This is a genomic window from Pseudoclavibacter sp. RFBG4, from assembly GCF_002931515.1.
In the GTDB taxonomy this organism is placed as follows: domain Bacteria; phylum Actinomycetota; class Actinomycetes; order Actinomycetales; family Microbacteriaceae; genus Pseudoclavibacter.
Genome location: NZ_PSYC01000026.1, coordinates 1 through 115,083 on the forward strand (window position 1 = coordinate 1; position 115,083 = coordinate 115,083).

The following is a 115,083-nucleotide window of genomic DNA, read 5'->3' on the forward strand; positions in this document are numbered from 1 at the left end:
AATATGTTTCCAAAAGGAATCCTTACCCCCTCCAAAGGAGGAGGCACGGGATCAAATTGGCATTTGACATAGTGCACGCTGTTGAGTTCTCAAGAATCGAGCGCTTCCCTCTTCAAGCCTCACGGCCATCTCTAAGGAGCAATCGCTTGCACTGCAAACCCCGGACAAGAACCACGGACCGTGAGCATGAAGCTCATCCTCCGCACAACCAACTGGAAGAACCAGAGGCTGACGATCTTGCTACCCGGTGAGGCAGGAGTTCCGAGTGTAGATCATGTTGCTCCAACTTGCAAGAACAAGTGGCAGATGCTGATCTTTCTTTCGGACTGTCCGGCCCGTGCGACCCGCTCTCGCGTTTCGCTCCGTTGGCCTGACGAGTGATTACATTACGCAGGGCGGGGTCGGCGCACAACTCAGGGCGCATCCCGGGCGTGTCGATGCACGCCCGTTCCCCCGTCAGGCCCGGAAAACCAGGCCAGCGAGGGTCTTCTTGCCCCGACGCAGGACTGCGACGCCGCCGGCCAGCGCAGCTGATGCGCTCACGACCGAAGCCTCGTCGGCAACCCGCTCGTTGTTGAGCGAGACGCCGCCCTGCGAGATCCCGCGACGCGCGTCGCCGAGACTCTTCGCGAGCCCGGTGTCGACAAGAGCCTGAGCGACCAGCGTTCCGTCGGCAACCTCCGCGTTCGGGAGCTCGAGAATCGCAGAGCGAAGCGTGTCTCCATCGAGCGCGGTGAGCTCCCCCTGCCCGAAGAGGGCGGCCGAGGCCGCGATGACTGCGTCGGTCGCCTCCTGTCCATGCACCAGCGACGTCACCTTCGAGGCAAGCGTCTTCTGGGCGACGCGCTTGAACGGCTCGTCTGCGACGAGCTTCTCGAGCTCCGCGATCTCGGCCCGCGTCAGGAACGTGAAGATCTTGATCCGCGCGATGACATCGGCGTCGTCCGTGTTGAGCCAGAACTGGTAGAAGGCGTACGGGCTCGTGAGGTCGGCATCGATCCAGATCGCGTTGCCCTCGCTCTTGCCGAACTTCGTCCCATCCGAGTTCGTGATGAGCGGTGTTCCGAGCGCGTGGACGCTCGCACCCTCGGTACGCCGAATGAGATCGACGCCGGAGGTCAGGTTCCCCCACTGATCGCTGCCACCCGTCTGCAGCACGCAGCCGTAGTTCCGGTGCAGCTCCAGGAAGTCGATCGCCTGCAGGATCTGGTAGCTGAACTCCGTGTACGAGATGCCGGCCTCGGAGTTGAGGCGCGCAGAGACAGCATCCTTCTTGAGCATGGAGCCGACGCGGAAGTGCTTGCCGATCTCCCGCAGGAAGTCGATCGCCGAGAGCGGCGACGTCCAGTCGAGGTTGTTCACCATGCGCGCCGCATTGTCACCCTCGAACGACAGGTAGCCGTCGATCTGTCCGCGCAGCCCCTCGACCCATTCCGCGACGGTCTCCCGCGAGTTGAGCGTGCGCTCGGCCGTGGGACGGGGGTCGCCGATGAGCCCCGTCGACCCGCCGACGAGGCCGAGCGGCTTGTGGCCCGCGAGCTGCAGTCGACGGAGGAGGATCAGCTGCACGAGGTGCCCGAGGTGGAGGCTCGGGGCGGTCGGATCGAAACCGCAGTAGTACGTGATCGGCCCCTCGTCCATCCGCGCCTTCAGCTCGGCCAGATCGGTCGAGACGTGGATGAACCCGCGCCACTCGAGTTCGTCGATGACATGCTCGAAGGTGGTGTCGTTCTGCTGGGTCGTCAGATCACGCGTAGTCACCGGGCAACCGTATCAAGCACCTGCCGCCTCAGCGCCGCCCCGCGCGGAGCGACTTGTGCGCGATATAGCGTGAAACGGACGGGTCTCCGTCGATCCAGAAGCGCCAGTCGAACGGCAGAGCGCCACCGGGAGCGCCCACGCCGACGCGGAGCCCGCGCACCACAGCCCCTCTGCTGGAGCGTTCGCCCGAAACCAGCGCGAACGGCGCCTCATCGAGCCGGGCACCGTCATCGCCGAAGGTCGCGCCGAGGGCCCTGACCAGGTTCCCGGGCCCACGAGCCAGCTCGTGGTCGCGCACGGGAATCCCGGAACGGCGCCCCACACCGCGTCGCGCTCTCGCGAGTTCGACGCCATCGACCACTTCGCCTGCCCTCAGGAGCACTGCGGATGAAATGCCGGACTCCCCCGCCACGACATTGATGCACGTGTGGAGCCCGTAGATGCGATACGCGTAGATGTGACCTGCTGGCCCGAACATCGTGGCGTTCCTCGCCGTCCGACCTCCGAAGCCATGCGACCCGGGATCCCCGGAGCCGGCATACGCCTCCACCTCGGTGAGGCGCACCGAGACCGTGCCATCCGGGGCGGAACGCGAAAGGACCGCCCCCAGCAGCGCGTCTGCTGCCGAGAGCGGTCCCTCGAGAAGGGCCGCGCGGAAATCGTCATCCACGCGGACGCCTACGATGTGAGCTCTGCCAGCCGCTCGCGGAGCTCGACGATCTGATCGACGACGCGAACAGGTGCCGTACCGCCCCTGCCATCGCGAGTCGCCACGGACCCGTCGACCGAGAGCACCTCGCGCACCTCCGGCGACAGGTGCTCGGACACGGCCGAGATCTCCTCGTCGGTCAAGCCATCGAGGTCGACGCCCTTGGACTCCGCTGCCTGCACCATGGAGCCGGACACCTCGTGCGCGATGCGGAAGGGGACCTGCCGCTTCACCAGCCACTCGGCGACATCCGTCGCGAGCGAGAAGCCCTGCGGTGCGAGTTCGCGCATCCGCTCACCGTGGAAGGTGAGCGTCGCGACCATGCCGGTGAAGGCTGGGAGCACCAGCTCGAGCGTCTCGACGGAGTCGAAGATCGGCTCCTTGTCCTCCTGCAGGTCCCGGTTGTACGCAAGCGGCAGTGCCTTGAGCGTCGCGAGGAGGCCAGTCAGGTTGCCGATGAGGCGACCCGCCTTGCCGCGCGCGAGCTCCGCGATGTCGGGGTTCTTCTTCTGCGGCATGATGCTGGACCCGGTCGAGTACGCGTCGTGCAGCGTGACGAAGCCGAACTCCTTCGTGTTCCAGAGGATGATCTCCTCCGAGAAGCGCGACAGGTCGATGCCGATCTGCGCCGCGATGAACGCGAACTCCGCGACCAGGTCACGACTCGCCGTGGCGTCGATCGAGTTCGGGGATGAGGATGCGAAGCCCAGCTCGCGGGCGACGCGGACCGCATCGAGACCGAGGGTGGAGCCCGCGAGGGCCCCTCCGCCGTATGGCGACTCGTCCAGCCGGCGGTCGAAGTCGCGCAGGCGGTCCAGGTCTCGCAGGAGCGGCCATGCGTGAGCGAGCAGGTGGTGCGAGAGCAGCACCGGCTGCGCATGCTGCAGGTGCGTGCGCCCCGGCATGACGACCTGGATGTTCTGCTCCGCCTGCTGGGCGAGGACCTCGACGAGCGTCTCGACCTGCTCCGCGATGATCGCGCTGTGATCGCGAAGGTACATGCGCACGAACGTCGCGATCTGGTCGTTGCGACTGCGACCAGCTCGCAGCTTGCCGCCCAGCTCCGGACCCGCGATCTCGATCAGGCCGCGCTCCAGGGCGCCGTGCACGTCCTCGTCGTCGTCGGCCGCCACGAACTCGGCGGACACGACGCGACGTTCGAGCTCGGTCAGCGCGTCCAGCATGCCCGAGAGCTCGGCGTCATCGAGGTACCCCGCCGCCGCGAGCGCACCAGCGTGCGCCCGCGAGCCAGCGATGTCGTACTTCGCGAGCTGCCAGTCGAAGTGCGTCGACTTGGACAACCGCGCGAGCTCCGGGGACGGCCCGTCGCTGAAGCGACCGCCCCAGAGAGCTCCCGGCGTGGTCACTCCCCCGGACTTCGAGGCGCCCTCGGATGCAGCCATGCTCAGAGTTCCGGCTTGTCGCGGCGAGCCGAGATCTTCGACGGAAGGCTCCACAGCTCGATGAATCCCTTGGCGTGCGACTGGTCGAACGTGTCGCCGGTGTCGTAGGTCGCGAGGCTGTAGTCGTAGAGCGACTCATCCGAACGGCGGCCGGTGACGACCGCGCGACCGCCGTGCAGCGTCATGCGCACCTCGCCGGAGACGTGCTCCTGCGTGTGGTTGATGAACGCGTCCAGCGACCGCTTGAGACCGGAGAACCAGAGCCCGTCGTAGACGAGGTTCGACCACTCGGCCTCGATCCCGCGCTTGAAACGGGCGACGTCGCGCTCGATCGTCAGGTCCTCGAGGTGCTCGTGCGCCTCGATGAGGGCCAGACCGGCCGGGGACTCGTAGATCTCACGGCTCTTGATGCCGACGAGGCGGTCCTCGACGACGTCGATGCGGCCGACGCCCTGGTCGCCAGCGAGCTTGTTCATGAGCTCGACGACCTGGATGGGCGTCAGCGATTCCCCGTTGATCTTCACCGGGACGCCCTGCTCGAACGTCACCGTGACCTCGGTGGGCTCACGCGTCAGGTCAGGATCCTGCGTGTACGTGTAGAGGTCCTCGATCGGCGGGTTCCACGGGTCCTCGAGGAACCCGGTCTCGACGGCGCGACCCCAGACGTTCTGGTCGATCGAGTATGGGCTCTTCTTCGACTGCTCGATGGGCAGGTTGTGCTCCTGCGCGTACACGATGGCCTTGTCGCGAGTGAGCGCGAGGTCACGCACGGGTGCGATCGAGGTGAGCTCCGGTGCGACAGCCGCGACCGCCGCTTCGAAGCGGACCTGGTCGTTGCCCTTGCCGGTGCAGCCGTGCGCGATCGAGTCCGCGCCGAGCTCGCGAGCGGTCTTCGCGAGGTGCTTCGCGATGAGCGGGCGGGACAGCGCGGAGACGAGCGGGTAGCGCTTCTGGTAGAGGGCGTTCGCCTTGAGCGCCGGGACGATGTAGTCGCTCGCGAACTCCTCGCGCGCGTCGACGACAACCGATTCGACAGCGCCGCAGTCGAGCGCTCGCTGTCGCACCTGCTCCATGTCCTCACCGGCCTGGCCGACGTCGATCGCGAGAGCGACCACGTCCTTGCCGGTGGCATCCTTCAGCCATCCGATGCCGACGGAGGTATCGAGACCTCCGGAGTATGCGAGAACGACGCGTTCCGTCATCAATGCTCCTAGCGTTTGAGTCGTGTGTTCAGTCTATGTGGGGTGGATGCGCGGGTCAGGCCGCGGCCTTGGCGAGAAGCCAGACGAGCAGCGCCTTCTGGGCGTGGAGGCGGTTCTCCGCCTCATCCCAGATGACCGACTGCGGGCCGTCGATGACGGCTCCGTCGACCTCGTACCCGCGGTCTGCCGGCAGGCAGTGCAGGAAGATCGCGCCAGTGGCGGCGTTCGCCATCGTGGCCTCGGTGACTCGGTAGGCGCTGAGCGCGTCGATGCGGGACTGCTTCTCGTCCTCGCGGCCCATCGAGACCCAGGTGTCGGTCACGACGACGTCTGCCCCCGCGACCAGCGTGTCGATGTCGTCGCCGACCACCACGGAGCCACCCGTCTCGGCGGCGATGCGCTCGGCATCGGCGACGACGTCGGGGCGCGGCTGGAAGCCGACGGGGGCGGCGATGCGAACGTGCATGCCCGCCGTGGCGCAGGCGAGCAGGTAGGAATGCCCCATGTTGCTCTCGCCGTCGCCGAGGAACACCAGCGTGCGGCCGGCTGGGTCGCCGAGGTGCTCGTTGACGGTGAGCAGGTCGGCGAGCAGCTGGCACGGGTGGAAGTCGTCGCTCAGCGCGTTCACGACCGGCACGAGCGCTCCGTTGGCCATCTCCTCCAGGCCGCTCTGCGCATAGGTCCGCCAGACGATGGCTGCGACCTGGCGCTCGAGGACTCTGGCGGTGTCGGACGCCGTCTCCTTGCCGCCGAGCTGGCTGGAGGCGGTCGAGATGATGAGCGGCGAGCCACCGAGCTCGGAGATGCCGACGTGGAACGAGACACGCGTGCGCGTCGAGGTCTTGTCGAAGATCACTGCCACGCTGCGCGGGCCCTCGAGCGGACGTGCTGAGAAGCGGTCGCGCTTGAGCACTGCAGCGAGCTCGAGCACCTCGCGCTGCTCGGCGGGGGTCAGGTCGTCGTCGCGGAGGAAGTGGCGAATCACGGTTTGGCCTTTCGGTGGGTGGAGCGGCGAAGTCGAATCATCGGGCGCTGAGCGGGCAGGTGCACGTGCCTCACGCGGAGACCTTGGTGCCGAAGCCCTCGGTGGTGAAGATCTCCAGCAACATCGAATGCGGGACACGGCCATCGATGATGGCCGCCTGATCGACGCCACCCTCGACCGCCTCGATGCAGGCCTGCACCTTCGGGATCATGCCAGCAGAGAGCGTCGGCAGCAGGGCGCGCAGCTCGTCGAGCTTGATCTCCGAGATGAGCGAGTCGAGGTCGGGCCAGTCGCCGTAGAGTCCCGCGACGTCGGTCAGCATGATGAGCTTCGCCGCGCCGAGCGCCTGCGCGAGGGCGGAAGCGGCGCGGTCCGCGTTGATGTTGAGCGCCTTGCGGGGCGAGTCGATGTCGCTCGCGATCGAGGAGATGACGGGGATGCGACCGGCCGCGATATCCGCCTTCACGACCGTGGGGTCGACCGTCTCGATCTCGCCCACGAAGCCGAGGTCGACGGTCTCGCCGTCGATGAGGAGCTTCTTCCGCCGCGCCTGGAAGAGGCCGGCGTCTTCGCCGCTCGTCGCGACGGCGATCGGGGCCCGCTCGTTGATCGCGGCTACGAGCTCCCTGGCGACCTGCCCGCCGAGCACCATGCGGACGATGTCCATGGCCTCCTCGCTCGTGACGCGGTAGCCGCCCCTGAACTCGCTCTCGATGCGCAGCTTGCCGAGCATCCGCGAGATGTGAGGTCCGCCGCCGTGCACGATGACCGGCTTGATGCCGGCGTAGCGGAGGAAGGCGATATCCGACGCGAACGCCTCGAAGAGCTCGGCGTCGACCATGGCGTTGCCGCCGAACTTGATGACGAGAACCCGCCCGGCGAACTCCTGCATCCAGGGAAGGGCCTCGATGAGGGTCTCGACCTTGGAGGTCGCCTTCTCGTACAGGTCAGAAGTGGTCATGCTGCCCCTTTCGGGCCGGTCAGAAACCGTCGGGCTGGTCGGGCAGACGCTCGGCGGCTGCCCCGCCTCGCGGGAGTCGCTCGCTCGTCAGGACGAGTAGGCGCTGTTCTCATGCACGTAGTCGTGCGTCAGATCGTTGGTCAGGATGGTCGCTTCGCTCACGCCGGCGTGCAGATCGATGAGCACGCTCGTGTCCCGAGGCGTCAGGTCGACCAGGTCCGCGGACTCGTGGGGCGTCCCCGCCCGGCAGACCATGACCCCGTTGATCGTGACATCGAGCGCCTGGGGGTCGAACTCGGCGTCGGTCGTGCCGACGGCGGCCAGGACGCGTCCCCAGTTCGGGTCGTTGCCGAAGATGGCGGCCTTGAAGAGATTCGAGCGGGCGACCGCCCGGGACGCGTCGAGCGCATCCTGCTCCGTCGCGGCCCCGATCGTCGTGATCGTCACGTCGTGGCTGGCGCCTTCCGCGTCCTGCTGCAGCTGACGGGCGAGGTCAGCGCAGACCTCGGTGAGCACTGTCGTGAAGGCCGCCTCGTCCGGGGTGACGCCGCTCGCCCCAGAGGCCATGAGCGTCACCTGGTCGTTGGTGGACATGCAGCCGTCGGAGTCGACGCGGTCGAAGGTGACCCGGGTCGCGGCGCGGAGTGCCCGGTCCAGCGCCCCGGACTCGAGGTCGGCGTCGGTCGTGATGACGACGAGCATCGTCGCGAGTCCCGGAGCGAGCATGCCTGCCCCCTTGGCCATCGCGCCGATGACGTAGCCGTCACCGTCGCGGACCGAGCGCTTCGGCTTCGAGTCGGTCGTCATGATGGCCAGCGAGGCCTCATCCCCCGCCTCGACCGTCGCTGCCAGCGAATCGGCCGTGAGCTCGACCCCGCGCAGCACGCCGTCGCGGAAGCTCTGGTCGCCCACCCCGATGAGGCCGGTCGAGCAGACGAGCACGTCTCCCGCGCCGATGCCGAGCTTCGCGGCGACGGCCTCGGCCGTCTGGTGCGTGGTCTGGAACCCGAAGGACCCCGTGTAGCAGTTCGCGCCGCCCGAGTTCAGGACGATGGCCGAGATCGAGCCGCCCCTGATGGCCTCCTGGGACCAGAGAATCGGGTTCGCCTTGCAGCGGTTGCTCGTGAAGACCGCGGCGCAGGCCGCGCTCGGCCCGTCGTTGACGACAAGCGCGACGTCTCGACGCCCTTCTGACTTGATGCCTGCCGCGGCTCCTGCCGCGCGGAAACCTGCTGCTGCGGTCACACTCACGGTGCCACTCCGTCCAAGGGAAGACCGAGGGCCTCTTCGAGACCCAGGGCGATGTTCGCTGACTGCACCGCGGCGCCCGCGGTGCCCTTGCCGAGGTTGTCGATCGCCGCGACCGCCACGAAGCGGCCCGCGCGCTCGTCGACGCCGATGCCGATCGAGGCCCGGTTGGAGCCGGTCACGTCACCCGTGCGCGGCCATTCGCCGTCGGGCAGGAGCTGCACGAACCGCTCAGCCCCGTAGGACTCCTCGTAGGCGGCGCGGAGCTGCGCCGCATCGACGCCCGCTTCGAGGCGCGCCGTCGTGGTCGCCAGGATGCCGCGTGCCATCGGCACCAGCACGGGTGTGAACGCGAGGCTGACCTCGGCGCCGGCTGCGCGGCGGAGGTTCTGACGTACCTCGGGGTTGTGCCGGTGCTCCCCGGTCACTGCGTAGGGGTTCGCCGAGCCGATGAGCTCGGAGCCGAGCAGCGAGACGGCCGCCTTCTTGCCGGCACCGGACGGGCCGACGGCGAGAACCGCCGTGAGGTCTAGGGGATGCACGAGCCCGCGGTGCATGGCGGGTGCGAGTGCGAGCGTGATCGCCGTGACATTGCAGCCGGGAACGGCGACCCGCGAAGCGCCTCGGAGGTTCGAGCGCTGCTTGTCGGGCGCTCCAGCGAGCTCGAGTTCCGGGAGCCCGTACGCCCATGTGCCGAAGAAGTCGCCACCGTAGTACTCGGCCCAGTCTTCCTCGCGCTCCAGACGGTGGTCGGCTCCGCAGTCGATGACCAGCGTGTCGTCGCCGAGCTCGGCGGAGATCGCACCGGACGCGCCGTGCGGCAGCGCCAGGAACACGACGTCGTGGCCGGACAGCACGTCGGCGGTCGTGGGCTCGAGGACCAGGTCCGCGTAGCTCGCAAGGTGAGGGTGCACGCGCAGCAGCCGCTCACCCGCATTCGCGTGCGCGGTGACGGTGCGGACCTCGAGTTCGGGGTGCGAGGCGAGAATGCGCAGGAGTTCCCCACCCGCGTACCCGCTCGCCCCAGCTACTGCAACGGAGAAAGCCATGCCGTTCATCCTAGGCCGTGCCACCCCCGCGCGAGTCCGGCCGGCGCGGGCAGACCAGCCCTCGAGCGACGCAGACGGGAATGCGGCGGGCGGCGAGCTCGTTGCACTCGTAGGCTTGACAGGCTGAGACCGTCGACACTCGAGCGTCTGCGGTGCGAGGCCAACGAGAGGACGACGTGACACTGAACACCGAAGACGCAGCTTCATCACCCCAGAGCAGCGCAGCGCCCGAGGGCGTCCACGCCCTGAGCGACGCCAGGGTGCTCGAGCTCCGACAGGACTTCCCCATCCTGGATCAAGACGTGAACGGCACCCCCCTCGTCTACCTCGACTCCGGCGCGACCTCGCAGCGGCCGACTCAGGTCCTCGACGCTGAGCGCCGCTTCCTCGAGACCGAGAACGCCGCCGTGCACCGTGGAGCGCACACGCTCGCCGCGCTCTCGACCGTCGCGTTCGAGGACGCCCGTGAGACCGTCGCGGGCTTCGTCGGCGCGGCACCCGAGCAGATCTCCTGGACCCTCAACGCCACCGACGCGATCAACCTCGTGACGGGCGGCATCCGCATCGCCAGCGCGGGCAGAGGCGGCCCCCGAGCAGAGCGGCTCGCGATCGGCGAGGGCGACGAGATCCTCATCACGGAGGCAGAGCACCACGCCAACCTCGTGCCATGGCAGCAGCTCGCCCTGGACACGGGAGCGACGCTCGTCTACGTCCCGGTGAACGACCGGGGCACGTGGAGCGTCGACGATGCCGCAGCTCTCATCTCGAAGCGAACCAAGGTCTTCGCCTTCGCGCACGTCTCCAATGTGACCGGGCTCATCGCCGACGCGAAGCGCCTCACCGAGCTCGCGCACGAGGCCGGCGCCATCGTGGTCCTCGACGCCTGCCAGTCGGTGCCGCACCTGCCGGTCAGCTTCCCGGCGCTCGGCGTCGACTTCGCGGCGTTCTCGGGCCACAAGATGCTCGGCCCCAACGGCGTCGGAGTGCTGTACGGCCGCGCCGAGATGCTGGATGCCCTGCCGCCTGCGCGCACGGGCGGATCGATGATCACCACCGTCACGATGGAGGCCAGCGACTTCATGGCGCCCCCGACGCGCTTCGAAGCCGGCACGCAACCCGTCTCGCAGGTCGTCGCCCTCGCCGAAGCCGTCCGCTACCTCGAAGGGGTCGGCATGGAGGCGGTGGCCGCCCACGAGGCCGAGATGGGCCAGCTCCTCCTCGGGGGCCTCGCAGGCATCCCAGGGATCCGCACGATCGGGGACGAGGTGGGCACCCCGCGCGCCGGGCTCGTGAGCTTCGAGGTGGAGGGGGTCCATTCGCACGACGTGACCCAGTTCCTCGACTCGAAGGGCATCGCGGTCCGCGGCGGGCACCACTGCGCGCAGCCGCTGCACCGCCGACTCGGGCTCACCGCGTCGACCCGCGCGAGCAGCTACCTGTACACGACGCGAGAGGACGTCGACCGCCTGCTCTTCGCGGTCGGCCAGGTCCGCGCCTGGTTCGGGGTCGACGCATGAGCGCTCTCGACGGCCTCTACCAGCAGCTCATCCTCGAGCATTCGAAGAAGCGAACGGGCGATGGTCCGCTGCCTGACGCCGACGCCGAGCACTTCGAGCGCAACCCGAGCTGCGGCGACGAGATCACGGTCCGGGTCAAGCTGGATGCCGACGGAACAGGGCTCTCCGAGCTCGCGTGGCAGGGCGATGGCTGCAGCATCTCGATGGCCTCCGCGTCCGTGCTCAGCGAGCTCGCCGTCGGGAAGTCGACGGCGCAGATCGACGAGCTCATCGCCGCATTCCGTCTGATGCTCCGAACTCGCGACGGCTCCGAGCCGGACGAGGATCTGCTCGAGGACGCCGTCGCCTTCCAGGGCGTCTCCAAGTTCGTGATGCGGGTCAAGTGCGCCATGCTCGCGTGGGTCGCCCTCGAGGCGAGCCTCAAGGAGGCTTTGGTCGCCCGCCAGGGCTGACCCCGGTCAGGAATCGGGTCGCCGCCGCGGTGCAGCCGACCCGCAGGACGCAGAATCGCCCGGCCCCATTGGGGCCGGGCGATTCGCGTCAGGGTGAGCTCAGGCGCGCATGGTGGCGCCGAAGCGCGCGGACGCCAACGCCGCACCGGCTTCCTTGGCCTCGCTCGCCTCGGAGGCCGTCAGCGTGCGGTCCGTCGCCCGGAACCGGAGCGCGAACGTCAGGCTCTTCTGCCCGTCCTCGAGGCCGGTCCCCCGGTAGTCGTCGACGATCGTCAGCTGCTCGAGCAGCGCACCAGCGCCCTCGGTGACGGCGGCGGAGACCTCAGCGGCCGGGACCCCCTCGGCCACGACGAGGCTCAGGTCCTGCGTAGCTGCGGGGAAGGTCGAGATGGGCGCTGGAAGCACCTCTCTCCGCGCGAGCTCGATGACCGCGTCGAGGTCGACTTCGAACGCAGCGACCACGCGAGGCAGGTCGGCGGCCTCGGCGATGTCCGGGTGCACCTCGCCGGCATATCCGACAACCACCTCGGCAGCCCCGTGGCTCAGGAACAGTTCAGCGCACCGGCCAGGGTGGAAGGCCCTGTGGGTGCCCTGTCGCACCTGGATGTCGGCGCCGGTCGCCAGGCCGAGCTGGGCGACGAGCTCGAGCGCGTCCTCCCACGACGCCGCAGTCGGCGCGTGCCCCGGGCGCTTCGGCTCGCGGTGACCGAGCACGATGCCGGCGGCGTGCCTCGGCTGCGGCGGGAGCCCAGCCTCCAGCTCCGCGATGCGCTCAGCCGTCGGCCGCACTGCGACCGCGGGAACCTCGTCCACGCCGTAGACCACGCCGGACTCTGGCTTGAAGACCGTGCCCGTCTCGAAGATCGCGAGGTCGGTGAGACCACGCGAGACGTTGCGGTGCGCGATCGTGAGCAGACCTGGCAGCAGACTCGTGCGGAGCCACGCGGCGCGCGGGTCGAGTGGGTTGGCGAGCTTCACGGCCGCCACCTCGCCCGCATCCGCCCGACCGAACGTGACCGTGTCCGTCTCCGCGACGAACGGGTAGCTCTGCACCTCGACAGCCCCGGACGCGGCCAGCACGTCGGCAGCCGCGCGGCGAAGGCGCTGCGCACGGGTGAGCCCTCGGCCCGGAGGCGCGACGGGAAGCCGCGACGGGATGCGCTCGAAGTCGCACAGGCGCCCGATCTCCTCGACGAGGGTGACCGGCTCGGTGAGATCCCCGCGCCAGCTCGGCACCGTCACGCCGAGGAGTCCCTCGGCCTCCTCCCAGACCTCGCAGCCGACGGCACGCAGCGCGCCGATCGTCTCGTCGAGCGTGTAGTCGACGCCCATGATCTTCGATGCGGCATCGACGGGCAGCGTCAGCGACTCCGGGGCCGGGATCTGCTCGTGCACGCTGCCGGCACGCACCACCCGGCCGCCTGCATGCTCGATGAGGAGCTCCGCGACACGAGCGGCTGCCGGCTGAGCGACGCGAGGGTCGACACGTCGCTCGAAGCGACGCGAGGCCTCGCTCGGCAGCTTGTGCCGGCGCGCGGTGCGCGCGATCGAGATCGGCGAGAACGACGCCGCCTCGATGTAGACGTTCTTCGTCTCGCTGCTGAGCTCGGTCTCCGCTCCACCCATGACGCCGGCGAGCCCGATCGGGCCGCGGTCGTCGGTGATGAGGATGTCCTCGGCGCTGAGCGTGCGCTCCTTGCCGTCGAGGGTCGTCAGCTGCTCGCCCTCGCGCGCGCGGCGCACGTGGATGGCACCGCGCAGCTTGTCGAGGTCGTAGCCGTGGATCGGCTGCCCGAGCTCGAGCATGACGTAGTTCGTGATGTCGATCGCGATGCCGAGCGGGCGGATCCCCGCGAGCCGGAGCCGCTGGGACATCCACGTCGGGGTTGCCGCCGTGGCGTCGATGCCCTCGACCACGAGGCCGATGAAGACCGGCGCCATGGGCTGGTCTCGCACGGACGCGTCGTCGTCGATCGTGACCTTGACGCGGACGTCCTGAGCATCCGCGGCGATGCCCTCGCCGAGGAGAGCCTCGAGCTGGGGCCGGAGCGCGGGGTCGGTGAAGGCCACGCCGGTCGCGTTCGAGTACTCGCGGACGAGCCCGCGGATGGACATCGCATACCCGCGATCGGGGGTGACATTGACCTCGACCGCCTGCTCGGTGAGGCCGAGCAGATCGATGGCGTCGGTGCCGGGGGCCGCGCTCACGCCGAGCCGCGAGAGGACGATGATGCCGTCGTGGTCGTCGCCCATCCCGAGTTCCGACTGGGACGCGATCATGCCGTCGGAGACGTGCCCGTAGGTCTTCCGGGCCGCGATCGCGAAGTCTCCGGGGAGGACCGCTCCGGGGAGCGTGACGACAACCGAATCGCCGACGCCGAAGTTGTGTGCGCCGCAGACGATGCCACGCACGTCCGCGCCGCCGTCTGCGGCGAGCTGTCCTTCGGGCGCGACGCGCACCTGGCACCAGTTGATGGTCTTGCCGTTCGACTGCGGCTCCGGCTCGGCCGAGAGCACCTCACCGACCACGATCGGACCCTGCAGCTGGGTGCCGTGCACGGCTTCGTCTTCGAGCCCGACGCGCACGAAGGCGTCGAGCACCGACGCGGGAGAGGCCGAGGCCGGGATCTCCGCGTACTCACGGAGCCAGGAGAGTGGAGCGCGCATCAGATGTGACTTTCGTTGAGAGGAGCAGAGGGAGCACGCACGGCTAGATCACCATTCCGAACTGGGTGCTGAAGCGGACGTCGCCTTCGACCATGTCGCGCATGTCGGTCAGCGCGTTGCGGAACATGAGGGTGCGCTCGACGCCCATGCCGAAGGCGAAGCCCTGATACTCCTCAGGGTCGACGCCGGCGGCGAGCAGCACGTTGGGGTGCACCATGCCGCAGCCGCCCCACTCGATCCACCGTGGGCCGCCCTTCGCGCCGGGATGCCAGATGTCCATCTCGGCGCTCGGCTCCGTGAAGGGGAAGTAGTTGTTGCGCAGGCGGATGCGAGCCTCGTCGCCGAACATCGAGGTCGCGAAGTGCTCCAGCGTGCCGCGGAGGTGCGCCATCGTGAGGCCCTTGTCGATCGCGATGCCCTCGAACTGCGTGAAGACGGGCGTGTGCGTCGCGTCCAGTTCGTCGGTGCGGTACGTGCGGCCGGGGGCCAGCACGTAGAGGGGAACGCCGCGCTCGACGAGCGAGCGCATCTGCACGGGAGACGTGTGCGTGCGGAGGACGAGGTGGCGGTCTGCCGGCTCGACGAAGAACGTGTCCTGCATGGCGCGGGCGGGGTGGTCCGCGTCGAAGTTGAGCGAGTCGAAGTTGAACCACTCGCTCTCGAGCTCCGGGCCTTCCGCGATCTCCCACCCCATGCCGACGAAGATGTCGCTCACGCGGTCCTGCAGCACGGTGAGCGGATGCCTCGCTCCGGTCGCGCGTGCCGGCCGTGCGACGGTGACGTCGACGGCTTCGGCAGCGAGACGCTCGGAGGCCTCTGCCGCTGCCAGTTCGCTCTCGCGCTCGGCGAAGGCGGCGTTGACGCGGGTGCGAGCCTGCCCGATGAGCTGGCCCGCTTCCTTCTTGCTCTCTTTCGGCACGGCCCGCATGGCGGCGTTCAGCGATGCGATCGCCGACCCCTCCGCCAGATGCTCGGCGCGCACGCGCTTGAGTGCTGTCAGGTCGGGCGCCGCGTCGATGGCGGCGAGCGCCGCTTCGACCGCGGAGCCGACGGCTTCCTGCGTGATGGGGTTCGATGAGGCGTCAGACACAAGTGTCGAGTTTAGCGAACCGCGTGCGCAACGGCTCCAGCATGTGGAAACACGCTTTCTCACGCCGTGAGAGAGGGCGCCTCGACGGCTCAGCGGGAATCTGCGTTCATCTCGCGGGACGCCAGAGACCCGCAGGAATCCGGCGATCTTCCAGGCTCGCGGTGTATGCATGAGCACCGAAATCCCGGCAGCGAAGCACCGATCAGGTAACCATCTCGTTTCGAAAGCGAGAAATAGGCGACGGCGGAGTCTGACGCTGTGGTGGAATCGCACCATGCAAAATCAGAGCGAGCACCTCGTCGTCGTAGACCACGTCGAGAAGCACTACGGTGAATTCCACGCCCTGAAGGACATCAACCTCAGCGTCGAGCGCGGTCAGGTCGTCGTCGTCATCGGACCATCCGGTTCCGGCAAGTCGACCCTCTGCCGCACCATCAATCGACTCGAGACGATCACCTCGGGAGAGATCCGCATCGACGGGAAGGTGCTTCCCAAGGAAGGGAAGGCACTCGCCGCGCTGCGGGCCGACGTCGGGATGGTCTTCCAGTCCTTCAACCTCTTCGCCCACAAGACCATCCTCGAGAACGTCGCTCTCGGTCCCATCAAGGTCCGCAAGCTCTCGAGGGCTGACGCAGAGAAAGAGGCAAAGGCGCTTCTCGATCGAGTCGGCATCGGTCACCAGGCCGCGAAGTTCCCCGCGCAGCTGTCCGGTGGGCAGCAGCAGCGTGTCGCCATCGCGCGCGCCCTCGCGATGAAGCCGAAGGTCATGCTCTTCGACGAGCCCACGAGCGCGCTCGACCCCGAGATGATCAACGAGGTCCTGGACGTCATGGTCGACCTCGCCAAGGAGGGCATGACGATGATCGTCGTGACCCACGAGATGGGCTTCGCCCGCAAGGCGGCCGACCGCGTCGTCTTCATGGCCGACGGCCAGATCCTGGAAGACCAGTCGCCGGAGGACTTCTTCACGCATCCGAAGACCGACCGCGCCAAGGACTTCCTCTCCAAGCTCATCACCCACTGATCGTCGGCGCAGACCCCGCATCGACGCTCACGCAAGACGCAACAGACTTCCAACAGAAGGAGAAGAAATGCGAAAGACCAAGCTCAGCGCCATTCTCGGCGCAGGCATCCTGGCCTCGCTCGTACTGACCGGCTGCGCCGAGGGCGCTCCGCCCGCTGCAGGCGGCGGCGAAGGCACCACGACCGGTGAAGCACCCGTCTTCGAGGTCGCGACGGACGTCACGATCGAGGGATCGCCCACGTTCGACGCCATCAAGGCACGCGGCGACAAGGTCGTCGTCGGTGTGAAGGAAGACCAGCCGAACCTCGGCTACCTCGACGCCGTCACCGGTGAGCGCACCGGCTTCGACGTCGACGTCGCACGCTGGATCGCCGCATCGCTCGGTGTCACCGAAGAGAACATCGAGTTCAAGCCGATCGCCTCCGCCAACCGCGAGCAGGCGATCTCCAACGGCGACATCGACTACTACGTCGGCACGTACTCGATCACCGACAAGCGCAAGGACCAGATCGACTTCGCCGGTCCGTACTTCGAGACCGGCCAGGGCCTGCTCGTCGGCGCGGACTCCGACATCACCGGAGTCGACTCGCTCGTCGCCGGTGTCACGGTCTGCTCTGCGACGGGTTCGACCCCGATCCAGAACATCAAGGACAACTACCCGGAGGTCACGACCACCGAGTTCGACACGTACTCGCAGTGCGTCGACCAGCTGATCAACGGCCAGGTCGATGCGGTCACGACTGACGAGGCCATCCTGATCGGCTACGCCGCCCAGGACCCCGACAACCTCAAGGTCGTCGGCGAGCCCTTCAGCGAGGAGCTCTACGGCATCGGACTCGCCAAGGGCGATGACGCCCTCCGCGACCACATCAACACCACCCTCGAAGAGGGCGGCGACGTGTGGCAGGCGATCTTCGACTACAACCTCGGATCGTCCGGAACCACCGTCACGCAGCCAGCGGTCGACCGCTACTAATCCCACAGGCGAGCGGCGGCGAGACACATTCTCGCCGCCGCTCGTTCGCACCTAGGGCGCCTTGCGCCCTGTCTCAGAAAGGAAGGCGAGCGTGTTCGATATCTTCACGAACCACCTCGACCTGTGGAGTGAGGCCCTTCTGGGGACGCTCATCCTCTTCTTCGGGGGCGCGCTCCTCGCGCTCGTCCTCGGCTTCATCGTGGGTGCCATGCGAGTCTCGCCGGTCCCGATCGCGCGGGCGGTCGGCGCCGCCTACGTCAACCTCGTGCGCAACACCCCGCTCACCCTCGTGTTCTTCATCTTCGTCTTCGCGGTGCCCGTCCTCTTCCCCATGGGCCGCACCGACTACCTGCTGCTCGGCGTTCTCGCCCTGGGCGTCTACACCGCCACGTATGTCGCCGAGGTGCTCCGAAGCGGCATCAACACCGTCCCTGTCGGCCAGGCAGAGGCTGCGCGAGCCATCGGCCTCCCCTTCGGGCAGGTCATGACCCTCATCGTGCTCCCCCAGGCAGCACGCGCCGTCGTCCCGCCCATGATGAGCGTCCTCATCGCACTGCTGAAGAACACCACCGTCGCTGCTGGGTTCTCCGCCGTCAACCTGGGCATCATCCGCGCCAACATGAGCGAGCGAGGTGAGAACGCGATGGAGGTGCTCATCTGGGTCGCCATCGTCTTCATCGTCCTCGTGCTGCTGCTCTCGTGGGTGCAGAACGCGCTCGAACGCCACTGGAAGGTTGCCCGATGAGCCAGACCTCTGTTCTCTACGATGTCCCAGGCCCCCGCGCGCTCGCTCGCAACAAGCTGCTCGGGATCGCGACGGTCGTCGTCATCGTCGCCCTCGTCGCCTTCCTCGTCTACCGCCTCAGCGCAACGGGCAACCTGAGCGCCGACAAGTGGCAGATCTTCGGCTACGCGGCTATCTGGACGCAGATCGCGGAGGCGCTCTGGGCCACGCTCAGCGCCTTCCTGGTCGCAGCCGTTGGTGCGTTGGCACTCGGATTCGTCCTCGCCATCGGCCGCCTGTCGGACCACGCCTGGGTCCGCATCCCGTTCACGGTCGTGGTCGAGGGGCTCCGTGCGATCCCCGTCCTCATCCTCATGATGCTCATGTACTACGGCCTGCCCGCCATCGGCATCAAGATGGAGCCGTTCTGGGCCGTCGTCATCGCGCTCATCGCCTACAACGGCTCAGTGCTCTCCGAGGTCATCCGAAGCGGCGTGCAGTCGCTCCCGAGCGGTCAAGCTGAAGCCGGATACGCCATCGGCCTCCGCAAGAGCGGCGTCATGCAGATCATCCTGCTCCCGCAGGCGATCCGCGCGATGCTGCCCGTCATCATCGCGCAGCTGGTCGTGACCCTGAAGGACACGGCTCTCGGCTCGATCATCACGTACAACGAGCTGCTCTACATGGCGAAGCTCATCGGCGGCCAGGCGGATTACGGTCGCCCGTACATTCCGGTCACGATCGTCATCGGCGCCGTCTACATCGCCACCTGCGTGCTGCTGTCCTGGCTCGCGACCGTGGTGCAGAAGCGCATCTCGCAGAACCCGAAGGTCATCGCGGGCGCCGCCCCAGAGCCCGTCACCAATGCGGGCAATGTGACCGACACGGAGCTGATCCTCGTGCAGCAGTCCGACGTGCTCGAGCTCGAAGAGGAAGCTCGCCAGAAGACGAAGCACGATCAGGCGGAGGCGCAGCGCCAGACCGATCTGCGCAAGCAGGGCGACGGAGACCGCGTCTAGGCGCGCTCCCCGCAGGAATGCTCCCCGCGAGCCGGCACCGAGAGTCTCTCGGCACCGGCCCGCGGGGAGTTCTCCGTTTCTCGACAGGTTCGCCGTCTCCTGGGAAGTCAGCGCCCTCCCCCGACGCGCCGCTGCACCGACAGAGGCGACTAGCCTGTATCGGATGCGCGCTGAGCCCGGACTTCGAGAACTGCTGCGACTCTGGGAGTTCGTGCGGCCGGTCAGATGGAGCCTCTTCGCCGGCTTCGCCTCGGCCCTGACCGCAGCCGGGCTGAGCCTCGTCGGACCGCAGATCATCCGCCTCATCGTCGATGGCCCCGTCTCCTCCGGCGAGAGGGCTGCCGTCATCTGGGGCTCGCTCGCGCTACTCGCCGTCGGCTGCTTCGAGGCGATCCTCTGGTACCTGCGCCGAATCTTCGTCCTCACACCCATGGTCGGTGTCGAACGACGCGTGCGGGATCAGCTCTTCGCCCGGCTGCAGGACCTGCCGGCGGCCTTCCACGACGAGTGGGAGGCAGGCCAGCTCCTGTCCAGATCATCCGTCGACCTCAACCGGATACGCCGGTGGCTCGCGTTCGGCCTCATCATGCTGAGCGTCAACCTGCTCACGGTCGTCGCCGGCATCGGCGTGCTCCTCTGGCTCGATCCGGTGCTCGGCTCCCTCTACGCGGTGTTCAGCATCCCGACGGCCCTCATCACCCTTCGCTTCCAGCGCGTCTACGGACGCCTCTCCCGGCGCAGCCAGGACCAGGCTGGGGCGCTCGCGACGACGGTCGGCGAGGCGGCGAAGGGAATCCGGGTCATCAAGGCCTTCGGCCGTGGCGGAGAATTCCTCGAGTCCTTCCGCGAGGAGGCGCAGGCGCTGCGCGAGACCGAACTCGAGAAGGCCCGCCGCCAGGCCGACATGCGCTCGTGGCTCATCCTGCTCCCCCAGCTCGCCGTCGCCACCTCGCTTGCGCTCGGTGTGATCGCCGTCGCCGACGGCAGGCTCACGATCGGCGCGCTCTCCGCGTTCCTCTTCACGGCACTCATGCTCGCCTGGCCGGTACGCTCCCTCGGTTTCCTCTTCGCCGACACCCTCGACGCGGCGGCATCGACGACTCGTGTCTTCGAAGTCCTCGACACAGCGACTGCAGTCTCCGACCCGGAGCACCCGCTCCCCGTTCCCGACGGGCCTGGGGTCCTCGAGTTCCGGGATGTGCGGTTCGCCTTCCCGGATGCGCAGGACGGTGACGAGGTGCTGCGAGGCATCGACCTCACCCTCGTACCCGGCGAGACGCTTGCGCTCGTGGGCGCGACCGGGAGCGGCAAGAGCCTGCTGAGCGAGCTCGCCGTTCGCCTCCACGATCCGACGGCTGGCGAGGTGCGGCTCGACGGCACCGACATCCGCCGTCTGCGTCGAGACGACCTCAGGGGCCACGTGGCCATCGCCTTCGAGCAGCCTCTGCTCTTCTCGGCCAGCGTCAGAGACAACGTCGCGCTCGGCCGACCGGACGCGAGCGACGACGAGGTGCGGGACGCCCTGGCGGTTGCGCAGGCTGGCTTCGCGCTCGAGCTCCCGGAAGGCCTCGAGACTCTCATCGGGGAGGAGGGGCACAGCCTCTCGGGAGGCCAACGGCAGCGTCTTGCGCTCGCCCGCGCCATCCTCGCGCGCCCCCGCGTCCTCGTCCTGGACGACCCGCTCTCGGCCGTCGACGTGCGCACCGAGACCCTCGCGACCGAGGCCCTCCGGTCGGCTCTCTCCGGCGTGACGACCCTCGTGGTCGCGCACCGGTCATCCACCGTCGCCCTCGCCGACCGGGTCGCCGTCCTCGTCGACGGTCGCATCACGGCCTTGGGCGAGCACCGCGAGCTGCTCGCAGCCGACCCCGTGTACCGGGGCCTGCTCTGGCAGGGCGACCACGTCGATGAGGTGGTCGCGTGACCAAGCCCAGCACTGCTGCACCCCTCGGGGTGCGGGTCGAGCACCTCACGAGCGTCGACCGCGACACTGCCAGACTCCTCCGACGGCGCTCGCTTCGACTCATGGGCCAGCTCCTCGCCCCGCACAAGGCGCGCCTCGTGTGGCTGGGGGTGCTTGTCCTCATCAGCCAGGCGGCGTCGGCCGCAGGGCCTCTGCTGCTCTCGCAGGCCATCGACACGGGGCTTCCCACGCTGCTCGACGGGGACGCGGCCCCGTTCCTCGTCATCGTCGTCGCTCTGGTCCTCGCGACGATCACCGACGCCGGACTCTCCAACCTCTTCACCCGGAATGCCGCAGCGCTCAGCCAGCGTGTGCTCCTGCGAGTCCGGACCCTGCTCTTCGAGCACACGGGGCGTCTCGGCCTCGACTTCCACCAGCGCTACACGTCCGGGCGAGTCATCAGCCGCCAGACGAACGACGTCGATGCGGTCGCAGAACTCCTCGAGTCCGGCTTCGGCGACCTGGTCAACGCCGTCGCGCGGATGGCATTCATCGCGGCGGCCCTGCTCATCCTCGATCCGCTGTCGGCTCTCGTGGCGTTCGCGGTCTTCGTGCCCGTCGTGCTGGTCACCCGACGGTTCCAGGTCGTCTCCTCACGCCTCTACCGCGAGTCGAGCGAACGCTCCGCGCGACTCATCGTGCGCTTCGTCGAGACCATCACGGGCATTCGCGCCATGCAGGCCTTCCGGGCCGAATCGCGAAACGCAGACGTGTACGGCGGACTCAACGGCGCCTACACCGACACCGGCCGACGCACCGCGATGGCGTTCGGCAATCTCTTCACCGGCATCGAGCTCATCAGCAGCATCGGCCTCGCGGTACTGGTGCTCGTCAATGGCCTCCGCACGCTCGAGGGCAGCATCGGCGTCGGCGTCCTCGTCGCAGCCGCGCTGTACCTCGTGCAGCTCTTCCAGCCGATGGAGGCCGTCGGCATGTTCGCGAACACCTTCCAGTCCGCAGTCGCGGCCCTGGAGAAGATCTCGGGCGTGCTCGAGGAAGAGCCAAGCGTCGCGGCACCCGCCCGAGATGCCAAGCAGGAACCGGCCCGACGAACGACGGACCACCGTGACGTCACCGAGCCCGGTGACATCGCCCTCCGTGGCACCGCGTTCTCCTACGGAGACGGACCACTCGTGCTGCAGCGTGTCGACCTGCACATCCCCGCCGGCCAGACCGTTGCGATCGTCGGCCCGACCGGGGCGGGGAAGACCACGCTGGCGAGCATCATCGCCCGCTTCGCGGACCCGACGCAGGGGCAAGCGCTCCTCGATGGTGTCGACCTCCGCGACATCCCGGACAGCGAGCTTCGACGACGCGTCATCACGGTCACCCAGGACCCCTTCCTGTTCCAGGGCACCGTCGCCTCCAACATCGAGCTCGGGCGGCCGGGCGCGAGCCGCCAGGAGATCGAGGACGCCGCGAAGCTCATCGGCGCCGACCCGTTCATCCGACGCATGCCGAACGGCTACGACACCGACCTGAGCCACCGCGGAGTGAAGCTCTCAGCCGGTCAGCGCCAGCTCATCTCCTTCGCCCGCGCCTTCGTTGCCGACCCGGAGGTGCTCATCCTCGACGAGGCCACGAGCTCCCTCGACATCCCGAGCGAGCGAGCCGTCCAGAAGGCGCTCGGCACCCTCCTGCACGACCGCACGGCCGTCATCATTGCCCACCGCCTGTCGACCGTCAACGACGCCGACCGCGTGCTGGTCCTCGATGGCGGAGCGATCGTGGAGGACGGCTCCCCCGCAGATCTTGTGGCGCGTGGGGGTCGCTACGCCGAGCTGCACAGCGCCTGGCTGTCATCGCTCGACAGCGACTGACGCGAACGCCCCGCCGCTCCCGCGACGCGAGCATGATGTCCCGAACCCGACTGACATCCGCTGAAGACTCAGTCAGGCTCGCTGCCACGCAGACAGCCAGACAGCCAGACGCGCAGACGCGCTGAGATATAGAAACGCCCGGACCGCTCGACGCGAGTATCGCGGAGAGGCCCGGGCGTCCAGATGCGCTGCGGTCAGGCGCGCTGCGCGAACGCGCTCTCGTACAGGCAGACGGAAGCCGCGGTCGCGAGGTTCATCGACTCCGCTCGCCCGTAGATCGGCACGCTCATGGTCGCGTCGGCATACGCGAGCTGCTCGGCGTCGAGGCCGCGAGCCTCGTTCCCGAAGAGCCAGGCGGTCGGCTGCGCCAGCTCGCCGGCGTCACGAGCCGACAGCAGGTCCGAGCCGTCGATGTCGGCGGCGACGATCCGGAGACCAGCGTCTCGAGCGCGCGAGGTGGCGACGTCCAGGGTCACCTCGACGGCGATCGGCAGGTGGAAGATGGAGCCGGTGCTCGAACGCACGACCTTCGAGTTGTAGAGGTCGACGGTCCGGCCCGTGAGGATCACCGCGTCGGCGCCCGCAGCGTCGGCAGCACGGATGATCGTGCCCAGGTTGCCCGGGTCGCGCACCTCCTCGAGGATCGCGACGAGCTTTGGCGAACCGCTCAGCGCATCCCGAATGGAAGCGGGGAACTGACGGCACACGGCGATGACGCCCTGCGGGGTCCGCGTGTCCGCCATCGCGTCGATGGCCTCCTCGCTCGCGAAGTCGACCTCGAGCTGGGCCTCCTCGGCAAGGCCACGCAGCTCGGAGTGCCGCTCGAGCGCCGTCGGCGTGACGAACAGCTCCTCGATGAGCTCTGGGCGCGAGACCAGTGCCTCGCGGACCGCCTGCGGGCCTTCGATGACGAAGAGGCCAGTCTCCTGACGCTCCGACTTCTGCGCGAGCTTCCTGACGTCCTTGACGCGCGCGTTGCGCGGGCTCTCGATCATGGTGTCGACTTCTTCCTGCGCGCGAGGCGCTGCGTTGCTTGAGTGGATGCTCATCGAGCCAGGTGCGGATGGAGAGTGCAGGCCCTAGGAAAAGAACATGCGGCCGAGAGCTGGACTCTCGACCGCATGTTCATACGGCCGGCACACTCAGAGAGCGAATCGGGCCGCGGTGGTGACTAGGCCGCTGCGCGCGGAGCCGACGTGTCGGCCGGGAGCGCCTGCTTGGCTGCCTCGACGAGACCGGCGAACGTCGCGGGCTCGTTCACGGCGAGCTCAGCGAGGATACGGCGGTCGACCTCGATGCCAGCAAGGCCGAGGCCCTGGATGAAGCGGTTGTACGTGAGGCCGTTCGCGCGGGATCCGGCGTTGATGCGCTGGATCCAGAGGCGACGGAACTCGCCCTTCTTGGCGCGACGGTCACGGTAGGAGTAGACCATCGAGTGGATGACCTGCTCCTTGGCCTTGCGGTACAGGCGCGAGCGCTGTCCACGGTAGCCGGATGCGCGCTCAAGGATGACGCGACGCTTCTTATGGGCGTTTACTGCCCGCTTTACACGTGCCATGTGTGTTGATTCTCCTCAGTAAGTGTGGTGCGGGCGGCTTAGTGGCCGAGCAGCTTCTTGGCGACCTTGGCGTCTGCCTTGGAGAGCAGCTGGTCCTGGTTCAGTCGAGCCTTGCGACCCGGCGACTTGACCTCGAGGTTGTGGCGGAGGCCGGCCTGCTGCTTCATGAGCTTGCCGCTTCCCGTGACCTTGAAGCGCTTCTTGGCGCCCGAGTGGGTCTTCTGCTTCGGCATTAGTTCTCCTCTGTGGTTGCAGACTCTGGTACAGACTCTGTTGCAGCTTCATCTGCAGATTCATTCGCAGCTTCGCCAGTTGACGGCTGCCCGTGCTTGGCCGCTCGAGACGCCTCGCGGGCCGCATTCCGCTTCGCGGAAGCGTCAGCCTTGACGTCGGATTTGTTTCGGAACGGGCCGATGATCATGACCATGTTGCGGCCATCGATCATGGGGTTTGACTCCACAGTGCCGTACTCCGAGACTTCCTCGGCGAAACGCTGGAGGAGGCGCACACCCATCTCCGGGCGCGACTGCTCGCGGCCGCGGAACTGGATCATGGCCTTCACCTTGTCACCGTCTTCGAGGAAGCCGATGGCGCGCTTGCGCTTGGTCTCGTAGTCGTGGGCGTCGATCTTCAGACGGAAACGGACCTCTTTGAGGACGGTGTTCGCCTGGTTGCGACGTGCTTCCTTGGCCTTCTGGGCGGCCTCGTACTTGAACTTCCCGTAATCCATGATCTTGGCGACGGGGGGCTTCGAGTTGGGGGCGACCTCGACGAGGTCGAGCTCAGACTCCTGCGCGAGGCGCAGCGCCATCTCGAGCTTGACTACTCCGACCTGCTCACCGCCCGGGCCGACAAGGCGGACTTCACTGGCACGGATGCGGTCATTGGTACGTGGTTCGCTGATGGAAGGCTCCTGACTTCACTGAATGTGGAAAGGAGGCGTCACACCAACCACGCTGCGCTCGCAGCGTGTTTCCACCCATCGCCACCGAGTCTGCGCATCCTGCAACGAGTGCAGTTCGTGCGAACTCTGTGACCTCTTCCAGCACAGCCGCGAGGCCGGGCAAGGAAGGGAGTGGAGCAACCCGGTAACCTACGTAGAGCGGTTTGCGCGGGTGGGACGAATCCTCTTTCGTGGCCTCTGCACAGCAGAAACCGCTCGCCACATTACCAGAACTCCGGACAAAGGACCAGCGTGACCGACGCCTCACTCGAAAACCCCTCCGCAGCCGAGCCAGAGTACGGTGATCTGCGTCGCGACATCGGCGAAGTCCCGGCCGTCGAGCTCATCACGACAACCGCCGTCCACCTCATGAGCGCCGCCGCAGTCGCGTGCGGGCTTGACGAGGACAGCGGCGACGACGAGCTCGACCTCGACGAGGCCCGCAAGCTCATCTCGGCGCTCGCAGGCCTGCTCACCGCGAGCCTCCCCTACCTGGGTGACCACCACGCGCGCCCCCTGCGCGACGGCCTGCGCTCGCTGCAGCTCGCGTTCCGCGAAGCATCCGAGCACCCGGACCCCGTCGGCAAGGGACCTGGCGAGGACCTCACCGGCCCCGTCTACGGCTGAGCTCGGACCGCGGGACCACGGCCCGCTTGCCGAGCCTTCTGGCCGACGAGCGGGCTTCGTCGATTCGTGGGTCGACCTCCGGGCGCTCAGCGGCCTTCGGCAGGCCCGACCAGCTCTGCGACGATAGCCGCCGAGAGGGTCACGAGCGGAAGCCCCCCTCCCGGGTGCGAGGAACCGCCGACGAGGTACAGCCCCTCGACGGGCTGACGATTGGCCGGCCGCAGGAAGGACGCCTTCGCGCCGTTCGACGCCGTCCCGTAGATCGAGCCTCCCGGAGAGAGCGTGTCGCGCTCGATGTCCGCCGGGGTGCGGATGCGCATCCACCTCACGTGCGGCCGCACGTCGAGACCGCGTTCGGCCATGAGCTCCATGAGCGACTCCGCGTAGCGCTCGGCGAGCCCCGGCTCGTCCCAGTCGACACCGTGCTCCGGGTCGTGCCTGGGCGCGTTGACGAGGACGAACCAGGCGCCGCTGTGCGGCCCCGGAACGGTCGCCGGATCCTGCGGCGCCGAGACGTAGATCGTGGGCCGCTCGACCGGCCTCGGCCCGGACCCCGCGTGCGCCCCGACGCCGAAGACCGCATCGAACTCGGCGTCGTAGTCCTCGGCGAAGAGCACCCTGTGGTGCGTCGCCTCGTCGTGCGCGAAGCTCGCACGCTGGAGGTCGTCGAGGGCGAGGAGCATGACGAAGCCCGAGAGCGAGGGGTCGAGCTTCTCGTGGCTCCTGGCGGCGCGCCTGGCCCCCTCGCTGTGCAGCAGTTCCCCGTAGACGGACTGAGCGTCGGCGTTCGCGACGACGACATCCGCGGCGAGACGCTCCCCCTCGCTCGTCTCGACCCCGGAGACCCTGGCGCCCTCCTGGAGGATGCGGGCGACTCTGACCCCCGTGCGAATGCGTGCCCCGCGCTCCACGGCGCGCTCGGCGATAGCCTCCCCCAGCCGCCAGAGGCCTCCGGGCACGTACCAGGAGCCGTAGGCCTGCTCGGCGTACGGCACCGTCGCGAGCGCAGACGGCGCCCGCCTCGGGTCGGACCCCGTGTACGTCGCGTAGCGATCCAGGAGTGCCCGCAGGCGAGGGTCCGAGAGGTCGCGCTCGCCGAACCCGCGCAGGCTGCGCCAGGGGGCCACCCGTGCGAGCGACAGCGGATTCACGGCGAGCGAAGCGATCCCAGCCGCATCGATGGGCGATTCCAGGAAAGGCCCCCTGGCGATGTCCCAGACGCGCTCCGAGCGCTCGAGGAAGCGCGCCCACTGCTGCCCGGTCCCCGCACCGAGCGCCGCGTCGAGCGCAGCGGGGATCTCCTCGATCCGTCCGGGCATGTCGAGCTCGCTGCCGTCGGCGAACCGGTACCGGCAGGCGACCTCGAGTCGGCGGAGCTCGACGACCGACTCGATCGGCGCCCCCGTCTCCGCGAACAGCTCTGCGAACACGTACGGCATGGTCACGAGCGACGGCCCGGTGTCGAAGAGGAAGCCGTCATGCTCGAGGGTGCCGAGCTTGCCCCCGACCTTCTCGGCCTGCTCGAGCACCGTGACGTCGTGGCCCAGCGCGGAGAGGCGGGCTGCCACGGCGAGCCCGCCGACCCCCGCCCCGATCACCACGACCGTGCTCATCGCGGGGAGTCCCCGGCCTGCGCCCCGGAGGCCACGAGGGAGCGCTCGGCTCTCCTTGCCCGCCAGTCGCGCAGCAGCACGACGACAAGCGGGATCGCGATAGCGCCCATGATGAGGCCGCCGACGAGAGCCACGCTCGGTCGCTCGAAGAACGTGAGGTTGCCGACGACGCACGTCGCGTACGTCCACAGGTAGACGGTGAAGGGAGCTGCGTCGCTCGGTGCGCCGTCGACCTTCTGCGAGCGAGCGGCGACGGCGTCGATGAGCCCGCAGATGATGAGCGAGACCAGGTACCAGCCGAGGAAGTTCGTGAGCGGGATGCCGTCGACGCCGGGGATCCCCGGGTCAGGGTGCTTCCAGCCCCAGTGCCCCGAATCGACCATCTGGGGGTCCAGGAAGACGTCCCAGGCGGTGAGCGCCCACGCGGCCACGGCGACGCGCACGATACGCCGTAGCACGCCAGGCGCCGTGCCGATGAGTCGCCGCGCGATGATCACCGCGGGGTAGGCGATCGTCACCCAGGCGAGGGGCACGATGAGCGGCACCTCGAAGAGCGAGAAGCCGAGCGACGGCGTGTAGATGTACTGTCCGAACGGGAAGCTCGTCGCGACTCCGATGACTTCCGCGAAGAAGCCGATCGCAGCGGCGGCGAGCAGCACGGAGGCGAACCGCGGCCCGCGGGTCGCGCAGGCGTGGAGCACCCCGGTGGCGGCGAGCAGGGCGACGCTCGCGATGGTCAGCGGCACGGTGCCGCCTCCGGTGAAGGCGAACAGGCTCTGGACGAACATGCCTGCTGCGAGTGTCACCCACATGAGTCGTCGTGTGATGGCGGTCATCTTGAGTCCGTTCCTCTCGGTCGTGGCTCTGGATCTGCGTCGTCTGACGTTCTGGCGGATGGTGGCCCGCTCTTCGCGGGAGAGGTCATGCAGTCGTGGCCGACCAGCCCTCGACGGCATCGACCGCGAAACGCGCGAACAGCTCCTCGGCGAACCATCCGCCCGCTCGGCTGTCGGCCATGGCGGCTCTGTGCGATGGTGCGCCGCTGATGAAGGCGCGAAGCGCCGGCTCGGACTCCCAGAGGGTGAAGGTGCCGAGGAGGCCGGCTGGCAGCTCGCCCATCCCGAACGCGAGACCGAGACCGCGCGACCTCGCGCGGAGGAGTTCGGCAGCGATGGGTGGCACGGTCCCCGTGAAGCGCGGCACCGACGAGGCCCTGATCCGCGCCCGCGTGATGACGGCCACCCGCTGCCCCTCCTCGGCCTCCGCGACGGCGGGCCCGAACGGCTCGCGACCTCCCCAGAGGCCGACCGAGCGGATGGCGCGCATCCGCACCCTGAGTCGCTCCCGCGAGCGTGCGTCCCACGCGCCCACGAGGGCCCCTCGATCGAACGCGTCCGCTGCCTCGAGCGACTCCCAGGCGGCGACGAGCGCCCAATGCCCGAGGTCGGCGTCGCGCGAGGAGAAGCTCGTCGCCCGCGCCGTGCCCATGACACGCGCGAATCGCAGACCCTCCGGACGTCGCCGGCCCAGGAGCTGCAGCGTGGTCTTCGCGGTCAGCGAGAGGCCGGCGCTCGCGCTGCCGGTGCCCCAGAGGTGGACGGTGGTGACCGTCACCGGCGGTCGACCTCGAGGGGGCCAGCGCTCCGGTCGCCCCGCACGTGCTTGAGCACCAGCTCAGCGCTGATCAGACACATCGGGACGCCCACGCCGGGGTTGACGGTCGCGCCCGCGTAGTAGAGCCCCTTGACCTTCGGGGACGCGTTGCCGGCACGCAGCATGGCTGACTGGGCGAGCTCATGCGACGGGCCGAGGATGCCGCCACGCCACGAGTTGTAGTCGTGCACGAAATCGGCGGGGCCGAGCGTCCGGCGAACCACGATGCGGCGCTCCAGGTCGGAGGCGCCCGTCCATTCGGCGAGCTGGGAGATCGCGAGATCGGCGATCCGCTCGACCTCTGCATCGCCCGCCCCATCTGCTCCTCCCCCACCGATGCTCTCCTCGCCCTTGACCGGGATGAGCAGGAACAGGTTCTCGTGCCCTTCCGGCGCGACTGCCGGATCCGTGGCGCTCGGCTTGCACACGTAGACGGAGACCGGGTCAGGCAGGGCGACGCCCTCGCCGAAGATGGCGTCGAAGTTCTCCCCCCACTCCTTCGTGAGCAGCAGCGAGTGGTGCGGCAGGGCGGGCAGCTCGCCCTCGACGCCGAGCATCACCAGCACGGCCCCAGGACCCGACGATGTGCGCTTCCACACGCGCTCCGGGTAGCTGCGGTACCGCTCGGGCAGCAGCCGCGTCTCCGTGTGATGCAGGTCAGCGGCGGAGACGACGACCTCGACATCCTCGAAGTGCCGCTGCCCGTCAGCGTCGCGCCAGTGCACGCCACGGCTCCAGCCATGCGACACGGCGATGTCCGTGACCTCGGCCTCGAGCCGGAACTCGACGCCGGCCTCGACGGCGAGCCGGTGCAGCGCATCCACCACGGCGGTGAATCCGCCCATGGGGTACTGCACGCCCTCGACGAGATCCATGCGACTCATGAGGTGGTAGATCGCCGGAGCGCGGCGCGGGTCGGTTCCGAGGAACACCGCCTGGTAGGCGAGGATCTGCCTGAGCAGCGGATGCGTGAACGACTCCTCCACGAACTTCTCGAGCGGGACCGTGAGCCACGTCAGCAGCTCGGGGAGCTCGCGGCGAACAGGGGCGCCGAGCAGCGTGGCCGGGTTCTTGAACGTGTTGTAGAGGAACGATTCCTCCGCCATGTCCATGGCGCGTCTCGCGGTCTCGAGGTAGTCGTCGAAGGCGGCGAGCGCCTCTGGCTCGAGCTCAGCCACGAGCTCCCGCACGGCGTCCTGTCCGTAGGGGATGGAGAGGGGCTCGCTTGCGCCCCCCGTCTGCTCCGGCTCGGGGAAGACGCGGTAGCCGGGGTCGAGCATGCGCAGATCCAGCTGCTCCTCGGTGCTCGTGCCGGCAAGCGCGAAGTAGTGGTCGAAGACGCTCGGCATCAGGTACCAGCTCGGGCCGGTATCGAAGCGGAAGCCGTCGACCTCGAGAAGGCCAGCTCGGCCGCCGACCCGGTCGTTCTTCTCGAGCACCGTCACGGCGAAGCCGTCCCGCGCGAGCAGGATCGATGTGGCGAGGCCGGCCATTCCGGCGCCGATGACTACTGCTCGGGTGCTCATGATCGTGTCTCCAGAAGGACTCGTGCTGCGATGCGCGCCTTCTCGGCGCCGGGAACTCTCACGCGTGTGGTGCGCAGCTGATCGGCCGGCGTCGCCGCGATGCGGTCGGCGAGCGCAGCGAAGAGCGCACTCGCGAGGGCCACGCCCCGCCGGCAATCCCTCGGTAGCAGCGGGATGCCCGCATCCGCTGTCGCAAGATCGGTGCGGATGCGGTCCAGCCAGATGAGCTTGCGCCGCTCGTCGAGCGGCGCCGACTCCAGACCCTCCACCGGCAGGTAGTCCCTGCCGAGCCGGTCGGCGTCGTCACCCACGTCGCGGAGGAAGTTCACATTCTGGAACGCGGCGCCGAGCGCGCAGGCCGCCGCGTCGATGCGCTCCCGCTGCTCCGCGGTGCGAGAGACACCGGTGAGGAACACCCGCACGCACATCAGCCCCACGACCTCAGCGGAACCGTAGACGTAGCGCCGCTGCTCCTCCACGTCGAGCGAGCGAGGCTCGAGATCCATGCGCATCGAAGCGAAGAAGGGCACGACGAGCTCGGCTCCGAACCCGCAGCGTCGCGCCGTCACCGCGAACGCGTGGACGACAAGATTCGTGCTGAAGCCCGACTCGATGGCCTCGAGCGTCTGCGCCTCGAGCCCGTCGAGCGCCGCGTGCTGCTGCTCGAGGGAGAGGCCGGCGAGCGCGCCGACACCATCCACGATCTCATCGGCCACGCGGACCAGCGCGTAGATGCTGCGCACCGGCTTGACCGTACGGCGCCCGAGGAAGCGCGATGCCGCACCGAAGGAACTCGAGTAGGCGAAGATGACCTCGGCCGCGGACTTCTCCGCGGTGCGCGTGTACTGCTCGAGTGGCGACATCACGACGTTCGCCTCTCCAGCAGCATCAGCAGACGCTCCAGCATCTCGGCCAGGTTCCGCTCCCCCTCGCGTCCAGAAGCACCCACGGCCCTCGCGGCGGCTCGTGCCCTCGAGAACTGGGCCGCGAGCTCCTGCTCGACAGCGGCGCGCGAGCCCGACGCGTCGATGAGGTCGCGCGCCTTCGCGCCATCCGCCTCGCTGAGCATCGGGTCGCCGAGCAGCGACTCGAGCTCACCCCAGACCGGGGTCCCGCAGGCCAGGGCGATGAGCGCCGTGAACTTGCCCTCCCGGATATCCGAGTACGGCGCCTTCCCGAGCTTGTGCTGGTCTCCGAAGACGCCGAACAGGTCGTCCTGGAGCTGGAAGGCGAGCCCGGCGGCGTCCGAGAACTGGGCGATGAGACGCGCATCCACCGCACCGTCGGCACCCGCCGCGATCAGACCGAGCTCGAGCGGCAGCAGCACGGTGTACGCGGAGGTCTTGTTCGAGCTCATCGACAGGACTTCGGCCAATGCCGGATGGTCGCTTCGAACCGACAGGCTCACGTCGCTGAACTCACCGGCAACCGAGACCGCGAGGGCGCGCTCGATGGCATCGAGCACGCGCAGACGAACGGCGTGGGGCTGGTCGATGCGCGCAACCCTGAGGTGCGCTTCGGAGAGCAGGAGATCGCCGACCAGGATCGCGGCGGCCTGCCCCAGGCGGTTGCCGCGCTCGTCGTCGAACTCCGGTCCTCCCACGATCTCCTCGACGCTGCCGAGGAGATTGAGCTCACCCCTGCGCATGGTGTCGTTGTCGATCACGTCGTCGTGGGTCAGGAACGCGAGGTGGAGCAGTTCGGTCGCGGTCGCCAGCTCCATGACCGACTCAGGCACCTCTGCTGCGCCCGTGTAGGACTGGTAGGCCTGCATGACCAGCGCGGGGCGGAAGAGCTTTCCCCCTTCGGCGCTGCGCGCCGTGATGCGCCACAGCGTCGCGAGGCCCTCGTCGATCGCGGCCGCGGCTGCGACTCGTCCGGCCAGGAACTCCTCGATTCGCCTTCTCACCTCGAGCAGCTGCTGCGCTGCGAGGTCGAAGTCCGAACCCTGGCCACGGGGGCTCGCCAGAGGCTCACGGATCACTCGGCACCACTCCCTTTAGCTCGGTTGGCTAGCAATAAGAGTATCTAATTACTTCTGCTCGAGCGTACAGGCAAGCCTTCCCCGAGTTGCCGCGCCTGGTCAATCCCCTCAGCGCCTCCACCACGACCGCTTAGAATCTCGCCGCCGGTTCTCCGCGTCGCTCGAAGCAGCAGCGCTGGCACGTGCGAACGAGATGCCGAGCGAGTCGACTTCCGTGCGGAACGCCTCGCTCCCCTGCAGCAGCTCACTGGCTCGGCGAGACAGCTCCGCGAGCTCCTCTCGGCCAGCGTCGCCACCGACGTGGAGCACCACACGCAGCTCGGGCCCGGCCAGGCGAGCCTCCGGATCGCCGGGCACGAGATCGATGCCGAGCACCTCCTCGAGCTCTGCCATCACCCTCGACAGCTCACCCGTGACAACCGGGTTCACCCACGGGGCCACCCAGCCCTGCTCCTGCGCGATCGCCCACACTGCCGGACGGCGGACGACGAACTCCGTCTCGCTCGTCGGATCCACCACGATGAGGTCGCTGCCCTCGGCAGCAGCCGAGATGGCCGCCCGCTGCATGAGCGCAGGCACCGGCCGAGCCTTGGGATTCCAGCCCCTCATGGCCTCCGCCGAGGTGAACACGGGCAGGACGGTGCGACCGTCTGGGCCGGCGACCGTCACGATGGAGAGATCAGCGCTCTTGTCGACGGTGACACCCTGCGCGTTGACATCGGCTTCACCCAGCTTCGCCACAAGCGGGATCAGCACACGAGCCTGCCGCAATGCGTCGACCACCGCGTCGGGACCCACCTCTCGAGCCCTGAAGCGTCGCATCGCCGCGACGAACTGCGCCGGCGCCGTGCCGTCGTCGCCGCGGAACGGGTTGTCGCCGAAGCTGCGCCCGGACCAGCTCTGGCCAGCAGAGTCGGCCTTGCTGGGCTGGAAGTGCTCTGGCAGCGACGGCATGGGTCAGACCTCTCGAGTCAGGATGCGACGTCGAGGGCTTCGACGAGCGTGAAAGCCCCCGAGTAGAGCGCCTTGCCGATGATCGCGCCCTCGAGGCCCTGCGGCACGAGGCCACGCAGCGCCGCGATGTCGTCGAGACTCGAAACGCCGCCAGAGGCGACGACGGGACGGTCGGTCCGGTCGAGGATGTCGCTGAGGAGCTGCAGGTTCGGACCCTGGAGGGTGCCGTCCTTCGTCACGTCGGTCACGACGTAGCGAGCGCAGCCGGCTTCCTCGAGCCGCTCGAGCACCGACCAGAGGTCACCAGCATCACGCGTCCAGCCGCGAGCCGCGAGCGTGGTGCCACGCACGTCGAGGCCAACGGCGATGAGCTCGCCGTAGCGAGCGATGACGTTCGCCGCCCACTCCGGATTCTCGAGCGCGGCGGTACCGAGGTTGATGCGGCGCGCACCGGCGTCGACCGCACGCTCGAGGGACTCGTCGTCGCGGATCCCGCCGGACAGCTCGACATTGACGTGCTTGGCCGCCCGGATGACGCGCTTGATGACGCTGCGGTTCTCCCCGCGCCCGAAGGCCGCGTCGAGGTCCACGAGGTGGATCCACTCCGCGCCCTGCTCGATCCAGTCCTCCGCCGCATCCACAGGATCGCCGTAGTTCGTGGCGGAGTCGGCCTCGCCCTGAACCAGACGAACCGCCTTGCCGCCGGCGAGGTCGATTGCGGGGAAGAGCACGAGCTCCGGTGACGTGTTGAATTCGCTCACGCGCGTAGGTTCCTTGTTCTCGTTCTGAGGCGCCGGGGCATCGACGCCAAAAGGGGATGCCCTGGCAGTCCGGGCAATAGCGTATCGGCAGGCGGCGGTGCAGCGCGCCGACAGAGCAGGACTAGGCGCGCTTCGGCAGCGTCTCGATCCAGTTCCGAAGCAGGCGCACACCAGCCTCGCCGGACTTCTCCGGGTGGAACTGCGTCGCCGACAACGGGCCGTTCTCGACTGCGGCGATGAAGCGCTCGCCATGCTCGGCATGGGTCACGAGCACCGGGCGGGCCTTCGGATGCGGGTCGAGCGGGAGCTCATGCGCCGCGTACGAGTGCACGAAGTAGAAGCGCTCGCGAGCGATGCCGGCGAAGAGCTTCGAGTCGGCCGGAGGGTCGACGAGGTTCCATCCCATGTGCGGAAGGACCTCGGCCCGCAGCTCGGTCACCTCGCCCGGCCATTCGCCCAGGCCTTCGGCTCTCCTGCCACCCTCGATGCCGCCGTCGAAGAAGATCTGCATGCCGACGCAGATGCCGAGCACGGGGCGCCCGCCTGCGAGGCGCCGACCGACGATCTCTCCGATGCGCTGACGATTGATGGCCTCCATGACGTGAGCGAAGCTCCCGACACCTGGCACGACGTAGCCGTCTGCGTCGTACGCGGCAGCGCGGTCGGCCGTCAGCTCGACCTCAGCACCAGCCGCTTCGAGCGCCTTCACGGCCGAGTGCACGTTGCCAGAGCCGTAGTCAGCGACGACCACCCGTGGGCGTGCGACTGGCGTCACAGCGCGCCCTTGGTCGAAGGAATGCCCACGACCTCCGGGTCGAAGCGCTTGGCCGCGCGGAACGCACGGGCGAACGCCTTGAACTCAGCTTCGGCGATGTGGTGCGGGTCGCGCCCGCGGACGACCTCGACGTGCACCGTCAGGCCGGCGTGGAACGTGATCGCCTCGAAGACGTGACGCACCATCGCGCCCGTGAAGTGCCCGCCGATGAGGTGGTAGACGAAGGCCTCCGGCTCGCCGGTGTGCACGAGGAACGGACGCCCAGAGATGTCGACGACGGCCTGGGCGAGCGACTCGTCGAGCGGCACCCTCGCATCGCCGTAGCGAGCGATGCCCGACTTGTCGCCGAGGGCCTGGCGAATCGCCTGACCGAGCACGATCGCCGTGTCCTCGACCGTGTGGTGCACGTCGATCTCGGTGTCACCCGTCGCGCGGATCGTGAGATCGGTCAGCGAGTGCTTCGCGAAGGCGTTCAGCATGTGGTCATAGAACGGAACCGACGTCTGGATGTCGGCGATGCCGGTCCCGTCGAGGTTCAGGCTCAGCTCGATCGAGGACTCGCTCGTCGCGCGTGAGACGGTCGCGGTGCGTGGCGTCGTGGTCATCGCTCCAGCCTAGGCCTTCCCTGCATCGGTGATCTCGGCGAGTGCGGCCAGGAACGCGCTCGTCTCCGCGCGCGTCCCGGCAGTCACCCGAAGCGCGTTCGGGATGCCGACATCCCGCACCAGGATGTCGCGCTCGAGGAGCTGCTGGAACGTGTCCGCGGGATCCGCGACGTCGCCGAACAGCACGAAGTTCGCGCCAGACTCCCACGGCGTGTAGCCAAGGCGGGGCAGCTCCACCAGCAGGCGGTCGCGCTGCTCGCGGATGCCGTCGACCTGCTGGAGCATGATCTCCGAGCACTCGAGCGCTGCGGTCGCGGCGGCTTGGGTGATCGCGGAGAGGTGGTAGGGCAGCCGAACGAGTCGGACGGCGTCGACGACCGCCTCGTGAGCCGCGAAGTACCCGACGCGGGCGCCAGCGAAGGCGAACGCCTTGCTCATGGTCCTCGAGACCACGAGCCGCTCGCGACCAGGGAGGAGGGAGAGGGCGGTCTCCTGACCATCAGGGAGGAACTCGGCGTAGGCCTCGTCGACGATCAGGATGCCGTCGGTCGCGTCGTAGGCGGCTGCGATTACGTCGAGGTCGGTGACGGTGCCAGTCGGGTTGTTCGGCGTGCAGATGATGGTGATGTGGGGCCGCTCTCGACGAAGCGACTCGGTGACGAGGTCGGCGGTCAGCGCGAAGCCGTCAGCGCGCGGCACCGGGATCCACTCGGAGCCCACCCCCCTGGCGAGCAGGGGGTACATGGAGTAGCTCGGCGTGAAGCTGAGCACGCTGCGCCCGGGGCCACCGAAGACCTGCAGCAGCTGCTGCATGATCTCGTTCGAGCCGTTGGCGGCCCATACCTGCTCGGGACCGATGCCCCGACCCAGGTAGATGCTCAGCTGCTCCCGTAACTTCGTGAACTCGCGGTCCGGGTAGCGATTGAGCCCCGGAAGCTCGCGGGCAATAGCCTCGATGATTCGCCTGGCCACGACCTCGGGCACCGGATGCGGATTCTCGTTGACGTTGATGGCAACGCGCACTGGCTGCTGCGGGGCTCCGTAAGGGGTGAGTCCGCGGAGGTCGTCACGGATGGGCAGGTCTTCGAACGAGGTCACCGCACAAGCCTACGACGCGGTCTGCGCCTGGAATGGGCTGTGGACTCAGTCGAGTGGGAGCGCGAGTCGCTGCCCGGCCTGAACCGTGCCGTTCTCGAGGGCGTTGAGCTTGGAGATCTCGACGATGACGTCGCGGATATCGGAATCGCCCGCGACTTCCTCGGCGATGCCCCAGAGCGTGTCGCCAGCGCCGACGGTGACGTACTCGAACTCGACGTCTGCGGCGTCGCTCGAGGCCGCCGCGGAGTTCATGTGCGTGGCCCCGAGGGCGATGGCCGCGGCGACGGGCAGCGCGGCGACGGCGAGCAGGACACGACGGCCTCGGACGGTGAGGCGGAGTGGTGCGACAGCAGTGGTGTTCATGATTCCTCCTGATTCGTCCACATCTTCGAGTGGTCGAATGTATGTACTGAATATAGCTACGAACAAAGTGTCAAGTCAAGGCTTCCAGTTCGAATCTCTCGAACTTTCATCCACAACACTCGAAGAAATGTTTCGTACCTGCGTGCACCCTCGGTAGGGTTGGCGCTATCAGGCAGTGCATCACCTGCCACCGACATTCCGTGTCGGAGAGCGGACGGAGACGACATGGCCAAGAAGCCAGCGAGCGACATCTACAGAAAACTGACCGAGAAGCAGGAGCGCATCCTGACCTGCATCATGGAGTCGGTGCGCACGCGCGGGTACCCGCCGAGCATGCGCGAGATCGGCGACGAAGTCGGCCTCGTCTCCCTGTCGAGCGTCACCCACCAGCTCGGCCAGCTGGAGAAGTTCGGCTACATCAAGCGCAATCCGGGCATGCCCCGCGCCCTCGAGGTGCTCGTGCACTTCGACCACACCGACGATGGCGATTCCAACGAGACAGCTGAGGCCGCGTTCGTCCCGGTGGTCGGCAGGATCGCAGCCGGCATCCCGATCACGGCGGAGCAGCAGGTCGAAGACGTCTTCGCGCTCCCCCGTCAGATCGTCGGCAAGGGAGAGCTTTTCCTCCTCCGTGTCGTTGGCGAGTCGATGATCGATGCCGCCATCTGCGACGGCGACTGGGTCGTCGTGCGGTCGCAGCGCACCGCGGAGAACGGCGACATCGTCGCCGCCATGCTCGACGGAGAAGCCACGGTCAAGACCTTCCGCAAGCGCGACGGCCACATCTGGCTGCTCCCCCGCAACAGCGACTTCGAGCCGATCCTCGGCGACGAGTCCGAGATCCTCGGCAAGGTCGTCGCTGTCCTTCGCTCCATCTGAGGGCGGCCAGCAGCACCGGTGCAGGCAGATCTGTCGGCAGATGCACAAGAGCGGCGAGCCCGATGGGCTCGCCGCTCTTCTGTGTCTGTCCCTCGGGAGGGCCGAGGCGCGTGCGTCAGCCTGCGACCGCGAACGCCTCGAACAGTCCGAGCTGGTCGGGGTGGACCCGGGCCTTGAGGCGCGTGCCGCTCTCGACGTGCTCGAGCTCGAGCACCGCTCCTCGTTCGTGCAGGTACGAGACGAGATCGCCGCGCTCGAAGGGCACGAGAACCTCGATGGTCACCTCGGGGGTCGGCAGGAGCTCGGCGATGCGCCCGAGCAGCAGGTCGATGCCCTCGCCCGTGTGCGCTGAGACGAAGATGCCGTCGGAGGCGAGCCCCTGGAGCTCGAGGCGTCGATCGCTGTCGACCAGGTCGGCCTTCGTGAAGACCACGATCTCGGGAACGTCGTGGGCTTCGACCTCGCCGATGACGTCTCGCACCGTGGCAAGCTGCGCGGCGGGATCCGGGTGCGAGGCGTCGACGGCGTGCACGATGACATCGGCTGCCTGCAGCTCCTCGAGGGTCGAACGGAAGGCTTCGACCAGCTGGTGGGGCAGGTTGCGCACGAAGCCCACCGTGTCGGCGATCGTGTAAGGGCGGCCGTCCTCGGTCGCGGCCTTGCGCACCGTCGCGTCGAGGGTGGCGAAGAGGACGTTCTCGACCAGGACGCCCGCATGCGTGATGCGGTTGAGGAGGCTCGACTTGCCGGCGTTCGTGTACCCCACGATCGCGACCGCCGGGACCTGGTTGCGCTGTCGAGTCGCGCGCTTGACGTCACGCGAATCCTTCATGTCGGCGATCTGGTGGCGAAGCTTGGCCATCTTCGTGCGGATGCGCCGACGGTCCAGCTCGATCTTGGTCTCTCCAGGGCCTCTTGACCCCATGCCGGCGCCGCCAGAGCCAACCTGACCACCGGCCTGCCGAGACATCGACTCACCCCAGCCGCGGAGACGCGGGAGCATGTACTCCATCTGCGCCAGCTCGACCTGCGCCTTGCCCTCGCGGCTCTTGGCGTGCTGCGAGAAGATGTCGAGGATCACCGCGGTGCGGTCGATGACCTTCACCTTGATCTCGTCTTCGAGCGCGCGACGCTGGCTGGGCGCGAGCTCGGTGTCGGCGACCACCGTGTCGGCTTCGAGCGCCGCGACGATCTCCTTGAGCTCAGCGACCTTGCCCCGGCCGAGGTACGTGGCGGGGTCGGGGTTCGGCCGACGCTGCAGCACGCCGTCGAGGACGACGGCTCCCGCAGTCTCGGCGAGTGCGGCCAGCTCCTGCATCGAGTTCTCGGCCTCCTCGAGGGAGTTCCTGCGGTAGACGCCGACGAGCACGACCCGCTCGAGGCGCACCTTGCGGTACTCGACCTCGGTGACGTCCTCGAGTTCCGTTCGCAGGCTCTCGACTCGTCGCAGCGACTGCCTGGCTTCGCGTTCGAGCTGGTCGCCGTCGGCCTCGCCGTCATAGCTCGTGCTGGCGCCGTCCTGCAGCGCCTGCGCTCTGCCGGAGGAGAACAGGGTCATCGTGGCGCCCGGTTCCTTCGCGGCTCGGAGGATTCGGTCGATCGCGTCGTTGCTTTCGCCTGGAGGAGTCTCAGAATCTCGCATATTCGTACTATTCTACGCCGGTGCTAGCGTCTAGGGGTGACCGCTCAGCATTACTTCTCAGCAACCCCTGACGGGCCTCTGGAACGGCGACGCGTCGTCGCCAACCTCCGGGGCCGAACGGTGACCGTCATCACGGCAGGCGGCACCTTCAGCCCTGAGCACGTGGACCGCGGCACCCAGGCCCTCCTGCACGCAGCGCCCCCGCCTCCCTCGACCGGAACCGCCCTGGACCTCGGGTGCGGCTGGGGACCGATCGCCCTCGCACTCGCACTCGAGTCGCCCGAACTGGACGTGCGGGCCGTCGATGTCAACGAACGGGCGCTGCTGCTCACCGGTGAGAATGCGCAGGCGCTCGGACTCGACAACATCACGCCGACGCGCCCCGAGGATGTCCCCGAGGACACGACCTTCGACCTCATCTGGTCGAACCCGCCCATCCGAATCGGCAAGGACGCCCTGCACGAGCTGCTCTCCGCGTGGCTGCCACGCCTCAGCGCCGAAGGAGAGGCGTGGCTCGTCGTGGCCAAGAAGCTCGGCGGCGACTCGCTGCAGTCCTGGATCGCGGCGCAGTTCGGGCCCGAGCTGTCCGTCGAGCGGCACTCGACGGACGCGGGCTTCAGAGTGCTGCGGGTGAGGCGAGCTCGCTAGCGAGCTCGTCCTCGACGCTGCCCGTGAAGGCGATCTCGGCCGGCCCCGCCAGGAAGACGTGCTCGACGCCCTCGAGCGCTGCGACCGTCACCTGCAGCACGCCACCCGGCACACCGACCGACCATGCGTCCGGCGCGCCAGCGCCAGCCCAGTAGCGAACCGCCAGTGCTGATGCGACGGCCCCGGTGCCGCAGGAGAGGGTCTCGCCGACGCCCCGCTCGTGCACGCGCATCCGGATGTGCCCGACGCCGTCCTGCACCAGCTGGTCGTGGGGCACGACGAACTCGACGTTGGCTCCCAGCTCGGGGGCTGGATCGATGAGCGGTGCATGGAAGAGCTCGAGCCGGTCGAGTTCCTCTTCGCTCGAGAGCGCGACGACGACGTGCGGGTTGCCGACGTCGATCCCGAGACCCGGGCGTGAGACGCCGATGTGCGGGACGGTGACGAGCGGCTCGCCGCCTTCGAGGCGCCAGGGCCCCATGTCGACCTTGAAGCCCGTGCCGTCCCGTTCGACGACCCGCAGTCCGGCACGCGTGCCGATCTCCAGGCGCTCACCCGCCTCAAGGGTCACCAGCCCGGTTTCCGTGAGGAAGCGCGCGAACGCGCGCACCCCGTTGCCGCACATCTCCGCGATCGATCCGTCGCCGTTGCGGTAGTCCATGAACCATTCGGCCAGAGGGTGGGCTGCCTGCAGTTCGCGCCCTTCCGCGAGATACTGCGAGCGGACGGCCCGGATGAGGCCGTCTGCGCCGACACCGAAATTGCGATCGCACAGCCGCGCCACGCGCTGAGGCCCGAGGTCCAGCTCCCCGTCCGGGTCCGAGACGAGGACGAAGTCGTTGCCGGTGGCCTGCGCCTTGGTGAACGCGAGTTGTGTCATGGGGCCAATGCTACGGAACTCTCGATCCCCGTGTGCGCCGTCATCTCCCGATCAGAGTCCGGCGGCCTGGAGGATGCGCTGCGCCGCGAACCCCTCACCGCTCTGGGCGCGGACCGCGCTCTCGTAGCGTCGGAACCAGGAGACCTGCCGCCTGGCGTACTTCCGCGTCAAGAGCTGCGCCTCCGCGACCGCGTCGACACGGCTCATCTCGCCCCGAAGCTCCGCAAGTGCCTGCTGGTACCCGATCGCGCGCTTGGCGGTTCCGCCCTGCTCGAGCCCGGCGTCGGCAAGCGCTTGCGTCTCCTCCAGCAGCCCCGACTCCCACATGCGTTCGACGCGCGCGTCGAGCCTGGGGGTGAGCACCTCCCGGTGCTCTTCGACGACGGCGAACGTCACGTCCCGCCATCTCGCTTCCTGGTCCGGCAGCTGGGCACTGAACGGCTCCCCCGTGACCTCGATCACCTCGAGCGCCCGCACGAGGCGCCGTCCGTTGCGCGCGTCGATGGTGGCCGCGGCCTGGGGGTCGAGGGCACGGAGCCGAGCGAAGAGCGGACCGGGACCATCGAGCTGCAGCTCCGCCTCGAGCTCGGCTCGCACGGCGGGGTCGGTCCCTGGAAAGCGCAGATCGAAGCAGACGGCCGCGATGTAGAGCCCAGAGCCCCCGACGAGGATGGGCACATCTCCCTCTGCCTCGATCTCCTCGATCAGCCCTCGAGCCCGCTCCTGATACCAGGCGACACTCGCGTCTTCCGTGACATCGAGCACGTCGAGCAGGTGATGCGGCACCCCCTCACGGTCTTCGGGGGCGAGCTTGGCGGTTCCGACATCCATGCCCCGATAGAGCTGCATGGCGTCGGCGTTGATGACCTGAGCTCCGCGCCCCGAGGCGCGCAGGCGGGCGGCGATGTCCAGCGACAACTGCGATTTCCCCGTGCCGGTCGCTCCCCCGATGGCGATGAACACGCTCAGGCGCGCCGGATCGTCGGGAGTCCAAGCGAGACGCGGGGGGCTGCCCCAGCCGGCGCGGGGACTGCGCAGCTCTCGGCAAGCGAGCGGTCCCAGGCGTCCCCCGCCCTCGTGCGACGGACGTCGAGGCGGCTCGACGTGGCATCTGCGACGAGGTGGAACGACGCCGCTCCCGTGATCTCGGCGGTGACGACATCACCGGGTCGTGGACGTTCTGCGCCGTCCGGGAGGGAGAAGTGCACGAGCCGGTTGTCCTCCGAGCGTCCCGACATGCGGTGCGTCTCGTCGTCCTTCTTGCCGTCTGCTGCGCTGACCAGGATGCGCTGGACGCTGCCGATCAGCTTCTCGTTCTCTTCTCGGCTGATGCGGTCCTGCAGCTTCATGAGTCGCTCGTAGCGCTCCTGCACGACTGCCTTCGGCACCTGATCGGGCATCGTCGCGGCCGGTGTGCCTGGCCGGATGGAGTACTGGAAGGTGAACGCGCTCGCGAACCTGGACGCCTCGACGACTCGCATCGTCTCGGCGAAGTCCTCCTCGGTCTCGCCGGGGAAGCCGACGATGATGTCCGTCGTTATCGCGGCGTGTGGCATCTGCTCGCGGACGCTGTCGAGGATGCTGAGGAACCTGGCGCTCCGGTAGGAGCGCCTCATGGCCTTCAAGATGCGGTCGGAGCCCGATTGCAGCGGCATGTGCAGCTGGGGCATCACGTTGGGCGTCCCGGCCATGGCGTCGATGACGTCCTGCGTGAAGGCCGCCGGGTGCGGGCTGGTGAAGCGCACCCGCTCGAGCCCATCGATGCTGCCAGCGGCACGGAGGAGCTTGCTGAACGCCTGCCGGTCGCCGAATTCGACTCCGTACGAGTTGACGTTCTGCCCGAGGAGGGTGACTTCGATGGCGCCGTCGTCGACGAGCGCCTGGATCTCGTTCAGGACATCGCCTGGCCTGCGGTCCTTCTCCTTGCCCCGCAGAGATGGGACGATGCAGAACGTGCAGGTGTTGTTGCAGCCGACGGAGATCGAGACCCACCCCGAGTAGGTCGAGTCCCGCTTCGTCGGAAGTGTGGAGGGGAACACGTCGAGGGACTCGAGGATCTCGAGCTGTGCTTCCTCGTTGTGCCGGGCTCGCTCGAGCAGACTCGGGAGCGCACCCATGTTGTGCGTGCCGAACACGACGTCGACCCATGGGGCCTTCTCGAGGATCGTCCCGCGGTCCTTCTGCGCGAGGCATCCGCCGACGGCGATCTGCATGCCCTCGTGCTCGCGCTTGATCGCGGCGAGCTGGCCGAGGTTGCCGTAGAGCCGGTTGTCGGCGTTCTCTCGAACCGCACAGGTGTTGATGACGACGATGTCCGGGTCGGCTCCGTCAGCTTCGACGTAGCCTGCCGCACGGAGGGATCCGGACATGCGCTCGGAGTCGTGCACGTTCATCTGGCAGCCCAGCGTGCGCACCTCGTAGCTCCGCGGAGTACCGTCCGGTTTGAGTGCTGCCGGGGATGCTGCGATGGGTGTGGCTGTCTCGCTCATGGTCCGTCAATTCTACGTTCGCTTCACGCCTGGCCATTCCCACCGCTACGCTGACGGGATGCGAGCCATGACCTCAGATGACGGCGTCACGCCGGCGACTTCTCTTGCTCTTCAGCGAGGTCTGCTGCAGACCGATGCCGGCCCCGTGGAGGCTCATGGTGCGCGGGTCGCTGCGATCTCGGCCCCGAGCGGGGCTCTGTACGTAGGTCCCGCTGGCGGTGAGAACGGGGTCGATGGCCTGGTCCTCCGGACGAGCGGAGGCCCGCTGGCTGCGACGACGACGGTGGTGTCGGATGCGTCTGGGGCCTCTCGAGTGGAGGCCCTCACGATCTCGACGAACGACGAGCCCGAGCGCTGGCGCGATGCTCCTCGCGAAGAGGCGTATTGGCATTCGCTGCCTGGCGAGCTGCAGGGCGAGGTGCCGGTGGTCGAGCCACGGCACGGTCTGCTGATCGTGTGCGACGCGGGTCTGCGCGACCAGTACCGGCAGAGCGATTTCGCGTGGGATCGCTGGGTCGACGAGGTTGTGGCCCCAGCCGCAGCCGGGAGCTCGGAAGCGGCGGTTGCTGTGGCGTTCGCTGGTCGAAGTGAGGTGCTCCTGGCCCTCTCCTCCGTGTCGTTCCCGTCGGGTGCCGCGATTTTCGCCGGGTTCGATGCTGGCCTGCAGATCGCTGCAGTGCATCTTGCGCCGGTTGCCGAGCACGAGCAGGAGGCGTCGATCGTTCTGGTGCGGCGAGCGCGCGCCTCGTTGCGTGACGGAGACCCGGCAGGGGCGACGGCTCAGGCTATGGCGGCGATCTCTGCGCTCGAAGCGGAACGTGATCTGCGCGCCGCTGGCCGAGTCGGATTCGTGCTCGCGGAGGCGCATGACCGTGCCGGCGCCCCGGCTGCCGCCCGCCGAGCCCTCGAGGAGGCGCTTGTCCGCCTCGAGGTGACGCGCGACGCCGAGGGCCAGCGAGTCGCGCTGGCGCTACTCGACGGGCGTGGCGCCGAAGAACACGCCCGCTGACCCGCTCGAAGACCTGCCTGGCCTTGGTCCACCCTGCACGACTTCACGTGCCGCGTTGAAGGCCACACCAGCGGAGTAGCCACGTCGCGAAAGGAAGCCGGCAATGCGCCGGATCGCAACGTCGGGCTCCAGGCCCTTGACCCGTCGGAGCCGGTCGGCGGCGAGGTCGCGAGCCCGTTCGAGCTCGTCGTCACGGTCGACCTCGGCGAGCGCCTCCGCCATGGCCTCGGCCGAGATGAAGCGCTCTCGGAGCGCCCGCTCGACTCCCTGAATACCGGAGTGCTTCTTGTCTCGCGCCTTGTGGACGAGCAGCTCGGCGAGCCGCAGATCGTCGAGGTAACCGAGTTCCGTGCACCGTTCGATGACCTGTTCGATCTCGTCGTCGTCGAGGCGAAGGGACTCTTCGAACTCGGTGGCTTCTTCGGTGCCGTCCTCCGGAGCATGCGCACCCTTGGGATCTTCGCCACGCCAAGCCCGGAGGAGGCGTCGCGCCTCTTCCGTGGACCTGTCGCTGCGAGCAAGGGCCCGCACGAGCGTCTCCTGCGCCTCCGCGGTGAGCCGCTCTCGAGCTTCCGAGTCCATCCCAGCGGGCACGACGGCCGTGAAAGCCTGTGTATCGCCTTGCCCGCCAGGGATGGAAACGAGTCTTGGAGCGCTCTCGGCTGCGATGTGCGCTCCCGGCGCGGGGAGCTCAGGCGCCGAAGATCGTGGTTCAGCCGGGGCTTCTGCGGCATCGGGGGCGCGTTTGCGCGCCGCCGGTGATGCCCCGAAGAGAGGCGTCACCGGAGCGAGGTCGTCGGTCATGCGCCGCGCCGCTGAGCGACCTTCGCGTCGGCAACGGGCGCGAGAGGTGCCTCGACTGCCTCAGCAGGAGCCTCGGCAGACTGCCCGACGCCGAGCTTCGCCAGGATCTTGCGCTCGATCTCCTCGGCGATCTCGGGGTGCTGGATGAGGAAGTTGCGAGCGTTCTCCTTGCCCTGGCCGAGCTGGTCGCCCTCGTAGGTGTACCAAGCGCCGGACTTGCGCACCAGGCCGTGCTCGACACCGAAGTCGATGAGCGAGCCCTCGCGAGAGATTCCGACGCCGTAGAGGATGTCGAACTCTGCCTGCTTGAAGGGCGGCGCCATCTTGTTCTTGACGACCTTGACTCGCGTGCGGTTTCCGACGGCTTCCGTGCCGTCCTTGAGGGTCTCGATACGACGGATGTCGAGGCGGACCGAGGCGTAGAACTTCAGCGCCTTGCCACCGGCGGTCGTCTCGGGGCTGCCGAAGAAGACACCGATCTTCTCGCGCAGCTGGTTGATGAAGATGGCTGTGGTCTTGGTCTGGCTGAGACCACCTGTCAGCTTGCGAAGCGCCTGGGACATGAGGCGTGCCTGCAGGCCGACGTGGCTGTCGCCCATCTCGCCCTCGATCTCTGCCTTCGGCACGAGCGCTGCGACGGAGTCGATGACAACCAGGTCGACCGAGCCCGAGCGGATCAGCATGTCGGTGATCTCGAGCGCCTGCTCGCCGGTGTCTGGCTGAGCGACGAGGAGGGCGTCGATGTCGACGCCGAGCTTCTTCGCGTACTCGGGGTCGAGGGCGTGCTCGGCGTCGATGAATGCCGCGATGCCGCCCGCTCGCTGGGCGTTCGCGATGGCGTGCAGCGTGAGGGTCGTCTTACCCGAGGACTCGGGACCGTAGATCTCGACGATGCGGCCGCGAGGGAGTCCGCCGATGCCGAGGGCGACGTCGAGCGCGACGGAGCCGGTCGGGATGGTCTCGACGGGTGCGCGCTCGTCGCTTCCGAGGCGCATGACCGACCCCTTGCCGAACTGGCGGTCGATCTGAGCGAGTGCGGCGTCAAGCGCCTTTTCGCGGTCTGCTGGGTTTGGCATGGTGGTGATCCTCTCGGGATGTGGCGGTCGCCTCTCGGCTGTCGCGCGCTGATGGAGAGCGCTGACGACAAGGCGGATCGGGTTCCTTGGCTACTCGAGTTTCACGGTAGAGGCGACCACCGACATTCGGTGATCGAGACCCTGCAACTGTGGACAAGTCTCCGAGGAGTCCGACAGGAACACCCTACGCGCTTAGAACACGACTTCGAACATTCCGTAGGCGTGTCGTACCCGACAAGGAGTCGCGCGGGCCGGAGATCAGCCTCGACGGTCAGGATCTATCGTGCCGACTCCGTGCCGCCTGGCCTCGGGAACGCCGGTGTCGATGCAGAGCGCAAGCCAGATCGCACGCGGCTCGACGCCGTCGTCGAGGGCCTGCTTCGCAGTGCGATCGCCGAGAGCCCCCAAGACGAGGTCTCGCATCAGCGAGCGCCCGTAGGCCTCGCCGAACTCATCGACCACGGCCCTGTCGAACTCGCTCTTGCGCATCCCCCCAGCCTACGCCGACGGCGTCGCAGCAGATGCTGCGACGCCGTTGGACGTACCTTCGAAGCCGTCTCGCTAACGCGTGACGAGCGGCTTGCGCATTCCGAGCAGCAGGTCGTCCGGAACCGTGTCCGGGATGCTCGTCTCGAAGCGCTCATGGACGGCCAGACGGTCGCCCACTTCGCGGTAGATGGTTGAGAGGGGGGTCTCGAGGGCTTCCGCCACTGAAGCGAGGATCTCGCTCGAGGCTTCTTTCTGCCCGCGCTCGACCTCACTCAGGTACCCGAGTGCAACCGAGGCGCGACCCGCGACCTGCCGGAGCGTGTGCCCCTTGCGCAGGCGCACATCGCGCAGGACTTCACCGATCTCTTGACGCGCTAGGACCATAGCGGGGTCCTCCTTACTGCCGTGTGCCAAGAACTGTAACTTACGAGACTTCGTGGAGACTTCGTCACGCTGAGAACAACCAAGCAAACCTCGATGGTATTCCTGAAAGAAAGCCGAATGTTGAGGCGATGCGACTCAACCTTCGCGTGGCTCAGATCACGATACCTCGTCAGTGTTCCACGAGCATTTCGAGCACGTTGTGAACAGCGGCCTCGACCGTCGCCCCACGCACGCGCTGCCGACTGCCCTCTGGGTCGTCGAGTCGAACGAGCGAGGAGAAGTCCAGGTCGATCACCCGATCGCCGAAGAGCGAGGAGATGCCCACGAACACGATGCCGGGCGCTCGCCCGGCCTGCGGCTGCGGACCGGCGACCCCCGTCGTCGACAGCCCGATGTCAAGGCGATCGGCGCGACCCGCTGCGAGCGCTGTCCGAGCTCCGAGCGCCATCGCCGCAGCGACGTCGGGATCGACCGGGCCCCGCTCCGCGAGCAGGTCTTCGTCGACGCCGAGCAGCGAGTGCTTGAGCTCTGTGCGATATGCGACGATTCCGCCTGCCAGCGACGCCGAGATCCCAGGGATCTTCACGAGTTCGGCGACGAGCGCCCCGCCGGTCAGGGACTCCGCGACGCCGATGCTGAGGCCGGCTTCGAGGAGGACACGCCCCAGCTCGACCGTCTGTGGGAGTGCTGGTGTGATTCCGCCGGTCATCGCAGGGTGCTCCCATCATCGGCCCGCAGTTGGGGCGCCTTCTTCTTCTGTGGCCGGTAGGCCTCCCACAGGTAGTCGAGACCAGACCACACCGTGAGGATGAACGCCGCGGACATGAGGATCCCGTTGACCCAGTGCACCCAATCCCCGAACACGACCCAGAGCGGGAGCAGGGCGAGCGAGATGGCGATGGCCTGGACCAGGGTCTTGAGCTTCCCGCCGCGTCCGGCCGGGAGCACGCGCTTCTTGGCGACGGCGAGACGCCAGAAGGTGATGCCGAGCTCGCGGACGAGGATGATGATCGTCACCCACCACGGCAGCTCTCCGAGTACAGACAGCATGACGAGTGCCGTGCCGGTCAGCGCCTTGTCTGCGATGGGGTCGAGCAGCTTGCCGAGGTCCGTGATGAGGTTCCTGCTGCGCGCGATGTGCCCGTCGAGGCTGTCGGTGGCGATCGCGACGATGAAGAGCACCGCGGCCGCCCAACGCCAAGGGCCGTCGCTCGATTCGTCGAGGAGGAGGAACCAGACGAAGACCGGCACGAGCAGGATGCGCGCGATGGTGATGAGGTTCGGCACGCACCAGTTGCTCACCGGTCCATCGCCCCCGCGGAGTATTCGGCCGGTCATCGTTGTGCCTCTCGCTAGTCGCGCCCTGTCAGACTCCAGGCGTCGTCGTCGCCGCTCTCGGCTTCGACTTCTTCCAGCCCATCGTATTGGGCCGCGACGGCGTCGAACGACGCGGCCATGCCATCCTGCTCGGCCATCGACGCGGAACTCGCTGCCGGAGCACCTGCCGCCGGGTCCTGGCCGCGGATGCGCGCGAGCACGCCGGGCAGCTCCTCGGCGGTGACAAGGACGTCTCGTGCCTTGGAACCCTCGGAGGGACCGACGATCTCTCGCGATTCCATGAGGTCCATGAGCCTGCCGGCCTTCGCGAATCCGACGCGCAGCTTGCGCTGCAGCATCGAGGTCGAGCCGAACTGCGAGTTCACGACCAGCTCGGCGGCCGCGAGCAGGAGCTCGAGATCGTCGCCGATGTCGGCATCGATCTCCTTCTTCTCCACGACCTGCGCGACGTCGGCTCGATACTCGGGCTGCGCCTGGCGCTTGACGTGCGCCACGATCTCCATGATCTCCTTGTCGTTGACCCAGGCACCCTGCACACGGGCGGCCTTGTTGGCTCCCGATGGGAGGAAGAGGGCGTCGCCCTGGCCGATGAGCGACTCGGCGCCGACCTGGTCGAGGATGACGCGCGAGTCGGTGGAGCTGGTCACCGCGAACGCGAGTCGGCTCGGCACGTTGGCCTTGATGAGACCGGTGACGACATCGACGCTGGGGCGCTGCGTCGCGAGTACGAGGTGGATTCCGGCGGCACGCGCGAGCTGGGTGATACGGACGATCGAGTCCTCGACGTCGCGCGGGGCGACCATCATGAGCTCGGCGAGCTCGTCCACCACGACGAGCAGGTAGGGGTACGGCTTGAGCTTCCGCTTCGAGCCCTCAGGGAGGACGATGCCGCCCGAGCGGATGGCCGCGTTGAAGTCGTCGACGTGGCGGTAGCCGAAGCTCTCGAGGTCGTCGTAGCGCATCTCCATCTCCTTCACGACCCACTGCAGCGCTTCCGCCGCCTTCTTGGGGTTCGTGATGATGGGGGTGATGAGGTGCGGGACACCGCTGTACGGCGTGAGCTCGACGCGCTTCGGGTCGACGAGGACCATTCGCACCTCGGCCGGGGTCGCGCGCATGAGCAGCGACACGATCATGGAGTTGACGAAGCTCGACTTTCCGGCCCCCGTGGCACCCGCCACGAGGAGGTGCGGCATCTTGGCGAGGTTCGCGAGCACGAAGCCGCCCTCGACGTCCTTGCCGACGCCGATCGTCATGGGGTGGCGCGCTGCGATCGACTCCGGGGACTGCAAGACGTCTCCGAGCGAGACCACCTCGCGGTCGGAGTTCGGGATCTCGACCCCGATGGCACTCTTTCCTGGAATCGGCGAGAGGATGCGCACCTGATTGCTCTTGACCGCGTAGGCGATGTTGTTGGAGAGCTGGGTGACGCGCTCGACCTTGACGCCGGGGGCCACCTCGACCTCGTAGCGCGTGACGGTCGGGCCGCGCGAGAAGCCCGTGACCTTGGCATCGACCTTGAACTGCGCGAACGTCGAGTTGAGCGCCTCGACGATGAGGTCATTGGCTTCGGTGCGCGCGAGCGCCGGCGCACCGCGCGAGAGCATCGATTGCACCGGGAGGCTGTACGCCTGGCCCGGGGCGCCCGCGTCGCGGGAATCCCACTGCTCGGCCCCGTCTTCCGCCGAGGCCGAGGCCTCTGCCGTCGCTGCTGTCGGCGCCGGTGTGGCCGGCGCCGCGGCTGCGGGCGGCCCGAAGAGGTCGGCGAACTCGTCCGGATCGGTCGGCGTCGAGTCGTCCTGGATACCCGTGGCCGAGAAGAGCGTGGGCTCGGCGACGTCGATGACATCGGTGGCGTCGTCCATCCGCACTCCGGAGAGGACCGCGGTCGGCTGCGGTCCGGTGACCGCGTTGTCCGGGTCCTCGGAGGTGAGACCGCGCAGGACGGTCGTCGTCGCCTCCGGGTCGATGCGGTGGTGCTCGTGCTTCTTCGTGTCGGCGACGGCGGTGTCGTACGGCTGCTCCTCGTAGTCGATGTCCTCTTCGCGGCCGGAGTCGTTGCGTCGCCACCACGGGAGGCGGTCCGACTCGGACGAGCGACCGCGGTCGTCTCCGCCGAGCAGGCTCTCATCGTCGCCGGACGCCGCCTTGCCGGCCTTCGCTGCGCGGGCGTGGGCTGCGGACTCCTCGTCGATGCCGAACATCCAGGCCCACAGCTCGCGAAGCCTGACGACGACCTTGTGCGGAGGGGTCTTCGTGATGATGAAGACGGAGAGCAGGATGAGGAGACCCGCGACGATGGCCGCACCGATGGGGGTGATGACCACGCCGAGAGTGCCGCCGAGGAGCCAGCCGAGGACTCCACCGCCAAGGGCGAGCGCTGGCATGCCGTTGACGGGGTCAGGGCTGTCCGCGAGCACGTGGCAGATCGCGGAGCTCGAGACGATTCCGAGGAAGAGGCCGACGCCGATGCGCCCGTTGTCGCTCACTGAGGACGGATGCCGGAAGAGCCAGAGCGCGAAGAACGCGAGCACGACGGGCAGCGCGTAGGAGACGCGGCCGAAGAAACCGCCGAACGTGTAGTCGTTCAAGGCCGTGGCGACCCCGTTCCCGGGGAAGAACCAGACGACCACGCCGCCGATGACCGCGAGCAGGAGGAGCAGGAACGGGAATCCGTCGCGCCGTTGGTCTTTCTCGAGCGTCTCGGGCCCGAGCGCCCGAGCGGTCTGGCCGGCGACGTTCGCGGCGGCCATCCAGGCACGGGTCGCGATGCCCGGCTTCTCGGTCTCCGCCGGCGCCTTCGCGGCTGCCGCGCTCGCCCGCTTCTTGGGCGCGGGGGTTCGCTTGGTGTTGGACGGAGTTGTGGCCATGGTGCCCAAGGTACCTGCGGCCACCGACAGGATCGAGGATGACGCCCCGAGAGCCGCCGAGATCGGCGACTCTCGGGGCGTCAGCTCAGGCCTCGATGACCACCGGGATGATCATCGGGTGACGGCGGTGCTTCGTGTTGACCCAGCGGCCGATCGTGCGTCGCACGACCTGCGAGAGCTGGTAGGAATTCGAGTTGCCCGCCTCGACGGCTTCCTTGAGCGCCTTCTGGATGCCCGGGATGATGTCGTCGAAGACAGCCTCATCCGGTGCGAACCCGCGGGCGTGGATCTCCGGACCGACGAGGATGTTGCCGGTGGCCGCCTCGACGACGGTGAAGATGGAGATGAACCCCTCTTCAGCGAGGATGCGGCGGTCCTTGAGATCGGCGTCCGTGATCGTGCCGACCGTCGATCCGTCGACGTAGATGAAGCCGATGTCGAGCTGCGCGACCTGGCGTGCGACGCCGTCCCGCATGTCGATGACGGCGCCGTTCTCGACGACGAGCACGTTCTCGTCCGCGATGCCGGACTTCTTCGCGATCTCGGCGTTGGCGACGAGGTGGCGGATCTCGCCGTGCACGGGCATGACCTGACGCGGCTGCAGGATGTTGTAGCAGTAGAGCAGCTCGCCAGCCGCGGCGTGACCGGACACGTGCACGTTCGCGTTCGCCTTGTGCACCACGTTCGCGCCGAGCTTGATGAGCGCGTTGATGACGCGGAACACCGAGTTCTCGTTGCCGGGGATGAGGCTCGAGGCGAGGATGACGGTGTCGTCCTCCCCCACCTCGATGGCGTGCGTCTTGGACGCGATGCGGCTGAGGACGGCCATGGGCTCGCCCTGAGACCCCGTCGACATGAAGACGATTTGGTCGTCGGGCAGCTTGAGCGCCTTCTTGTGGTCGATGAGCACGCCCTGCGGCACGTTGAGGTAGCCGAGCTCGGATGCGATGCCCATGTTGCGCACCATGGAGCGGCCCATGAGCGCGACGCGGCGGCCGTTGGCCGCGGCGGCGTCGATGACCTGCTGCACGCGGTGCACGTGACTCGAGAAGCTCGCGACGACGACCTTGCCCTTGGTCCGCGAGATGACGTCCTCGATGACCGGGCCGATGTTGCGCTCGGTCGGAGTGAAGCCAGGGACCTCGGCGTTGGTGGAGTCGGCCATGAAGAGGTCGATGCCCTCCTCGCCGAGACGAGCGAAGGCGCGGAGGTCCGTGAGGCGACCGTCGAGCGGCAGCTGGTCCATCTTGAAGTCGCCCGTGTGGAGCACCGTGCCGGCGTCCGTGGTGATGTGCACGGCGAGCGCATCCGGGATGGAGTGGTTCACGGCCACGAACTCGAGCGTGAAGGGCCCCATCTCCTCGATCTGCCCTTCGGCGACCGTGAGCGTGTACGGCTTGATGCGGTGCTCCTTGAGCTTCGCCTCGACGAGGGCGAGCGTCAGCGTGGAGCCGATGAGCGGGATGTCCGGCTTGAGTCGGAGGATGTACGGCACCGCTCCGATGTGGTCCTCGTGGCCGTGGGTCAGCACGATGCCGACGACGTCGTCCAGACGAGCGCGGATCGAGTCGAAGTCGGGCAGGATCAGGTCGACGCCGGGCTGCGTCTCTTCTGGGAAGAGCACGCCGCAGTCGACGATGAGGATCTTGCCGTCGATCTCGAACGTCGCCATGTTGCGGCCGACTTCGCCCAGACCGCCGAGCGGGATGATCCGCATCGAGCCTGGTGCGAGCTTGGGAAGGTGTTCGGTCTTCGTCATATGAGCCTTTGGGAAATCAGCGTTGCCGCTGGTGAGGTGAGGGTCGAATCAGCGGGTTGTGCCTGGGATGCGCGGGAGCGCACCACCCGCGGCCGCGTTGCGGTCAGGCCGGAAGTTCGTGAAGCTCGCGCCTTCGACGTCGCGAACCAGGTCGAGCTCGTCCTCGATGAGGGCGGCTTCCCACTCCTCCGGGCCGACGAGCGGCAACCTGACGCGGGGGGACTGGATGCGGCCGAGGCCGTGCAGGATGTACTTGGTCGCCACGGTGCCCGGGACGTGGGTCATGGTGGCCCGCACGAGCGGCTCGAGGCGCTGGTGCGCGTCCGTCGCCGTGCGGAGGTCGCCCGCGTTGACGGCGTCGACCATCATGCGGTAGGGCTGCGACGCGATGTTCGCGGTCACGCCGATGAGGCCCGTCGCGCCGATCGAGAGCAGCGGGAGCGTGTTGGCGTCGTCTCCCGAGAAGTAGAGCAGCTCGGTCTGGTTGAGCACGCGGGACACCTGCGCGAGGTCGCCCTTCGCGTCCTTCACCGCGATGATGTTCGGGTGCTTGGCGAGGCGGAGGATCGTCTCGTAGGTGATCGGGATGCCCGTGCGGCCCGGGATGTCGTAGAGGATGAGCGGCAGGTCCGTGGCGTCAGCGATCATGCGGAAGTGCGTGAGCACGCCAGCCTGGGTCGGCTTGTTGTAGTACGGGGTGACGGCCATGACGCCGTCGGCGCCGGCATCCGCCGACTGCTTCGCGAGCTGGATGGCGTGCGCCGTCTCGTTCGACGGTCCACCCGTGATGATCTTCGCGCGCCCGGCCGAGACCTCCTTGCCCACGACGACGAGCTTGAGCTTCTCGGCGTCGGTGAGCGTCGACGTCTCACCGGTTGTACCGGTGACGACGATGCCGTCAGCGCCGGCCGAGATGACGTCGTCGATGTGCTTCTCGACTCCCGCCCAATCGACTTCGCCGTCGTGTGTCATCGGAGTCACGAGTGCAACGAGCACCTGGCCGAAAGGGTTGTCCTGTTCCATCACGTCTCTCAGGCTACTTCCACTAGGTAAAGACTGGGTCTTGTTGTCGAGCTTGCTATTTCTTCTTCTCCACGTCGCCGCTCAGCGCCGCGATGAAGGCTTCCTGCGGCACTTCCACGCGCCCGACCATCTTCATGCGCTTCTTGCCGGCCTTCTGCTTCTCCAGCAGCTTGCGCTTGCGGGAGATGTCGCCGCCGTAGCACTTCGCGAGCACGTCCTTGCGGATGGCGCGGATCGTCTCGCGGGCGATGATGCGGGCGCCGATGGCGGCCTGGATGGGCACTTCGAACTGCTGGCGCGGGATGAGCTTCCGGAGGCGCTCGGTCATCAGCAGCCCGTAGGCGTACGCCTTGTCCTTGTGGATGACGGCGCTGAACGCGTCGACGCGCTCGCCCTGCAGCAGGATGTCGACCTTCACGAGGTCGGCGACCTGGTCTCCCATGGGCTCGTAGTCGAGGGACGCGTACCCCTGCGTCCGGCTCTTGAGCTGGTCGAAGAAGTCGAACACGATCTCGCCGAGCGGCATGGAGTAGCGCAGCTCGACACGCTCCTCGCTGAGGTAGTCCATGCTGATGAGCGTCCCGCGCTTGCCCTCGCACAGCTCCATGATCTTGCCCACGTAGTCCTTCGGAGCGAGGATCGCGGCGCGCATCATCGGCTCGCGGACCTCGAGGATCTTGCCCTCTGGGTACTCGCTCGGATTCGTGACGGTGTGGAGCTGCTTGTCCTCCGTCTTGACCTCGTAGACGACCGAGGGCGCGGTCGTGATGAGGTCGAGGTCGAACTCGCGCATGAGGCGCTCGGTGACGATCTCCAGGTGGAGCAGGCCGAGGAAGCCGACGCGGAACCCGAAGCCGAGCGCCACCGACGTCTCGGGCTCGTAGTTGAGCGCGGCATCCGAGAGCTTGAGCTTGTCCAGCGCCTCGCGGAGCTCGGGGTAGTCGCCAGCGTCGATCGGGTACAGGCCGGAGAAGACCATGGGCTTCGGCTCCGTGTAGCCGGGAAGCGGGTCATCGGATGGACGCGTGCTGCCCGTCACGGTGTCACCCACCTTCGAGAGACGCACGTCCTTCACGCCCGTGATGAGGTAGCCGACCTCGCCGACCCCGAGGCCCTTGGCCACGGTGGGCTCCGGCGACGAGACGCCGATCTCGAGCATCTCGTGCGTGGAACCCGTCGACATCATCTTGATCTTGTCGCGCGCCTTGAGCTCGCCGTCGACGACGCGGACATACGTGACGACGCCGCGGTAGGCGTCGTAGACCGAGTCGAAGATCATCGCGCGAGCGGGGGCATCCGCCACACCGACCGGTGCCGGGATGCGCTCGACGACACGGTCGAGCAGCTCCTCGACGCCCATTCCGGTCTTGCCGCTCACACGCAGCACGTCGTCGGGGTCGCCGCCGATGAGGTTCGCGATCTCCGCCGCGAAGCGCTCGGGGTCGGCGGCAGGGAGGTCGATCTTGTTCAGGACGGGGATGATCTCGAGGTCGTTCTCCATCGCCAGGTACAGGTTCGCGAGCGTCTGGGCCTCGATGCCCTGCGCCGCATCCACCAGCAGGATGGCTCCCTCGCACGCCGCGAGCGAGCGCGAGACCTCATAGGAGAAGTCGACGTGGCCGGGCGTGTCGATCATGTTGAGCGCGAACGTGTCGCCCTCGACGGCCCACGGCATGCGGACCGCCTGGCTCTTGATCGTGATGCCGCGCTCCCGCTCGATGTCCATCCGGTCGAGGTACTGTGCACGCATGGCGCGGTCGTCGACGGAGCCCGTGAGCTGCAGCATTCTGTCGGCCAGGGTGGACTTGCCGTGGTCGATGTGAGCGATGATGCAGAAATTGCGGATCCGGGCGGGGTCGGTCTGAGCCGGCTCGAGCGGAGTGGAGGCGCGTGGTGACATGGTGTCGCCTATTCTCCCATGAGCCGCGCACCCAGCGCTCATCGCCCGGTGCTTCAGCGCGCAGCCAGCGTCCGCACCGCCAGAGAACGGCCCAGGAAGGCACCACCGCATGAGTCTCATCCGCCTCAACGACGTCGAGGTCGGCTTCGGCCCCTCCCCAGTGCTCAAGGAGATCTTCCTCACCCTCGACCGGGGCGATCGAGTCGGGCTCATCGGCCAGAACGGCTCAGGGAAGTCGACGCTGCTGAAGCTCATCCTCGAACAGGTCTCGCCCGACACGGGCACCGTCTCGATCGATGACGGCGTGCGCATCGGCTACTTCTCGCAGTTCTCCGAGCTGGACGGCTCGTCGACGATCCTCGACACGCTGGAGACTCTCTTCTCGCACGTCCACGACATGGAGGCGGAGCTCGCCGAGATCGACGCCGGCATCGCCGCCGAGCCAGACGCCGATACGCTCGACCGCCTCATCCTGCGCCAATCCGAGCTCTTCGAGGAGATGGACCGCGCGGACGGCTGGGACTACAAGCGCCACATCGACACCGCCCTCACGAAGCTCGGCTTCAACGAGGCACACCGCACGAGCCCCATCGAGCAGCTCTCCGGCGGCTGGCGCAACCGCGCAGCGCTCGCCAAGCTCCTGCTCGAGCAGCCCGACGTGCTGCTCCTCGACGAGCCCACCAACTTCCTCGACGTCGCAGGCGTCGAGTGGCTCGAGACCTGGTTCCGCTCGTTCCGCGGCGCCGCGATCATCGTGTCGCACGACCGCACGTTCCTGGATGCGGTGGTCACGCGCATCCTCGAGGTCGAGAACCTGCACCTGCACGAGTACCCGGGTGACTTCGGCGAGTACGTCATCCAGAAGCAGTTCCGGCTCAAGACCCTGCAGGCGCAGTTCGTCCACGAGGCCGAGCTGCTCGCCTTCGAGGCGGAGGGCATCTCCGACCGCCGCGAAGCAGCGAAGGCTGGCGGCAAGGGACTCGGGAAGCGCCTCTCGAGCATCAAGAAGAAGCGAGCGCCGCGGCCCGTCGACGAGATCGTGACCGAGATCTACGGCTCCCTGCACGTCAAGGATGTGCTCGCCCGTGTCTCGGGCCTCGGCAAGAGCTACGGCGACCGGACCCTCTTCGACGACGTGACCTTCGAGGTGCACCGCGGCGACCGCATCGCCGTCATCGGGCCCAACGGCAGCGGCAAGTCGACGCTCCTGCGCGTCCTCACGGGCGAGGAGTCCGGCGACGTCGGCCGGGTCGACTGGCCGAACGGCGTGAAGGTCGTCTCGTACAACCAGGTGCTCGCGGAGCTCGACGAGTCCGACACCGTGTCGCACTCGGTGAACGCCATGCCGGACAGCATCGCGCTGCGGGCGACGAAGAAGTCCGTCGCCCGGTTCCTCAGCATGTTCCGCTTCAGCGAGGCCGAGCTGAAGTCCCGCATCGGCACCCTCTCCGGTGGCCAGCGGGCGCGAGTCGCGATGGCGCAGTGCCTGCTGTCGGGCGCATCCGTGCTGGTGCTCGACGAGCCGACGAACCACCTCGACCTGCCGAGCACGCAGGTCATGGAGCGCGCGCTCGTGCACTTCCCCGGCGCCGTCATCGTCGTCAGCCACGACCGGTTCTTCATCGACAAGGTCGCCACGGGGACCGTCGTGTTCGGCACGAGAACTGATGCTCCGGCCGAGCTCGAGATCACCATCGCCGATTCAGGTACCGACGTCGCCTGAAGCCTGGTAGAGTTTCTGTTTGGCTTACGCGTCGCCCACTCGGCGCGGATTGGCGGCACGGCCCTCTTCCGTGCGGCACCGTTCCAGTACACCTTCCTGTAAGAAAGAAGCAACGTGGCAAATATCAAGTCGCAGATCAAGCGCATCGGCACCAACCGCAAGGCGACCGAGCGCAACCGCGCCTACAAGAGCGAACTCCGCACGGCTATCCGTCGCGTTCGCTCGGCTGTCTCCGAGGGCAACAAGGAGCAGGCTGAGCTCGCGCTCACCTTCGCTGCCAAGAAGCTCGACAAGGCCGTCTCCAAGGGCGTCATCCACAAGAACCAGGCAGCGAACCGCAAGTCGGCCATCGCCAAGACGGTCGCAGCGCTCTAAGCCTCCTGTCATGCCGACATCGACCCCCGCATCCTCTTCCGAGGTGCGGGGGTCGATTCGTCGTATCGCGCTCCTGCAGAGCATCAACCTCGGCCAGCATCGAAAGCTGCCGATGGTCGAGCTCAAGCAAGCCCTCGAGGCCGCCGGGCACACCAACCTGGCGACGGTCCTGCAGACGGGCAACGTGCTGCTCGACGCTCCGGCAGCCGTCACGAACGCCGCGCTCGGGACACAGCTCCGGACCGAGATCGCGGCCGCCTTCGACCTCGATGTGCCCACGCTCATCCGCGACGCCGACGAGTGGCGGGCGGTCGTCGAACACGATCCGTTCCGCCAGTTCGATCCCCACCCGAGCCGATTCGTCGTCGTGTTCTGCGCCGAGCCGCCGTTGGAGCGTGTCGAGGCGATGCTCGAGGGCGTCGACCTCAAGGACGATCGCTGGGTTGCGCGTGGACGCGAACTCTACGTGTCCTGCCCGAACGGGCAGATCGAGAGCCCGGTGCTGCAGCGCCTCGGACGGCCGAAGAGCTCCGACACGTCGAGCGGGCCAGCAACGGTGCGCACCTGGGGCACGGTGCTGCGAGTCGCGGCCAAGCTCTAGCGTCAGTGGGGCCCGGGTGCGCGGCTGCGGTCAGACGTCGCGCAGGGCGATGCAGCGCAGCATCCGCTCCACGGCGAACTGCGGGTCTCTCCCCGCCCCCTTGACGGCGTGATCGGTCTCCGCGACCAGCGTGATGGCTCGGCCGAGGGATGCGTCGTCCCAGTCACGGAGCTCGCGACGAGCCTGGCCGACCTGCCAGGGCGACGCGCCTGCGCGGCTGGCGATCTGCGCGTCCGAGCCGCTGAGTCCCTGCACCTTCGCCATGATGCGCAGCTTCGAGGCGACGGCCGAGACGATGGGCACCGGGTGCAGGCCCGTCGAGAACCCATGGCGCACCAGCGCCAGTGCGTCGCGGACCCGCCCAGCGAGTGCGGCATCCGCGATCTTGAATCCGGTCGTCTCGACGCGGCCGCCGAAGTACTTGTCGACGTGCTCGTCCGTGATGGTGTCGCTCGTGACGGTCAGCAGCTGGCGGGCAGCGCCGATGAGCTCAGCGAGGTCGGTGTTGAATGCGGCGACAAGCAGCGAGGCCGCCTGCGGCTCGATGCGTCGGCCCGCGTTGCGCACCTCGGCGACGACGACGTCCACGAGCTCGCTCGGCTTCGGCTTCTGGCAGTCGATCTCGACGGCGACGTCCTTCGCGCCCCGCACGGCGTCCAGGAGCTTCTTCCCGCGCACTCCCCCGCCGTGCCGGAGCACGAGCGTCGCGCCTTCGACGGGCATCTTCGTGTAGGCGACCACGTCGGCGATGAGGGCGTCCGTGCACTGCTGCACGCCTCGGATGATGACCAGGCGCGGTTCGAAGAACAGCGATGGGCTGACGAGGGTCGTGAGGTGCCCGCCCGCGTAGCCGGAGGCTTCGATCTCCGTGATCTCGAGGTCCGGTGACTCTGCCCGGAGCACGTCGCGGAGCCGCGTGATCGCGGTCTCTGCGAAGTAGTCCTCTGGGCCGCTCACGAGCACGATGCCAGCAGGCCGCACCTCCCGGTGGGTGAGGACGGGGATCGCCCTCTTGGGGGTGCTCGCCCGCTTCGCCTGTGCCATAGCTCAATGGTAACGACGCGCATCTGGCCGTGCGACCGAGACCCCGATCTGTCGAACCGGGCTAGGAGGATTCGACGCGTCGATTGTGGGCGGCGAGGATCAGCGGATACGGCGCCACGGCCACGGCCGCCGCGATCACCAGGAGGAGCAGGTCGACGCGGGGGTCCCATCCCAGTTGAGCGATTCCGGCGCACGCCACCCCGAAACCTCCGAACTGGAGCCACCAGTGCCCCCGCGGAAGCGTGAGACCGGGTGCGGCCCCGACGGGCCCGAACTTCACCCTCCGCTTCCCGTTCGCGCGCGAGACCCGGGCGGCACTCCAGGCGAACAGACCTGCAGCACCGGCGATGAGGAGCCAGCCCACGAGAACGACCATGCTTCGACGAGACCAGGTCAGCCTGACCGCGCCCTGAGTGCGCGCGACGGCACAGGTCGCCTGCGGGCTCGCTGCGCCGTGGCGACTCCCGCCACCGCGGGAGGGTCAGAACCTCCGTGACCTCCCTCGCCGATGACGATGGTGCCGAGCTCGTCGGTGCGCAGCGGCCGCGTGCCTGCCGCGGTGAGCATCCCGAGGGCCGCGTCCGTCGGGTGGCCGTAGCCGTTGTCTGCTCCCACCGAGACGAGTCCGATCGACGAGGAGAGCTCTTCGTAGAGCTGCGCGCTCTGGTCGCGCGAGCCGTGGTGCGCCATCTTGACGATGTCGGCACGCGGGTGCGGGTGCTCGCGCAGCAGGCCGCGCTGTGCCTCCTCTCCCAGGTCGGCGAGGGCGGCGAGCGACAGGCAGACCGTCACGCAGGACGTCGTCGGTTCGAGCAGCGTCACGAGACTCCCCTCGTTGCCACCGACACTCGCCGGTTCTCCGCCGCTCCCGCGCTTCGGCCACAGGACGCTCCATGCGAGGTCGCCGAGCGTCCAGGAGTCGCCACTCGCGGCATAATGCACCTGGGCGCCGGCCACCCGCAGTTCGTCGACGAGCGGCTCCGCTCGCGCCTCGGCGGTATCGGGGACGACAAGCGACCCGACGCCGACACCGGACTCGAGCAACGCCGTCGCCGCCCCGGTGTGGTCCAGATCGAAGTGCGTGAGCACGAGCAGACGCAGCTCGTCGACGCCGAGTGTCTCGAGGCAGGCCAGCAGCGCGTCAGGCTCCGCGCCGGTGTCGATGAGCGCCGAGCCGCTCCACGTGGTGACGAGCAGCGCATCCCCCTGTCCGATATCGCACGCCGCATAGCGCCATGCACTTGGGATGCTCCTGCTGAGGTGGACCGCCTGCCCGATGACCGTGCCGACATATGCCACCAGGGCGACGCAGAGCAGGAGAGCCAGCCACGCTCTCCAACGGTGGAGCAGGACGATGAGCGCGACGACGACGGCGAGACAGAGCAGCGCCCCCGGGAGTCCGCCAGGCCACGGCAGCAGCGCCCCGGGCCAGTCACTGACCGCCATCGCCACGAGTCCGATCCACTGCGCGGGCAGCCAGGCAACCCACAGAAGCGCCTGGCCGAGCCAGGGAGCGGCCCACAGGAGCAGGCAGCCGACCAGCCCGACGAGCGTCGCCACGGGCGCTGCCGGGGCAGCCAGCACGTTCGCGAGAATGCCGTAGAACGGCAATTCCGGGGTCAGGAGCAGCAGCACCGGCTGACACGCGAGCTGCGCCGAGGCCGGCACGGCGAGCATGAGCGCGACGGGCCGCGGCATGATGCGTGCGAGGCGGTCGCCGATCGGGTTCGCGAGTGTCAGCAGCCCGACCGTCGCGAGCACCGAGAGCGCGAAGCCGTAGTCTCGGCTCCGCCAGGGGTCGGCGACGAGCACGACCACCGTGGCGAGGGCGACGAGCGCAAGACCTGTCGACCGACGCGGAGTGGCTTCGAGCACCAGGACGACCATGGCCATGATGCTCGCCCGGATGACGCTGCCCTCCGGGGTGACGAGCGCCACGAACACGGCGAGAACCGCTGCTGCGAGCGCGAGGCGCACTCCTCGCCGCAGCCCGCAGAGGCGAGCGAGGACCAGGGTCGCGGCGACCACGACCGCGCAGTTCGCCCCCGAGACAGCCGTGAGGTGCGTGAGCGCGGCCGTCTTCATCCGCTCGTCGAGCTCGGCCCCGACCAGGCGCGTGTCGCCGACGGACAGCCCCGGGAGCAGCTGCGCGCCGAGACCGGGGAGGGCTCGCGCCGCGTCGACGAACCGGTCTCGCGCCGCTGCGGTGACCTCGAGCAGCCCGCCGGGCGCGGCGACGACGTGCGCGGGAGCATCGAGGAAGACCAGAGCGGCGACGCTGTCGCCCGCGTCCGCGGGACCGAGGGCCCCCTCGAGCTCGACCCGTGAGCCAATGGCTGGGACCCGCTCCCCCGCAGGCGTCGGCACGCTCAGCTGGCCGAACGCGAGCAGCGAGGCTCCGCCGCCTCCGCTTCTCCCATCGACCTCGAACGAATCCAGGCGCACCTCGAAATGCGACGGCTCCTGCAGCTGCGCACCGGACCAGCGCCCACCGTCGTCGCCTGGAGCAGCGACGGCACCCTCCCCGACGAGGGTCGTGAGGGTGCCCGTCGCCTGCACGCGAAGCCCCTCCACGGCGCCCGTGCGAAGCGCCTCGGGAGACCTCACTGGATGCTGAGCGCCGGAGCTCACCGCGAGCAGCGCCATGACGGCCGCGACCACGGCGAACGTCGCGAGCACTGGCCGCAGACGCGCCGCGGCCAGGAGCAGGATCGCGAGCAGTGCCAGACCGATGCCGCACGACCAGGCGAGGGAGGGATACGTGACGCAGATCCAGGCGACCACCCATGCACCGGCCGCCGCCGGAACGAGACGCGCGTCTCGACCATCGAGCCGCTCGGCCAGCGCTCCCACGTTGAACATCTGAACGGCACGACCGTCACGAGTCGTCACACGGTCACCAGGTCGACGAGCCCCTCGTAGGTGGCGTCCCCGATGCCGGTGACCTCCTTGAGCTCCTCCACAGCACCGAATCCGCCGTTCTGCTCACGGTGGTCGATGATGCGCGACGACATTGCCGGTCCGATCCTCGGCAGCTCTTCGAGCTCAGCCGCAGACGCGGTGTTGAGGTTCACGAGGCCACCGCCGGCAGCACCCCCGGCGCCAGTAGTCGGCCCAGCTCCCCCTGCGACGGGCTCGGAGGGGGCCTCGCCGATCCGCGGAACCCGCAGCTGCTCGCCGTCGACGAGCGTTCGGGCCATGTTGAGGAGCGATGGGTCGGCGTCGCCGGCAAGGCCGCCCGCCGCGGCGATTCCATCGACCACCCTGGCCGTCGACGGCACCTCGTAGACCCCGGGACTCGTGACGGCCCCGACGACGTGGACCAGCAGCGTCGTCGACTCCTCTGAGCTCGGCTCCCCGACAGGCGGTTCCGTCGCGCTCAGCTGGAGGCTCTCGGTCGGCGACATCTCCCCGAGGGCACCGAGACTCGGCGTGGGACGCAGGGCCGCGAGCGTGATCGCCCCGGCGAGCACGACCAGGACCAGGACAACCGCAGCGCCGACCCCGATTCGCAGACGCGGTCGGGGCGGACGCTCGAAGAGATCTGCCAGCTCGGATTCGGACACCCCAGAACGCTACGGTCGCGTGCCTCTCCACTCAGCGTCGACCACGAGAGCTGTGGAGAGCGAGCCCCGAACAGGGGAGGTGCCTGCACAGTCGTTCGGCACCAGCCGAAGCGAGAAACCCAGCCAGAGACGGACTGGGGTGAGGTCAGTTGGGCCGAGAACGGGAAGGCAGAGGGAGCCGGACGGCAGAGCGAACGAGGGCGAAGGCCGACCGCAGGCGGGCGCGCGCGAGCTGACGCAGACGCGCCCCGCTCTCTCGAGCGGGGCGCGTCTGCGTCAGCGTGGCCGGCCTGCTAACCCTTGACCGCGATGTTCACGAGCTTCGGGGCCCGCACGATGATCTTGACGATCTCGCGGCCGTCGATGGCGGCCTGCACCTTCGGCGACGAGATCGCGAGCTGCTCGAGCGACGCCTCGTCGATCGTCGGTGGCACATCGAGGCGGTGCCGCACCTTGCCGTTGATCTGCACGACCGCCGTCACCTGGTCCTGCGTGAGCAGCGAGCGAGCCGCGGTCGGCCACTTGACGTGCGAGATGCTGCCCTCGTGGCCGAGTCGCTCCCACATGTCCTCGGCCGCGTGCGGCGCGTACATGTCGAGCACAACCGCGATGGCCTCGGCTGCCTCGCGCACGGCGGGGTCAGCCGGGCCAGCACCCGAGTCGATGGCCTTGCGCGTCGCGTTGGTGAGCTCCATGAGGCGCGCGATCACGACGTTGAACTTGAAGCCGGAGGCCAACTGCGGGATGTCGGCGAGGAAGCGGTGCGTCTCGCGGCGCAGACCGCGGTCGCCCTCGCCGAAGTCGACGCCGACGGGGCTCGTGACCTCGCCGGAGATGCGCCAGGCGCGCGCCAAGAACTTGCCGGAGCCTGCAACGGAGACATCTGCCCAATCGACGTCGTCTTCCGGCGGGCTCGCGAAGAGCATCGTCAGGCGCACGGCGTCGACGCCGTACTGGTCGAGCTCGGCCGAGAGGCTCACGACGTTGCCCTTGGACTTCGACATCTTCTTGCCGTCCATGACGACCATGCCCTGGTTGAGCAGTGCCGAGAAGGGCTCCGTGAAGTCGACGTGCCCGAGGTCGTAGAGCACCTTCGTGATGAAGCGCGCGTAGAGGAGGTGCAGGATGGCGTGCTCGACGCCGCCCACGTACTGGTCGACGGGCGCCCAGCTCGCGGCCGTCTTCTCGTCGAACGCGGCAAGCTCGTTGTTCGGCGAGAGGAAGCGGAGGAAGTACCAGGAGCTGTCGACGAACGTGTCCATCGTGTCGGTGTCACGCAGCATCGGCTCGCCCGTCTCCGGATCGACCGTGTTCACCCAGTCGGTCGCGCCGCCGAGGGGCGAGGCTCCCTTCGGGCGCAGGTCGAGCCCTTCGGCCTCGGGGAGGCGCACGGGCAGCTGGTCCAGCGGCACGGGAACCTCCTTGCCGTCCTCGCCGTGGAGGATCGGGATGGGCGTTCCCCAGTAGCGCTGGCGCGAGATGAGCCAGTCGCGGAGGCGGTAGTTCTTCGCGGCACGGCCCGTGCCACGCTCGTCGAGGAGCTCGATGGCCGCCTGGATGCCCGAGCGCTTCGAGAGCCCGTCCAGCGGTCCCGAGTTGGTGAGGCGTCCGTCGCCGGACAGCGCTTCCCCGGTCTTGGCGGGGTGGAGGTCTTCGAACTCCGGCATCGACCCGTCTTCGGGGATGATCGGGATGACACCCGTGACGGCCTGCGTGACGTCGACGACCACCTTGACGGGCAGGTCGAACGCGCGGGCGAAGTCGAGGTCGCGCTGGTCGTGTGCGGGCACCGCCATGATCGCGCCCGTGCCGTAGTCGGCGAGCACGTAGTCGGCGGCCCAGATCGGCAGGCGCTCGCCGCTCAGGGGGTTGATGGCGAAGCGACCGAGATCGACGCCGGTCTTGGGGCGGTCGCTCGACTGGCGGTCGATGGAGTCGAGCGCGCGGGTGTCGGCGAGGTACTTCGCGAAGCGCTCGCGAACCTCGTCGCTTGCGCCCTCGGCGAGCTCGGAGGCGAGGTCGGAATCGGGGGCCACGACCATGAACGTCGCGCCGTAGAGCGTGTCGGGGCGCGTCGTGAAGACGGTGACGGGCTCATCCCGCCCCTCGACGACGAAGTCGACGTCAGCGCCGAGCGAGCGCCCGATCCAGTTGCGCTGCATCGTGATGACCTTCTGCGGCCAGTGCCCCTCGAGCTGGTTGAGGTCATCGATGAGCCGGTCTGCGTAGTCGGTGATCTTGAAGTACCACTGGTTGAGCTTCTTCTTCACGACGATCGCGTCGCAGCGCTCGCAGTGCCCGTCGATGACCTGCTCGTTGGCGAGCACCGTCTGGTCGTTGGGGCACCAGTTCACGTCGGAGTACTTGCGGTACGCGAGACCTCGCTCGTACATCTGCAGGAACAGCCACTGGTTCCAGCGGTAGTACTCGGGGTCGGAGGTGTGGATGACGCGGTCCCAGTCGAAGGACGCCGCGTATCGCTTCATCGACGCGCGCTGCTGCGCGATGTTCTCGTACGTCCAGTCCTTGGGGTCGCCACCGTTCTTGATGGCGGCGTTCTCGGCCGGCAGTCCGAAGGAGTCCCAGCCGATGGGGTGCAGGACGTTGAAGCCCTGGTGGCGCCAGTAGCGAGCGACCGCGTCGCCGAGTGCGTACTGCTCGGCGTGCCCCATGTGCAGGTCGCCCGACGGGTACGGGAACATGTCGAGGACGTACTTGCGCGGGCGATCGTCACCCTGGAGGTTCGTCGCGAAGGGCTGCAGCTTGTCCCACTCAGCCGACCACTTCGCCTCGAGAGCCTTGAAGTCGTATTCCTGGGGCTCAGCGCCTGTCGCTTCGGTCACAGATTTCTTCTTTCGCGTTGCCGGTTGCTGCACGGAGGGTGGTTCTCGTCGCGGTCGTCTGGCGTCGTCGCGAAGCGCGGGGCTCCTCGCGTCGGACACCAACGACCAAGACTACTCGCCGACGAGCCGAAGCGCGCGTGTGACGAGGGCGGGGTCGAGCGGGGTGTGCGAGATGATCACGACGGAGCGCTGGTCACCGGATGCGGCGAGCAGCTCGGCGACGAGCCTGTCGGCGAGACCCGGGTCGACGTTGGCCGTCGGCTCGTCGAGGATGAGCACCGGGAAGTCGGCCAGGAGGCCGCGGGCGAGCGCGATGCGCTGCGCCTGACCGCCGGAGACGAGCGCGCCGTGCTCGCCGACGCGTGCCTCCAGCCCACCCCGCTCGTCGAGCCATTCGCCGAGGCCGACGCGCTCGAGGACGGCGCTGAGCTCCTCGTCGTCGGCCTCCGGCTTGGCGAAGAGGAGGTTCTGCCTGATGCTCTCGTCGAAGATGTGGGGCCGTTGCTCGATGAGGCCGACGACGGACCGCACCTGCGCGGGCGCGTACGCCTTCGCCTCCACGCCGTTGACGCGGTACGAGCCCTCGTAGTCGAGGAACCGCACGAGCACGTTGGCGAGCGTCGTCTTGCCTGCACCGGATTCGCCTTCGACCAGCAGCCGATCGCCGGGAGCCAGCTCGAGCGAGACGGAGCTGATCGCGGGCTCGCACGCACCTGGCCACGCTGCCGAGACGTCTCCGAGGGTCAGCGTCACCGGCAGGCTCGGGTCGGCGCGAGGGGCGGGCAGCGGCTGAGCATCCGGGAGCTCCCTCGGCGCTGACGCCGGTGCCACATCGGCGACTCTGGCTGCGCTGGCCCTGACCTGGCGCCAGGCGGCGACCGCCTGCGGCACCTGCCCGAAGATCTCGAAGAGCGCCATCGGCACAAGCGCGATGAGGGTGAGCATCGGCGCGAGCAGCGTGCCGTCGACGGTGGGGTCGATGCCGACGGCAAGCGCGCCCGCCGTCGCGAGGCCGGAGAAGAGCATGACGAGTCCGGCGACGGCACCGCTCCCCCGCGCCCGGGAAACGAGCGCGTCGCGGAGTCTCGCGTCCGCGGCGTCCACCTCGGCGAGCTTCGCGTCGAGCGCACCGTAGGCCTCGAGCGTCTCGAAATTGGAGACGGTCTCGTAGATGCGGTCGTTGAGGGCCGCCCGGAGCGGAGCGGCCTCGCGGTCGGCGCGTCCCGAGATCGCGAGGTTGGTGGTGGTCGCGACGATCCCCGCGAGCACGAGGCAGATCGCGAGCACGAGTGCGGCCGGGGCGCTCACGAGCCAGATGCCGATGACGGCGAGCGTCGACGTGAGGCCGGCGATGATGAGCGGCTGCGCGACGCGCAGGGGCAAGAACTGCAGCTCGTCGACGTCGCTCACGAGTCGTGTCAGCAGGTCTCCACGGCGGTGCGTGGCGAGGCCAGCGGGAGCCAGCGGGATGAGACGTTCGAGCACGCCGACGCGCAGCTCGGCGAGCTGCCGGAAGGACGCGTCGTGGCCGAGCAGCCGCTCGACGTAGCGGAACGCCGCTCGCCCGATGGCGAAGGCACGCACGCCGACGATCGCGATGCCCAGGAGCAGGATGTGGATGATCTCCGACGCCCGGGTCAGCAGGTAGGCGCTCGTCGCGAGGAGCGCCACGGCGCAGATCGCGCTGAGCAGGCCGACGGCGATCGAGGGCCACAGGCGCCGAGCGGAGGGCATCGCAAGACGGAGGATCCGTCGCTCGTCGTCGGAGACGCGTTGCTGGTTCCCGGTCATGCGTTCGCTACCGTCTCGAGTCGTTCGATGGTGTGCACCGAGTCGGCGGAGGCGACGAGCGCGCGCCGGTGGCTGACGACGAGCACGGCCCGTCCTTCCTGTGCCAGGCTCCGGAAGGCGGCAGCGATGCGCTGTTCCGTTGCGGCGTCGAGCGCCGAGCTCGGCTCGTCGAAGAGCACGACGGGGCAGTCGAGTCGGCGGGCGCGCAGGAGCGTCCGCGCGAGCGCGACGCGCTGGGACTGCCCACCGGACAGACCCGCGCCCGCGACTCCGAGCATCCGTTCGCCGTCGATGAACTCGAGGCCGGCATCGGCGAGGGCCACACGGACCTCGTCTGGTGCTGCTTCCGGCTGGCCGAGTGCCACGTTCTCGGCGACGGTCCCCTCGATCAGCGAGGCCGACTGGCCCATCCAGGCGATCGCGGCCCTGCGGCGATCGCCCGTGAGCTGCTCGCCGTCGATGGTCACGGCACCCGAGGCGCCAACGGTGCCGCGCGCGACGCCGAGCAGCGTCGACTTGCCTGCGCCCGAGGGGCCGACGATCGCCGTCACCTCGCCCGGAGGCACGACGAGGCTGTAGTCGCGGAGGACCGTGCGTGTCTCGTACCCGACGGTGATGCCGGTGAAGGCGAGGCCTCGGTGCTGCAGGCCTGCGCCGATCGGGCGGCCAGCAGCGGTCGTGCGCACATCGCTCGGCGCAGGCGCCCTCTCGGCTTCCTCGATGATCGAGAACACATCGTCGGAGGCGGCGACGCCGTCCGCGGCCGCGTGGAACTGGGCTCCCACCTGACGCAGCGGCAGGTACACCTCGGGAGCGAGCAGGAGCACGAAGAGCCCGACCTCGAGCGTCATGTCCCGGTTGATGAGCTGGATGCCGATCGTGACGGCGATGAGGGCCACGGACAGGCTCGCCAGCAGCTCGAGCGCGAAGCCGGACATGAAGGAGAGCCTGAGGACCTTCATGGTCGCGACCCGATACCCGTCGGTGACTTCGCGGATGCGCGCCGGCTGGCGTTCCGCACGGCCGAAGATCTTGAGCGTCGACAGCCCTTCTACGACCTCGAGGAACCCGGTCGCGAGCGTCGACAGCGCAGTCCACTGCCGCTTCTGTACCTTCTCGGTCGCCCAGCCGATGAGGATCATGAAGACGGGGATGAGCGGCAGCGTGATGATGACCGTGATGGCGGATGGGAGGTCCCAGAGCGCCATCACGACGATCAGCACGGGAGCGGCGATCGCCGTCAGGATGAGCTGCGGGAGGTACTTGGCGAAGTACGTGTCGAGGGCACCGAGGCCTGGGCCAGCAAGCGTCGTGAGCCGGGAGCTGGAGGTGCCCGTGAGCCAGGCAGGGCCGAGCTTCGCGATGGACGCGAGCAGCTTGGAACGCAGTTCGCTTTTCACCTTCGCGGCCGCGCGTGCGGAGATGGCCTCCATCCCCCAGGTGGCCGCGCTTCTGACGGCGATCACGACGAGCAGGGCGCCGAACCACGGCAGCAGCTCAACGACGCGCTCGCCCGCGATCGCGGACACGATGAGGTGCGTGACGAGCCAGGCGAAGCCGACGATGGATGCGGTCTGGACAGCGCCGAGCGCCGCGCCGAGCACGAAGAACCTTCGTGCCGACGCGGCGTGGCTCAGGAGGCGGGGGTCGAGGGGTTTCACGGGTCAGGCGGCGACGACCGCTGGCTCCTCGTGCGCGTCTCCCGTGATCGTCTTCCTGCTGATGCGCTTGCGGAAGACCCAGAAGGTCCATGCCTGGTAGCCGAGGACGAACGGGACGATGATGAGCGCCGCCCAGCTCATGATGCCGAGCGTGTAGTCGCTGGACGAGCCGTTGGTGATCGTCAGCGGGTTGGAGGGGTCGAGCGTGTTGGGCAGCAGATTCGGGAAGAGCGAGGCGAAGAGCGTCAGCACCGCCGCGGCCACGGTCAGCGCGCCGAGCGCGAAGGCGATGCCGTCACGCCCCAGCAGCGTGCTGATGTAGGAGCCGACGAACGCGAGGACGGCGACGAGCGCGAGGGCAAGACCTGCGACCGAGAAGTGCGCGACGACGGTCCAGCCGAGGAAGGCGATCGCGAGCACTGCGACGACGACGCCGACCTTCAGCGCGAGGGATCGTGCACGGTCGCGGATGTCACCTTCCGTCTTCCGAGTGATGAACACCAGCCCATGGTAGAAGAACAGCGTGAGCGTCGTGAGCCCGCCCAGCAGGGCGTACGGGTTCAGCAGGTCGAAGAACGAGCCGATGTAGTTGAAATTCTCGTCGAGCGCGAGGCCCTGGGTGATGTTCGCGAACGCGACGCCCCAGAGGAGTGCCGGGACGGCCGAGCCGACGAAGATCATCCAGTCGAACCACCTCGTCCACTCCACGCCCTTGCCCTGGTGGCGGTACTCGAACGAGACGCCACGCACGATGAGCGCGAGCAGGATGAGCAGCAGCGGCAGGTAGAAGCCGGAGAAGATGGTCGCGTACCACTCCGGGAAGGACGCGAAGAGCGCGGCCCCAGCAACGATGACCCAGGTCTCGTTGAGGTCCCAGATGGGGCCGATCGTATTGATGAGCACTCGTCGGTCGGTGTCGTCCTTGCCGATGAACGGCAGGGCGATGCCGACGCCGAAGTCGAAGCCGTCGAGCACGAAGTAGCCGACGAAGAAGAAGGCGACGATCCAGAACCAGAGGACTTGCAGATCCATCAGTAGACGCTCGCTTTCACCTTGACGGCGGCAACGTCATCGACGGTGCCATCTGCGTTGGAATCGAAACTCGGCGGGTCCTCCTGCGCGGCCTTCAGCAGCAGCTTGACCTCGACGACGGCGAGGATCGCGTAGACGAGCGTGAAGGCGACGAGCGAGATGAGCACGCTGAGCCCGCTCACGTTGGGAGAGACGCCCGCCTCCGTCTTGAGGAGGCCGAAGACCAGCCACGGCTGGCGGCCCATCTCGGTGAAGATCCAGCCGACCGTGATGCCGAGCGTCGGGAACAGCACCGTGAGGATCGCGAGGTTCCACATCCACTTCTTCGGCGGGTTCTTCGCCTTCTTGCGCGTGACCCAGAGACCGGCGACGGCGACCGCGATGGAGGCCATGCCGAAGCCCATCATCCAGCGGAACGCCCAGTAGGTGACCCAGATGACCGGGGCGTAGTCGCCAGGACCGTAGAGCGCCGTGTACTGGGCCTGCAGGTCGTTGATGCCCTCGACGGTGCCGTCGAAGGTGTGCGTCGACAGGAAGGAGAGGAGGTAGGGGATGCGGATGGAGAACAGCTCGGACGAGCCGTCCGGGGTGCCCCACGTGAAGATCGAGAAGGAGGCGTCTGCGCCGGTCGCGGTCGTGTAGAGCGCCTCGGCCGCGGCCATCTTCATGGGTTGGGCCTCGACCATGGCGAGGCCGAGCTGGTCGCCGCTGAGCATCGTGCCGACGCCGCCGACGAGCATGAACCACAGGCCGAACTTCAGCGCTGGCTGCATGACGTCGTGGTTCTGGTCGCGCTTCAGGTGCCAGGCGGCGGTCGCGATGATGATCGCCGCACCCACCATGAGGGAGGCGAAGATCGTGTGCGGCAATGCCGCCATCGCGACGGGGTTGGTGAGCACCGCGCCGAAGTCGACGAGCTCAGCTCGCCCGTTGGCCTCGTTCATCTCGTAGCCGACCGGGTTCTGCATGAACGCGTTGGCGGCGAGGATGAAATAGGCGGAGGTCCACGTGCCGATCATCGTGAGCCAGATGGTCGCGAGATGCAGCTTCGGCGGCAGCTTGTCCCAGCCGAAGATCCACAAACCGATGAACGTGGCCTCGAGGAAGAAGGCGACGAGCCCCTCGAACGCGAGCGGCGCACCGAAGACGTCGCCGACGAAGCGGGAGTAGTCGGACCAGTTCATGCCGAACTGGAACTCCTGCACGATGCCGGTCACGACGCCCATGGCGAAGTTGATCAGGAACATCTTGCCGAAGAGCTTCGTGAGGCGGAGGTAGACGACCTTGCCTGTGCGGACCCAGGCCGTCTGCCAGATGGCGATGGCGAGGACCAGCCCGAGAGTGACGGGCACGAAGAGGAAGTGGTAGATGGTCGTGACACCGAACTGCCACCGCGCGAGTATGAGTGGATCCAGCAGGGCGTCCACAGTGCCTCCTGATGCGTCTGAGGTTGGGCGTGATGCCCCGGGATCGCAGCGCGACTCCTGGCCCAATGCTACGCCGCCCCGACTACTACATCGTGTCGAATAGGACACCCTAAGTTCTGCTGTTTTCGCCTTCGGATCAGGTACTTCTACATATTGTAGTGGATGTAACGAAATGATAACGGAGGGGAATCTCCAGGGATGCCAAAGTTCGGGCCCTAGAGTCTGCGACATGGATGCGGGGAGCAGAGCATGAACGAGCTGATCGAGACCGCCCTCCAGTACATCGAGTCCGTGCCTCCGGTGTGGCGGATCGTGCTGGTCGGCGTCGCGATCCTGCTCGAGACGAGCGTGCTCATCGGCCTCATCGTGCCCGGCGAGACGGTCCTGCTCGCCCTGAGCACCGGCATCGACGCACCGCTCCCCTGGGTCCTGACGATCGCGGCCTCCATCGTGGGCGCACTGCTCGGGGAGTCGTTCGGGTTCTGGCTCGGTCGCACGTTCGGCCCGAGGATCCGAGTGTCACGCGTCGGCCGGTGGCTCGGCGACGAACGATGGCAGCGTGCGGAACTCCTCATCCAGCGTCGCGGCGGCCCCGCGGTCCTCATCTCCCGCTTCCTGCCCGTGCTCCACTCCCTCGTGCCGCTGACGGCAGGGATGGGCGGCATGCGCTACCGCCGCTTCCTCGCCTGGACCATCCCCGCCTGCGTCATCTGGTCGACGGCCTACGTGAGCGCCGCAGCCGGAGCGTCCGCCAGCTTCCGCGAGCTCTCGTCGTCACTGCATTGGGCTGGCTACCTCTTCGTCGGCGTCATCGTCGTGTTCCTTCTGATCATGTGGCTCGTGAAGCGCGCTGTCGGCAAGGTCATGAACCGCGATCTCGACGAAGCGAACGCGCAGGCTGCCGCCGCATCGGCCGATCGATCCACCTCCGACGCCCCGACGGGGCACGACGGCTCAGACGCCGAGACCGCGGGCGTGCGAGGATGAGCGGGTGACGCCGACCTCCGACGCCCAGTCCCCGCTCGAGCGCTGGCTTCTGAGCCTCAAGCCCGTCAGGGCCGTGATCGACAACGCCTTCCGCATCGAGGACCGAGTGCGCCTCGTGCGCGTGAAGCTCGTCCGCAAGCGTGGCTACCTCACGGTGCTCGAGCCCTATACCGGGTACGGGACGACCTCCTGGGTTCGCGCCCTCGCGCGGGTCCACATGGCGCCGCCAGGCAACAGGCGCCGGTTCAGCCTCTCCAGGCTGCTCAGGCGCAAGCGGCGGGAATCGGTCGTCCGCGGATGGCGAAGCTTCGCGCGCGTCTCCGCAGGCAATGTCCCCGCGACCGTCATCATCGACGGCGTTCGACACTCGGTCAAAGCCGACCGCGGCGGCATCGTGGACATCAACCTCCCCGCGAACCTCAAGCCCGGGTGGAACACCATCACGTTCGAGAGCTTCGATCGCCAGACGAGCACCGCGCCTGTCTTCATCGTCGCCGACGAGCAGCGCGTCGGCCTGCTCTCCGACATCGACGACACCGTCATGGTGACGGCGCTGCCGCGCCCCATGCTCGCAGCCTGGAACACCTTCGTCCTCGACGTGCACGCGCGCACACCGACCCCGGGCATGAGCGTGCTCTCCGAGCGCATCCTGACCTCATTCGGGCGCAGCGAGACACCCGTCGTGTACCTGTCGACGGGCCCCTGGAACGTCGCCCCGACGCTCGCGCGGTTCCTCGGACGAAACCTCTACCCTGCCGGCCCGCTCCTGCTCACCGACTGGGGGCCCACCCCGGATCGCATCTTCCGCTCCGGGCTCGAGCACAAGGTCTCCAACCTCGACCGCCTCGCGCGGGAGTTCCCGGACATCAAGTGGATCCTCGTCGGCGACGACGGACAGCATGACGAGCAGATCTACGGCGAGTTCACGAGCCGCCACCCGGATCGCGTCCTCGCGATCGCCATCCGCCAGCTCTCCACCAGCGAGGCTGTGCTTGCGGGTGGACGCGCTGCCAGTGCGCACTGGCGCAAGAACGCGCCCATCCCGTGGGTCTACGCTCCGGACGGCGCGGGACTCGCCAAGCAGCTGACCGAAGCGGGCATCCTGCCCGACCTCACGCAGGCACCGGCACAGGCACCCGACGCCACCCGCTAGGCGGGCTCTTCCCGTGGGGACTGCGCCCTACCCAGGGCGAGCGTGAAGTTGAGCGAGTCCATCTCCGAGTACGGGCGGTACATGCCGTTGAAGACCCTCGAGCCCTCCGGAGTCAGGATCACCCGCACCCCGAGCCATTCGGCGACGTCGTCGCGCACGAGCGGAGTTCCGATCTCGCAGCTCGCGAAGTCGATGAGCTCGCCGCCTTCACCCTGCACGACGAGCCTCGCATCCTCGCCCTCGAAGACGAGCTGCGGGTTCCGGAAGCTGACATCGAGCATGCCGCCATGTCCGGTGAGGCGAACGGCTCCGGTGAAGGACGCACTGCCCATGGGGGTGTCGCCCGACAGCCACGCCGTGTCGGTGGCTCCGCGCGGGTAGGCGAACTCCTCGTCGTCGACGAACGCGCCACCCTCGAGCAGCACCTTGCCGCCGGAGCGACGCACGTACTCGACGAAGGACGACTTGATCGGCCATCGCAGTTCCCCGCGCCAGAGCTCCATGCCCCCACGCTAGCCCGCCACGAATTCGAAGCGCCAGCGCCAATCTTTCCTCGTTACTTCGAGAGCAGCAGCGAGACGACGAAGATCACCGGAACAGACAGGAACGTCGACGCCAGGATGGCTTCGCGTGCGACCCTCATCCCGACCCCGTAGTTGCTGGCGTAGGTGAAGACATTCTGCGCGGAGGGCAGGGCCGCAGTGACGACCACGATGAGCAGAGCCGCCCCATCGAGGCCGAAGAGCCAGGCCCCGATGAGCCAGGCGAGCGCCGGATGCACGAACACCTTGAGCACGGTGGCCACGATCGCAGGAGCCCGCTCTGGCTCCCGGAAGGGGATCGCGTTACCCCACAGGGACATGCCGAACGCGAGCAGCATGGCGGGAACGCTCATGCCCCCCAGCAGCTCGAGCGGATCGAGCAGGAAGGGCGGGATGGTGATGCCGGATGCGCTCACGACGATGCCAGCGAGCGCACCGATCACGATGGGGTTCCGGAACGGGCGCAGCACGATCTGCCACCAGCGGAGCCTCGGCGCGTCCTCGGCCCGCGAGGCGATATCGAGCAGGGTCATGAAGATGGGACCCATGATGAGCTGCTGTCCGAGCATCACGGGAGCGACCAGCGTCGCATCACCGAGGACATACACGGCGATGGGGATGCCGAGGTTGCCAGCATTGACGTAGCTTGCCGCCATCGCACCGGAGGCCGTCGTGCCGAGCCCCCACTTTCGCAGTGCGCCGATGGCGCCGTACACGAGTGCCACCGCGGTCATCGCGATCGCTGTCACGACGAACTGACTCGAGTAGAGGACCTCGAGGTGCGCGTCTGCCATGAGCGTGAAGAGCAGCGCAGGAGTCGCCACGTTGAACGCCAGCTTCGAGAGACCGGTCTGCCCGGTCTGCCCGAGCACGCCACTGCGTGCCAGGAACACGCCCACCGTGACGATGACGGCGATGACCGCGAATCCCTGAAGAACATTCATAGCTGTCGAAATCGTATCCTGCCCGCACCCGCCACCGGTCCGCCCCGGAGGCTCTGCCGATCACGGCGGAGATCTCGCGCGGCATTGGGCAGACCGCGCGATCGGCAACCGAAATGACTTCGGCTGCTGGTGAACTCGTCGTGTCGCCACCTAATGTTCGGGGAATTCAGGACCAACTTCGGTTAACTGAACGAACCTGGATTCAAATCACCGGATAATCATCTAGCATGTATTCGCTCTGCAATAACCGAAGGGGATCCACATGGCTCGGAAAGTCATCTATCAGCTCGTCGACGACATCGACTCGAGTTCACTCGCCGAAGGCGAAGGCGAGACCGTTCAATTCGCCCTCGACGGAACCGACTACGAAATCGATCTCTCGGACGCGAACGCCAAGAAGTTGCGCGACGCCCTCGCCGACTACGTGTCGGCGGCTCGCACGGTAGCAAAGACCCGTAAGAACAAGTCGACGGGTTCCAACTCCAGCCGCCCGAAGCGCGACCTCGCGGCAATTCGCGCCTGGGCGCGCGCTGAAGGACACAAGATCTCCGACCGAGGCCGCATTCCCGGCTCGATCATCGAGGACTTCGAAGCGGCGAACTCCTAAGCTACGGGATCGAGCGGCCGCAGGGGCAACCTAGTCCGGACCGCACGCAGAGAAGAGGGCCAGACGGCGAATGCCGTCCGGCCCTCTTTTCGTCACTCACCCGCTGCATTCGAGCTTCTCCCCGCGACCAAGATCTCCACCGGAGACGCGGAAGCGGGACGCCCTACTTGGCGACGATCGTCGGCGTCTCGAGGTGCGCGAGGACGCCGTGGCTCACGGACCCCAGCAGGAGACGGGCGAAGGTGCCACGTCCACGACTGCCGACAACCACGAGCGATGCCGAATGAGCGGCATCGATGATCGCCATGTCCGGGATGCCCTCCACGACCACCGGTGTGATCTCGAGATCCGGGTAGCGCCCCCGCAGCCCAGCGAGGGCCAGTGAGAGCGTCTCCTCCGCCGAGAGGCGGAGCTCATCGAAGAAGTCACCGGTCACGATGACGCCGCCGCCGTAGACGTTCGGGGCGTGCCAGGCGTGCACCGGGATGAGCGGCTCACCGCTCAGGCTCGCCTCCTCGGCCGCGACGGCCAGAGCGTGCTCCGAGAGGTCGGAGCCGTCGACCCCGACCACCACTCCGCGCCGGTCCGAGAGATCGACGTCGGGGATCACGGCGACCGGAGATTCACTGGCTGCGGCCACGCGCACGCTGTGCGTGCCGCTCGCACGCCCGGAGGACTCCCCCCGGTTGCTGCCGACGACGAGGAGGCCGGACGTCTTGGAGAGTTCCGTGAGGGTCTCGATGATGGCGCCGGTCATGACGGCCGTCTCGACCTCGAGCGCCGCATCCACGGCGAGCGCCGCCTCCGCAGCCTCCTGGAGGATGCGCGCCGCCGCGCTCTCCGCTTCGATGAGGAGGTCCGGGTTTCCTGCCCCGGCGATCCTCGGATCGACGATGTGCACGAGCTTCAGACGTTTCCGACCACGTGAGGCTCGCGCCGCCGCCCATCGCGTGGCGACGATTCCTGGCTGGTTTCCGGCGACTCCGACGGTGATGTTCTCGCTCATACCCGAATGCTAACGCCGTCGGCCAGTGGAATCACTGCGTAGAGGTGTACTCGCGCTTGAGGTCCGTGAATCCGGCTAAGCGGAATGGGCCGGGCGTCTCGTTGGGGAGCGTGAACTCGCCAAGGCCGCTCGGGTCACGTCGCTCGTGCCACACGAGGTATTCCGCGGCGTCGATGGGGACCCGCGCCTCGAGAACCGCCCGATTCTCCTCAGCGCGCAAATGCTGTCGATATCCGGGCTGCACCGTCCCCGCGAAGAACTCCGCAACACTTCCGGAGCCATAGCTGAGGAACCCGATCTTGGCCCCATCGAGCTCCTCATCGCTGTCCAAGAGGCTGAGCAGCGCCAGATAGATCGATGCGGTGTAGGTATTTCCTATGATTCTGTTGTATTTCAGCGTCGACGCGATCTGCGCGTCGAGCACCCCGGCGTCGAGATCGCCACCCGCCGTCTTGATCAGATGACGGTGCGCTTTCGACGCCATCTTGGTGAACGGCTGGTGATAGCAGAAGCGGCTGAATTCGCTGATCGGGAATCCGCCCTGCGCTGCATAATCGCTCCAGGCGTTCTCGACGGCCTGCAGGTAGGCCCGAATCGAGTACTTCCCGTCGACGAGGGCGGTGACGCGCCCATTCGGCCGCCAGAAGTCCATGATGTCGCTCGTGAAGACGCCGGAGCCTGGCTCGATGACCACCAGATCCGGGTCCGAAGCGACGAGCATCGCGACAGCACCCGCGCCCTGCGTGGGCTCCCCGCTCGAGTCGAGCTCGTACCGCGCGACGTCGCTGGCGATGACGAGCACCCGCTGGCGGGGATCACGGGCGACCAGGGCGGCGGCGAACTGCAGCGCGGCGGTCGCCGAATAGCAGGCCTGCTTGAGCTCGACGACGCGGCAGGTCGCCGGAAGGCCCAGCAGCTGGTGCACGTACACACCGGCGGCCTTCGACTGGTCGATCCCGGTCTCCGTCGCGAAGAGCACCGTCCTGATGCCCTCGACGCCGTGCCGGTCGATGATCTGCTTGGCCGCGGCCGCACCCATCGTGACGACGTCCTCGTCGGCCGCGGTGATGCTCATCCGCTCCTGGCCGATGCCGATCGTGTACTTCTCGAGTTCGGTCCCGAGCCGCTCGGCGATGACCGAGAGGTCGAGCACGCGTGACCCCGTCGCGAACGCGAGGTCGTGGATGCCGATAGGTGTAGTCATAGTGTTCGATCGTCTCAGGGCGTCGCTCAGTTCGCGGCGCGTTCCAGCTTGATGTGCGAGGCCATGAGCTCGCCTTGGTTCGTCTGAGCGGCCATGAGGGAGAGCTCGCCGCAGAGAACGGTTGCCGCACACAGTACGGCCAATCTCCGAGCGTTCGCTCCGGGCTCTCGTTCTTCCTTGCAGCCGAGTCGGGCGAGGTTCGCCTCGATGAAGTCGAGGCCCTTGCCGTTTCCGACGCTGCCGACGATCAGATTGGGCAGCGTGCAGGAGAAGTACAGGTCGCCGTCGCGCACCTCCGCATGGGTGATGCCCTGCGAGCCCTCGACGATGTTCGCCGCATCCTGGCCGGTCGCGAGGAAGAACCCGAGGAGCATGTTCGCGTAGTGCGCGTTGCCCGTCCGGAGACCGCCGGCGAGCATCGTGCCGATGAGGTTCTTGCGGACGTTGAGCTGGGCGATCTTCTCAGGGGTCGATCGCAGCCACCGCTCGACGGTGCGGCGTGGGAGCACCAGCTCGGTGACGACGTTCTTGCCCCGGCCCAGGATGCCGTTGACGGCAGTCGCCTTCTTGTCTGAGCAGAAGTTTCCCGAGATGGACTCGTAGCGGAGCTCGGGCCAGCGACGCAGGATGAAGTCCATGAGCCGCTCCGAGGCGAGCGTCACCATGTTGTGGCCGGAAGCATCACCGGTCGTGAGCTCGAAGCGCAGGAAGAGCAGGTTGCCGGCGATCTGCGCGTGCAGGTCGATGAGGCGCGCGAATCGGCTGCTGGTCGCGACCACCTCCTGCAGCAGGTGCATGTGCGCCTCGATCTCGCGGAGCGCCTTGAGCGCGACGCCGGCGTCGTCTGCCTCGAAGAGTACCGAGCGGCTCATCCGCTCATCGATGAGCGTCGCCTTGATGCCGTCGGGCACCAGCATCGACATCTTGGCACCACGGCCGACCGACGGCCACAGGGGCTGCTCGTAGGTCGCGAGCGGCACGAGCTGCTCACCCTCCATGACGTTGCCGGTCACGCGAACCGGACCGACCCACTTGAGCGGAACTGGTGCGTGGTCGAGGAGCTCGGTGCTCATCGCTGTCCTTTCGATGGGAGGGTGCCCCGCCCGCGTGCACGCGAGACGGTGGCCGGGTCGATGCCGCGGGAGGTGCAGAAGTCGAGGAGGGCGCCGTGGAGGACCAGCTCCTGCTGGCTGAGCGCGCCAGGGGTGACGGCGCCGAGCATCGTCTGGAGCGATGTGAGCTGTTCCTGCCAGGAGCGGATGTGCTCGATGAGCGTCTCGACCCCGTGCTCGACGAGCACCTCGAGGAAGTGCCCGGAGACCCCAACTGCCCGCGCGCCCAGCGCGAGAGCGCGGAGTACGTCGAGGGGTGTGCGCACTCCCCCCGACGCCAGGAGGACCGGCAGAGCGGCAGTGCTCGAGTCAGCCTCGATGAGCGCCTCCGGCGTGGACTGGCCCCAGCCCACGAGGGACGCGTAGTCGCCGAGGCGGCGCCGGGAGTTCTCGATCCTGGCGAAGTCGGTGCCGCCGCGCCCGCTCACGTCGGCGTACTGCACGCCGAGCTGGGCCAGCCGCTCCAGGGTGCTCGCGCTGAGTCCGAAGCCGACCTCCTTCACGATGACCGGCACGCTCACGCGCTGCACGATCGACTCGATCGCGGCGGGCCACGCGGCGAAGTCCCGGTCGCCTTCCGGCATGACTGTCTCCTGCACGGAGTTGATGTGGATCTGCAGGGCGTTCGCCTCGAGCAGGTCGACGGCACGCTGAGCGTCATCCGGCGACACGGTCGCGTTGACGTTCGCCATGACGAAGCCGGTGGGGTTCTCGTCACGGATGACGCGGAAGCTGGAGGCCGTCGACGCGTCCTTGAGGTAGGCGGAGAGCGAGCCAGCGGCCATCGCGATGCCGGTCTCGCGAGCTGCGCGTGCCAGGTCGCCGTTGATGACGCCCGTCCGTTCGCTGCCGCCCGTCATCCCGTTCAGGTAGAACGGCACGGGCCAGCTCGCGCCAGCCACCTGCACGGCCGTCGAGACGGTCGCCCGGTCGACCCCGCCGAGCGCGTGATGGATGAAGCGGACATCGTCGAAGTCGTTCCGGACGATCCCGGGACGTTGCGCGAGAGCCAGGTCGACGTGCTCGTCCTTGCGGTTACCCATGTTCTCGAACTCCAACTCGACGGTGCGGTACGACGTGCAGATCCAGGACCTCGATGCCGGCGGCGCGCCACGCGGCATCGAGCTCCTCGTTGTGGGCGGGTGCCAGGGCGATGCCGCAGTCTCCGCCACCGGCCCCGGAGGTCTTCGCGGGGATCCCGACCGAGCGTGCTGCCGCGATGAGCGCCGAGAGCGCCTCGGTGCGGATGCCGATGCCGCTCAGCTCGTCCAGCGCCTCGAGGTTGGCCTCGGCGTCGCGGATGGCCGCGAGGGCAAGCCCGCTGCGCTCGGCACGCACGGCGGCGACGAGAGCGGCCGTGATCCGGTCGCTCTCCGTCAGGAAGGCCGCGTACTGCTCGGTCGTTCGCCAGTCTCCGGCGTGCAGGGTGCTGACGAGTTCGGCGGTCGAAGCCGGCGCCGAGGTCCACCCAACATGCAGGACGACGGAGCTCGGGGAGGGAAGCGCCTCGAGGACGAGTCCGGGCCAGGCCTCGACCAGGCTCGCCTCGACCCCGCTGCGGCGTCGGAGCTCGCGAGCGGCGAGGCGATCGGGTGAGGCATAGTGCACCCATCCCCCGAGCGTGCTCGTCGCGATGTCGGCGCACGATGCGGCGGGGCGCAGCTCGATCGTGGCGAGGCTCGCGAGGCGGTACACCGCGTCGTCGTCGACGTGGATGCCGAAGTGCTCCGCCACGGCGCGGACGGTGACGACGGCGACGGCGCCGCTCGAGCCGAGGCCGAACTTGCGACCGCTGACGTCGTCGAGCTCGCTCTCGATGTCGAGCGCGAAGGGCTGCGGCTCGATGCCACGCTCGCGCGCCAGCTGGACCAGCACTCGGATGCACTCCCGGACGAGGTCCGCACCGGGGGCATCGATCGTGACGAGGTCGCCGTCGATGCTCACGGGCACCGGCTGCGCGCCGAACTGGTGCGAGCTGACGGTGCTGCCCTCGTCGGCCGAGGCAGCCCGCAGGCTCGCTCGGATGAGTCTCGATACGCCGACGATCACGGCGTGCCTGCCCGGTTCGACAACTGCGTACTCGCCGTTGACGAAGAGCTTGCCCGGTGCCTCGGCGACGATCACCGCACCACTCCGGGGGCGGCGTCGGCCTGTGCGGCGGCGTTCGTGACCGCCACGCCCGGACCGGCAGGCGCGATCACGAACTCGGTGCCTGGGGCCGCGGATGCGAGCGCGTCACGCACAGCCGGCGCCTCGGAGGCCCTGCACAGCGTCTTCACGTTCGGTCCGGCGTCCATGGTCGCGTAGGCCTCGAGGCCACCGCGTCGGAGGGTGGCGACGGCATCGAGCAGCGCCATGCTGCCCGCCGTGAGGTAGCGGACCGGCGGCACGGCCCCGAGCATGGCCGCGTGCATGCGGAGGGCGTTTCGCTCGGAGATCTCGCCGACCTCCGTGAAGTCGCCACGGCGGAGCGCATCGCGCATGAGCGCCAGCTCGCCCGGGTTCGTCTCGACCCATGGCGCGTTGTATGGGGAGGTCTCGACGGTCCGGCGCATGGCCTCCCTGCTCGAGATCGACTTCGCCCCCGCGTTGACGATGCCGAGCACCATGGCGGCGTCGATGTTGGCATCGTCGACCGGCTCGGCGTACGAGCTGAGGTCGTCGGTGCCCGCGTTCCAGACGGCGAAGCCGCCGAAGATCGAGCGTGAGGCCGAGCCCGAGCCGCGCCGCGCGAGCCGCGACAGCTCCCTCGGTGACAGGTCGAGGCCGTACGCCGACGATGCTGCCGCTGCGAGCGCGGCGAAGCCGGAGGCGGAGGATGCGAGACCAGCCCCCGTCGGTCCCGCGTTGCTCGTCTCGACCCGCGCTGACCGCACGCTGCCGGCGAGCTCGCCGACGTGGTCGAGGAAGCGTGCGACCTTGGCGGCCGCGGCCTCCGGCATGGCTGTGCCGTCCTGGAGGATCTCGTGGGGCTGCCCCTCCCCCAGGAGCGAGACGGTCGTCGTCGTCGGGTAGACCGCGAGCGTCAGCGACAGGCTCGAGGTCTGCGGGATGATGAGCGCCTCATCGCGCTTCCCCCAGTACTTGATGAGCGCGATGTTCGGGTAGGCGACGGCGGTCGCGGTCACAGCGGCGTGCCTGTGCTGGTGACGCTCCAGGTCTGGATCGCACCCGCGCTCTGCAGCGCAGCCGCGACGACCGCCGCGTTCCCCCGATCGACGACGGCGACGATGCAGCCGCCGAGCCCGCCTCCCGTGAGCTTCGCGCCGAACGCGCCGGCGCCGGTCGCAGCCTCGACGAGCTCGTCGAGGGCCGGGTGGCTCACGCCGAGACTGGAGAGCAGCACGTGGGCCTCCGACATCCGTGAGCCGAGCGAGCGTGCCTCGTTGGTCTCGAGGTCGGTGATGGCCAGGTCGGAGAGCTCCCCTAGGGCGTCGATGATCGACATCGTGGCGTCGTGGTCGCGTTCGAGCGAGGTGCGCACGTCGTCGACAGCCTGGCGCGTGGATCCGTGCACACCGGTGTCGGCGATCACGAAGCAGGCGTCGAGGGCGACCGGCACGGGCACGGCGCTCGCGTTCTGGAAGCGGATGGGCGACGGGATGGTCGTTGCGAGCGCGTCGAGCCCGCTCGGCTTGCCGTGCGCCACCTGCTCGGCCAGCTGGACGAGCGCGAAGTGCTCACCACCGGAGAGCGTCACGTTGTGCAGGCGGGAGACGGCGTCGACGATCGCGCCGGCCGCCGCGGCACTCGACCCGAGTCCTCGTCCGAGGGGGATGTTGCCGCGGACCGCGACCGTGAGTCCCGCGAGCTCGCCCCCGATCGCGCGCAGCGTCTCCTCGATGGCCTTCCTCGGAGCCTCCAGGATCTCCGGAGCAGCCGTGAGCGGCCCCGTGTAGTGATCGGACTCGAAGCGCGGCTCAGTGCCCTCGCGCCAGGCGGTCGCTCGCATGCGCATGGCGCGCAGCGGAAGCGCGACGGCCGGCTTCCCGTAGACGACGACGTGCTCCCCGAACAGGATCAGCTTGGCGTGCGCGCTCCCGCGCCCGACGGCTCGTCCGATTCGCGGCAACGCGGAAGTGTCGAGAGAAGCAAGCGACGTCACGTCGAAACTCGATGGCACCAGGGTCACTCACCTCGCAGTAGGTCGGCGTCAAGTGTACGGCGCGGCCAGGCCGAACGCATTTCGGGCACTCGTCAGCTTCCCAGGATGTTGACCATCCATGCGACCCCGAAGCGGTCGACCAGCATTCCGAAGGTGTCTCCCCACGGCGCCTGCACGAGCGGCTGCTCGATCTCGCCGCCATCGGCCAGCTTGTCCCAGTATCCGCGAAGCTCGTCGGCGGCGTCGCCGCTGAGGGAGATCTCGACCGTTCGTCCGGGGTTGGGCTCGATGAAGGAGGGTGTGTCGGAGGCCATGATCGTGAACCCGTTCGCAGTCGTCAGCTGGCCGTGCATGATCTTCTCCGACTCGGAGGGGTCCATCGGCATGCCGGAGCCGCCGTAAGTGCTGAGCACCAGCTCGCCCCCGAACACCTCCCTGTAGTACTCGAGCGCCTCGCGCGCGTTGTCGAGGAGGTGGATGTACGGGTTGAGGATGACGGCCATGGTCGTCCCTTTCTCTCCTATGGACGACGGGCCTCGTCACACCATCCGATCGTGGCACAGGCCGCCGACATTTCGAGGCATCCCGGCAGGGAATACCGTGAAACAATCTCGGCATGGAATTCACGACGACCATGAGCCTCACGGGTAGGAACACCGGCTGAGAGGGCGCTGAGCTGATCACGGTCGACCTCGGGACCGAGACGCGCGCCACGAAGGAGCCGACGGTCGTCGCGTCGCTGGCATGACTCCCGCATCACATCCGGGTTCTGCACGGCCGCCTAGAGTCGAAGCGACTCGGCGAGCGCTGGCCGGACCTGGGCACGCGTGAGGTGGCCAGCGATCACGAGGTGGGACAGTCCCTGCACGGTTGCCCAGAGCGCCGTGGCACGTGCCTCGATCCTGGCGGGGCTCGCCTCTGGGTCGAGGTCGGCGGCCGCATTGCCGAGCAGCCGTTCGAGCTCCTGGATGAGTGGTGCCATCGTCGCACTCGGTGCCCCCGGGATGCAGACCTCCGGGTCGTAGATGAGCGTGAAGGCGTGCGGATGATCGACGGCGAACTCGACATAGGCGACGGTGAGCGCGAGTGCACGCGCCTGCGGGGCGGCTCCGGGAGCATCCGCCGAGCTGACCGCGTGCACGAGTCGCTGCATGCTCACCTCGCCGAGGCGCTTGAAGAGCCCGGCTTTGTCTCCGAAGTGGTGGTAGGGCGCGTTGTGGCTGACGCCCGCCTCGCGGGCCAGCTCCCGGAGGCTCATCGTGGCGTGCGACTTCTGCGCGAGCAGCTCCATGCCTGCGGCCTCGAGGACCGGGCCGAGGTTGCCGTGGTGGTACGGCGCATCCGATCTTGACATGAGCAACATCATAGCTAAGCTGACTGTCGTCACATCTTGACACTGTCCACTTCTAGGCTCTGGAGCCCGAATGCACACCCTCGTCATCGACGGCCACCCCAACCCCGACTCGCTCTGCGCTGCCCTCGCCGCGCGTTACGCCGACGCCCACGGCGACGCCGAGGTCCTCGCAGTCCGCGACCTCGTCTTCGATCAGAACCTCCGACGCGGCTACACCAGGCGCCAGGAGCTCGAGCCCGATCTGCAGCAAGCCTGGAGTGCGATCCAGGACGCCGCACGCATCGTGATCGTCACCCCGGTCTGGTGGGGCTCGGTCCCGTCACTCCTGCAGGGCTTCTTCGACCGGCTGCTCCTGCCGCGCATGGCCTACGACGCCTCCGGCCCGCTGCCGAAGGGCCTGCTCAAGGGGCGCAGCGCGCGTGTGATCCTCACCGCGGACAGCCCCGGCATCTACCTGCGCCTGACCGGCAACACGCCGATCAGGCAGCTCAGGACCCACGTGCTCGGCTTCGTCGGCCTCGGGCCCATCGCGGTCACCCGCTACTCCCCCGTCAAGACCTCCACCGAGCAGCGACGCGAGCAGTGGCTCGCCGACGCGGCCCGCCTCGGCGCGAAGGACGCGAGACGCTACTTGCCCGCGCCGAGACCCGCCCTGATGAGCTGACCGGTCGTCGCCGTCGGCAGGTAGGCGCGCGTCAGGCCGATGCCGATGCGCGGGAGGTCGGCCTCATCTCGGTAGAGCAGGTACATGGGCTCGTATCGCGGATTGAACTTCGTCTTGAAGCTGTGCAGCGAGGAGAAGCCGTAGAGGGGCTCCAGGAGCTCGGAGACCTGGCTCAGCACCTGGTCGAGCGCCGTCGCCTCCGCCTGCCCCGACCCCGCGAGCGGCGCTCCGGAGAGCGAGGCGAAGGCGGCGCCCTCGTCCCGGAAGGCGAGGGCCGACGAGATGATGAGGAACTCCATGACGGGCTTGAAACCGCCGTCACGCCGACGCATGAGGTCGAGCGTCCAGCCGCGGACCGCGCCATCCTGTCCGTACACGGGCAGCCACGACGTGACGCCGTGCACGCTGCCGTCGTCGTCGATCGCGATGCCGAGGCGCACGGCCGGGTCGAGGGCCTCATCGACGCCGCCGAGCGTGAAGCCCATCTCCGGCAGTCCCTTGTCGCCGACCCAGTCCTCCGAGATCGCGCGCACCTGCGCGAGCACCGCCCATGGCTCCTCGGCGAGGGTCGTCATCTTGAAGCGGATGCCCTCGCGCTCTGCACGGTTCACGGCGGAGCGCACCGGCTGCCACGGTTTGCCCTTGAGCTCGAGCCCGGGGAGGTCGATGATCGTGTCCTCCGCGACCTGCACGCGCTGCCAGCTCGCGGGGGCCGCATCCACCGTCGCGCGGGTCGCCGAGAAGAAGGCGGGAGTGTGCCCGGCCAGCTCGGCCCGGGAGGCGAAGTCGTGGATGAGGTCGCTGAGCTCTTCCTTCGGCGCGACCGGGTCGCCGAGCGCGAGGGCGACGCCCGAGTACTCCTGGTAGGCGACGTAGCCGTCCTTCTTCGCGCTCAGCAGGTAGTGGTTGCGCGGCCAGAGCGTCATCCAGGAGATCGTGCTGCCGCCGACCCTCGGGAGGATCTCGCGAGCGTCCTCGACCGTTCCTCGGCGCTCACCCGAGATGGAGTTCTTCGATGGCCGCACGCGGACCGCGAACGAGCGGCGCGCGACGATGAGGAAGACCACGACGAGCACCCAGAGCAGGGAGCCGGCGAAGTTCATGGTGAGGCCCTCGTCGAGGCTGCCGGAGGTGGCGACCACGACGACGATGAGGGCGAGCTCCAGGAGGTTGAAGACGCCGAGCGCCACCGCGACGACCCAGGCGAAGCGCTGGCCCCGCCTGATCCCGTTGGCGACGAGGAGGATGACGACGACGTCGATGGCGACGCCCACCCACGTCTCCGTCTCCGCGTCCGTCTTGCCGAGCGGGCCGTCGAGCGAGAAGAACGCGGCGACGACCTGGGCCGCGCCGAGTGCGATCAGGGCGGTGAACGCGATCAGCCGGTCTTCGCGCGTGCTCGTCGCGAGACCCGTCTTTCGATGGCGCTGCACGGCGTAGATCGTGAAGATGACGGCGACCGGCAGGAAGTGCTCGATGTCGGCGAGGTCGCCGACGTAGAGGAGACGCAGGGAGACGAGCGCCCCGAGCGCGAGCCCGAGTCGAAGGCGCCACGGCGGACGCAGCACCCAGACCAGCGCCGCGGTGAGGGCGGCGATGCCGCCGGATGCGCCGACGTCGAGGTCGTCGGCGAGGCGCGCCGCCCACTCCCAGCCGGTTGGGGCGAGCGCCGCGACGATGGCGAGGGTGCCGAGCACCGCGAGCGCCTGGCCGCCGAGGAACACGAGGGCGGTGCGCTTCCAGCCGAAGCGGAATTCGAAGACGCCGCCGACGATGAGGAGCTGCACGATGAGGAGGGCGTAGTGCCAGGCGCCGCCGCCGAGCAGCGATCCGGTGATGGGGGTCCACCACATGCCGGCCTCCAGCGGCGGGAGGCCGAAGGCGACGTCGCCGTACCAGGGCTGGGCCCGTGAGGGGTGCCACATGGCCCCCGTCGCGACGCCGATCGCGATGATGACGAGGGAGAGCGCCGTCGTGAACGGGGCCCGACGAGCGAAGGTGACGATCGGCCGCACGGCTGCGGCGAGCGCGTCGCGAACGGCGGCGCCTCCCGGGGTGGAGTCCTGCGCGTCCTTGGCCGCGGGGATGAGGAGGTCGAGCTCCTGCTCGGTCTCGCTTGTCGCCTCCGCACCCTCTGGTCGGCGCCGGGCTCGATAGACGACGATCGCGACGATGACGATGACCAGGACCGCGGCGACCGCGAGCGCGGCCCAGCCGAAGGCGTGGATGAGTGCGAGGGCGCTCTTCCCGAGCGCGACGGTGATCGCGGTGACGCCCGTCGCCCAGGCGATACCGCCGAGCGCGTTCGCGAGCAGGAAGCGCCCGTATGGCATGGCCATGGCTCCGGCGAGCGGACCGGCGAAGACTCGGAGGAGCGCGATGAAGCGTCCGAAGAAGACCGCGTACGCACCCCACTTCTGCATGAGCCCGACCGCCGCGTTGATGCGCGCGACGCCGAAGTACTTCGGGTACCGCTGCGAGAGGTAGCGCAGCAGTCGTGCGCCCCAGCGCTTGCCGATGTAGTAGCCGATCGAGTCGCCGACGATGGCGCCGACGGCCGCGGCGGCGGCGAGCAGCCAGGGGTCGACACCCGTGCCCGCGACGCTCATGAGCACGGCTGCGATGAGCACGCTCTCGCCCGGGAGGGGCAAGCCGAGGCTCTCGAGCGTGACGATGACCGCCACGAGGAGGACGACGAGGAGTGGTGGGAGCGCTATGAGCCAGTCGAACACGGGTTCAGGCTAGCTGTGAAATGCCCGAGAGACGCGGGATTGTTGCCAAACCGCCGCCAGATGCGCTCCGAACGACCCACGTGACCAACCCCGGACACAGCGAATTGAGGAGCAACACATGAAGAAGACGACGACTCGGACCATCGCCAGCCTCTCCACGGCCGCAGCCCTCTCCCTCGGCGCCCTCGCCCTGACGGCCGCTCCCGCGAGCGCCGGCGAGCTCGCACCCGCGTCGGCTTCGAGCTCCGTCTCGACGCTGGCCAGCGGCGCGCTCATCAACGGCCCGCTCATCGACGGCCCGCTCATCGACCTCGGCGGGCTCCTCAACTCTCTCCAGATCGGCCAGTTCCAGTAGCGGGTGCGCCTCCGTCTCAAGGAGGCACCCCAGCGGCCAGCGCCGCACGCCGAGCAGGACATCAGGTGCCGAGGGAGACCTCGGCACCTCTATGAGGAGCGCACAGTGACCGAGACCAGCCGCCGCATCGAGACGAACCAGCAGACCACCGCAGGTTCCCCAGATCGCCTTCCCCTCACGGCAGCGCAGCTGGGCATCTGGTATGCCCAGCAGCTCGACCCCGAGAACCCCAGCTACCAGATCGGGCAGTACCTCGATCTCCGTGGCCAGGTCGATGAGCGGCTGCTGCGGATCGCGTTCACGAAGACGGTTGCCGACCTCGACGCGATGAGCCTCGTGCTGGCCGAGGACAGCGACGGGCCGTACGCAGTGATCGAGCGCCCCTCCCCGACGGCTGACCTCCTCACGACGTCCGATCTCCGTCGGCTCGGCGAGGAGGAGGCGGTCCGGGTCGCCCGCGAGCGGATGGACCTCGAGCTGGAGACCCCCCGGTCGATGACCGGCGGCGACCTGCTCGGCACGACCCTGTACCGCGTCGCGGAGGAGCGCTGGCTCCTGTTCCAGCGCGTCCACCACGTGCTCCTCGACGGCTACTCGGCCGTCGTCGGCCTGCGCTACCTCGCCGGCGCATACTCCCGGCTCGAGAAGAGCGCCCCTCGCGGCGTGCTCGGCACGCTCCTGTCCGGACCCATCGCACACCTCGCCGCGAGGACCGCCTCACCCTTGCCCGGTCTGCGCGAGCTCCACGAGCATCTCGACGAGTACGCGTCGTCGGAGAAGCACGAGGCGGATGCGGACTACTGGCGCGCCCAGCTCGCCGACGACAGCGTCGTCACGGGCCTCGAGGGCACGACCGGACGCGCCGCCAAGCGCGTCGTGCGCGTCTCGACGAGCATCCCGGACGCCGACGCGGCTCGGCTCCGAGCGCTGGGCCGTGACCTGCCGAAGACGGCCGTGGGCCTCGTGGCCCTGTACCTGTCGAAGATGACCGGACAGGCGCGGGTCTCCCTCGGCCTGCCGGTCACAGCGCGGCGCGGAAAGGTCGCGAAGACGACCCCCTCGATGCTCTCGAGCATCCTCCCCCTGCGCGTCGACGTCTCCGCGGGGCTCAGCCTCTCCGAGGTCATCGCGAACGCCGGTGACGCGGTCCGCGGCGCCGTCGCCCACCAGCAGTTCCGAGTCGAGGAGGTGGCCCAGACGCACGCACTCGCGGGCCCTTCCGTCAATCTCCTCCCCGTCATCGACGAGCTGGTCTTCGGCCGCGCGCGGGGCACCGTGAACATCCTGTCGACGGGACCGGTGCATGACCTGTCCGTCGTCATCTCGGGGCTCACGAGCGAGGCAGCCGCGCCGACGCTCCAGCTCGAGGGCGACGCGGAGCTGTACACGAGCGACGTCCTGCGCGAGCACGCCTGGCGGATGCTCGAGCTGCTCTCGCAGGTCCTCGACGAGCCGGCGACCACCACCGTCACCGACGCCAACGTCGTGCGCGCCGACGAGATCGCGGGGCTCCTCGAGCAGGGCTCAGGCGACGATGTCCCGATCGGCCAGGAGTCCGTGCTGCGTGCCTTCTCGAAGGTCGCAGCGGTCCGAGACGCGGAGACGGCCGTCGTCGCCGCAGACGGCACACTCACCTTCGCTGAACTGGACGCGCTCTCGACGAGGCTCGCCCACCACCTCGTCGGCGAGGGCGTCGGTGCGGGGCGCACGGTCGCCGTGCGCATCGAGCGCAGCCGTCACCTCCCAGTGCTGGTGCTCGCGGTACTCAAGGCCGGCGGCGTGTACGTCCCCCTCGACCCCGAGTACCCCATCGACCGAGTCGGCAACATGATCGAAGACGCACAGCCAGCGCTCCTGCTCACGAGCAAGGCGCAGGAGCAGCGCGACCTGGCGGCGGGAGCGCAGTGGCGGGTCGCGACCCTCCCGATCGACGCCGACACGTCGGTCGCCTGGCGTCGGAAGACGGCGGACCCCAGCGGCCTTCCGACGGTGGCTCCCTCCGAGCTGGCCTACGTCGTGTTCACCTCGGGCAGCACCGGCCGTCCCAAGGGCGTCGGCGTCGACCGCCTCGCCCTCCGGAACCTCTTCGAGCACCACCGAGCAGAGATCTTCGACCCCGCAGCCGAGCGCCTCGGCAGGCCGGCGAGGGTCGCGCACACGGCTGGCCTCTCGTTCGACGCCGCCTGGGACCCGCTGCTCTGGCTCTTCGCGGGCCACGAGCTGCACATGATCGACGACGACGTCCGTCGTGACCCCCAGCGGCTCGCCGCGTACTTCGCCGAGCACGGGATCGACGCGATCGAGACGACCCCCTCGTTCGCCGAAGCGCTGATCGCCGGCGGGCTGTTCGACCAGGACCGCTACCCGACCGAGATCGCGCTCGGCGGGGAAGCGGTCGGCCCCGCGCTCTGGGATGCCCTGGCGGCGCAGCACGATGTCCGCGCCCTCAACCTCTACGGGCCGACGGAGACGACCGTCGACAGCCTCATCGCGCCGATCGAGAGCGGCTCCGAGCCGCACATCGGCACCTCCGTGCGCAACACGCGCCACTACCTTCTGGACGCATCGCTCACGCCCGTCCCCGACGGCGCGATCGGCGAGCTGTACCTTGCCGGCGCGAACGTCGCGTCAGGCTACGTCGGGCAGCCAGGCCTCAGCGCCGAGCGCTTCCTCGCCGACCCCTTCGCCGGCGACGGGACGCGCATGTACCGCACCGGAGACGTCGTGCGTCGTCGCCGAAGCGGCTCACTCCGCTTCCTGGGCCGCATCGACGAGCAGATCAAGATCCGCGGCTACCGGGTCGAGCTCGCCGAGGTGGAGGCCGCGCTGCGTCGGCAGCCCGGCGTCTCGGCCGCCGCCGCGATCGTCGTCGGCGAAGGCGCATCCGCCCGCCTCGTCGGCTACGTGACCGGTGACAGCGAGATCACGGACCTGGCCGCTCGCACCAGGGCCTCCCTCGCGACCGAGCTGCCGGGCTACATGGTTCCGGGCAGCGTGCTCGCGCTCAGCGAGCTGCCGATGACGCCGAACGGGAAGCTCGACCGGCGCGCACTTCCCGCGCCGGACCAGGCGCCGAGCGACCCCGTGCAGCAGCCCCGCACTCGCGCGGAGCGCGTCACGGCCGAGGCCTTCGCCGACGTGCTCGGCATCACCTCGATCGGCGTCGACGAGGACTTCTTCGCCGCGGGAGGGCACTCGCTGCTCGCCACGAAGCTCGCCTCGAAGCTCTCCGAGCGCCTCGAACGCCAGGTCACGGTGCGCGACGTGTTCGAGCGGCCCACGGTCGCAGGCCTCGCCTCGCTCGATGCCGAGGATGCCGACGCCGCTCGGGCGCTCCCGCTCGTTCCGACACCCCACTCGGACGAGCTCCCCGTCTCACTCGCCCAGCGTCGCCTGTGGTTCCTGAACAGCCTCGAGCCAGGCTCGAGCGCCTACAACATCCCCGTCGTGCTGCACCTGGACGGAGAGCTCGACGTTGCCGCCCTGCGCTGGGCGTTCCGGGACGTCGCGGAGCTCCACGAGCCGCTGCGCACCGTCTTCCCGTACATCGATGGGGAGCCGCGCCAGCGCATCCTCCCGATCGACGAGGGCGCCCCCTCCTTCACCGCCGTCGAGGTCCCCGCGGACCGCGTCGACGAGATCGTCAGGCAGGAATCGCTGCGCCCCTTCGACGTGACCGTCGAGGTTCCCCTGCGCGCTGTCCTCCTGCGCCGCTCCGCGACCTCGCACGTGCTCGTCGCGACCATGCACCACATCGCCTCGGACGGCTGGTCGCTCGCGCCCTTCGCCGCCGACCTCTCCGCCGCCTACACGGCGCGCACGGCCCCCGAGTCCGCCGGCTCGAGCGCCGCACCGTCCCCCGCGCTGCCCGTCTCCTACGCCGACTACACCCTGTGGCAGCGGGAGTCGCTCGGCTCGGAGGAGGACTCCACGAGCGCCATGAGCACCCAGCTCGACTTCTGGCGCCGGGCGCTCGCGGGCGCACCGGACGAGATCGACCTGCCGCGAGACCGCGAGCGCGGGAGCCGGCCGAGCGACATCGGGCACCTCGCCTTCGAGCTCGACGCCGAACGCCACCTCGCGCTGCGCCGTGTCGCCTCGGAGCACCGCACGAGCCTCTTCATCGTCCTCCACGCCGCGGTCGCAGCCGCGCTCGGTCAGCACGGCGCTGGCACCGACATCGTCCTCGGCACACCTGTCGCGGGCCGCGTCGACCCCAAGCTCGAGCGGCTCGTGGGCTTCTTCGTCAACACGGTCGCGCTGCGCACCTCGCTCGTCGGCAACCCGACCCTGGCCGAGCTCATCGAGCGAGTCCGGGCGGGGAACACCGACGCCTACGCGCACCAGGACGTGCCCTTCGATGCTGTCGTCGACGCCGTCCGCCCCCCTCGCGTCGCCGATCGCCACCCCGTCTTCCAGGTGCTCCTGACGCTGCAGAACACAGAACCAGCGCGGCTCGACCTCGGCGACGTCGAGGTCACCGTCCCTGGCCAGGTGACGACGGCGGGCGTGAAGACCGACCTCATGCTCGACTTCTCGACGCCCGCTGGCGACGAGGGGCCGCTTGAGGCCGCGCTCGCCTACGACCTCGCCCTCTTCGACGAATCGACGATCGAGCGCATGCGCGACACGGTCGACCGGATGCTCGCCGCCATGGTCGAGACGATCGACCGCTCCCTCTCGGAGATCCCCGCCGTCGACGCCGCGACGCGGCACCGCATCGACACGCAGGCCCGTGGCCGCTCGCTGACCGTCGAAGGGACCGTCCTCGACGTGCTCGCGGCCAGCATCTGCCGCGCACCCCAGGCCTCTGCGCTCGAGGACGAGCACGAAAACCTCTCGTTCGCCGAGCTCGGAGCCCGCGTCGACGCCGCGGCCCTGGGGCTCGTCGCCTCCGGCGTGCGTCCCGGCGATCGCGTCGCCGTCGCGCTTGCGCGCTCTGGCGACGCGGTGACCCTCGTGCTCGCCGCGCTCCGCAGCGGAGCGATCGCCGTTCCCATCGACATCGACTACCCGGACGCTCGCGTCGCGCAGATCCTCGAGGCGAGCACGCCCGCGATGCTCATCGCCAGCGATGCGGACCGGCTCACCGCCCTCGCCGCTGACTCGGGCACTCCGGCAACCGCGCCGGCCGCGCTCGTCGCGCTCGGGGAGAGCGCCGAAGACACGAGCCTGCCGGAGCTCCCCCGCCCCGAGCAGCCCGCCTACCTCGTGTTCACGTCGGGCACGACCGGCACGCCCAAGGGCGTGCAGGTCCCGCACTCCGCGCTCGCCAACGTCCAGGCGCAGCACGAGGACGCCATGATCGCCCCGCTGCGCTCACGCCTCGACGGGCGAGCCCCGCGCGTGCTCCACGTCGCCGGCCTCGGCTTCGACGCCGCCTGGGACCCGATCCTCTGGCTCGCCGCCGGGTCCGCGCTCGTGATGGCCACGGACGGCACGCGGCGAAGCGCCGACGAGCTCGTGCAGCGCGTCGACGACGCCGCGATCGACGTACTCGAGACCACACCCTCCTACGTCCGACAGCTCATCAGCACGGGACTCCTCGACCGGGCCGCGCACCGGGAGACGCCCCTGCTCATCGCACTCGGCGGCGAGGCCGTCTCGCGTGAGCTCTGGGACTCCCTCCTCACCGCGCACGGTGTCGACGCGTGGAACCTCTACGGCCCGAGCGAGTTCGCCGTCGACTCCGTCGTCACCCGCATCAGCGAACCAGGACACGTGCGGATCGGCCGCCCCGTCGCGAACGTGACCGCGCGAGTGCTCGATACATTCCTCAGGGATGTGCCGGACGGAGTGCCGGGAGAGCTGCACCTCGCCGGCGCCTCGGAGGCGCACGGCTACCGTGGGCGAGCCGCCGAGACCGCGACCGCCTTCATCGCCGACCCTTCCGGCGACGGCACCCGCCTCTACCGCACCGGCGACATCGTCCGCCGCCACGGATCGGGCGAGCTCGAGTTCCTCCGCCGCGACGACGACCAGATCAAGCTGCGCGGCTACCGCATCGAGCTCGGGGATGTCGAACGCAGCCTCGAGCGCACGGCTGGCGTGGATGCCGCAGTCGCGACCATCCACGCGCCTGCCGGACAGGACAGCGCGCGGCTCGTCGCCTGGGTCGCCGGGACCGCCGACGGCCAGTCCGTCACCGCCCACGCCCGTGCCGCACTGCCCGACTACATGGTGCCCTCGAGCGTCACCGTGCTCGAGCGTCTGCCCCTGACCCCGAACGGGAAGGTCGACCTCGCAGCGCTGCCCGCGCCCGAGTCCGCCGCGGGTTCGCGGCGCCCGCAGACCGAGGACGAGCGCGCCATCTGCGCGGCGTTCGCCGCCGTCATCGGCCTCGACGAGGTCGGACTGGACGACGACTTCTTCCGCCTCGGCGGGCACTCCCTGCTCGCCGTCGCGCTTGCCGGGGAGCTGCGCACGCGCTTCGGCACCGCACCGGCGCTCCGCGCGATCTTCGACGCCCCCACGCCTGCTGGCCTGCTGGCGCTGCTCGGCCGCACCGGCGAGCGCACCGAGGGCGCCCACATGGTGGTCTCCAGCACGCGCCCGCCGCTTCGAGCGTGGACGGCAGCGAACCCCCGCGTGGCCGGACAGCCGCTCCCGCTCTCCCCCGGTCAGGCCCGCCTCTGGTTCCTCAACCGACTCGCGCCGAGCTCCGGCGACTACAACGTCGTCCTCAGCGCTCGGCTCGACGGCGAACTGGACCGGGAGGCGCTCGTCGGCGCGCTCGACGACCTCGTCGCCCGCCACGAGGTGCTGCGCACGAGCTACCCGGAGGCCGACGGGGCACCTGTGCAGCGCATCCACGCCCCGGTCTCCGGCCTGCTCCAGAGCGAGCCGGTCGACGCCTCCGCCGGCTTCGACCTCACTCGCGACCTGCCCTTCCGCGCGGGACTCTCCGAGCTGGGCGACGGATCCTGGCTGCTCCAGCTCGTCATCCACCACATCGCGACCGACGGAGCCTCGCTGGCCCCCCTCGCCCACGATCTCGCAACCGCGTACACGGCGCGAAGGAGCGGCTCCGCAGCACTCCGGCGCCCGCTGCCTGCCCAGTTCGCCGACTTCGCGCGCCTGCTCACGGCGCACGAGGACGAGGCACGCGAAGCACGCGAGCTCACCGACTGGACCGACTTCCTCGACGGTGCGCCGTCGGTGCTGGAGCTCAGCGCAGACGGCGCCCGCGAAGCCGGGAGCGCCCAGCCGGCGCGCCAGCTGGCCTTCACGGTCCCCGCGAACGTCGCCACCGGTCTCGGCTCCGTCGCCGCCGGCACGTCCGCGAGCGGCTTCCACGGCTGGCTCGGCGCGCTCGCCGGCTTCCTCATGCGCACGGGCTCGGGCACGGACCTCGTGATCGGGGCCCCGTCGGCGGGGCGCCAGGATGCTGACCTGAGCGATCTGATCGGGTTCTTCGTCAACACGCTGCCCCTCAGGATCCAGCTCGGAGAGGACGCCACCCTGGCAGGCGCCGTCGAGGCCGCACGAGCGTCAGCGCTCTTCGGCATCGACCACGAGCAGGTGCCGTTCGAGCGCATCGTCGAGGCCGTCGCGCCGGAACGCGTCCTCGGACGCCACCCCCTGTTCCAGACGATGCTGGCCGTGGAAGAGCAGAGCGATCTGCCGCTTGCGCTCCCCGGCGTCGATGTCTCGCCCGTGGCCCCGGAGAGCACGGGAGGCGCGAAGTTCGACCTGTCCTTCACGCTGCGCCCGGCCGAGGCCGGCTCCGACGTGCCAGGAGTGCTCGAGTACAACTCCGCGCTGTTCAGCGAGGCGGCGGCCAAAGGCCTCGTCGAGCGGCTCCTCGCCTTCCTCACGGTCGCGACCGAGACCCCGGATGCACCGCTCGCGTCGATCACCATCCCTGGCACCCCGGAACGGCTGCCTGCCTGGCGGCCTGACGGCGACGTGGCTGCGGACGCGGACCTCCGCTCCGTGCTCGAGGCCTTCGATGCCGCGGCGGAGCGCACCCCGGACGCACCGGCCGTCGTCGCCCCGGACGGTGCGGTCGATTTCCGGACCCTCGCCGAGCGAGTTGAGCAGGTGTCCCTGGCGCTGCGTCGCGGCGGCGTGAAACGGGGCGGCGTCGTCGCCTACCGCCTGCCACGGTCGGTCGACACCGTCGCCGCTCTCCTCGGGATCTGGCGGGCCGGTGCCGTCGCGATGCCCATCGACCCCGAGTACCCGAGCGAGCGCGTCGACGCGATGCTCGATGCGGCCCGTCCCGCGCTGGTCATCGACGGAGGACTCGACGAGATCCTCGCCGAAGGCGCCGGCGCCGGCGGCGAGGCGGGCAAGACCGGCGGCTCCGAGGTGCGCACCGCGCAGCTCGACGCCCCCGCCTACCTCATCTTCACCTCGGGAACGACCGGGGTCCCCAAGGGAGTCCAGGTGCCCCACCGCGCTCTCGCGAGCCTCCTGCGCAGCCACCGCTCGACCCTGCTGCCGGACGCCGCCGAGCGCCGCATCCGCGTCGCGCACACCACCGGCGTCGGCTTCGACGCGGCCATGGACCCCATCCTGTGGCTCGCGAGCGGCCACGAGCTGCACGTCGTCGCAGACGACGTGCGCCGCGACCCGGAGGCGCTCGTCCAGCTGTTCGCCGACCGGCAGATCAGGGCATGGGAGACGACGCCGAGCTACGTCGAGGCGCTCACCGCGCAGACGGGCCTCGAGCACTGGCTCGACTCCCTCTCAGCCGCGGACAGCTTCACGCTCCTCCTCGGCGGCGAAGCGATCAGCGGCGAGCTCTGGACCTGGCTGCGTCGCCGGACCAGCACCCGTGCCTGGAACCTGTACGGCCCGACCGAGGTCGGCGTCGACTCGATGCTCGCCAGCATCGAGGACACGAAGGAGCCCACGCTCGGATCCACGACTCGGGACGTCGTCGGCCACGTGCTCGATGCCCGCCTCCGACCGGCACCAGCTGGCAGCATCGGCGAGCTCTGGCTCTCCGGGCCCCAGCTCGCCGACGGCTACACGGGCCGCTCAGCAGCCACCGCCGAGCGCTTCGTCGCCGACCCCTTCGCCCGCGACGGCAGCCGCATGTACCGCACCGGCGACCTCGTGGTCGTGCGGGACGCGATGCCTGACGAGCCCAGCCGCGTCGTCTCGCTCGGCCGCACCGATGCGCAGCTCAAGATCCGCGGACACCGCGTGGAACCCGAGGAGCTGACCCGCGTCATCGCCGAGCAGCCCGGCGTCGCCAGTGCCGTGGTCCTTCCCGTCGAGTCGGCCGGACAGACCGTGCTCGGCGCCTGGATCGTGCCGAGCGAGCTGCCCGCCGAGTCGGACGACACGGCGCGGGAACAGCTGGCCGATCAGGTGCTCGCGGCCGTCCGCGGACGGGTGCCCGACTACATGCATCCGGTCGGCATCAGGGTCATCACGCGCGTCCCGCTCACCCCGAACGGCAAGCTCGACCGAGACGCCCTCCCGGAGCACCAGGCGAGCGGAGGCACCGGGCGCGCTCCGAGCACACGCGCCGAGCTGGCCGTGGCAGCGGCCTTCGCCGAGACGCTCGGCATCGACGACGTCCGCGCCGACGACTCGTTCTTCGCGCTCGGAGGCCACTCGTTCGTCGCACAGCCGACCATCCGGGCCGTCAACGATGCGCTCGGCACCGAGCTGCCCGTGCAAGCCATCTTCCAGGCACCGTCGGTCGAGGGCCTCGCCGCCCTCGCAAGCGACGGTGGCGGCGACATCGCGGAGAGCCTTCGGATGATCCTGCCGCTGCGCCCGGCGCGCGACGCGGACGGCCCCACCGCGGGCCAGGAGCCGCTCTTCGCGGTCCACCCAGCGAGCGGAATCTCCTGGAAGTTCGCGGGGCTTCTCGCGCACCTCGAGGGCAGCCGACCGCTCTACGGACTGCAGCTGCCCGGCATCGCCCCCGATGTCGACCACGAATTCGAGCACAGCTCGCTCGAGGAGCTGCTCGACGAGTACGTGAAGGCCATGAAGAGCGTGCAGCCCGAGGGCCCGTATCGGATCATCGGATGGTCCTTCGGCGGACGCCTCGCGCAGCACCTCGCCGCCCACCTCCAGCGCGGCGGCGACGAGGTCGAGCTCCTCGCCATCATCGACGCCTACCCGACGGAGCATTCCTCCGTCGCCGGAGTCGACGGTGGCGACCGCATGTGGCGCGCGTTCCTCGACGCCAACGAGGTGGCGGCCCCGGCGGGCGAGCTCGACGCCGAAGCGGTGCGCGCGGTCCTGGCCGAGGCGGGCAACCCCCTCGCGGACATCCCTGCACGGAGCATCGACCGCATGGTGCGCGGCTTCCTCCGCGTCGGGGCGCTGCTCGACACGACCCCGATCCCCACCTTCGAGGGTGCGCTGCACGTGTTCGAGGCGCGGGTCGACGTGCCTGCAGACCGGCCAACCCCACAGGCCTGGGCGGCGCACGCCACGGGTCGGGTCACCTCGAGCGGAGTCCAGGCTCGCCACTCGGCGCTGCTCGACGACGCCTCCCTCCGCGTGATCGCCCCAGTGATCGACACGCTCATGTCCGATTCACATGCACCGCTTGCCAACCGATAGCGAGCCTGCTCCGAAGCACCTGGAGAACCATTCGCGCCACCTCACTCACGAACCCCCGCGTGAACAGAGAAGGGAACATCATGACCAATCCGTTCGATGACATCTCCGCAGAGTTCCGAGTCCTCGTCAACGAGCTGCAGCAGCACTCCCTCTGGCCTGACTTCGCCGACGTGCCCGCAGGCTGGGTCGTCGTCTACGGCCCAGCCCCCAAGCAGGCCTGCCTCGACTACGTGACCGAGAACTGGCGAGACATCACGCCCGTCCGCGAGCGCGACCTGGCGGTCTCGTGATCTCGATCCGCGGGCTCAGGAAGCGCTTCGGCGACTTCACCGCGCTCGACGGCGTCGACCTCGAGATCCCAGCAGGCTCCGTCCACGCGCTCCTCGGCCCGAACGGGGCGGGCAAGACCACCACCGTCCGAGTCGTCACGACCCTCCTCGACCCGGATGCCGGCGACGTGCAGGTCGCCGGCCACTCCGTCCGGCGCGAGGCCCAGGACGTGCGCCGCAGCATCGGCGTCTCCGGCCAGTACGCGGCCGTCGACGAGAAGCTCACCGGAGTCGAGAACCTGACGATGGTCGGACAGCTCTACGGCATGCGGCGCCGAGACGCGAAGGCACGCGCGAACGAGCTGCTGCGCGACTTCCGCCTCGATGACCTGCACCCCAAGAAGCGCGCGGGCGACTACTCGGGCGGTATGCGCCGCCGCCTCGACCTTGCCGGCGCCATCGTCGCCAGGCCGCCCGTCGTGATCCTCGACGAGCCAACGACGGGACTCGACCCGCGCGGGCGTCGCGATACCTGGGATGCGATCCAGACGCTCGCGACGGCAGGCACGACGGTGCTCCTGACAACCCAGTACCTGGAGGAGGCCGACCAGCTGGCCGATGCCATCTCGGTCATCGACTCGGGCCGGATCGTGGCAGAGGGCACCGCGTCGGCGCTCAAGGCGCGGGCAGGAGGAGCGGCGATCGATCTTGTGCTCGAGCGAGCGGAGGACGGCCACCGGGCCCTCCAGATCGTCGCCGCGGTCGGACGCGAGGCGTCCCTTGACGACCGCGCCGTGCGCATCACCGCCAAGGCACCGAACGGCAGCCGTGATCTCGCGGCCGTGCTCGCCGGCCTCTCGGAGGCCGGGATCGGCACGATCGAGGCGGCGCTGCGTCAGCCGACGCTTGACGAGGTCTTCCTCCAGATCACGGGGCAGCGACCCGACGACGCGTCCGCCGAGCTGCACTCCAACGACGAGCGAGAGGCGGTCACCGCATGAGCGCAATCACCGCAGCCTTCCGCGACGGCAGCATCGTCGCACGCAGGAACGTGCTCAACGTGCAGCGCACGCCGGGCGCCCTCGTGACCGGCATCGCGCAGCCCATCATCTTCGTCCTCATCCTCGCCTTCGTCTTCGGCGGCGCGTTGGGCGGCGCCGACTACCGCCAGTTCCTGATCGGCGGCATCCTCGCCCAGACCCTGACCTTCAACTCCTCGTTCACCGCCGTCTATCTCGCGAAGGACCTGCAGTCGGGCCTCATCGACCGGCTCCGCACGCTCCCCATGTCGCGCGTCGGCGTCATCCTCGGGCGGACGAGTTCCGATCTCGTCACGAGCATCATCTCCATCGCGGTGATCCTGACGTGCGGAATCGCGATCGGCTGGCGCGTCGAATCCGGCCCGCTCGAAGTGCTCGCCGCCTTCGCGCTGCTGCTGCTCTTCGCCTTCGCGACCTCCTGGATCGGCGCGACCATCGCGCTCACCGCGAAGAGCGTCGAGGTCGCACAGAGCCTCGGCCTCCTGTGGCTGTTCCCCGTCTGCTTCATCTCGGGTGCCTTCGTCTCGGCGGACATGCTCCCCGGCCCGCTTCGCGCGTTCGCGGAGTGGAACCCGGTCACGGCGGTCGCCAGCGCCGTCAGGGAGCTCTTCGACAACGCGGCACCGAGCGGCTTCACGGCTGCCGGAGGATGGCCCTCAGAGAACGCCGTCCTCTACGCGTTCCTGTGCAGCGTCGCGATCATCGCGATCTTCGCGCCGATCGCCGTGTGGCAGTACCGCCGCATCAGCCGCCGATGATCGCCGTGCTCGCCGCTGGCATCGACGAGGTCCTCGACGCGGCGTCGCAGTGCGCGAGCACCGACGACCTCGCCGCCGCCAGTGCTCGGAGCACCGAGGAGCTGCGGCGCCGCACACTGGCGGGGCGCGCCGCCCTCCGGCTGCTGGCGGCCTGGGGCCGCGGGGTCCCGCTCGAGCTGGCCGGCGAGCTCCACATCGACCGCCGCTGCGCAGACTGCGGCGGGCGCCACGGGCAGCCGACGAGCAGCGACCTCTCGCTCAGCTCCTCGACGACGAGCGGCCGGGTACTCGTCGCGATCGCCGACCCGGCGGATGCGATCGGCGTCGACATCGAGACCGTGCCGGCGCAGCTGTGGTCCGAGTTCGACGCGTACGCCCTGCACCCAGCAGAGAGGCTGCGGATGCCCACGTCGACGCAGCGGGTGGGCGTCGCTGCTCGCATCGCCCTCTGGACGGCGAAGGAGGCCGCGCTGAAGGTCTCCGGCCGTGGCCTCCGAGACGAGCCGTCCTCGCTGCTCGTCGAGGAGCATCCGCTCGATGGGCACCCCTCCTGGAGCCTGGTCCACGGTGCGCCGAGCCCCGCATCTGGTCCGTCCTCCGTGAGCGTCCGCGCACTCGCGATCGGCGGAAGCGCGGCGGGATCGATCGCCACCAACCGCCCGCAGGAGGTGCGGCTGTGGAGCATGCCCGAGCTGCTGACCGAGCTCGGCTGCCTCCCGGACACCGGCTACGACGTAGGCGAGCTCTCGCACCTGACCTGACCGCGGAAGTTCCCCGAGCCCGCCAGGTGGGAAAAGGCTGTGCTTCTCACCCCACACCGGCCGGCATCTTCCCGGATTCCAGGCGTGGAACGCACAATGTGGCTATGCGGAGAGTCAACGTCATCGTGGCCGGGACTGTCCAGGGTGTCGGCTACCGCTTCACCACGGCGCAGGAGGCGCAGCGTCTGGGGGTGAGCGGCTGGGTCCGCAACCTGCACGACGGCCGGGTCGAAGCCGAGCTCGAAGGCGAGGAGCACCAGGTGGATGCGCTCCTCGCGTGGATGAGCAAAGGGCCCCCGTACGCCGAAGTCACCGCATCTCGCGTCTCCGAGCGGACCCCCAAGGGAACCGAGGGCTTCCGCGTCGTGCGCTGAGCCTCCCTGCGCCGGCCTCACTTCCTAGGTCGTGAGCCCGCCGAAGAGCACCGAGACCATCATGGCGACGATGACCGAGTTGAACGCGAACGCCAGCACCACGTTGGTCCGGGCGATGCGCCAGCCGCGGCGCGACGTGATCTCGGCCGACGCCGTCGCGGCCATCGTCGACATCAGCACCGCGAGCGTCAGGTAGTCGCCGAAGCGCGGCTCCTCCTCGAACGGGAACACGATCTGCGACCGGCGCGCAGCACCACGCTCGCGCTCGTCCGCTCCCCCAAGCTCCGCCTCAGCATCAGCGACGGCGTCGAGGCGGAGGTACTCCAACGCGAACGCGTAGACCATGAGCGCCCACGAGGCCGCGACCGTGGCGAGTCCGAGCACCACGAAGATGGTCTGGTCGCGGAAGGCAGGTTCCTGCGCGATCGCGACCGTGAGGGCGACCGCGACCATGGCGCCCGCCATCGTCCAGTCCGTCGCTCCCCCGTAGCCGACGAGCCGGTGCCACCAGCGGCGCTTCGTGATGCGCTCTCGCCTCGAGGCGACACGCAGCTGCACCGCGTCCGCGTTGCGATAGGCGAGGTGCGTCCAGACCAGGTACACCGCTCCGAACAGGGGCCAGAACACGATGAAGACGCTCACGAGGTAGCGAACCGTGTCGCCGATCTCGACGCCGAGGCGTCTCGCCACGAACAGGTAGAAGGCCGCTGCGAACGGCAGCGCGACGAGCGCGCTCCAGTTGGCCCGTGCAGTGTCGCCCGTGATGCGTCTCGCCATGCGGCCATCCTCCCGCATCGCGCGGGGAATCGAGCGGCAGCGCGCACGAAAAAGCCCCGGTCAGCTTCAGCTGACCGGGGCTTCGTGGTGGATCTGAGGGGATTCGAACCCCTGACCCCCTGCATGCCATGCAGGTGCGCTACCAGCTGCGCCACAGACCCGCACCCGTTTCCGGGAACTCGAAAATAATAGCTCAGAAGCTGGGACGCACCAAATCGAGGCGGCCAGCGCGTGTCGCTACCGAGCGGTGCGACGGGGCCACGCATCCACGCCCATGCGAACCGCGATGACGACGAGGAAGGCCGCGAAGAGCAGATTCGCGAGCGACGGCGAGATGGCGGCTGCGCTCAAGCCCCCGAGGCTCGTCGTGAGGCAGGCGGCGCCACCGACCGCGAGGCCGGCGCCCACATCCACGTTCTTGCGTCGCAGGTTGCTGATCGTGCCGGACAGCGCCGTCGGAATCATCATGAGCAGGGAGCTGCCCTTCGCGAGCAGGTCGCTCGAGCCGAAGAGCACGACCAGCATCGGCACGACCACGACTCCCCCGCCGATGCCGAGCAGGCCGGACAGCACGCCCGTGCAGAGGCCCAGGAACACCAGCAGAGCGCCACCGAGCAGATCGATGTGCACTGCCGCGTCCCTCGAGGGCACGACGAGGAAGAGCGAGACGATGACAACCCCGATGAACGCGATGAACGCCCATTGCAGCGTGCGCTTCGAGATCTTCTCCAGCAGCCACGACCCGAGCGGGGCACCCGCGATCGCGCCGACGGCCAGGAGCCCCGCCAGGAGCAGGTCGACGTTGCCGCCGACCGCGTACGTCACCACACCGACGATCGCCGACGGCAGGATGGCGAGCAGCGAGGTGCCAGCGGCCAGGCGGGTGTCGAGCCGCACCAGATAGACGAGTGCGGGCACGATGAGGATGCCCCCGCCGACCCCGAAGAGCCCCGAGAGGAAGCCCGCGAGCAAGCCGGTGAGGATGAGCCAAGCCCATCCGCCCGTCGACCTGCGGGGCGTCACGCTGCTCAGCTCTGCTCGGCCTGGTTCGACTCGGTGGCGGCCGCGTCGCCCTCGCCGAGATCGAGCTTCACGACGGGTGCGTCGTTCCACAGGCGCTCGAGCCCGTAGAACGTGCGCTCCTCCTCGTGGAAGACGTGCACGACGATGTCGTTGAAGTCGAGGAGCACCCAGCGGCCCTCGCGACGGCCCTCACGGCGCAGCGTGCGCTGCCCGATGTCGCGCATCGCGTCTTCGATCTCATCGGCGATGGAGAGCACCATGCGCTCGTTGCGACCGGAGACGAGGAGGAAGATGTCCGTGAGCGGCATGTTGTTCGAGACATCCAGGCCGACGATGTCGAAGCCCAGTCTCTTGTCGGCAGCCCTCGCTGCGATGTCTGCCAGTTCGATTGCTCGCGTGCTCGCGGTCATTCGGTCCCTTTCATTGAGAGCCCAGAAGAGCTCAACGTGGTGTCCGAGAGGCGATGCGCTCGCCAGCTGATCAGAACCAACCCTGAACAATACCCAGGATCACTGCGACAACGCCAGCCACAGCGACGGCGAGGCCGCTCACGACCGCCCAGATCGACAGCCGCACGCCGTGCCCGCGGCGGGGTGCGAGCGGCATTCCAGGCTCGCGCACCGCGCGGCTGGCCGCGACAGGGCTGTGCTCCTCGACGACCCTCGAGTGCAGCTGCTCGTCGCCCTCGTCAGCGTGGTCGATCTCCGGCGAGTCGAGCCCCGTCGTCAGCGTGCCGAAGTTGGAGAGCTCGCGGGAGACCTGCATCTTGCCCGTGATCATGAGATCGCCCGCGCCGCTGAGGGCGCCGGTGATGTCGGGTGAGCTCATCTCCGGCATGACGATCATGCCGGTCGGCGTCTCGTCCGTGGAGTGGCTGGCCATGACGAGGCGTCGGAAGTAGTCGCCGCTCGTGCCGTCCTCCTGCGCCTCCTGCTCGACGGCCGCCGGGCTGCGATTGAACGAGTCGCCAGGCAGCTCGGGGACCTCAGGGGCCTCGAGCGTCACCGGCACGTCGATCGGCGTCGGCGAGAGGCCGTCCACCTGGAGCGGAGCCTCGAGCGCGACGCCGGATGCGAGCTGAGCCGGCTTGGCCGATTCAGCAGGAGGGGCAGGAGCGGCTGGAACGAGAGGAGCGGCTGGAGCCGCTTCGTCGGAGCCCGCCTGAGCCTCCACGGAGACCGTCGGCGCCATCGTCGGGAGCTCGGGCTGCTCGCCCTTCTCGCGGCGACGTTCGAGCTCGCGAAGCTCGCGGCGAGTCAGTGGGGCGTCACTCATATGGCATCAATCTCTTCTGCCGTGTACAGCCTGTGCTTGGCCATGTACTGCACGACACCGTCTGGCACCAGGTACCAGACCGGCTTCTCCTCGTAGGCCCTCGCCCTGATGTCCGTCGAGGAGATCGCCAGGGCTGGGATCTTGAGCGCCGTCACCTTGTCGGCGGGGATGCCGTCGGTGCGCATCTCGTGGCCTGGCCGCGAGACCGCGACGAACTGGGCGAGCTCGAACAGCTCCAGCGAGTTCTTCCACCCGAGGATCTGCGCGATGGCATCCGCACCCGTGATGAAGTACAGATCTGCGTCCGGACGGAGTCGCTGAACGTCGCGCAGGGTGTCGATCGTGTAGGTGGGGCCGTCGCGGTCGACGTCGACGCGACTCACCTTGAACCTGGGGTTCGAGGCAGTCGCGATGACCGTCATCAGGTAGCGGTGCTCGACCGGGGTGACGTGCGACTTGTGCGACGGCTTCCCCGTCGGCACGAAGAGCACCTCATCGAGATCGAAGTGCGCCGCCGCCTCGCTCGCCGCCACGAGGTGCCCGTGGTGGATCGGGTCGAAGGTTCCACCCATGACGCCGACTCTGCGGCGCTCGGGAACGGGGGAAGGCTCGACGGTGTGAGGCATAGGGGGGGGCGCGGCTCAGCGCTAGTGCTTCGAGTGCTCCGAGCCGGCCTCGATGACGCCAGCGTGGTTGAACGGCTCGTAAGGCACGACCTTGGAGTCGACCGGGTTGCTGTGCCACGTGTTGCGGAACGCGTACGTGACGACGATGAGGGCAACGAAGGCGACGAGCGTGACGACACCGAACATGATCGGGGGCATCACCAGCTCGTTGACGATGTGGTGCCCCTCTTCGGCCAGCACGGTTTGGGCCAGCACGGCATCAGCAAGCGCAGCGGGAATCAGCTCGATCATGCGTCCCACCCTACCAATGTTCGCGAGGTCACTCGTCGACCCTCCACACGCCACCCTCGCGTTCGCGCTCGAGTTCGGCACGCGCCGCGGCCTTGCCGTCCATGCGCTCGTAGTAGCCCTCGCGCCGCTCACGCGTTGTGGTGCGGCTGCTCTCCTCGAGGCGACTGTCCGTGCCACGCGGCGAGACCGTGAGCTCTGCCGCGCTCGTGAGCGTCGGCTCCCAGTCGAAGACGATGCCCTGCGCGCCAGGCCCGATGATGACGGCCGAACCGGCGACTGCACCGGCCTTGAAGAGGGCTTCCTCGACACCGATCTTGTTGAGGCGGTCCGCGAGGTAGCCGATGGCCTCGTCGTTCGCGAAGTCCGTCTGCGCGACCCAGCGCTGTGGCTTCTCGCCGAGGATCCGGTACGTGTTGCCGTGCGTCCCGCCCTCGACGCGAATCTCGAACGGCTTCTCGTCGACGGGGCGCGGACGCAGCACGATGCGCGGCTTGATGGCCAGCTCAGCGAGTTTGGCCTCCCTGTCGCGGTCGATGAGCTCACCGAGCGCGAAGGAGAGCTCCTTGAGGCCCTCGTGGCTCACCGTCGAGATCTCGAAGACACGGTAGCCGCGCTCCTCCAGCTCGGGGCGCACGAACTCGGCGAGCTCACGCCCATCGTGCAGGTCGATCTTGTTGAGCGCGATGAACTGCGGGCGCTCCAGGAGGGGCGTCTGCCCCTCTGGCACCGGGTAGTTGCCGAGCTCCTCGAGGATGACATCGAGGTCGCTGATCGGGTCGCGCCCCGGGTCGAGCGTTCCGCAGTCGAGCACGTGCAGCAGCGCGGAGCACCGCTCGACGTGCCGCAGGAAGTCCAGGCCGAGTCCCTTGCCCTCGCTCGCGCCCTCGATGAGGCCGGGAACGTCGGCGACCGTGTAGCGGTACTGGGCCGCCTGCACGACGCCGAGGTTCGGGTGGAGCGTCGTGAAGGGGTAGTCGGCGATCTTCGGCTTGGCCGCGGACATCGCCGCGATGAGGCTCGACTTGCCAGCAGACGGGTAGCCGACGAAGGCAACATCCGCGACGATCTTGAGCTCGAGCTGCACCTGCAGCTCCTCGCCTGGCGTGCCGAGCAGAGCGAAGCCCGGCGCCTTGCGCTTCGTGTTGGCGAGCGACGCGTTGCCGAGGCCACCCTGTCCGCCCTCGGCAGCGACGTAGCGCATGCCGGGCTCGGAGAGGTCAGCGAGTTCGACGCCGTCCGCGTCACGGACGACCGTTCCGATGGGAACCGGCAGATCGAGCGGCTGACCGGTGTACCCGTTGCGCCAATCGCCCATGCCGAAGCCGCCCTTGTCGCTCGAGCGATGCGGCTTGTGGTGGTACGACAGCAGCGTCGTCTCCTGCGGGTCGGCGTAGAACGTGATGCTGCCGCCGTTGCCGCCATCACCGCCGTCGGGGCCGGCGAGTGGCTTGAACTTCTCGCGCTTGACAGAGACGCAGCCGTTGCCACCCTCTCCAGCGCGCAGATACAGCGTCACCTGGTCGACGAAGGTGGCCATGAAGAGCTCCTGTAGAACGATAAGTCGTGAAAATACGGATGAGGGGCGGACCGTGGCCCGCCCCTCATCCTGACACCGCCCTGGATTCAGGGACTGTGCTTGCTGCTATTCGCCAGCGACGATGTTGACCACCTTGCGGCGGCCCTTCGCACCGAACTCGACGATGCCTGCCGAGAGGGCGAACAGCGTGTCGTCGCCACCGCGGCCCACGAGGGCGCCGGGGTGGAAGTGCGTGCCGCGCTGACGGACGAGGATCTCGCCCGCGCTGACGGTCTGGCCCGCGAAACGCTTCACGCCGAGGCGCTGAGCGTTCGAGTCACGGCCGTTGCGAGTCGAGCTCGCTCCCTTTTTGTGTGCCATTGAAGTCTGCTCCTCGACTTACTTGATGTCGGTGATCTTGATGCGCGTGAGCTCCTGACGGTGGCCCTGACGCTTCTTGTAACCGGTCTTGTTCTTGTACTTCTGGATGACGATCTTCGGGCCGCGGAGGTCGTTGAGGACCTCTGCAGTCACCGTGACCTTAGCGAGCTTCTCTGCGTCACTCGTGATGGTCTCACCGTCGACGAGCAGCACAGCCGGAAGCGTGACGTTGCCCTTCTTGTCGGCAACAACACGGTTCGTGGTGAGCACAGTGCCCACCTCTACCTTCTCCTGCCGTCCACCGGCGCGCACAACTGCGAATACCACTTCAGTACCTTTTCTCCGAGCCCGACAAGGTCGGACGCTGTGTCTTCAAACTCTGGAAGCCCTGCTCGCTGCGGCGAGCTGACTCTGCCCTGCAACCGGGCGAGGGAATGCCAGCACGAATGCAAACGTGCAACAGCGAACCACTTTACCCGGCAGGGTCGGTGCGCGCAAGCGCACCCACCCACTCGACGCTTTCGCGTCCGGTCGCCCTACCCTGCCATCTTACTCGGCAGAGAGCGGCGGCGTCGTGATGCGGCGGCGGCGCGGACGCCCCGAAGCACCCTTGGGCGGCTCAACCGTCGCCGGTTGCGCTGCCTTCGGCGCAGACGCCGTCGGCGCATCCTGAACCTTCTCAGGAGCGGCGGCGGGCGTCGTCACCTCGACCGCGGCGGGGGCCTCGGTCGTTTCGTCTGCTGCCGACGGCTGCTCACCCTCTGGGGTGACCAGCGCATCCAGCAGCGAGTCGAGTTCACGAAGCGCTGCCGGGTCGGCCTCGCGCTTGGTCTGTGCCGGCTCGGCGCTCTGGGCCGAGTCGAAGTCGAAGAGGTTCTCGCTGGCACGCGCCTTGCGGTCGTCGCCATCCGACTGCTGCACCGCGTTGCGGTCGAGCGTCACCGGCCCGCTTGGTGCCTGCTCCGGAGCCTCTGACGATGCGGGAGCCTGAGCATCCGTCTTGGCGCGCCTGCGACCGCGGCGCGAACGACGCGACTCACCCTGCTGCCCGGACTGCTCATCGCTGCCACGCTCGTCGGCGACCGACGCCTGGGCGCTTGCCTGCACGACGGGCTGCTGCTCTTCCGAAGGCTCGCCCTGCTTCTGCCCGGTGAGCGTCGACGCCGCGATCTTCGAGAGAGCGCCCCGCGCCTCCTCGGTGATGCCGTGCGTCGACGTCGCGGCCGGAGCTGCGACGGCACGAGGTGCCTGCTGCTCACGCTGCTGACCACCGCGGCCCTTGCGGCTGCTCTTCGCGTTCGCGCTGCTGTCCGGCGCTCCCCCACGGTGCTTGAGCACCGGGTCGTGGAAGACGATGACGCCGCGGCCAGCGCAGGACTCGCACGGCTCGCTGAACGTCTCGAGCAGGCCGAGACCGAGCTTCTTGCGGGTCATCTGAACGAGCCCGAGGCTCGTCACCTCTGCGACCTGGTGCTTGGTGCGGTCACGGCTCAGGCATTCGATGAGGCGACGCATGACGAGGTCGCGGTTCGATTCGAGCACCATGTCGATGAAGTCGACGACGATGATGCCGCCGATGTCGCGAAGACGCAGCTGGCGGACGACCTCTTCGGCCGCCTCCAGGTTGTTCTTGGTGACCGTCTCCTCGAGGTTGCCGCCGGATCCGACGAACTTCCCCGTGTTGACGTCGACGACCGTCATGGCCTCCGTGCGGTCGATGACCAGCGAGCCGCCGGACGGCAGCCAGACCTTCCGGTCCAGCGCCTTCTCGATGTGCTCGGTCGCGCGGTACTCGGCGAAGACGTCGGCGCCCTGGAACGCCTCGACGCGGTCGACGAGGTCAGGGGCAACCTGGTGCAGGTAGTTCGTGATGGTCTCGAGCTCTTCGCTGCCCTGGATCACGATCTTGTGGAAGTCCTCGTTGAAGACGTCGCGGATGATCTTGACGAGGAGGTCGGGCTCGGAGTGCAGGAGCGCCGGAGCGGGTCCCGCCTCGATGCGCGAGGAGATGTCGGCCCACTGCGCGGTGAGTCGGTTGACGTCGCGCTCGAGCTGATCCTGGGTCGCACCCTCGGCAGCCGTGCGCACGATGACGCCGACGCCTGCCGGCAGCGTCTCCTTGAGGATCTTCTTGAGGCGTGCGCGCTCCGTGTCCGGGAGCTTGCGGGAGATGCCGTTCATGGAGTTCCCCGGCACGTAGACCAGGTAGCGACCAGGCAGCGACACCTGGCTCGTGAGGCGGGCGCCCTTGTGGCCGATCGGGTCCTTCGTGACCTGGACGAGCACGCGGTCGCCCGGCTTGAGGGCGTTCTCGATGCGACGCGACTTGCCGCCGACCTCCGCAGCGGCCCAGTCGACCTCACCGGAGTAGAGCACGGCGTTGCGGCCGCGCCCGATGTCGATGAATGCTGCCTCCATGCTCGGGAGCACGTTCTGCACGCGACCGAGGTACACGTTGCCGATGAGCGACGACTCCTGCGAACGCGCGACGTAGTGCTCGACGAGCACCTTGTCCTCGAGCACGCCGATCTGGACGCGGTCGTCCTTGGCGCGGACGAGCATGACGCGGTCGACCGCCTCGCGACGAGCGAGGAACTCGGACTCGGTGATGACCTGGCGGCGACGACCGCTCTCGCGGCCCTCGCGGCGGCGCTGACGCTTCGCCTCGAGACGCGTGGACCCCTTGATCTTCTGCGGCTCCGTGATGAGCACGGGCTCTTCGACCGGCTGCTCCTCGCGGGACTGACGACGACGCGTCGTCGACTGCTGGCGCTCCGCCGGGGCCTGCCGGCGGTCGTCGCGCGACGACTCCCTCGAGCGGTCGCCACGGTCAGAACGCTCGCCGCGGTCAGAGCGATCGTTGCGCTCGCCGCGGTCGGAGCGATCGCTGCGGTCCTGCCTGTCGTAGCGATCGTTCCGGTCGCCGCGCTCCTGGCGCTCGTACGGCTCGTCGTCCTGACGGCGACCGCGGCCGCGATCTTCCCGTGGGCTGCGCTCCAGCATCGGGGGCAGATCTGGCTGCAGGAAGAAGAGCGTCGTCGAGGAGATGACTGCCGGGACCGACGACGCGGACTCCTCGGTCGACTCCTGCTGCGCTGCGCCTACCTCTGCCGCAGTCGCGGACTCCTGGCCCGTCTCCGCGTCGAACTGCTCATCGGTGGTGTTCTGGTCTGATTCGTTTGTGGTCACCATTTCTGGTGTGCTCCTACTCCGGCGTGGCGCAAAGCGTGCGCCCACCCCTCCGGGCGATGAAGGTGCCATGCATCCTCATCGAAAATGGTCTCCGCCCGTTCGGCGGAAAGGTTGTACGTGGTGTGCCGCGGTTGCGGCGATCCTGCCTGCGGCCCGTGCGACGGAGCGTTGCTCTGCTCGTGGCTCGTGCCTGAAAAACTTCGGGTGCCGTGGGACTCTGCCCGGTCGACCTTTCCAGTATCGCACGGCCACCGCATCCAGGCCCGATTTCGGCTGTGCGCCCACCGTCAGGGCAGGACCCGCCTGTGGTGTGCGATGCCGAGGATGCGCTCGGCGGCCGCGCAGTACCCGGCGAGGAACGCGCTCGCCACGAGCCCGACCGCATCCTCCGTCGGAAGGAAGCGCGGGTGGTGGAGTGTCGGGGCGTAGGCGCCTCCGGGCCCAGGCAGGCCTGCCGTCTCGACGCCCGCGAAGCACATGATCGAGGGGACCTCGTCGCAGTAGTACGAGAAGTCGTCGCCACCAAGCGAGCGCATGGGCTCCGCCCCGTCGACACCGAGGCGCGCGAGCCAGTCATCGGCGTCCGACGCGAGGTGGGTGTCGTTGATGAGGACGGGCATGTTCTGGTGCATGTGCACGATCGCCTCCGTGCCGTACGCCTCAGCAGTGCGCACCGCGAGGTGCTGCACGGCCGCGAACAGGAGCTCGCGGTCTTTCGGCGCCGTCGTGCGCATCGACGCGAGCAACCGGGCGCTCGAGGGCAGCACGTTCGCAGCGCCCTCGCCTGCAGAGAGCGTCCCGACGCTGATCACCGCCGGGTTCATGGGCGAGATCGTGCGACGGACGACCTCGGGGAGCCCGAGCGCGATCTGGGCGACGGCCGCGACGGGGTCGGCAGCCTGGTGCGGATACGCGCCGTGGCCGCCTCTCCCCTGCAGCGAGATCTCGATCTCATCGGCAGCCGCGTTGATGTAGCCGCCGCCGATCGCGATCGCCCCGCGCGGCACGCCCGGGTGGACGTGCGCGCCGATGACGTGCTCGACCTGGAACCGCTCGAGGCCACCCTCCTGCACGATCTGATGCGCGCCCGAGGGGTAGGTCTCCTCCCGTGGCTGCAGGATCGGCACGAGTCCGACGGGGAGGTCGAGGTGGTCCGCGGCCCGGATGAAGGCGACGAGCGCCGCCTGGTGGACGTCGTGCCCGCACGCGTGCATCGCGCCGTTCGATGAGGCGAACGGAACCCCGGTGAGCTCGGTCAGCGGCAGCGCATCCAGCTCGGCGCGCACCCCGACGGCGCCCCCGGTTGCGGGGCCGAGGCGCCCGATGCGCCCGGAGTCGGCGATGCGGTGCATCGTGACCCGGTCGCCGAGCTCGCCCTCGAGGCGGGCGGCGGTGTCGTTCTCCTCACCGGAGAGCCGGGGGTCGGCGTGGAGCTCCTGACGCAGCCGGACGGCCGCCGGCAGCTCCTCGCGCAGCGCAGCCCGCCACGCCGAGGCCAGCTCGTCGAGCCGCTCGCTGTGCTCCGTCGACGACGATCTCCCAGCCTTCATCTCGCAACTCGCCCCCGAATCAATGTTCTCGCACCTGACGGCCCGCCTCCTGCGAAGCCTACGACTCGGCCGAAGCCCGACCGAGTCGTCCACCTCTCGAGTCGCTCAGGCCGCGAACCAGATGCCGAGCTCGCGTTCGGCTGACTCGACGGAGTCGGAGCCGTGCACGATGTTGAGGAGCACACCGGCGTCCCAGTCGCGACCGAGGTCGCCCCGGATCGTGCCGGGCGCGGCAGTCGTGGGGTCGGTCGTGCCGGCGAGCGATCGGAAGCCCTCGATGACGCGGTGGCCCGCGACGCGGATCGCGACGGTCGGCCCCGACTGCATGAACTCGAGGAGGCCCTCGTAGAACGGCTTGCCCTCATGCTCCGCGTAGTGCTCCGACAGGAGCGCACGGTCTGCGTGGACGAGGCGGATGTCGACGAGCGAGTAGCCCTTCGTCTCGATGCGGCGAAGCACTTCGCCCGTGAGGCCGCGCTGAACGCCGTCCGGCTTGACGAGGACGAGCGTCTCTTCGATGGTTGCCATGGTTCCTCCATTGATCGTGGTGGTCGGCCCTGCGAGGGGCCAGGTCGTTCGGTGAATGCGTGCAGGTCAGCTGGTCAGCTGCTCGGTGGGTCGTTCTGCTCCGTGATGGGCATCCCGTCGACGCCGATCTCACCCGCCGCGAGGCGACGGTTGTACTCGGCGATGATCGGAGCGCGCTGCCGGTCGATCTGGCCGCCCTTCCACATGAAGTACGTCCAGGATGCGAGGAACAGCGCCCCGACCACGAACATACCGGGGTGGAGGAAACCGGCGGCGACGAGCAGGATCTGCACGGCCCACCCGAGCCAGATCCCCCACTCGTACCTGAGCAGCCCGATCGTCACGACGATGAGCACGGCGAAGGTGAGGCCGAGCGCAAACGCTGGAACGGGCTCGAGCACGCGCATCCCGAACACCAGCAGCGTGCCGAGGAAGACGACGAAGAGCTCGAAGCCCAGGAAGATGGAGCCGATGACCTCGCGGATGCTGCGCTGACGGGGCAGCCGGCCGCTGTTGCGCCGACTCACGACTCCTGCGCCCAGCCTTCGTCGCGCGAGAGGGTGAGCGCGGTGCCGATGAGCGTGACGGAGCCCGTGATGAGCACTGCGGCGTTCCTGCCATCATCTGCACCCTCGGCGAGGAGATCGAGGGCGATCTCGCGGGCGCGCTCGATGGCATCCTCCGCTCGCTCGAGCACCTCGGGCTCGCCGCCGGTGACCTCGCGCACGATGTCGCCGAGCTCCTCGGCGTCGATGGCGCGCACCGAGTCGGACTGGGTGACGACGAAGCGCTCCGCGATGGGCTGCAGGGCGCGGACGATGCCGGCCGCGTCCTTGTCCGCCAGGACTCCGAGCACCACGACGACGCGCGAGAAGTCGAACGACTCGGTCACGGCCCTCGCGAGCGCCTCGGCGCCGTGCGGGTTGTGGGCGGCATCGATGAGCATGGGCGGGGTGACGCCGATGCGCTCGAGGCGACCCGGCGACTTCACCTCGCCGAACGCCGCCTCGACGAGCTCATCGCGCAGGCTCCGGTTCGCGCCGAAGAACGCCTCGACCGCAGCGAGCGCGACGGCGGCGTTGTGCGCCTGGTACTCGCCGTCCAGCGGCAGCAGCAGGTCCTCGTACGTGCCAGC

The 115,083-nt window shown here is 68.7% G+C and carries 101 protein-coding genes and 1 tRNA gene (1 of these 102 only partly in view); 26 read left to right on the forward strand and 76 right to left on the reverse strand.

All coding sequences use genetic code 11. From position 1 onward, the window contains the following. Positions 1-456 precede the first annotated feature (456 nt). The 8 genes from tyrS to argC all read right to left on the reverse strand — a co-directional run bounded on the left by tyrS (position 457) and on the right by argC (position 9,318). Positions 457-1,761, reverse strand: coding sequence for a tyrosine--tRNA ligase (gene tyrS / locus C5E10_RS09550; protein WP_104331446.1), 1,305 nt, complete (start codon positions 1,759-1,761; stop codon positions 457-459). A 28-nt stretch (positions 1,762-1,789) separates the two neighbouring features. Then, a complete protein-coding gene (locus C5E10_RS09555) occupies positions 1,790-2,431 on the reverse strand; it encodes a DNA-3-methyladenine glycosylase (RefSeq protein WP_104331447.1) in 642 nt (213 codons plus the stop codon). 8 nt (positions 2,432-2,439) lie between these two features. Continuing rightward, entirely contained in the window at positions 2,440-3,873 is a 1,434-nt protein-coding gene (argH, locus tag C5E10_RS09560; protein ID WP_104331448.1) for an argininosuccinate lyase, read from the reverse strand. Positions 3,874-3,875: 2 nt separating this feature from the next. Then, a complete protein-coding gene (locus C5E10_RS09565) occupies positions 3,876-5,075 on the reverse strand; it encodes an argininosuccinate synthase (protein ID WP_104240906.1) in 1,200 nt (399 codons plus the stop codon). Positions 5,076-5,130: 55 nt separating this feature from the next. After that, on the reverse strand, positions 5,131-6,060 hold the full coding sequence (gene argF, locus C5E10_RS09570; protein WP_104240905.1) for an ornithine carbamoyltransferase: 930 nt from the start codon (positions 6,058-6,060) through the stop codon (positions 5,131-5,133). Between the two features lie 70 nt (positions 6,061-6,130). Continuing rightward, positions 6,131-7,021 (reverse strand): acetylglutamate kinase, encoded by an 891-nt coding sequence (gene argB / locus C5E10_RS09575; protein WP_104240904.1) that lies wholly within the window; start codon positions 7,019-7,021, stop codon positions 6,131-6,133. Positions 7,022-7,108: 87 nt separating this feature from the next. After that, positions 7,109-8,272 (reverse strand): bifunctional glutamate N-acetyltransferase/amino-acid acetyltransferase ArgJ, encoded by a 1,164-nt coding sequence (gene argJ, locus C5E10_RS09580; protein WP_104240903.1) that lies wholly within the window; start codon positions 8,270-8,272, stop codon positions 7,109-7,111. After that, positions 8,269-9,318 carry an N-acetyl-gamma-glutamyl-phosphate reductase gene (gene argC, locus C5E10_RS09585; RefSeq protein ID WP_104331449.1) on the reverse strand — a complete coding sequence of 350 codons (1,050 nt, stop codon included), beginning with the start codon at positions 9,316-9,318 and terminating at the stop codon, positions 8,269-8,271. The genes argJ and argC overlap by 4 nt, the downstream gene beginning before the upstream one ends. 245 nt (positions 9,319-9,563) lie before the next feature. Between argC and C5E10_RS09590 the strand changes: the two genes are divergently transcribed. Continuing rightward, a complete protein-coding gene (locus C5E10_RS09590) occupies positions 9,564-10,835 on the forward strand; it encodes a SufS family cysteine desulfurase (RefSeq protein WP_104331526.1) in 1,272 nt (423 codons plus the stop codon). Continuing rightward, the gene (gene sufU, locus C5E10_RS09595; protein WP_104331450.1) at positions 10,832-11,287 is read left to right on the forward strand and encodes a Fe-S cluster assembly sulfur transfer protein SufU; all 456 of its coding nucleotides are present in this window, start codon (positions 10,832-10,834) and stop codon (positions 11,285-11,287) included. The genes C5E10_RS09590 and sufU overlap by 4 nt, the downstream gene beginning before the upstream one ends. 99 nt (positions 11,288-11,386) lie before the next feature. Here the strand turns inward: sufU and pheT are convergent, their stop codons facing one another. Together pheT and pheS are read right to left on the reverse strand one after the other, a co-directional pair. Next, a complete protein-coding gene (gene pheT / locus C5E10_RS09600; protein WP_104331451.1) occupies positions 11,387-13,954 on the reverse strand; it encodes a phenylalanine--tRNA ligase subunit beta in 2,568 nt (855 codons plus the stop codon). Positions 13,955-13,997: 43 nt separating this feature from the next. Beyond that, positions 13,998-15,044 (reverse strand): phenylalanine--tRNA ligase subunit alpha, encoded by a 1,047-nt coding sequence (gene pheS, locus C5E10_RS09605; protein WP_104240899.1) that lies wholly within the window; start codon positions 15,042-15,044, stop codon positions 13,998-14,000. Between the two features lie 274 nt (positions 15,045-15,318). Here pheS and C5E10_RS09610 point away from each other — a divergent pair, with 274 nt between their 5' ends. From C5E10_RS09610 to C5E10_RS09635, 6 genes are all read left to right on the forward strand, one after another. After that, a complete protein-coding gene (locus C5E10_RS09610; protein ID WP_104240898.1) occupies positions 15,319-16,068 on the forward strand; it encodes an amino acid ABC transporter ATP-binding protein in 750 nt (249 codons plus the stop codon). Positions 16,069-16,135: 67 nt separating this feature from the next. Continuing rightward, positions 16,136-17,044, forward strand: a complete 909-nt coding sequence (locus tag C5E10_RS09615) for a glutamate ABC transporter substrate-binding protein (protein ID WP_104240897.1) — start codon at positions 16,136-16,138, stop codon at positions 17,042-17,044. A gap of 91 nt (positions 17,045-17,135) precedes the next feature. Continuing rightward, the gene (locus C5E10_RS09620) at positions 17,136-17,789 is read left to right on the forward strand and encodes an amino acid ABC transporter permease (RefSeq protein WP_104240896.1); all 654 of its coding nucleotides are present in this window, start codon (positions 17,136-17,138) and stop codon (positions 17,787-17,789) included. Beyond that, on the forward strand, positions 17,786-18,787 hold the full coding sequence (locus C5E10_RS09625) for an amino acid ABC transporter permease (protein WP_104331452.1): 1,002 nt from the start codon (positions 17,786-17,788) through the stop codon (positions 18,785-18,787). Before C5E10_RS09620 ends, C5E10_RS09625 begins: the two co-directional genes overlap by 4 nt. Positions 18,788-18,950: 163 nt before the next feature. Beyond that, positions 18,951-20,711, forward strand: a complete 1,761-nt coding sequence (locus C5E10_RS09630; RefSeq protein WP_104331453.1) for an ABC transporter ATP-binding protein — start codon at positions 18,951-18,953, stop codon at positions 20,709-20,711. Then, positions 20,708-22,570: an ABC transporter ATP-binding protein gene (locus C5E10_RS09635; RefSeq protein WP_258071068.1), complete on the forward strand. Its 1,863-nt coding sequence runs from the start codon at positions 20,708-20,710 to the stop codon at positions 22,568-22,570. The genes C5E10_RS09630 and C5E10_RS09635 overlap by 4 nt, the downstream gene beginning before the upstream one ends. Before the next feature lie 194 nt (positions 22,571-22,764). Here the strand turns inward: C5E10_RS09635 and C5E10_RS09640 are convergent, their stop codons facing one another. The 4 genes from C5E10_RS09640 to infC form a co-directional block, all read right to left on the reverse strand. Beyond that, positions 22,765-23,565 carry an RNA methyltransferase gene (locus tag C5E10_RS09640; protein WP_104240893.1) on the reverse strand — a complete coding sequence of 267 codons (801 nt, stop codon included), beginning with the start codon at positions 23,563-23,565 and terminating at the stop codon, positions 22,765-22,767. A 176-nt stretch (positions 23,566-23,741) separates the two neighbouring features. After that, on the reverse strand, positions 23,742-24,128 hold the full coding sequence (gene rplT, locus C5E10_RS09645; protein WP_068481110.1) for a 50S ribosomal protein L20: 387 nt from the start codon (positions 24,126-24,128) through the stop codon (positions 23,742-23,744). A gap of 38 nt (positions 24,129-24,166) precedes the next feature. After that, positions 24,167-24,361, reverse strand: a complete 195-nt coding sequence (gene rpmI / locus C5E10_RS09650; protein WP_104240892.1) for a 50S ribosomal protein L35 — start codon at positions 24,359-24,361, stop codon at positions 24,167-24,169. Next, entirely contained in the window at positions 24,361-25,032 is a 672-nt protein-coding gene (gene infC / locus C5E10_RS09655; protein ID WP_104240891.1) for a translation initiation factor IF-3, read from the reverse strand. Before infC ends, rpmI begins: the two co-directional genes overlap by 1 nt. A 291-nt stretch (positions 25,033-25,323) precedes the next feature. Between infC and C5E10_RS09660 the strand changes: the two genes are divergently transcribed. Then, complete coding sequence (locus C5E10_RS09660; RefSeq protein ID WP_104240890.1) at positions 25,324-25,698, forward strand: DUF1844 domain-containing protein; 375 nt, start codon at positions 25,324-25,326, stop codon at positions 25,696-25,698. A gap of 86 nt (positions 25,699-25,784) precedes the next feature. Here C5E10_RS09660 and C5E10_RS09665 read toward each other — a convergent pair whose 3' ends face one another. The 12 genes from C5E10_RS09665 to C5E10_RS09720 form a co-directional block, all read right to left on the reverse strand. Then, positions 25,785-27,311, reverse strand: a complete 1,527-nt coding sequence (locus C5E10_RS09665; protein WP_104331454.1) for an NAD(P)/FAD-dependent oxidoreductase — start codon at positions 27,309-27,311, stop codon at positions 25,785-25,787. Continuing rightward, the gene (locus C5E10_RS09670) at positions 27,308-28,147 is read right to left on the reverse strand and encodes a carotenoid biosynthesis protein (RefSeq protein WP_104331455.1); all 840 of its coding nucleotides are present in this window, start codon (positions 28,145-28,147) and stop codon (positions 27,308-27,310) included. The genes C5E10_RS09665 and C5E10_RS09670 overlap by 4 nt, the downstream gene beginning before the upstream one ends. An 85-nt stretch (positions 28,148-28,232) precedes the next feature. After that, positions 28,233-28,925: a monooxygenase gene (locus C5E10_RS09675; protein ID WP_104331456.1), complete on the reverse strand. Its 693-nt coding sequence runs from the start codon at positions 28,923-28,925 to the stop codon at positions 28,233-28,235. Beyond that, entirely contained in the window at positions 28,922-30,490 is a 1,569-nt protein-coding gene (gene crtI / locus C5E10_RS09680) for a phytoene desaturase family protein (RefSeq protein ID WP_104331457.1), read from the reverse strand. The genes C5E10_RS09675 and crtI overlap by 4 nt, the downstream gene beginning before the upstream one ends. Then, positions 30,487-31,353 carry a squalene/phytoene synthase family protein gene (locus C5E10_RS09685; protein WP_104331458.1) on the reverse strand — a complete coding sequence of 289 codons (867 nt, stop codon included), beginning with the start codon at positions 31,351-31,353 and terminating at the stop codon, positions 30,487-30,489. Before C5E10_RS09685 ends, crtI begins: the two co-directional genes overlap by 4 nt. Beyond that, positions 31,353-32,474 (reverse strand): polyprenyl synthetase family protein, encoded by a 1,122-nt coding sequence (locus C5E10_RS09690; RefSeq protein WP_104331459.1) that lies wholly within the window; start codon positions 32,472-32,474, stop codon positions 31,353-31,355. The genes C5E10_RS09685 and C5E10_RS09690 overlap by 1 nt, the downstream gene beginning before the upstream one ends. A gap of 108 nt (positions 32,475-32,582) precedes the next feature. Beyond that, complete coding sequence (locus tag C5E10_RS09695; protein ID WP_104331460.1) at positions 32,583-33,428, reverse strand: SseB family protein; 846 nt, start codon at positions 33,426-33,428, stop codon at positions 32,583-32,585. A gap of 17 nt (positions 33,429-33,445) precedes the next feature. Then, positions 33,446-34,189, reverse strand: a complete 744-nt coding sequence (priA, locus tag C5E10_RS09700) for a bifunctional 1-(5-phosphoribosyl)-5-((5-phosphoribosylamino)methylideneamino)imidazole-4-carboxamide isomerase/phosphoribosylanthranilate isomerase PriA (protein WP_104298968.1) — start codon at positions 34,187-34,189, stop codon at positions 33,446-33,448. A 121-nt stretch (positions 34,190-34,310) separates the two neighbouring features. Further along, a complete protein-coding gene (gene hisH / locus C5E10_RS09705) occupies positions 34,311-34,964 on the reverse strand; it encodes an imidazole glycerol phosphate synthase subunit HisH (protein WP_104331461.1) in 654 nt (217 codons plus the stop codon). After that, positions 34,961-35,569, reverse strand: a complete 609-nt coding sequence (hisB, locus tag C5E10_RS09710) for an imidazoleglycerol-phosphate dehydratase HisB (RefSeq protein ID WP_104331462.1) — start codon at positions 35,567-35,569, stop codon at positions 34,961-34,963. Before hisB ends, hisH begins: the two co-directional genes overlap by 4 nt. Positions 35,570-35,578: 9 nt before the next feature. Continuing rightward, on the reverse strand, positions 35,579-36,667 hold the full coding sequence (locus C5E10_RS09715) for a histidinol-phosphate transaminase (protein ID WP_104331463.1): 1,089 nt from the start codon (positions 36,665-36,667) through the stop codon (positions 35,579-35,581). Positions 36,668-36,712: 45 nt separating this feature from the next. Beyond that, positions 36,713-37,030, reverse strand: a complete 318-nt coding sequence (locus C5E10_RS09720; protein WP_104331464.1) for a LysM peptidoglycan-binding domain-containing protein — start codon at positions 37,028-37,030, stop codon at positions 36,713-36,715. Positions 37,031-37,255: 225 nt separating this feature from the next. On the opposite strand from C5E10_RS09720, the gene lexA reads away from it, so the two are divergent. Then, on the forward strand, positions 37,256-37,909 hold the full coding sequence (gene lexA, locus C5E10_RS09725) for a transcriptional repressor LexA (protein ID WP_104331465.1): 654 nt from the start codon (positions 37,256-37,258) through the stop codon (positions 37,907-37,909). Positions 37,910-38,024: 115 nt separating this feature from the next. Here lexA and hflX read toward each other — a convergent pair whose 3' ends face one another. Further along, the gene (gene hflX, locus C5E10_RS09730) at positions 38,025-39,551 is read right to left on the reverse strand and encodes a GTPase HflX (RefSeq protein ID WP_104331466.1); all 1,527 of its coding nucleotides are present in this window, start codon (positions 39,549-39,551) and stop codon (positions 38,025-38,027) included. A 36-nt stretch (positions 39,552-39,587) separates the two neighbouring features. Between hflX and C5E10_RS09735 the strand changes: the two genes are divergently transcribed. Continuing rightward, positions 39,588-40,199 carry a class I SAM-dependent methyltransferase gene (locus tag C5E10_RS09735; RefSeq protein WP_104331467.1) on the forward strand — a complete coding sequence of 204 codons (612 nt, stop codon included), beginning with the start codon at positions 39,588-39,590 and terminating at the stop codon, positions 40,197-40,199. Here C5E10_RS09735 and dapF read toward each other — a convergent pair. From dapF to miaB, 3 genes are read right to left on the reverse strand one after another with little or no spacing between them, the layout of a single operon-like run. After that, on the reverse strand, positions 40,168-41,079 hold the full coding sequence (gene dapF / locus C5E10_RS09740) for a diaminopimelate epimerase (RefSeq protein ID WP_104331468.1): 912 nt from the start codon (positions 41,077-41,079) through the stop codon (positions 40,168-40,170). The two genes, C5E10_RS09735 and dapF, sit on opposite strands and share 32 nt — an antisense overlap. Positions 41,080-41,130: 51 nt before the next feature. Then, positions 41,131-42,042: a tRNA (adenosine(37)-N6)-dimethylallyltransferase MiaA gene (gene miaA, locus C5E10_RS09745; RefSeq protein ID WP_258071069.1), complete on the reverse strand. Its 912-nt coding sequence runs from the start codon at positions 42,040-42,042 to the stop codon at positions 41,131-41,133. Between the two features lie 2 nt (positions 42,043-42,044). Beyond that, positions 42,045-43,568, reverse strand: a complete 1,524-nt coding sequence (gene miaB, locus C5E10_RS09750; protein WP_104331470.1) for a tRNA (N6-isopentenyl adenosine(37)-C2)-methylthiotransferase MiaB — start codon at positions 43,566-43,568, stop codon at positions 42,045-42,047. 67 nt (positions 43,569-43,635) lie between these two features. Between miaB and C5E10_RS09755 the strand changes: the two genes are divergently transcribed. Next, entirely contained in the window at positions 43,636-44,577 is a 942-nt protein-coding gene (locus tag C5E10_RS09755) for a hypothetical protein (RefSeq protein ID WP_104331471.1), read from the forward strand. On the opposite strand, the gene C5E10_RS09760 is transcribed toward C5E10_RS09755, so the two are convergent. The 10 genes from C5E10_RS09760 to lepA all read right to left on the reverse strand — a co-directional run bounded on the left by C5E10_RS09760 (position 44,539) and on the right by lepA (position 56,220). After that, positions 44,539-45,171 carry a regulatory protein RecX gene (locus C5E10_RS09760; RefSeq protein ID WP_181062714.1) on the reverse strand — a complete coding sequence of 211 codons (633 nt, stop codon included), beginning with the start codon at positions 45,169-45,171 and terminating at the stop codon, positions 44,539-44,541. The genes C5E10_RS09755 and C5E10_RS09760 overlap by 39 nt on opposite strands. A gap of 206 nt (positions 45,172-45,377) precedes the next feature. After that, positions 45,378-46,457 (reverse strand): recombinase RecA, encoded by a 1,080-nt coding sequence (gene recA / locus C5E10_RS09765; protein ID WP_104240869.1) that lies wholly within the window; start codon positions 46,455-46,457, stop codon positions 45,378-45,380. Between the two features lie 258 nt (positions 46,458-46,715). After that, positions 46,716-46,946, reverse strand: a complete 231-nt coding sequence (locus C5E10_RS09770; protein WP_104331473.1) for a DUF3046 domain-containing protein — start codon at positions 46,944-46,946, stop codon at positions 46,716-46,718. Positions 46,947-47,018: 72 nt separating this feature from the next. Continuing rightward, positions 47,019-47,330, reverse strand: a complete 312-nt coding sequence (locus C5E10_RS09775; protein WP_104240867.1) for a helix-turn-helix domain-containing protein — start codon at positions 47,328-47,330, stop codon at positions 47,019-47,021. Positions 47,331-47,499: 169 nt separating this feature from the next. Next, positions 47,500-48,039 (reverse strand): CinA family protein, encoded by a 540-nt coding sequence (locus tag C5E10_RS09780; RefSeq protein ID WP_104331474.1) that lies wholly within the window; start codon positions 48,037-48,039, stop codon positions 47,500-47,502. Beyond that, positions 48,036-48,668, reverse strand: a complete 633-nt coding sequence (gene pgsA, locus C5E10_RS09785) for a CDP-diacylglycerol--glycerol-3-phosphate 3-phosphatidyltransferase (RefSeq protein ID WP_104331475.1) — start codon at positions 48,666-48,668, stop codon at positions 48,036-48,038. The genes C5E10_RS09780 and pgsA overlap by 4 nt, the downstream gene beginning before the upstream one ends. A gap of 14 nt (positions 48,669-48,682) precedes the next feature. Beyond that, positions 48,683-51,538, reverse strand: a complete 2,856-nt coding sequence (locus C5E10_RS09790; protein WP_104331476.1) for a DNA translocase FtsK — start codon at positions 51,536-51,538, stop codon at positions 48,683-48,685. 85 nt (positions 51,539-51,623) lie between these two features. Further along, the gene (locus tag C5E10_RS09795) at positions 51,624-53,297 is read right to left on the reverse strand and encodes a ribonuclease J (RefSeq protein ID WP_104331477.1); all 1,674 of its coding nucleotides are present in this window, start codon (positions 53,295-53,297) and stop codon (positions 51,624-51,626) included. Positions 53,298-53,345: 48 nt separating this feature from the next. Next, on the reverse strand, positions 53,346-54,320 hold the full coding sequence (gene dapA, locus C5E10_RS09800; RefSeq protein WP_104240862.1) for a 4-hydroxy-tetrahydrodipicolinate synthase: 975 nt from the start codon (positions 54,318-54,320) through the stop codon (positions 53,346-53,348). A gap of 55 nt (positions 54,321-54,375) precedes the next feature. Further along, complete coding sequence (gene lepA / locus C5E10_RS09805) at positions 54,376-56,220, reverse strand: translation elongation factor 4 (RefSeq protein WP_104331478.1); 1,845 nt, start codon at positions 56,218-56,220, stop codon at positions 54,376-54,378. A 109-nt stretch (positions 56,221-56,329) separates the two neighbouring features. On the opposite strand from lepA, the gene C5E10_RS09810 reads away from it, so the two are divergent. The 3 genes from C5E10_RS09810 to C5E10_RS09820 all read left to right on the forward strand — a co-directional run bounded on the left by C5E10_RS09810 (position 56,330) and on the right by C5E10_RS09820 (position 58,919). Beyond that, on the forward strand, positions 56,330-57,943 hold the full coding sequence (locus C5E10_RS09810; protein ID WP_104331479.1) for an ABC-F family ATP-binding cassette domain-containing protein: 1,614 nt from the start codon (positions 56,330-56,332) through the stop codon (positions 57,941-57,943). A 114-nt stretch (positions 57,944-58,057) separates the two neighbouring features. Further along, entirely contained in the window at positions 58,058-58,318 is a 261-nt protein-coding gene (gene rpsT / locus C5E10_RS09815; RefSeq protein WP_068493103.1) for a 30S ribosomal protein S20, read from the forward strand. A gap of 10 nt (positions 58,319-58,328) precedes the next feature. Further along, positions 58,329-58,919 (forward strand): DUF1697 domain-containing protein, encoded by a 591-nt coding sequence (locus C5E10_RS09820; RefSeq protein WP_104331480.1) that lies wholly within the window; start codon positions 58,329-58,331, stop codon positions 58,917-58,919. A gap of 30 nt (positions 58,920-58,949) precedes the next feature. Here the strand turns inward: C5E10_RS09820 and holA are convergent, their stop codons facing one another. The 9 genes from holA to C5E10_RS09865 form a co-directional block, all read right to left on the reverse strand. Continuing rightward, positions 58,950-59,963, reverse strand: a complete 1,014-nt coding sequence (gene holA, locus C5E10_RS09825; RefSeq protein ID WP_104298950.1) for a DNA polymerase III subunit delta — start codon at positions 59,961-59,963, stop codon at positions 58,950-58,952. Positions 59,964-60,024: 61 nt separating this feature from the next. Next, the gene (locus C5E10_RS09830) at positions 60,025-60,339 is read right to left on the reverse strand and encodes a hypothetical protein (protein ID WP_104331481.1); all 315 of its coding nucleotides are present in this window, start codon (positions 60,337-60,339) and stop codon (positions 60,025-60,027) included. 17 nt (positions 60,340-60,356) lie between these two features. After that, positions 60,357-62,855: a ComEC/Rec2 family competence protein gene (locus C5E10_RS09835; RefSeq protein WP_104331482.1), complete on the reverse strand. Its 2,499-nt coding sequence runs from the start codon at positions 62,853-62,855 to the stop codon at positions 60,357-60,359. Continuing rightward, positions 62,852-63,529, reverse strand: a complete 678-nt coding sequence (locus tag C5E10_RS09840; RefSeq protein ID WP_258071070.1) for a ComEA family DNA-binding protein — start codon at positions 63,527-63,529, stop codon at positions 62,852-62,854. The genes C5E10_RS09835 and C5E10_RS09840 overlap by 4 nt, the downstream gene beginning before the upstream one ends. Positions 63,530-63,822: 293 nt before the next feature. Continuing rightward, positions 63,823-66,372, reverse strand: coding sequence for a leucine--tRNA ligase (gene leuS, locus C5E10_RS09845; protein ID WP_104331483.1), 2,550 nt, complete (start codon positions 66,370-66,372; stop codon positions 63,823-63,825). A gap of 111 nt (positions 66,373-66,483) precedes the next feature. Continuing rightward, entirely contained in the window at positions 66,484-68,163 is a 1,680-nt protein-coding gene (gene cydC, locus C5E10_RS09850; protein WP_104331484.1) for a thiol reductant ABC exporter subunit CydC, read from the reverse strand. Further along, positions 68,160-69,824 (reverse strand): thiol reductant ABC exporter subunit CydD, encoded by a 1,665-nt coding sequence (gene cydD, locus C5E10_RS09855; protein ID WP_104331485.1) that lies wholly within the window; start codon positions 69,822-69,824, stop codon positions 68,160-68,162. The genes cydC and cydD overlap by 4 nt, the downstream gene beginning before the upstream one ends. 3 nt (positions 69,825-69,827) lie before the next feature. Beyond that, on the reverse strand, positions 69,828-70,856 hold the full coding sequence (cydB, locus tag C5E10_RS09860; RefSeq protein ID WP_104240853.1) for a cytochrome d ubiquinol oxidase subunit II: 1,029 nt from the start codon (positions 70,854-70,856) through the stop codon (positions 69,828-69,830). Further along, positions 70,856-72,283 (reverse strand): cytochrome ubiquinol oxidase subunit I, encoded by a 1,428-nt coding sequence (locus tag C5E10_RS09865; RefSeq protein ID WP_104331486.1) that lies wholly within the window; start codon positions 72,281-72,283, stop codon positions 70,856-70,858. Before C5E10_RS09865 ends, cydB begins: the two co-directional genes overlap by 1 nt. 249 nt (positions 72,284-72,532) lie before the next feature. Between C5E10_RS09865 and C5E10_RS09870 the strand changes: the two genes are divergently transcribed. Together C5E10_RS09870 and C5E10_RS09875 are read left to right on the forward strand one after the other, a co-directional pair. Then, the gene (locus C5E10_RS09870) at positions 72,533-73,270 is read left to right on the forward strand and encodes a DedA family protein (protein WP_104331487.1); all 738 of its coding nucleotides are present in this window, start codon (positions 72,533-72,535) and stop codon (positions 73,268-73,270) included. 4 nt (positions 73,271-73,274) lie between these two features. Next, the gene (locus C5E10_RS09875) at positions 73,275-74,423 is read left to right on the forward strand and encodes a phosphatase domain-containing protein (RefSeq protein WP_308471580.1); all 1,149 of its coding nucleotides are present in this window, start codon (positions 73,275-73,277) and stop codon (positions 74,421-74,423) included. Here C5E10_RS09875 and C5E10_RS09880 read toward each other — a convergent pair. Next, positions 74,420-74,926 (reverse strand): HtaA domain-containing protein, encoded by a 507-nt coding sequence (locus C5E10_RS09880; protein ID WP_104331488.1) that lies wholly within the window; start codon positions 74,924-74,926, stop codon positions 74,420-74,422. The two genes, C5E10_RS09875 and C5E10_RS09880, sit on opposite strands and share 4 nt — an antisense overlap. 53 nt (positions 74,927-74,979) lie before the next feature. Beyond that, on the reverse strand, positions 74,980-75,909 hold the full coding sequence (locus tag C5E10_RS09885) for an AEC family transporter (protein ID WP_104331489.1): 930 nt from the start codon (positions 75,907-75,909) through the stop codon (positions 74,980-74,982). Positions 75,910-76,171: 262 nt separating this feature from the next. On the opposite strand from C5E10_RS09885, the gene C5E10_RS09890 reads away from it, so the two are divergent. Next, positions 76,172-76,516 carry an Lsr2 family protein gene (locus C5E10_RS09890; RefSeq protein ID WP_104331490.1) on the forward strand — a complete coding sequence of 115 codons (345 nt, stop codon included), beginning with the start codon at positions 76,172-76,174 and terminating at the stop codon, positions 76,514-76,516. A gap of 163 nt (positions 76,517-76,679) precedes the next feature. On the opposite strand, the gene C5E10_RS09895 is transcribed toward C5E10_RS09890, so the two are convergent. The 9 genes from C5E10_RS09895 to C5E10_RS09935 all read right to left on the reverse strand — a co-directional run bounded on the left by C5E10_RS09895 (position 76,680) and on the right by C5E10_RS09935 (position 85,297). Further along, positions 76,680-77,522 (reverse strand): universal stress protein, encoded by an 843-nt coding sequence (locus C5E10_RS09895; RefSeq protein ID WP_104331491.1) that lies wholly within the window; start codon positions 77,520-77,522, stop codon positions 76,680-76,682. 31 nt (positions 77,523-77,553) lie between these two features. Further along, a complete protein-coding gene (locus tag C5E10_RS09900) occupies positions 77,554-78,726 on the reverse strand; it encodes a hydroxymethylglutaryl-CoA synthase (RefSeq protein WP_104331492.1) in 1,173 nt (390 codons plus the stop codon). A 26-nt stretch (positions 78,727-78,752) separates the two neighbouring features. After that, positions 78,753-79,799, reverse strand: a complete 1,047-nt coding sequence (locus C5E10_RS09905; protein WP_104240845.1) for a hydroxymethylglutaryl-CoA reductase — start codon at positions 79,797-79,799, stop codon at positions 78,753-78,755. Beyond that, entirely contained in the window at positions 79,796-80,881 is a 1,086-nt protein-coding gene (gene fni / locus C5E10_RS09910; protein ID WP_104331493.1) for a type 2 isopentenyl-diphosphate Delta-isomerase, read from the reverse strand. The genes C5E10_RS09905 and fni overlap by 4 nt, the downstream gene beginning before the upstream one ends. After that, positions 80,874-81,962 (reverse strand): phosphomevalonate kinase, encoded by a 1,089-nt coding sequence (locus tag C5E10_RS09915; RefSeq protein ID WP_181062715.1) that lies wholly within the window; start codon positions 81,960-81,962, stop codon positions 80,874-80,876. Before C5E10_RS09915 ends, fni begins: the two co-directional genes overlap by 8 nt. Beyond that, positions 81,959-82,966: a diphosphomevalonate decarboxylase gene (gene mvaD, locus C5E10_RS09920; RefSeq protein ID WP_219820349.1), complete on the reverse strand. Its 1,008-nt coding sequence runs from the start codon at positions 82,964-82,966 to the stop codon at positions 81,959-81,961. Before mvaD ends, C5E10_RS09915 begins: the two co-directional genes overlap by 4 nt. Continuing rightward, complete coding sequence (mvk, locus tag C5E10_RS09925) at positions 82,963-83,910, reverse strand: mevalonate kinase (protein WP_104331529.1); 948 nt, start codon at positions 83,908-83,910, stop codon at positions 82,963-82,965. Before mvk ends, mvaD begins: the two co-directional genes overlap by 4 nt. Positions 83,911-84,035: 125 nt before the next feature. Continuing rightward, positions 84,036-84,446 carry a VOC family protein gene (locus tag C5E10_RS09930; RefSeq protein WP_104331496.1) on the reverse strand — a complete coding sequence of 137 codons (411 nt, stop codon included), beginning with the start codon at positions 84,444-84,446 and terminating at the stop codon, positions 84,036-84,038. Between the two features lie 278 nt (positions 84,447-84,724). Then, a complete protein-coding gene (locus C5E10_RS09935) occupies positions 84,725-85,297 on the reverse strand; it encodes a TetR/AcrR family transcriptional regulator (protein WP_104331530.1) in 573 nt (190 codons plus the stop codon). Between the two features lie 70 nt (positions 85,298-85,367). Between C5E10_RS09935 and C5E10_RS09940 the strand changes: the two genes are divergently transcribed. Beyond that, a complete protein-coding gene (locus C5E10_RS09940; protein WP_104331497.1) occupies positions 85,368-85,961 on the forward strand; it encodes an NAD(P)H-dependent oxidoreductase in 594 nt (197 codons plus the stop codon). On the opposite strand, the gene C5E10_RS09945 is transcribed toward C5E10_RS09940, so the two are convergent. Beyond that, positions 85,925-88,693 (reverse strand): rhomboid family intramembrane serine protease, encoded by a 2,769-nt coding sequence (locus C5E10_RS09945; protein ID WP_104331498.1) that lies wholly within the window; start codon positions 88,691-88,693, stop codon positions 85,925-85,927. The two genes, C5E10_RS09940 and C5E10_RS09945, sit on opposite strands and share 37 nt — an antisense overlap. 118 nt (positions 88,694-88,811) lie before the next feature. On the opposite strand from C5E10_RS09945, the gene C5E10_RS09950 reads away from it, so the two are divergent. The 7 genes from C5E10_RS09950 to C5E10_RS09980 all read left to right on the forward strand — a co-directional run bounded on the left by C5E10_RS09950 (position 88,812) and on the right by C5E10_RS09980 (position 102,789). Beyond that, complete coding sequence (locus C5E10_RS09950) at positions 88,812-89,048, forward strand: hypothetical protein (RefSeq protein ID WP_104331499.1); 237 nt, start codon at positions 88,812-88,814, stop codon at positions 89,046-89,048. A 105-nt stretch (positions 89,049-89,153) separates the two neighbouring features. After that, positions 89,154-99,587, forward strand: a complete 10,434-nt coding sequence (locus C5E10_RS09955; protein ID WP_104331500.1) for a non-ribosomal peptide synthetase — start codon at positions 89,154-89,156, stop codon at positions 99,585-99,587. An 80-nt stretch (positions 99,588-99,667) separates the two neighbouring features. After that, on the forward strand, positions 99,668-99,877 hold the full coding sequence (locus tag C5E10_RS09960; RefSeq protein ID WP_104298996.1) for an MbtH family protein: 210 nt from the start codon (positions 99,668-99,670) through the stop codon (positions 99,875-99,877). After that, on the forward strand, positions 99,874-100,857 hold the full coding sequence (locus C5E10_RS09965) for an ATP-binding cassette domain-containing protein (protein WP_104331501.1): 984 nt from the start codon (positions 99,874-99,876) through the stop codon (positions 100,855-100,857). Before C5E10_RS09960 ends, C5E10_RS09965 begins: the two co-directional genes overlap by 4 nt. Continuing rightward, positions 100,854-101,654 carry an ABC transporter permease gene (locus C5E10_RS09970; protein WP_104331502.1) on the forward strand — a complete coding sequence of 267 codons (801 nt, stop codon included), beginning with the start codon at positions 100,854-100,856 and terminating at the stop codon, positions 101,652-101,654. Before C5E10_RS09965 ends, C5E10_RS09970 begins: the two co-directional genes overlap by 4 nt. Next, positions 101,651-102,415, forward strand: coding sequence for a 4'-phosphopantetheinyl transferase superfamily protein (locus C5E10_RS09975; RefSeq protein ID WP_181062716.1), 765 nt, complete (start codon positions 101,651-101,653; stop codon positions 102,413-102,415). Before C5E10_RS09970 ends, C5E10_RS09975 begins: the two co-directional genes overlap by 4 nt. A 104-nt stretch (positions 102,416-102,519) precedes the next feature. After that, complete coding sequence (locus C5E10_RS09980) at positions 102,520-102,789, forward strand: acylphosphatase (protein ID WP_160070539.1); 270 nt, start codon at positions 102,520-102,522, stop codon at positions 102,787-102,789. Positions 102,790-102,813: 24 nt separating this feature from the next. On the opposite strand, the gene C5E10_RS09985 is transcribed toward C5E10_RS09980, so the two are convergent. The 15 genes from C5E10_RS09985 to C5E10_RS10055 form a co-directional block, all read right to left on the reverse strand. After that, a complete protein-coding gene (locus tag C5E10_RS09985) occupies positions 102,814-103,566 on the reverse strand; it encodes a DUF1345 domain-containing protein (RefSeq protein ID WP_181062717.1) in 753 nt (250 codons plus the stop codon). Positions 103,567-103,651: 85 nt separating this feature from the next. Beyond that, positions 103,652-103,727: transfer RNA gene (locus tag C5E10_RS09990), tRNA-Ala, on the reverse strand. 76 nt (positions 103,728-103,803) lie between these two features. Next, a complete protein-coding gene (locus C5E10_RS09995; RefSeq protein WP_258071073.1) occupies positions 103,804-104,589 on the reverse strand; it encodes a sulfite exporter TauE/SafE family protein in 786 nt (261 codons plus the stop codon). A gap of 5 nt (positions 104,590-104,594) precedes the next feature. Then, positions 104,595-104,999: a ribosome silencing factor gene (gene rsfS, locus C5E10_RS10000; RefSeq protein ID WP_104331505.1), complete on the reverse strand. Its 405-nt coding sequence runs from the start codon at positions 104,997-104,999 to the stop codon at positions 104,595-104,597. A 70-nt stretch (positions 105,000-105,069) separates the two neighbouring features. Further along, positions 105,070-105,864, reverse strand: a complete 795-nt coding sequence (locus C5E10_RS10005; protein WP_104331506.1) for a hypothetical protein — start codon at positions 105,862-105,864, stop codon at positions 105,070-105,072. Continuing rightward, positions 105,861-106,490: a nicotinate-nucleotide adenylyltransferase gene (gene nadD, locus C5E10_RS10010; protein WP_104240830.1), complete on the reverse strand. Its 630-nt coding sequence runs from the start codon at positions 106,488-106,490 to the stop codon at positions 105,861-105,863. The genes C5E10_RS10005 and nadD overlap by 4 nt, the downstream gene beginning before the upstream one ends. 21 nt (positions 106,491-106,511) lie before the next feature. Next, on the reverse strand, positions 106,512-106,781 hold the full coding sequence (locus C5E10_RS10015) for a hypothetical protein (RefSeq protein ID WP_104331507.1): 270 nt from the start codon (positions 106,779-106,781) through the stop codon (positions 106,512-106,514). 28 nt (positions 106,782-106,809) lie between these two features. Next, a complete protein-coding gene (obgE, locus tag C5E10_RS10020) occupies positions 106,810-108,318 on the reverse strand; it encodes a GTPase ObgE (RefSeq protein WP_104331508.1) in 1,509 nt (502 codons plus the stop codon). 105 nt (positions 108,319-108,423) lie between these two features. Continuing rightward, positions 108,424-108,678, reverse strand: a complete 255-nt coding sequence (rpmA, locus tag C5E10_RS10025; protein WP_068481308.1) for a 50S ribosomal protein L27 — start codon at positions 108,676-108,678, stop codon at positions 108,424-108,426. Between the two features lie 18 nt (positions 108,679-108,696). Next, complete coding sequence (gene rplU / locus C5E10_RS10030; RefSeq protein ID WP_068481311.1) at positions 108,697-109,005, reverse strand: 50S ribosomal protein L21; 309 nt, start codon at positions 109,003-109,005, stop codon at positions 108,697-108,699. Positions 109,006-109,227: 222 nt separating this feature from the next. After that, the gene (locus C5E10_RS19400) at positions 109,228-111,870 is read right to left on the reverse strand and encodes an Rne/Rng family ribonuclease (RefSeq protein ID WP_258071074.1); all 2,643 of its coding nucleotides are present in this window, start codon (positions 111,868-111,870) and stop codon (positions 109,228-109,230) included. 287 nt (positions 111,871-112,157) lie between these two features. Further along, positions 112,158-113,420, reverse strand: coding sequence for a M20 family metallopeptidase (locus tag C5E10_RS10040; RefSeq protein ID WP_104331509.1), 1,263 nt, complete (start codon positions 113,418-113,420; stop codon positions 112,158-112,160). Positions 113,421-113,525: 105 nt separating this feature from the next. Next, a complete protein-coding gene (gene ndk, locus C5E10_RS10045; RefSeq protein ID WP_104331510.1) occupies positions 113,526-113,948 on the reverse strand; it encodes a nucleoside-diphosphate kinase in 423 nt (140 codons plus the stop codon). 74 nt (positions 113,949-114,022) lie between these two features. Next, entirely contained in the window at positions 114,023-114,475 is a 453-nt protein-coding gene (locus C5E10_RS10050; protein WP_258063084.1) for a DUF4233 domain-containing protein, read from the reverse strand. Then, a protein-coding gene (locus C5E10_RS10055; RefSeq protein ID WP_104240911.1) for a folylpolyglutamate synthase/dihydrofolate synthase family protein crosses the window boundary here: on the reverse strand, positions 114,472-115,083 show its 3' end. Its footprint extends 717 nt past the window's final position; the window shows 612 of its 1,329 coding nt (coding positions 718-1,329); its start codon lies beyond the right edge, outside the window; it ends in the stop codon at positions 114,472-114,474. Before C5E10_RS10055 ends, C5E10_RS10050 begins: the two co-directional genes overlap by 4 nt.

Bases quoted from the DNA above. Each gene is read 5' to 3' on its own strand.
- C5E10_RS09935 (WP_104331530.1), bottom strand. From the start codon at position 85,297: ATGTCAAGATCGGATGCGCCGTACCACCACGGCAACCTCGGCCCGGTC.
- C5E10_RS09870 (WP_104331487.1), top strand. From the start codon at position 72,533: ATGAACGAGCTGATCGAGACCGCCCTCCAGTACATCGAGTCCGTGCCT.
- C5E10_RS09670 (WP_104331455.1), bottom strand. From the start codon at position 28,147: ATGACCGCCATCACACGACGACTCATGTGGGTGACACTCGCAGCAGGC.
- C5E10_RS09790 (WP_104331476.1), bottom strand. From the start codon at position 51,538: ATGGCCACAACTCCGTCCAACACCAAGCGAACCCCCGCGCCCAAGAAG.
- C5E10_RS09820 (WP_104331480.1), top strand. From the start codon at position 58,329: ATGCCGACATCGACCCCCGCATCCTCTTCCGAGGTGCGGGGGTCGATT.
- crtI (WP_104331457.1), bottom strand. From the start codon at position 30,490: ATGAGCACCCGAGCAGTAGTCATCGGCGCCGGAATGGCCGGCCTCGCC.
- C5E10_RS09895 (WP_104331491.1), bottom strand. From the start codon at position 77,522: ATGAGCGAGAACATCACCGTCGGAGTCGCCGGAAACCAGCCAGGAATC.
- rplT (WP_068481110.1), bottom strand. From the start codon at position 24,128: ATGGCACGTGTAAAGCGGGCAGTAAACGCCCATAAGAAGCGTCGCGTC.
- C5E10_RS09880 (WP_104331488.1), bottom strand. From the start codon at position 74,926: ATGGAGCTCTGGCGCGGGGAACTGCGATGGCCGATCAAGTCGTCCTTC.
- hisB (WP_104331462.1), bottom strand. From the start codon at position 35,569: ATGACCACGACGCCACGCACCGCGACCGTCTCACGCGCGACGAGCGAG.
- lepA (WP_104331478.1), bottom strand. From the start codon at position 56,220: ATGTCACCACGCGCCTCCACTCCGCTCGAGCCGGCTCAGACCGACCCC.
- C5E10_RS09565 (WP_104240906.1), bottom strand. From the start codon at position 5,075: ATGACGGAACGCGTCGTTCTCGCATACTCCGGAGGTCTCGATACCTCC.
- fni (WP_104331493.1), bottom strand. From the start codon at position 80,881: ATGGGTAACCGCAAGGACGAGCACGTCGACCTGGCTCTCGCGCAACGT.
- obgE (WP_104331508.1), bottom strand. From the start codon at position 108,318: ATGGCCACCTTCGTCGACCAGGTGACGCTGTATCTGCGCGCTGGAGAG.
- C5E10_RS09615 (WP_104240897.1), top strand. From the start codon at position 16,136: ATGCGAAAGACCAAGCTCAGCGCCATTCTCGGCGCAGGCATCCTGGCC.
- C5E10_RS09795 (WP_104331477.1), bottom strand. From the start codon at position 53,297: ATGACGAAGACCGAACACCTTCCCAAGCTCGCACCAGGCTCGATGCGG.
- sufU (WP_104331450.1), top strand. From the start codon at position 10,832: ATGAGCGCTCTCGACGGCCTCTACCAGCAGCTCATCCTCGAGCATTCG.
- C5E10_RS09960 (WP_104298996.1), top strand. From the start codon at position 99,668: ATGACCAATCCGTTCGATGACATCTCCGCAGAGTTCCGAGTCCTCGTC.
- C5E10_RS09980 (WP_160070539.1), top strand. From the start codon at position 102,520: ATGCGGAGAGTCAACGTCATCGTGGCCGGGACTGTCCAGGGTGTCGGC.
- rpmI (WP_104240892.1), bottom strand. From the start codon at position 24,361: ATGCCGAAGCAGAAGACCCACTCGGGCGCCAAGAAGCGCTTCAAGGTC.
- dapA (WP_104240862.1), bottom strand. From the start codon at position 54,320: ATGGAACAGGACAACCCTTTCGGCCAGGTGCTCGTTGCACTCGTGACT.
- C5E10_RS09940 (WP_104331497.1), top strand. From the start codon at position 85,368: ATGCACACCCTCGTCATCGACGGCCACCCCAACCCCGACTCGCTCTGC.
- dapF (WP_104331468.1), bottom strand. From the start codon at position 41,079: ATGACACAACTCGCGTTCACCAAGGCGCAGGCCACCGGCAACGACTTC.
- C5E10_RS09905 (WP_104240845.1), bottom strand. From the start codon at position 79,799: ATGAGCACCGAGCTCCTCGACCACGCACCAGTTCCGCTCAAGTGGGTC.
- rpmA (WP_068481308.1), bottom strand. From the start codon at position 108,678: ATGGCACACAAAAAGGGAGCGAGCTCGACTCGCAACGGCCGTGACTCG.
- C5E10_RS09885 (WP_104331489.1), bottom strand. From the start codon at position 75,909: ATGAATGTTCTTCAGGGATTCGCGGTCATCGCCGTCATCGTCACGGTG.
- C5E10_RS09625 (WP_104331452.1), top strand. From the start codon at position 17,786: ATGAGCCAGACCTCTGTTCTCTACGATGTCCCAGGCCCCCGCGCGCTC.
- cydC (WP_104331484.1), bottom strand. From the start codon at position 68,163: ATGACCGGGAACCAGCAACGCGTCTCCGACGACGAGCGACGGATCCTC.
- lexA (WP_104331465.1), top strand. From the start codon at position 37,256: ATGGCCAAGAAGCCAGCGAGCGACATCTACAGAAAACTGACCGAGAAG.
- C5E10_RS09610 (WP_104240898.1), top strand. From the start codon at position 15,319: ATGCAAAATCAGAGCGAGCACCTCGTCGTCGTAGACCACGTCGAGAAG.
- C5E10_RS09665 (WP_104331454.1), bottom strand. From the start codon at position 27,311: ATGAGCACGGTCGTGGTGATCGGGGCGGGGGTCGGCGGGCTCGCCGTG.
- C5E10_RS10015 (WP_104331507.1), bottom strand. From the start codon at position 106,781: ATGATCGAGCTGATTCCCGCTGCGCTTGCTGATGCCGTGCTGGCCCAA.
- C5E10_RS09775 (WP_104240867.1), bottom strand. From the start codon at position 47,330: ATGGTCCTAGCGCGTCAAGAGATCGGTGAAGTCCTGCGCGATGTGCGC.
- C5E10_RS09685 (WP_104331458.1), bottom strand. From the start codon at position 31,353: ATGTCGCCACTCGAGCAGTACACGCGCACCGCGGAGAAGTCCGCGGCC.
- C5E10_RS09970 (WP_104331502.1), top strand. From the start codon at position 100,854: ATGAGCGCAATCACCGCAGCCTTCCGCGACGGCAGCATCGTCGCACGC.
- recA (WP_104240869.1), bottom strand. From the start codon at position 46,457: ATGCCAAACCCAGCAGACCGCGAAAAGGCGCTTGACGCCGCACTCGCT.
- argB (WP_104240904.1), bottom strand. From the start codon at position 7,021: ATGACCACTTCTGACCTGTACGAGAAGGCGACCTCCAAGGTCGAGACC.
- C5E10_RS09630 (WP_104331453.1), top strand. From the start codon at position 18,951: ATGCGCGCTGAGCCCGGACTTCGAGAACTGCTGCGACTCTGGGAGTTC.
- nadD (WP_104240830.1), bottom strand. From the start codon at position 106,490: ATGCCTCACACCGTCGAGCCTTCCCCCGTTCCCGAGCGCCGCAGAGTC.
- C5E10_RS19400 (WP_258071074.1), bottom strand. From the start codon at position 111,870: ATGGTGACCACAAACGAATCAGACCAGAACACCACCGATGAGCAGTTC.
- C5E10_RS09640 (WP_104240893.1), bottom strand. From the start codon at position 23,565: ATGATCGAGAGCCCGCGCAACGCGCGCGTCAAGGACGTCAGGAAGCTC.
- argH (WP_104331448.1), bottom strand. From the start codon at position 3,873: ATGGCTGCATCCGAGGGCGCCTCGAAGTCCGGGGGAGTGACCACGCCG.
- C5E10_RS09830 (WP_104331481.1), bottom strand. From the start codon at position 60,339: ATGGTCGTTCTCGTGGGCTGGCTCCTCATCGCCGGTGCTGCAGGTCTG.
- C5E10_RS09755 (WP_104331471.1), top strand. From the start codon at position 43,636: ATGACCTCAGATGACGGCGTCACGCCGGCGACTTCTCTTGCTCTTCAG.
- argC (WP_104331449.1), bottom strand. From the start codon at position 9,318: ATGGCTTTCTCCGTTGCAGTAGCTGGGGCGAGCGGGTACGCGGGTGGG.
- miaB (WP_104331470.1), bottom strand. From the start codon at position 43,568: ATGAGCGAGACAGCCACACCCATCGCAGCATCCCCGGCAGCACTCAAA.
- C5E10_RS09780 (WP_104331474.1), bottom strand. From the start codon at position 48,039: ATGACCGGCGGAATCACACCAGCACTCCCACAGACGGTCGAGCTGGGG.
- C5E10_RS09930 (WP_104331496.1), bottom strand. From the start codon at position 84,446: ATGGCCGTCATCCTCAACCCGTACATCCACCTCCTCGACAACGCGCGC.
- C5E10_RS09950 (WP_104331499.1), top strand. From the start codon at position 88,812: ATGAAGAAGACGACGACTCGGACCATCGCCAGCCTCTCCACGGCCGCA.
- C5E10_RS09695 (WP_104331460.1), bottom strand. From the start codon at position 33,428: ATGCCGTCGCTGCCAGAGCACTTCCAGCCCAGCAAGGCCGACTCTGCT.
- pgsA (WP_104331475.1), bottom strand. From the start codon at position 48,668: ATGACCGGCCGAATACTCCGCGGGGGCGATGGACCGGTGAGCAACTGG.
- C5E10_RS09720 (WP_104331464.1), bottom strand. From the start codon at position 37,030: ATGAACACCACTGCTGTCGCACCACTCCGCCTCACCGTCCGAGGCCGT.
- C5E10_RS09985 (WP_181062717.1), bottom strand. From the start codon at position 103,566: ATGGCGAGACGCATCACGGGCGACACTGCACGGGCCAACTGGAGCGCG.
- hflX (WP_104331466.1), bottom strand. From the start codon at position 39,551: ATGCGAGATTCTGAGACTCCTCCAGGCGAAAGCAACGACGCGATCGAC.
- C5E10_RS09900 (WP_104331492.1), bottom strand. From the start codon at position 78,726: ATGACTACACCTATCGGCATCCACGACCTCGCGTTCGCGACGGGGTCA.
- C5E10_RS10040 (WP_104331509.1), bottom strand. From the start codon at position 113,420: ATGAAGGCTGGGAGATCGTCGTCGACGGAGCACAGCGAGCGGCTCGAC.
- cydB (WP_104240853.1), bottom strand. From the start codon at position 70,856: ATGGATCTGCAAGTCCTCTGGTTCTGGATCGTCGCCTTCTTCTTCGTC.
- C5E10_RS09890 (WP_104331490.1), top strand. From the start codon at position 76,172: ATGGCTCGGAAAGTCATCTATCAGCTCGTCGACGACATCGACTCGAGT.
- holA (WP_104298950.1), bottom strand. From the start codon at position 59,963: ATGGCACAGGCGAAGCGGGCGAGCACCCCCAAGAGGGCGATCCCCGTC.
- C5E10_RS09975 (WP_181062716.1), top strand. From the start codon at position 101,651: ATGATCGCCGTGCTCGCCGCTGGCATCGACGAGGTCCTCGACGCGGCG.
- C5E10_RS09810 (WP_104331479.1), top strand. From the start codon at position 56,330: ATGAGTCTCATCCGCCTCAACGACGTCGAGGTCGGCTTCGGCCCCTCC.
- rsfS (WP_104331505.1), bottom strand. From the start codon at position 104,999: ATGACCGCGAGCACGCGAGCAATCGAACTGGCAGACATCGCAGCGAGG.
- C5E10_RS09770 (WP_104331473.1), bottom strand. From the start codon at position 46,946: ATGCGCAAGAGCGAGTTCGACAGGGCCGTGGTCGATGAGTTCGGCGAG.
- C5E10_RS10005 (WP_104331506.1), bottom strand. From the start codon at position 105,864: ATGAGTGACGCCCCACTGACTCGCCGCGAGCTTCGCGAGCTCGAACGT.
- ndk (WP_104331510.1), bottom strand. From the start codon at position 113,948: ATGGCAACCATCGAAGAGACGCTCGTCCTCGTCAAGCCGGACGGCGTT.
- pheT (WP_104331451.1), bottom strand. From the start codon at position 13,954: ATGCGCGCTCCACTCTCCTGGCTCCGTGAGTACGCGGAGATCCCGGCC.